Here is a 112644-nt window from a genome sequence, read left to right as displayed (position 1 = left end):
CCACCCAGCAGTCCAGCTGCCGCTCGAGCTCCGTGAGGATCGCCGCCAGGCCGTCGGGACGCAGCGCCGCCCGCGCGACCCGCCGCTGCGCCTCCAGCGACCACTCCAGCCGCTCGCGCTGCTCCCGCGAGATGACGTCCGCGACGAAGCGGATGATCCCCATGAACGGCGTCGTGGCGGCGACCTCGAGCAGCGGCAGTCCCTGCCCGGCGCAGGCCGCGACGAGCGGCCCCGGCACCTCGTCGTGCACGATGCCGATCGCGAAGCCGAGCGCCCGGATGCCGCGCCCGCGCAGGCGCGCGACGTACGCCTCCGAGAAGTCGGCGCCCTGCGCGCCGGGGCTCTGCTCGAAGTGCACGCCGTCGGTGAGCAGCAGCTGCCCCGACTCGAGCCACGGCGTCGGATCGACGAGGTCGGAGGAGTGCGCCCAGACCAGCGGGGCGTCGAGGGCGGCCTCGTCGTGCACCCCGGCGAGGACGCGGAGGCGGAAGGCCGGCTCGGCGAGCAGATCGCGGACGGTCGCGGGCACGGGCGGCTCCACTCGGGTCGGTTCGACGTTCCGTCCATCGTAGGGCGCGGTCTTCGACGAAATGCGGAGCCCGCGCATCGGCGTCGAGCGGCACGATGGAAGCATGACGCTCTCGGACACGACTCCCTCTGTCAGCACCAACGCCTCCGTCACCGCCGCGGACCGCTCGCGCGTGTTCCACTCCTGGTCCGCGCAGGGGGCGCTGAACCCGCTGCCCCTCGCGGGCGGCCTCGGCGCCGAGGTCTGGGACGTCGACGGCACCCGCTACCTCGACTTCTCCAGCCAGCTCGTGAACGTCAACATCGGCTACCAGCACCCGAAGGTCGTCGCCGCGATCCAGGCGCAGGCCGCGGTGCTCACCACGGTCGGCCCGGCCTTCGCGAACGAGACCCGCGCCGAGGCGGCGCGCCTGATCACCGAGCGCGCTCCCGAGGGCTTCGAGAAGGTCTTCTTCACCAACGGTGGCGCCGACGCGAACGAGAACGCGATCCGGATGGCCCGTCTGTACACGGGGCGCGACAAGATCGTCTCCTTCTACCGCTCGTACCACGGCAACACCGGCGCGGCGATCGTCTCGACCGGCGACTGGCGCCGCATCCCCAACGAGTACGCCCGCGGGCACGTGCACGCGTTCGGGCCCTACCTCTACCGCAGCGAGTTCTGGGCCGAGACGCCCGAGCAGGAGTGCGAGCGCGCGCTGCACCACCTCGAGCGCGTCGTGCAGGCCGAGGGTCCGGAGTCGATCGCCGCGCTGCTGCTGGAGACGATCCCCGGCACCGCGGGGATCCTGACCCCGCCGCCCGGCTACCTCGCCGGCGTGCGGGCCCTCGCCGACCGGTACGGCATCCTGCTGATCCTCGACGAGGTGATGGCCGGTTTCGGCCGCACCGGCGAGTGGTTCGCGTTCAACGCCTTCGACGTCCGGCCGGACCTCATCACCTTCGCGAAGGGCGTCAACTCGGGCTACGTCCCGATCGGCGGCGTCATCATCGACGACCCGATCGCGCACCACTTCGACGAGCGCGTCTTCCCCGGCGGGCTCACCTACTCCGGCCACCCGCTCGCCGCGGCGAGCGTCGTCGCGACCCTCGAGGCGATGGCGGAGGAGGGGATCGTCGACAACGCGAAGTCGATCGGCTCCGAGCACCTCGCCCCCGGCCTGGCCGCCCTCGAGGCGAAGCACGACCTGATCGGCGAGGTCCGCGGCTCCGGAGTGTTCTGGGCGCTCGAGCTCGTCACCGACCGGGCCACCCGCGAGCCGCTGCCCGCCGCGGCCGTCGGCCGGCTGAAGGCCGACCTGCTCTCCCGCGGCCTCGTGCCCTTCACCGCCGACAACCGCATCCACGTCGTCCCGCCCGCCGTCGTCACCCCCGCCGAGGTCGCCCGCGGCCTCGCGCTCCTCGACGACGCCCTGACGGCCTTCAGCGGCTGACGCGGGGTCTCGATACGCCGCTGCGCGGCTACTCGACCAGCATGGGTGGGCCGCGTCCCGAGCGGGCGCCCCTTCATGCTGATCGAGTAGCCCGCGCAGCGGGCGTATCGAGATCCACCGTCGTGCACACGCCGGGTCTCGCTACGTTGCTCCGCGTCTACTCGACCAGCATGGTCGGCCCCCGCCGACGATCGACGGGGACCTCTCCGAACCACCCGGCCACCCGCACGCCGTATCCGGGGATCCGCGTCCCAGCGGATCCCCGTCGGCGACCGCACCACGCTCTGCGAAACGCACCACCCACTCCGCCGACCGCGAGACGCCGCCCCGCGGCGTCCTAAGAAACGGAGTGCAGCGCGAACGCCGTCACGAACCCGAGCACCGCGTACAGCCCCGTGAGCACGTCGTCGCGGTCGAAGGCCTCGGGGATCATCGTGTTGGAGATCATCGCGAGGATCGCGCCGGCCGCGACCGTGGTCACGAACGCGACGACCGCTCCGGGTGCGCTCGCGAAGACGAGGAAGCCGACGAGCGCGGCGATCGCGGAGAGCGCGGCGATGCCTCCCCAGACGGTGAACACGTAGCGCGCCGAGCGGCCGTCGGCCTTCATGCCGACCGTGGAGGAGAGCCCCTCCGGCAGGTTCGAGATCGCGACGGCAGCCACGATCGGCACGCTGATCGCCGCTCCCGCCCCGCCCTGCGCGACCGAGAGCCCGAGCACGATCGACTCGGGGATGCCGTCGATCAGCGCGCCCGCGGCGATCGCGGTGCCGCCGCCGGAGGAGCCGGAGCCCTTCGCGCTCTTGCGGTTCCCGGCCCCGGCGCGAGTCAGCAGCGCGTCGGCCCCGACGAAGACCACGGCGCCGACCAGCGTGCCGAGCACTGTCGGCAGGAGCCCGCCGTCGTCGGCCGCCTCCTGCACCAGCTCGTAGGCGAGGGCGGAGATCAGCACGCCGGCGCCGAACGCCGAGATGGCGGCGGTCAGCTTGGGCGGGACGCGGACGAACCAGGCGAGCGCCGCTCCGATGAGGAGGGTCGCTCCGCCGAGGACGCCGCTGAGCAGGGCGAGGGACCAGGAAGGCACGGCGCCCAGCCTGGCAGGCGGCGGCACCCGCCGACCCGGGGTTGACGGCGGTAGTCGATCGGCAGGGGACTCGTCAGCACCCGCTCCTCAGCACCGCTCCGAGACGTAGCCCTCGTCCGCCGGCGTCAGCAGGTCGCGGTCGCGCAGCAGCACGCCGATGCCGTCGCCGCGCGCGCACGCCCGGGCGAACACCGCGTCCGCGTCCTCGACGTCCGTGTACTCCACCTCGTACACCCGCTCGCCGTACACGTCCGTGTACGCGTCGCACTCCGTGAACACCTCGCACTCCTCGGTGATCGCGAAGTCGAAGCCGAGCCCGCGCATCTCCTCGGCCCGCTCCGCCGCGTTCTTCTGGCCGATCGCCAGGCCCACCCGGTGCGCCTCGGTGACGAGCTCCCGCGCGAAGGCAGCGGTGTCGGAGTCGGTCAGCAGGCCGTCGGAGCGGGTCGCGGAGTCGAGGTTGTCGGCCTCGACGGCGTCGAAGCCGCTCTCGGCGCAGCCCGCCAGCCACGGTCCCACCACGTCGAGCAGCGCCGCCCGCTTCGCCTCCGTCGACACGTCGAGCAGCGTCTCGTCCGGCCAGTCGGGATCGGTGACGGGCTCGCCGTCCGCGTCCCGCAGCAGCAGCTCGGGATGCGCCGCCCACTCCGCCTCCGCGCCGGGCTGGGTCTGGAACGCGTTGACGTAGCAGACCGAGTACACCCCCGGCTCGGGCTCCGCGGTCCGGTCGCGCACGACGAGGTCCGTCCCCTCCGCCGGCGGGTAGGCGCCGCCGAGCTGGTAGTCGAAGCTCGCGCCCGCCGGAGGGAGGGCCGGTTGCCCGACGGTTGCTGCGCATCCGGCGAGGAGAAGGGCGGTCGCGGCGAGGCAGCACAATAAACTGGCCGAATGGCGGAGTTCAGCGCGAGTGTCTTTCAGAACGAGTTCCTCTCGGACGGCGCGACGGATGTGCACGCGATCGTGACGGTGACCGCCTCGGGCACCGGCGCGGCCGGCAGCGACGGAGCGGCCGCCGAGCTCATCATCGTCGACTGCTCGGGGTCGATGACCGGCGAGAACATGACCGCGGCCAAGCGCGCCGCCGCCGTGGCCGTCGACCAGATCCTCGACGGCACCTTCTTCGCCGTCATCGCCGGGTCCGAGCGCGCCGACCGCGCCTTCCCGTACCCCAACGCCTCCGTGTCGATGGTGCGGATGGAGCCCGGCGCCCGCGCCGCGGCGAAGGAGGCCATCGGCTACCTCCAGGCCGACGGCGGCACCGCGATGGGCACCTGGCTGACCCTCGCGCGCCAGCTCTTCTCCAGCGTCCCCGAGGCGAAGCAGCGGCACGCGATCCTGCTCACCGACGGCAAGAACGAGCACGAGTCGCGGATGCAGCTCGACGCCGCGATCCGCGCGGCCGGCGGCGTCTTCCAGTGCGACGTGCGCGGCGTCGGCTCCCGCTGGGTCGTCGAGGAGGCGCGCACCATCGCGAGCGCGCTGCTGGGCACCGTGGGGCTCATCGCGAACCCGGCCGACATGGCCGCCGACTTCGAGCAGCTGATCCAGGCGTCGATGGGCCGCGGCGTCGCCGACGGCGAGCTGCGCGTCTGGACGCCGCAGGGCTCCCAGCTGCTCTTCGTCCGCCAGGTCGCGCCGAACCTCGAGGACCTCAGCTCCCGCCGCACCTCGGTGAACCCGCTGACCGGCAGCTACCCGACCGGCGCCTGGGGCGACGAGTCGCGGGAGTACCACGTCGCCGTCCGCGTCGCCTCGAAGCCGGTCGGCGCCGAGCAGCTGGCCGCCCGCGTGCAGCTCAGCGTGCGCGACGAGGTGGTCGCCTCCGCCCTGGTGAAGGCCCGCTGGACCGACGACTCGGCGCTCACCGCGCGCATCGACCCGGCCGTCGCGCACTACACCGGCCAGACGGAGCTCGCCTCGGCGATCCAGGACGGCCTCGCCGCGAAGGCCGTCGGCGACGACGCCACCGCGACCGTCAAGCTCGGCCGCGCCGTGCAGCTGGCCGCGGCCACCGGCAACGACGAGGCGACCGCGAAGCTGCGCAAGGTGGTGGAGATCGACGATCCGAACGAGGGCACGGTCCGGCTGAAGCGCGGCGTCGCCCGCCTCGACGAGATGGCGCTCGACACCGCCTCGACGAAGACCACGCGGGTGCGCAAGTGAGCTACCGCTGCCCGGAGGGGCACGCCTCCGCGTCCGGCGACTACTGCGACGTCTGTGGCGCCCCGATCGCGCCGGCCGCGCCGTCCGCGCCCGGGCCGAGCGCCGCCGCCCCCACGGAGGCGATCCCGACCGGTCCCGCCGTCTGCCCGAACTGCTCCTACCCGAACGAGGCCGGAGCGCTGTTCTGCGAGAACTGCGGCTACGACTTCACCACCGGCTCGCTGCCCGAGGCCGACTCGTTCACCGAGCCGGGCGCCGTCCGCGCACCCGGCGAGGTCGGCGGCTCCGCGACGGCGGCCGGCGACCCGGCCGCGCACGTCGGCGAGGCGCCCGCGCCGGGTGCTCCCGGCGCCCCGGGTGCTCCCGCCCGGCTCGTCCCGGAGGAGGAGGCGGGGTTCGACGTGCCCGTCGCCACGGCGCCGCCCGCCGAGAGCGCAGCTCCCGCGACCGAGGTCCTCGCCGAGGTCACCGGCAGCACGCCGACCGCCGCGCCGGTCGCGACGCCCGCGCCCGAGGAGGAGGACGACCCCTGGATCGCCGAGATCTGGGTCGACCCCGACTGGTACGCCGAGCAGCGCGCCGAGGACCCGATGCCCTCCGCCGGACCGCCCACGATCGTCGTGCTGCGCGAGCGCTCGCTGCTCGTCGGGCGCCCCTCCGTCTCGCGCGGCATCTCCCCGCAGATCGACTGCGGCACCGACTCCGGCGTCTCCCGCCGCCACTGCCAGCTCAACACCGACGGCTACCGCTGGTGGGTCGAGGACCTGCAGTCCGCGAACGGCACCTACCTCGCCGCCGCCGGCGCCCCGCTCCCGCAGACCCCGATCCCCACCGGCCAGCGCCGCGAGATCGAGGAGGGCGACCGCGTCTACGTCGGCGCCTGGACCCGAATCGTCCTCCGCAAGGCCCTCCCGGGCGAGGCCTGACCGGGCGCCCCCTACAGATCGAGTAGCCCGCGAAGCGGGCGCCCCCTGCTGATCGAGTAGCCCGCGCAGCGGGCGTATCGAGATCCACCGTCACCGACAGCTGAGTCGTCTGGCCGGCGTCTGACGTCGGCGGGTCTCGATACGCCGCTGCGCGGCTACTCGACCGGCACGGATCACCGGGCGCGCAGCGCGAGCGCCGGGTCCTGCCGGCTCGCCGTCCAGGCGGGGATCGTCGAGGCGGCGAGCCCCGTCAGGAGTCCGACGCCGAGCCCCGCCGCCGGCAGCCAGGACTCGAGGACCGGGGTCCAGCCCTGCAGCACGGCGATGACGAGCGTCGCGGCACTCCCGACGGCCACGCCTACCGCTCCGCCGAGGAGGCCGATGAGGAGGCCCTCGGCGAGGAAGAGGCGTCCGACCGCGGTCCTGCCGGCGCCGACGGCCCGGCGCAGTGCGATCTCATGCGCCCGGGCCTGCACGGAGAGGTGCAGGGTCGTGGCGGCGCTGATGGTGGCGAGGACGAGAAGGATGAGGGAGATGAGCGCGATCAGGGCGCCGAGGTCGCTGCCGATACCCGTCCGGAGATCGCGGAGGTCGGCGACGGTCTCGACGCCGAACCGTCCGGGGTTCGCGGGATCGAGCCGAAGGGGGACCGCCTCCGCGACGGCGGCGGGGTACCCGGGCTCGGTGCGGATCAGGAGCGCCGTCGTGACGTCGGACGAGCCCTGCAGGACATCGGAGGAGACGATCACCGAGTCGGTGAGGTCGGCCTGCCGAGGCCCGGCGTCGAGCACGCCGACGACGTCGACCGTTCGGCCGTTCACCCAGAGCCGGCAGCCGGGGCCCGGGGGTGGGAGCTCGAGTGCCACCGCCGCGTCGCGACCGACGATCGCGATCCCGCGCACCGATCGGTCGTCGAGGAGTCCGAAGGTGTCCGGGCCCACGGGCGATGCGCCCGTGAGCCGCAGGTAGCCCGAGGACGCGGACATCAGTCTCAGCGGCGATCCCCTCTCCGGCTCGGAGGGCGAGAGGCGCTGGATCGAGGCGGAGCCTCCCGACGCCACGGACGCGGAGCCGACTCCGGCGACCCTCGGCAGAGACGACGCCGAAGCGATCCATCCGGAGAGGCGACGGTCGTCGTCGCGCAGGAGACCCGTGCCGCCGGGGACCGAGACGCGCACGTCGTCGAGGGCGGCCGCGTTCAGTCTGTCCGCGACGCTGCTGGAGGCGCTCTCGCTGACCCCGATCGACGCGACCAGACCGCCGATCCCCAGCGCGAAGGCGAGCAGCAGGAACAGGGTGCGCGCCAGCCGGGTGGTGACGACGTCGAGGGCGTCGCCGAGGTCGTCGGCGAGCGCCGTGACCCGGCGGAGAGGACTCCGGCGCGACGGTTCCGCCTCCTCGACACCCGCCCCCTCGGCGGCCCTCTGTGCACCGGCCGGCGGTGAGGTGGCCGTCGACGGGTCGACAGTGCCGTCGACGATGCGGATCGTGCGGTCCGCGGCCGCCGCGATCGACTCGTCGTGGGTGATCAGGACGACGGTGACTCCGCCGGCATGGAGATCGCGAAGGCAGTCGAGCACCGCCGCCCCGTTGGCCCGGTCCAGATTGCCGGTCGGCTCGTCGGCGAGGACGATCTGCGGCCGGGTGGCGATGGCGCGAGCGAGGGCGAGACGCTGCTGCTCACCGCCGGAGAGGACCCGCCCGGCGGCGTGCGCCCTGGATTCCACGCCGAGCCGGGCGAGGGCGTCCAGCGCCCGCTCGCCGCGCTCCGCGAGCGGGACGCGCTGCGTGCGGAGTCCGAGGGCCGCGTTGTGCAGGGCGGAGACGTCGCCGAGGACGAACGACTGCTGGAAGACGAATCCGAAGACCCGGGACCGGAGGCGGTCGCGCTCGCGCTCGCGCAGGGAGGCGACCTCCGTCCCGTAGACGCGGTAGCTGCCCGCCGTAGGAGTGTCGAGCAGGCCGAGGACGTTCAGCAGCGTGCTCTTGCCCGAGCCGGACGGACCGACGATCGCGACGAACTCCCCCTGCCGCACGGTGATGCCGATGTCCCGGATGCCGGTCGCGGGGTCGGCGCCGAAGATCCGGGTGATCCCGGTCAGCTCGAGGGCGGCCGGCGGACCCGCCGTCTCGTCCGAGGACGGGGTGACGGTCACTGCAGGATCACCTCGCTGCCGGGCGCGAGGACGTCGCCGGCGATCGCGGTCCAGCCGTTCCCCGAGTAGTCGACGGTGACAGGCACTCGCCGGGGTGCCGGCTGCTCCGCTCCTGCCTCGGCATCGTCCGGCACGAGGACGAAGGTCCCCTCGGCGTCCTGCCGGAGGGCGACCGTCGGCACCGCGAGGGACTCCTCGTGCGGAGCCTGCGGCAGCACGGTGACGCTCAGGCCGGGCGAGAGTCCCGCGAAGGCGGGATCGGCCGAGGCGACCGTGACGTCCCGTCCCGGCGCCTTGCCGTCCGAGGCCTCGACGAACTCCCCGATCGTCGTGATCGTGCCCGCGAGCTGCCGGGTGTCGGCCTGAACGCCCACCTCCTGTCCGACGGTCAGCGTCGCAGCGCTCACCGCGTCGGCCCGGAACGAGACGGTGTTCGGAGAGGTGCGGACCGTGACCAGCGGAGCCTCGCTCGTGACGGTCGCGCCGAGCGGTAGGGCGCCTGTGACGGTCGCCTCGGCCTCCGCCAGCGCGACGAAGCTCGCGAAGGGGATGAGCGGACCCGGGGGACGGACGACGAGGGGCTGCTGCCCCTCGGGCGTCGGGGAGGACGTGGGCTCCGACGGATCAGGATCGGCAGGCGACGACTCCACCGCGTCGGGGGCGGCGGTCGGCGCGGGGAAGCCGTTGTCGACGAAGAGCTCCGTCACGGCGGCGGTGGTCCGCCAGTCCACCCAGCCGGTCACCTCGACGTCCGCTCCGATCGCGCGGAGCGCGCGCTGGAGGGATGAGACGTCGTCGCCCTCGTCGCCGGTGCGCAGATCGCGGTAGAGCGCCAGCGGCGCGGGCAGGACGAAGACGGGTCGGCCGGAGACGGCACCGACGAGACTTCCCGGTCCGATCGCCTCGCCGACGTCGACGGTCCGCCTCGTGACCACGGCCGGGACCCCCGCGGGGATCGTGCTGAGCGTCTGCTCGCTCCCTGCGACGACGATCCCGGCGAACGCCGTGCGGGAGTCGACGACTCGCCTCTCCACCGGCACGGTGACCCGGATCGTCTGCCGCGCCTGCTCTCCGGGTCCGCGGTCCGGAGCCTGCACCAGGAGCCCCGTCAGGAAGGAGGCCGCGATCGACCCGATCAGGACACCGGCCGCGACGACCGCTCGGAGGGGGTGCTCGATGCGCCGGAGGCGTCCGCGGCTCTCGACCGCACCCTCTCCGTCGGTGACGTCGCCGTCAACCATGCGCGGCGATGTACGCGCGCGCGGCGTCGAGGAGTTCCTGCTTGCGCTCCTTCTCCTCGTTCAACGCCGCTTGGTTCGCGTCGATCAAGGGCTGCTGGTAGGCCGCTTCGAGGTCCGCGAGCGTCTGCGTCAGGCGGGTGTCGGTGTTGCAGCGGGCCTCGATCGAGGCGAGCCGGATCCCCTCCTCGCTGCTGCCCGCTCCTTCCTCCTCCAGCAGGTCGTACGACTGCTGAGACAGGTAGCTCTCACCGGTCTGAGGAGTGAGTCCGGCCTCCTGCAGGCACTGCTCCCAGGGCTCGCGAGCCCGCTGCCAGCGCTCGTCCTTCCGCGCCTTCGTCCGCGCCTCGCTCTCCAAGCGGGAGACGAGACTGTTCAGGTACTCGTCCTGCGGGGGAGTGACGGTGTCCATCGCCGCCGTCACCGATTCGTCGTCCTGAGCGCAGCCGTCGTACGCCGCCGACCACTGCAGCCCTCCGGCCGTTCGAGCGTTCTTCATCGCGATGTCCAGCGGCGATGGTGCGAAATCGAAGCCGTAGCGGGCCGCGCGCGGCTCGTCCCAGATCCCGAAGGTCCGATCATCGAGGTCGGTCGACGGGTCGGCCGGTGCTCGAGCGACTGAATACGTGAATCCCTTCGATCTCATGCACTCCGCGAGCACCGCCTCCGCAGCAGCCTCGAAGACCTGCTGGTCTGAGTGACGCCCGTAGAACGCGTACTCGTCCAGCGGCATGACGATCTCCCCGCTGGCCGAGTCCAGGTTCGCGCGAGCGGATTCGTCAGGTCCGGCCGAGCTGATCGCGCAGGCGCTCAGCAATGCAACAGAGGCCACTGCGCCGAGGGCGCCCCGAAGGTGACGTCCCCCGGGGCGCCGTCGTCGATGGCTCACTAGCGGTAGCTCTCGATCCGGTCGTTCCAGTTCAACGGCCACGACAGTCCGGTCGTGACATGCGTCAGAGCCGATACGTCTCCACTCAGACGGACCGAACCACCGGTGTACCCACGGTCCTCGTAGAAGGTCTTGCCACCCGGAGGAGCCTTGAGCGACGACGCCTCCCTGTTCATCGTGCCGAGGCCGTCCTTCTCCGCCCACGCTGCGCCGTAGACGTATCCGCCGTAGTCCGCATTCTCATAGATCGGAAATGCCGACGCGGTCGTCGCGCCTCCGAACGCGAGCGCTGCGGCGGCCAGGAAAGACGCGACATGTGCCCCATATCTTCTCTTCATGCTCCCTCTCCATTGATCGGATCATCACCGTGTGGTGGCCGAGCCGTTGCGGCCGACGAGAAGAGACGGTAAGTGAGACTTCGTCGACTCACAAGAGGGTGTCGTTCGCTGCTCGTTCATTGGCGCTCGATTCGCCTTCACCCGCTGGTCGTCGGGTGTCGGGTGAGGGCCGCCGGCGCGCGGGCCGGAATGGGTCAGTCTCGATACGCCGCTGCGCGGCTACTCGACCAGCTGCGGGTGCCGCTGCGTGGCTGGTCGACCAGCGGATGAGATCCGCCGTCGACGAGGCGAGGCCGCCGGGCGTCAGCGGCCGGCGAGGAGTCCGAGCATCCAGGAGAGGGCGGCGACGGCGCCGACGCCGACGACGCTCGAGCCGATGATGACGGCGCGGCGCAGGCGCGCGCGGCGGCCGTCGGGAGCGGTGGCCTCGGCGGGCGCCGCGACGGACGACGCGGTCATGCCCGCGCGCAGCCGGTGCGCGACCTCGTCGGCGGTCGGCCGCTTCGCCGGGTCGCGGTCGGTCATCGAGGTCAGCAGCGCACGCCAGGGCGCGGGCAGCGTCGCCGGGACGACGGGTGAGCGGTTGAGCCGCGCGATGGCCGCCTCGAGGACGGTGCCCGAGTACTCGCGGTGCCCGGTGATCGCCTCCAGCAGGACGAGGCCGAGGGAGAAGACGTCGCTCGCACCGCTGATGGGCTCGCCGGCGACCTGCTCGGGGCTGACGAAGCTCGCGGTGCCGATGACGATGCCGTCGCTGGTGAGGCGGGAGCCGTCCATGAAGTGGGCGACGCCGAAGTCGGTGAGCTTGGCGGTGCGGGCGTAGCCGCTGGAGGCGACCTCGCTGACCAGGATGTTCGCCGGCTTCACGTCGCGGTGCACGACGCCCCGCTCGTGCAGGTACGCGAGCGCCTCGGCCAGCTGCGTGCCGATCGCGGCGACCTCGTCCGGCGCCATCGGGCCCGGCTCCAGCCGCGCCTCGAGGGTCGGGTCGGCGACGAGCTCCATCACGACGTAGCGGCGCACCTCGCCGCCGAAGTTGTGCAGGCCGGCGTCGAAGAGGTTGACGATCCCCGGGTGCGCGAACGAGCTGAGCATCCGCACCTCGCGCTCCTGGCGGGCGACGTCCTCGGGGTTCGAGGCCTCCGCGCGGAAGACCTTCACGGCCACCTCGCGCTGCACGGTCTCGTCGCGCGCGCGGTAGACCGACCCCATCCCGCCCGAGCCGATGCGCTCGATCAGGTAGTAGCGACCGGCGACCCGCTGCTGCGCGGCGTTGGCGGCGATGGTGCTCACGACGACCCGCCTTCTGCTCGAGCGAACCGCTCCACGGCGCTCAGGGCGAGCTCCTGGGTAGACGGTACCGCGGCGCCGCCGCGCAAGGGGCCGGACTGTCCGGGATTGACAGACCGACGTGATAGAAGCAGTCGATCCGCCGCCCCGGACGGCATCGTCAGCGCAGTCCGCTGCGGGAGAAGCCCTGCACGAAGTAGCGCTGGAAGATCAGGAACAGCACGACCATCGGCACCACGTTGACCAGCGCGAAGGCCATCGTCCCGCCGTAGTCGCTGCCGAACTGGCCCTGCAGGTAGAGCAGCCCCATCGGCAGGGTGAAGAGCGCGTTCTCCTTGAGCGCGATCAGCGGCCAGGCGAAGTCGTTCCACGAGCCGAGCAGGGTCATGAAGAAGAGGACGGCGATCAGCGGCTTCGAGAGCGGGAGCACGATCCGGGTGAACACGCGGAAGTGGCCGGCCCCGTCGATCCGGGCCGCCTCGATCAGATCGCGCGGGATCGCGAGGATGAACTGCCGCGCGAGGAAGAGCCCGAACGCCGACGCCGCCGTGGGCAGGATGACCGCCCAGTAGCTGCCGTAGAGGCCGAGATCGGTGACCAGCCGGAACAGCGACACCATGATCACCTGCACGGGCAGGGTCAGCGTGGACAGCGCCAGCAGGAAGAGCACGCCCGAGCCGCGGAAGCGCAGCTGCGCGAAGGCGTAGCCGCCGAGCAGGTTGATCGCCACGGTGATCAGCGCCGTGACGAGGCTGATCGCGAGCGAGTTGCCGAACCAGGTCGCGACCGGGAACGAGTCGAAGACCCGCTCGAAGTTGACGAGGGTGAACTCGCGCGGCCAGAGCCGCAGCGTGCCGCCGAGCAGCTCGGCCCGCGAGGAGAACGCCACGACGAGCATCCAGTAGAGCGGGAAGAGGATGACCAGGGAGACGAGGATCGCGAGGACCAGCCGCAGGGCGGTCGTGGAGCGGGAGACGCGGTTCATTCGACGAGGTCCCTCGAGCGGTTCGTCCGCCACTGCACGGCGGTGAAGATCATCGTCAGGATCAGCAGGACGATGCCGATCGCCGCCGCGTAGCCCTGGTCGCGGGTGACGAAGCCGGTGTCGTAGGCGTAGGTCACCAGCACCGAGGTCGAGTTCTGCGGCCCGCCGCCGGTCAGGACGAAGACGATGTCGAAGACCTGGAAGGAGTAGATGACGTTGAGGATGAGCAGGAAGAACGTCGACGGCCCGACCAGCGGCACCGTCACGTGCCGGAACTGCTGCCAGCCGTTCGCGCCGTCCAGCCGCGCCGCCTCGTAGAGCGCGGGGTTCACGCCCTGCAGCCCGGCCAGGTAGATCAGCATGTTGAAGCCGGTGCGCCACCACAGCGTCACGAGCACGACCGAGGCGAAGGCCGCGGCGCCGCCCGACTGCCAGGCGATGCGCGGCAGGCCGATCGTCTGCAGCAGCCCGTCGAGCACGCCGCTGTTCTCGTCGAAGATCAGCACGCCCATCAGCGCCGTCGCGACGCCGGACACCGCCATCGGCAGGATCAGGATCGAGCGGAAGACGGCCCGCGCCGGCAGCACGGAGTTCAGCAGCACGGCCGCGCCGAGCCCGAGCGCCATCGAGAGCGGCGTGACGATCAGCGTGAAGAGCGCGGTGTTCAGCGTCGAGCGCCAGAACAGCGGGTCGGACAGCAGCCGGGCGTAGTTGTCCAGGCCGATGAAGACGCCGTCGCCGAACCCGTTGGTGCGCTGGAAGCTGATCAGGAACGCGCCGACCAGCGGCACGAACACGAACAGCCCGAGCATCAGCAGGTTCGGTGCGAGGAACCCGTAGGCGGCGACGGTCTCGCGCGCGGCGGGGGCCCGGGAGGGGCGGCGCGGCCGCGCCGTCACCTCCTCGGGCGCGGGGAGGGTGCGGGTCACGGGGTCGCGCCGCTCACTGCACGGCGGTGGCGATGCCGGAGGTGAGGTTAGCGATCGTGTCCTCGGTGCTCTGGCCGCCGACGAACGCCTGCTCGAGCTGGTCCTTCAGCACCGCGATGATCGCCGCCATGTCCGGCGAGGCGACCTGCGCCGCGTCCTCGGCCTGCACGGTCCCCGCCTGGCCGAGGAACACCTCGGCGAGCTCGGGGCGCACCTCGAACTCGATGCCGGACTCGGTCAGGTCGCGGCGCGTGGGCAGGAGCGAGGCTCCGGCGCAGAAGTCGCGCATCGACTCCTCCTCGGTGACGAAGGCGAGGAACGCCGCGGCGAGCTCCGGGTTCGCGGTGGCCTTGGTCGCGACCAGGGCGTTGCCGCCGAAGTCGCCGCCGCCGCGCACGTTCCGCGGTGAGTAGGTCGCGCCCCACTCGAAGTCGAGCGTCGACTCCGCGTCCGGGATCAGGAAGGCGCCGCCGAAGGTCATCGCCGTCGTCTGCGAGTACCAGAGGTCGCTCGCGTAGGTCGTCGCCTGGATCGAGCTGCTCGGCGGCACGAGGCCGTCGGTGAAGAAGCTGCGGCTGAAGTCGATCGCCGCACGGCCGGCGTCCGAGTCGATGGCCGGAGCGGAGAGGTCCTCGGTGAGGAAGCGGCCGTCGGCCTGGAAGAGCAGGCTGAGCCAGCGGGTCACGCCGTTGCCCTGCCAGTTGTAGGCGAAGGGGTAGCGCTCGGCGGGCAGCGAGGCGCGCAGCTTCCGGCCGACCTCGGTGAACTCCTCCCAGGTCCACGCCTCCTCCGGGGAGGACGGGAACTCGGTCACGCCGGCGGCGGCGAGCGCCTCGGTGTTGTAGAGGATGAGCGAGGTGTCGGTGTGGTGCGGCACGCCGAACGGGCTGCCGCCGCTCTGCACCGCGGCCCAGGCCGGGTCGGTGAAGCGCTCGGCGACATCGGCCTCGAGGTGCGGCGTGAGGTCGAGCAGCTGGTCGCGACCCGCGTAGCTGCCGAAGGTGTAATAGGGCACGCGGAAGACGTCCGGCGGGTTGCCCGCCTGCAGCTGCGCGTCGATGTTGGTGAACATCTGCTCGTACGGCACCGAGTTCAGCGCCACGGTCGAGCCGGGGTTCGCCTCCTGGAACCGGTCGATCGCGCGCTGGAAGCCGGCGAGCTCGGCGTCCGTGCCCCAGGTGGTGAAGGTGAGCGTGCCGCTGTCGGCGCTCGCCGCGGGGCGGGCCGGGGCGAAGCCGCAGCCCGCGAGCACGGGGACCGAGGCGGCGACGCCCAGGGCGCTGAGGAAGCGGCGCCGATCCAGCGTCACCCGATCGAAGGCGCTCCTGCCGAGCGAGATCCTGTCCAGAGCCATCACGGCCTCCCCTACGGGGGCCACCGACGGGCCCTCCGAGGGGAGGCTAGCCGCGGGCTCCTGCGGGCGCCGCTACTGGACGGATCCGCGTTCCTGTGAGAGGGCGATGCTCACGGCCGGCGGCCGAGCATCCCCTCGAACGAGCCGTCCAGCGCCCACGGGTCCGCGGGTGCGCGGGAGGTGCGCGCCGCCTCGGTCGCGAGCTCGCGGCCCGCGCGCTCGATCCGGGAGGGCAGCGCCCGCCCGTCCTCGGTCGCTCCGCCCCAGTCCTCCGTCGCGGCGAACACCGTCGTCGAGAGCGGAGCCGCGTGCAGGTAGGTGAAGAGCGGGCGCATCGCGTAGTCGACCGCGAGGGAGTGGCGGGGCGAGCCGCCGGTCGCCGCGAGCAGCACGGGCAGCCCGCGCAGCGCCTCCGTGTCGAGCACGTCGACGAACGACTTGAAGAGGCCGCTGTAGCTGGTGGTGAAGATCGGCGTGACGGCGATCAGGCCGTCGGCACCGGCCACCGCGTCGAGCGCGGTCTGAAGCGCGGGGCTCGCGAAGGCGGTGAGGAGGTCGTTCGTCACGTCGTGCGCGAGGTCGCGCAGCTCGACGACGCTGCGCTCGACGGCGAAGCCCTGCTCGGCGAGCGAGGCCTCCGCGGCGTCGGCCAGGCGGTCGGCGAGCAGGCGGGTGGAGGACGGCGTGCTGAGGCCGGCCGAGAGGACGGTGATCCTGCGGGTGTCCATGGGTGTCGCCTCCTAGGCGCTGACGGGGACGGGCTGCTCGGCGCGGGCGGCGACGAGCGAGGAGTGGGTGGGGGCGTCCGGCACGTGCGCCGGGCGGCCCTCGGCGAAGCCGGCGCGCAGGGTGGGGAGGATCTCGCCGAGCATGTCCATCTGCTCGAGGACGGTCTTCAGCGGCAGGCCCGCGTGGTCCATCAGGAACAGCTGGCGCTGGTAGTCGCCGACGTACTCGCGGAAGCCCAGGGTGCGGTCGATGATCTCCTGCGGCGAGCCGACGGTGAGCGGGGTCTGCTCGCTGAAGTCCTCGAGCGAGGGGCCGTGGCCGTACACCGGGGCGTTGTCGAAGTAGGGGCGGAACTGCGAGACCGCGTCCTGCGAGTTCTTCGCGAGGAAGATCTGGCCGCCGAGTCCGACGATCGCCTGGTCGGCGCTGCCGTGGCCGTAGTGCTCGAAGCGCTGGCGGTAGAGCTGCACCATCTTCGCGGTGTGCGAGGCGGGCCAGAAGATGTGGTTGGCGAAGAAGCCGTCGCCGTAGTACGCGGCCTGCTCGGCGATCTGCGGGGAGCGGATCGAGCCGTGCCAGACGAACGGCGCGACGCCGTCGAGCGGGCGCGGGGTCGACTGGAAGCCCTGGAGGGGCGTGCGGAACTGGCCCTCCCAGTCCACGAAGTCCTCGGTCCAGAGGCGGTGCAGCAGGTCGTAGTTCTCGATCGTCAGCTCGATGCCGCGACGGATGTCCTTGCCGAACCAGGGGTAGACCGGGCCGGTGTTGCCGCGCCCGAGCATCAGGTCGACGCGGCCGCCGGCGAGGTGCTGGAGCATCGCGTAGTCCTCGGCGAGCTTCACCGGGTCGTTCGTGGTGATCAGGGCCATCGCGGTGCTGAGCTGGAGGCGCTCGGTCTTCGCGGCGATGTAGGCGAGGGTCGTCGTGGGCGAGGACGACCAGAAGGGCGGGTTGTGGTGCTCGCCCAGCGCGAAGACGTCGAGGCCGATCTCCTCCGCCTTCTCGGCGATCGCGACGGTGGCCGCGATCTTCTCGGACTCGGTCGGCGTGCGGCCGGTCGTGGGGTCTGTGGTGATGTCGCTGACCGTGAAGATGCCGAACTGCATCAGGCGCTCCTTCTCTCCGTGGCCCCGTCCTGGCGAGACCTAATCCATGCATTTGCATGTACATCCTCATTCAACCACGTGGAGCCGACGTTATTCCCGCGCCTGCTCGACCGCTCAGGAGCGCGTCAGGGAAGGGATGCGGGCGACCCCGTCCACGACCTCCCGGGCGAAGCCGGTCGTGTCGTCATCGAGAGCCACCAGGGAGTCTCGGGCGTTCTCGAAGGCTCCCACCAGGTCGCGGCGGAGCCGGCGGATCTCGTCGACGGCTCGACCGCCGTCGACCCCGAGCTTCTTCGCTTCCTTCGCGAAGCCTGCTTCGGACATCGCGTCGAAGCGGTATTCGCCGTCGATCGACATCGCTGCCAGTGGCGCTTCACCCCGGGCGCCGAATCGCGACTGATCGTCGAGGTAGGGGGCGATGGTGTTCAGGTCGTAGAGGGGCGCGAGCCGGGAGTCGGCGCCGTCGAGCATCATCGAGTAGTTCTTGATGTGCGCGTCGGTGCAGTACGCGACGCTGTTGAAGGCGACTCCGCGGAAGAACTCCCATCCGATCCGCACTCTCTGGCTCTCGCTGAGTGCAAGAGCGCGGATGAGGGTGGCGACGGCGCCGATCCCCGGTCCTCCGTCCCGTCGCTGGTACTTCTTGGCCGGATCAGTCGACAGCGCCTGACCCAGGTCTTCCTGATGCAGCCGCCGGATGATTCCGTCTGATCCCGGTTCTCGGTCGTAGCGTTTCGAGACGAAGACCCGGTGCGACCCGATCTGCTGAATCCAGAACTCGGCGGTCGCGAGACCGAGCGTGTTCGCCGCGGTCAGTGTCACGTATTCGACGACATCGACGCGCCTGAACCCGTCCGGCGCGACGGGCTTGAGGATGTGGGTCGTCGGCGTCGCACCCAGGGCACGTGCCCATCCGCCTCGATCGTGGACGAGCGCGATCTTGGGTTGCGCTCCGGGAAGCGAGAAGCGCTGATCGAGGCGCGCGTCCGCAGTCCCGTCGCGGTACTCGTCGATGACGAGGCGGAGCTGCTCGGCGACGTCCTCGTCCGCCAGTGCCTCGACCGCGGTCCGGTCGCCGTCCGCGTCAGTGGACTCTGCGCCAGGAGGAAGGAGCTGAACGGCCCCAGGGGTGTCCGCCCCCGTGTGCTCGAGGATGGCGAAGGGATTCCTGGGATTGACGTCGAAGCGCTGAGCCACGGCGCTTCGCGCTGCGTCGTTGTCGGGGAGGAGCCCGTTGAGCCAGGGCAGGACCTTCCGCTTGCTGTGGCGCTCCACCGCTGTGCTCATCGACAACGAGAGGGGCGTGCTCAGCGGGTCTCGCCTGTACTCGTCGTCATAGACGAAGACGGTGTCGCCCGTGTTCTCCTGAAGGAACCTTCCGGCTCTTCTGCCGTCGAGGTACGCGACGAGCTCACGTGCGGCGGGCATCGAGCGCCCTTTCCTCGAGCCCGTAGCCGAGCGCTCGGAGCACGTCGAGCACCGCTCCGATACGAGCATTGGGGTTGCCGCGCTCGAATTCGTTCACCCATTTCCTGGAGAGTCCCGCGCGCTGGGCGAGCTCGGCCTGACTGAGGCCCGCGCTCTCGCGCATCGAGACCACCAGCTGCCTCAGATCGTTCACTCCACTGAACATCGTTCGCCCCCTCCGCGGTGTAACCGTACGGCTACACATCGAATTGTAACCCTTCAGGTACTACTCGTGGTGTAACCGCTCGTGCCCGGGCGGTGACGACCCCAGAGGTCAGAGGGCTTCCTAGGCACGGTCGGCGGGACACCGGGTGGAAGCTATACATGCCACAGAGCGCTAAACTGGATGTTCCAAAGGTCAGGAGGATTCGCGTGGTCGCGCGACGCTCTCCCCGCCGCTCCCTCCAGCTCGCCGAGATCGGCGCCAACATCCGGCGCTGGCGGGCGGTCAACGGGATGACGGCGTCCTCGCTGGCCGACAGGGCCGGTGTCACCCGGGAGACGCTCCGCCGACTCGAGGCGGGTGACGGCTCCGCTCGCCTGGACAGCGTCGTCGCCGTCCTCGGCGCGCTGGGCATCGCCGACTCGCTCGTGCAGGCCATTGACCCCTACCGCAGCGAGACGGCACGGGCGCGCATCGACGCGATCCTCGGAGCGGGCGGATCGGTCTGACGATCGAGCCGGCGGGCCCTCGTCATCGAGTGACGGGGGGCATCCTCACCCTCCGGCCGGACGAAACATCCCCGCAATCTGCCCCGCACTAGAGTCGTGCCATGGGTGACCTCTTCGACGGATACGGGTCCCAGAAGGTCGAGCGGCCCCGCACGGGCGCCTCACCCTGGGACGAGATGTTCGCCGATGTCGCGGCGACGAGCGGCCCCGCCGGCGTCCGCGACTCCTACCGCGACATCTACTCCTCGCTCGCGCGGATGACGCAGGAGGAGCTGCGCGGTCGCACCGATGCGCTCGCCTCCTCCTACCTCGCGCAGGGCGTGACCTTCGACTTCGCAGGCGAGGAGCGGCCCTTCCCGCTCGACGCCGTCCCGCGCGTGATCGAGAGCGCCGAGTGGAACCAGGTGCAGAGCGGCGTCAAGCAGCGCGTCCGTGCGCTCGAGGCCTTCCTCGCCGACGTCTACGGTCCGCAGAACGCGGTGAAGGACGGCGTCATCCCCGCCGCCCTGCTCTCCAGCTCCAGCCACTTCCACCGCCAGGCGGCCGGGATCGAGCCGGCCAACGGCGTGCGGATCCAGGTGTCCGGCATCGACCTCATCCGCGACGAGGTCGGCGACTGGCGGGTCCTCGAGGACAACGTCCGCGTGCCCTCCGGCGTCTCCTACGTCATCTCCAACCGTCGGGTGATGGCGCAGACGCTGCCCGAGCTGTTCGTCTCGATGCGGGTGCGGCCGGTCGGCGACTACCCGAACCGCCTGCTCCAGGCCCTGCGCGCCTCCGCCCCCGAGGGCGTCGACGACCCCACCGTCGTCGTGCTCACCCCCGGCGTCTACAACTCGGCCTACTTCGAGCACACGCTGCTCGCCCGCCTGATGGGCGTCGAGCTCGTCGAGGGCCGCGACCTCTTCTGCACCGGCGGCAAGGTCTTCATGCGCACCACCTCCGGGCCCACCCGCGTCGACGTGATCTACCGCCGCGTCGACGACGAGTTCCTCGACCCGCTGCAGTTCCGCGCCGACTCGATGCTCGGCTCGCCCGGACTGATGCTCGCCGCTCGCCTCGGCAACGTCACCATCGCGAACGCGGTCGGCAACGGCGTCGCCGACGACAAGCTCGTCTACACCTACCTCCCGGACCTGATCCGCTACTACCTCTCGGAGGACCCGGTGATCAAGAACGTCGACACCTGGCGCCTCGAGGACCCGGGCGCGCTCGAGGAGGTGCTCGACCGCCTCGACGAGCTCGTCGTGAAGCCGGTCGACGGCTCCGGCGGCAAGGGGCTAGTGGTCGGTCCCGCCGCGTCGGCGAAGGAGCTGGCCGAGCTGCGCTCGCGGCTCCAGGCCGATCCGCGCGGCTGGATCGCGCAGCCGGTGGTGCAGCTCTCGACCATCCCCACGCTCGTCGACGACGGGATGCGGCCCCGCCACGCGGACCTCCGCCCCTTCGCGGTGAACGACGGCAAGGACGTCTGGGTCCTGCCCGGCGGACTCACCCGGGTCGCGCTGCCCGAGGGCCAGCTCGTCGTGAACTCGTCGCAGGGCGGTGGATCGAAGGACACCTGGGTGGTCGGCCTCGAGGGCCAGACCGCCACGGAGTCCGACGCCCACGACATCTCGGGCCTCGTCGAGGACCAGGCCGCGGTGACCAGCTCGATCCCGATCGTCTACCCGCTCAACCACACGCCCGACCAGTCGCCGCAGGACGCCGCGAACCACGACCAGGACCAGCAGCAGCAGCAGCAGACGCTCGCGGCGGGGGAGGACGACTGATGCTCTCCCGGATCGCCGAGTCGCTGTTCTGGATCGGCCGCTACATCGAGCGGTCCGACGGCACCGCCCGCATCCTCGACGTCCACCTCCAGCTCCTGCTCGAGGACCCGTGGATCGACGAGGACACGGCCTGCCGCTCCCTGCTGTCGGTGATGGGATCGACCGCCCCCGACGACATGGCCGAGGTCACCCGCGCCGACGTGCTGACGATCCTCGCGATCGACCGCACCAACCCCGCGTCCATCGCCTACTCGCTCGGCGCCGCCCGCGAGAACGCGCGGCGGGCCCGCGAGATCGTCTCCACCGAGCTGTGGGAGTGCCTCAACACCACCCGCACGCGCATGCCGCGCCGGGTCACGGGGGAGCGGGTGTCGGAGTTCTTCGGCTGGGTGCGCGAGCGCTCGGCGCTCGCCGTCGGCATCATCGAGTCGGCCACCTCGCGCGACGAGGCGTGGCAGTTCTTCACGCTCGGCCGCTCGATCGAGCGGGCGGACATGACGGCGCGGCTCCTGGCGACGCGGTCGCTGACCGAGGCGAGCGGCCCCTCCTGGACCACGATCCTGCGCTCCTGCGGCGCGTACGAGGCGTACCTGCGCACGTACCGCGGCGTGCCGAGCGCGCGGAACGCGGCGGAGTTCCTCCTCCTCGACCGCCTCTTCCCGCGCTCGATCCTCTTCTCCGTCTCGCGCGCCGAGATGTGCATGCGCGACATCGAGCCGCGCACCGGCCGCGTCGGGCACACCGGCGACGCCCAGCGGGTGCTCGGCCAGATCCGCAGCGAGCTCGAGTACCGGCCCATCGCCGAGATCCTCGAGGACCTCCCGCGGCACATGGACAGCGTGCAGGAGGCGACCTCGTCGGCCTCCGAGGCGATCCGCCAGCGCTACTTCCCCACGAACGTCATGCCGAGCTGGATCGGGGAGGCGCTGTGAGCAGGCTGCGCATCACGCACACGACAGGATTCACCTACCGGGGCGACGTCGTCGCCTCCTACAACGAGGCGCGGATGCTGCCGGCGTCCTCGGACGGGCAGCTCGTGCTCTCGTCGAACCTCGTCATCCGCCCGGTCACCTCCGCGCACACCTACACCGACTACTGGGGCACCCGGGTGTCCTCGTTCGACGTGCTCGACCCGCACCAGGAGCTCTCGCTCACCGCGACCTCGCTCGTCGAGATCCGGCCCAAGGCGCACCCCGATCACCCGGTCGGCTGGGAGCAGCTCGACGACCAGGTGCAGACGCTCACGGAGTACGTGGAGCAGCTGAAGCAGACCCACCGCACCGCCCCGCCCGAGGACCTCGTCGAGCTGGCCCGCGGGCTCGCCGACGCCGCGGAGGGCCCGTGCGACGCGGCCCTGTCGATCGCCGAGACCATCGGCCGCGAGATGACCTACCGCCAGGGCGTCACCGGCGTGCACTCGACGGCGACCGAGTCGTGGACCGCCCGCGAGGGCGTCTGCCAGGACATCACCCACATCGTCCTCGGTGCGCTGCGCTCGACGGGGATCCCCGCGCGCTACGTGTCCGGCTACCTGCACCCCAAGCCGAGCGCCGTCATCGGCGAGACCGTCGTCGGCGAGTCGCATGCCTGGGTCGAGTGGTTCTGCGGCGGCGCCTGGCGCGGCTACGACCCGACCAACCTGATCGACATCGGCGACCGGCACGTCATCGTCGGCCGCGGCCGCGACTACAACGACATCGCTCCGCTGCGCGGCGTCTACGCCGGCCCGCACTCCTCGAAGCTCTTCGTCCGGGTGGAGATCACGCGCGAGGCCTAAGTGCGGGGCGTTCGCAGGCGGTGTTCCGCGCCAGTTCGGATCGGCCGCGAGGACAGTGACGGGGCCCGGTGGCGAGGCCCGAACCGCGAGTGCTAGCGTGATCACCGGTAGCGGGGGATGGAAGAGTTCCTCAGAGCGCCGATCCGAGAAACCCACGCCTCGCGCGTGGGTTTCTGCGTTGGCGGATACTCGTCGGATGCTTCTGGCCTACATCGACGAGATCGGCGAGACCGGTGCGTTCGTCTCGAAGACGGACCCGCGGTTCAGGACCAGTCCCGCCTTCGGCTACGCCGGCTTCGTCGTGCCGGACGGCGCGGCTCGGCGCTTCGGGCAGCTCTTCGATCGGGAGAAGCGCACCGTCTTCGCACCGGAGCTGGCGCGCGCGGCGCATCCCGGTCGGTGGGAGAAGAAGGGATCCGAGCTCTTCCACTCGTTCACCGCGCAGCACCATCCGGAGCAGCTCCGCGTCTTCAACGGCCTGGTCAGGCTCCTCTGCGAGAGGTTCGGCGGTGCTCTCTTCTACTACGCCGAGGAGAAGCCGGTCGGAACGCCGAAGCAGACGCGGCTCGACAAGGACGATCGCGAGACCAGGGCGATGCGAGAAGCCCTGAACCGGCTGTGCACGCACGCCGATCGCGAGGACCAGCATCTCCTCGTCATGATCGACCAGATCAACGAGAAGGATCGAGCGAAGCGGCTGCCGCTCATGTACGAGCACATCCTCGGGCGAGCCGACGGCCATGCCGAGATGAGGCGGATCGTGGAGCCTCCCATGCATGTCGACAGCGCGCTGAGTGCGAACATCCAGTTCGCCGACTGGATCGCCGCAGCAGTGTCTCGCGCAGTCGAGCGCCAGCTGCTGGTGAGCGAAGTGGAGCGGAACGCGTGGATCCCGCCGACCCTGTCCCCGGCTCTCCGGCGCGTCTTCACGCGGGAGTCCAAGCTGCATGTCCACAGCGGAGCCCACGACGACCTGCACGGTGCGGCGGTCTTCTCCGCCGTCCGTCCACTCGCGGGAAGGGACGGAGTGCGGAGGATCGTCGACGCGGTCGGCCCGCAGCAGTACCGGCTGATGAGGGAGGCTGCGGAGCGCGCGGCCGAGCGGGGGAGGCCCTAGCCTCGGGCCGGCCCGCACTCCTCGAAGCTCTTCGTCCGGGTGGAGATCACGCGCGAGGCCTGAGCCCGGGGGCGCAGAGCTCGGCCGGTCGCAGAGCGCCATCGCCGGACGAGCGGCTCCGGCCGTCTCGATAATGAGGGCATGTCACTTCTCTCATCGACGGCGGGTCGGCTCTTCGCGGCGATCGTGCTTCCTCGCGCGCGGCGGGGCCGGCCCGGGTCCGCCCGGTCGCGCCTCGCGATCACGGCTGCCGTCGTGATCGGCGCCCTCCTCGCAGCCACCGGCGCGTCGGCCATGCCGGGCGGAGGTGCAGCCGGCCCCGGCGCTCCCGAGGCCGAGGGACCGTCGGCCTCGTCGACGAGGTTCCTGCGGGATCCCACGACGAACATCGTCTACCGGACGTGGGAGGTGGCGCCCGGGATCGCGGTGTCGAGCCGGCGCGCGGGCGTCGAGGAGGACGTCATCACCCCGGAGGCACTCCGTACCTGGGGGGTCGTGAAGTCGCTCATCGGAGAGCTCCTGGCGCACGAGCCGTCGAGGACCCTCGTCGAGACCGTCCCGGACCTCCTCCCGGGCGGGCTGCACTGGTACAACAGATTCCTCTCCTTGGACGGCAGGACCTCGCCGATCCGGATCGTCATCGCTCCTGCCGGCGACTGGGGGGCTCACGCGGTGAGCCCTCCCAACGCCCGGCAGGGGCTGGGCTCCGACGCGTGGGTCTTCGCGAGCTCGGATCGTGTCAACTCGTATTTCGGCGCCGGGGCCGGCGACATCCGCGCCTTCCCCCCGGTGGGGAGTCTCGCCCACGAGCTCTACCACGCGGTTCAGGACCTGGCCGGCGCAGCGGTCCCTCCTCAGTACTGGCTGAGCGTCCCCACTCCGGTGTTCACGGGAGAGCTGGGCTCACCAGGGGTCCGCGCGAACGACCTGGGTGTCGAGGTCAAGGTGGCGGAGCTGCTGACGAACGGCGGACCCCGCGGGCTCGAGGCGGTGAAGGAGTGGTTCCTCCCCTCGCCTGCGGATGACGCCGATGGGGACAGCGATATGGACAGCGTCAGCGTGCCGGGCAGCGACAGCGACAGCGACGGCGACGGCTTCTCGGGCGGCGAGGCCGGCGGAGGCGGCGACGCAGGCTCGGGCAGTGGCGACGACTCGGGCAGCGACTCGGGCAGCGACAGCGCCCCTGCCGGGGAGAGGCCCCCGGGGACGGACCACTTCGACGAGTCCTTCTTCGAGCGGGGCGGCAACCCGTTCCTCGTCGACGCCCTCCGACGGGCGGAGGCCGACATCGTGATCACGGCACGGGAGCCCGAACCCTGGCGGAGCATGTTCGCCGCTCGAGCGCGGGCCCTGGAGCGGTTGGTGGCGCAGCAGCCGACGGAGGTCAGGATCGTGGCGGCGCTGGGCCTCCCGGCGCGCGAGGAGTACATCTCGGCCGTCCGGCGGATCACCACCCGCGCACTGATCGGCTCCGTCGGACCGTTCGCGCGGCTCGGTCCGGTGGGTGCGGGGGATCTCCTGCGTCCCCTCGAATCGGCCGGCCTGCGCTTCGACGGCTCTCTCGAGGAGATCCTGGCCGGGAGGCAGGATCCCACCCGCAGGCCCCTCGTCCCGATGCACACCGGTGTCGCGCCGTCCGCCGAGATCTGCGCCGGCTGCCGGGAGAGGCCGCTCGGGGCGGCGGGGTCCGTTCCGAGCGGCCCGGCCGAGGGGAACGGCCCGGGCTCGCAGAACGTCGCCGGCGGGGAGCCGATGTCCGCGAAGAGCCCGAGGCCGGTGGATCCGGCCCTGACCCTGGATGAGATCTCGAGGGTCGCCTCCCAGGCGACCGGCGACGCTCTCTCGGGCCCGGTCTTCGACGACGTCGCAGGCGTGAAGGCGAGGTCGGTGTCGGCGGGGGACCTGAACTTCATCGGCCCCGAGAGTGCGCGTGCGTCTGTGCCGACGCTGGTGGAGGACCTGCGGGGGAACGCGGCGACCTACCTCTTCACCCTGCTCCACTGGTTCGTGCAGGCCTCGACGGAGTCGGACGGCGCTCTGCGGGGACTGATGAACGTGCCGCTGCTGGGGTCGTCGCTGGGGGTGGCGAACGCCGCGCAGTCCGGGAACGACCTCGCCCTCGCGGCGGCGGTGATGAATCTGCTGTCGGACTCCTTCGGGCTGGCGTCGCTGGCCGTACCGCAGCTGGCGCCTGCGGCAATGGTGTTCGGCACGGTGGCTCCGGTGGTTCAGGCGTTCAAGGAGGCCTTCCCGGATCCGGCGAATCCGAAGAACTGGTCCCAGGAGGAGCAGATCCGGTACGTCTCGCAGCAGTGGGCGCCGCAGGCACTGAAGAATGCGGAGGCATCGGTGCCGAGGGTGTTCTCCGCCCTGCAGGACCGGTTCGAGTCGGCGCAGAAGCAGATCGTGTGGAACGCGGTCGTGGCGCAGTCGCTCGTGAGCGAGCACGCCGCACGCACTGGAGAGGACCCGGCGGTCACGGCGGACGCGAAGCAGAGGATCCGGGACGCCGCGGCGCTGAATCTGGTGTCGCTGTCGAAGGGCTTCCAGGACGGAGCGCGCGCCGCGGTCGAGAAGCTGCTGGAGCCGTTGAACGGCGGAGACACCTACCAGGCGTTCGTGCGGGACGGGCTGATCACCCTGGTCGGGAACTACTACACCGTCGGCGGACACAGCCGGAGCGACGACGACCAGACGCGGAGGATGGACGCGATGCTGGCGGCGAATCAGACGCCGATCACGATGGACAGCCCCACTGTCGCGGCCCTCGTCGAGGCGGGGGCGGCGGCGTCGTTCCGGCCGGCCGCGATCCCGGAGGACACGCCGGTGACGGACCGGGTGCTGCCGTGGGCGCTCGCGCTCGCGGAGGATCCGGTGACCCGCACGATCGAGAGGACGGGTGTCCTGACGGGGACGGGCGCAGCCGGGCAGTCGATCACGGTGGTGCGGCGCAGCGATTCCGCTGTGCTCTGCTCGGCGATCGTGAACGAGCGCGGGTACTGGCGGTGCACTCCGGATGCTCACGCAATCCCGGGCGGGCAGACCGACGTCCTCGAACTCCGGCCGGCCGCCGCGGGCGGGACGCCGCTGCTGGCCTCGAAGCCGTACTCGTCGGCCCCTGTCGACACTCAGGCGACGCTGGACGCGGTCGATCCGGTGCCGTCCGGGTCGACGAGCGTCGTGCTGAAGGGCCGGCTGACGCGCCTCCCGAAGGACGGAGCGGTGACGCCGGAACCGGGCGAGGGCACGGCGTTCGGCTCCGCGACGCTGCCGTCCGCCGGTGTGGCCGTGGCTCCGGACGGCACCTTCACCGCGACGCTCCCGCTGAACCCCGCTCGACAGGGGGTGCAGCAGACGGGTGTCCGCGTGCGCGGCTGGAACGCGTACGGCGACTGGACCGAGTTCACGGTCACGACCCCGGTGACGGTGCTGCCGGCCACGGGAGCGGAGGTCGCGACGACGACCCAGGGGGCTGTCGCGATCGACCTGCCCACCCGCAGCGTCGCCGTCCCGGACGCCTCGACGCAGACGGTGCTCGTCTCGGGGCGGGTCGTCGACTCGCAGTTCACGCGCGGCGAGATCACCGTGCGATACGAAGGCACGAAGTACACCCGCGACAACCCGTGGATCACCCTGCCGCGGCACGTCCGGCTGAACAGCGACGGCACCTTCTCGTTCGACCTGATCCTCGCGAACACGCTCATCGGAGAGGACGTCCCCTTCAGCGTCCACTACGAGAACGGCGTCACGAGGCACTTCCACACCGCCTACTCCACCGCTCACGTCCATCCCGCGGGGGGAGGGTAGCCCGCCGGGTCAGTGCAGCGTGGCCGCGCTCGTCGGGTGCGATCGCGCCGGGGCGACCTCCTCCTGGGCCGCGGGCTCGCCGGCGCGGGCGCGGCGGCGGGTGCGCAGGTACCAGCCGAGGCCGACGCCGGCGGCGACCGCGCCGGAGGCGGCGCCGACCAGCATCGCCGGGCGGGGGCCGAAGGTGTTCGCCACCCAGCCGATCAGGGGAGCGCCGATCGGGGTGCCGCCCATGAAGATGGCCATGTAGAGCGCCATCACGCGGCCGCGCATCTCCGGAGCGGTGGACAGCTGCACGTAGCCGTTGGCCGAGGTCATCAGCGTCTGCGCGGCGATCCCGACGAAGGGGAGCAGGATCGCGAACGCCCACACGGTCGGCATCAGGCCGGCGAGGGCGAGCGCGACGCCGAAGGCGGCCGCGGCGCCGACGATCAGGCGCAGGCGCGGGCGGTCGCGGCGCGCGGAGAGCAGGGCGCCGACCACCGAGCCGACCGCGATCGCCGAGGAGAGCAGGCCGAACTCGCTCGCGCCCATGTCGAACTCGACCGTCGCCATCGTCGAGGCGAAGATCGGGAAGTTGAGGCCGAAGGTGCCGATCAGGAACACGATCGAGAGCACGACGAGGATGTCCGGCCGGCGGGAGACGTAGCGGAACCCCTCGAGCAGCGCCCCGGGTCCGCGGGTCGCGCGCGGGGCGGAGCGCAGCTGGTCGCGGTGCAGGAAGCGCAGCGAGACCAGCACGGCGACGAAGCTGGCCGCGTTGAGGAGGAAGACCCAGCCCGAGCCGACGGCCGCGATCAGCACGCCCGCGAGCGCCGGGCCGATCATCCGTGCGGAGTTGAACGAGGCGGAGTTCAGCGAGACCGCGTTGGAGAGGTCGCGCTCCTCGACGAGGGCGGAGACGAACGTCTGGCGCACCGGAGCGTCGATCGCCGCCGCGAAGCCGAGGAGCAGGGCGAAGACGTAGACCATCCAGAGCTGGACGATCCCGGTCACCACGATCAGGCCGAGCCCGAGGCCGAGCACGGCCATCGCGGCCTGCGTCGCCATCAGGAGCTTCCGGCGGTCGAAGCGGTCGGCGATGAAGCCGGAGAAGGGGACCATCAGCAGCTGCGGCCCGAACTGCAGCGCCATCGTCACGCCGAGCGCGGTCGCGTCGTGGTCGGTCAGATCGTTGATGACGATCCAGTCCTGGGCCGTGCGCTGCATCCAGGTGCCGATGTTGGAGACCATCGCGCCGGCGAACCAGATCCGGTAGTTCGGGACGGCGAGCGAGCGGAACATCGCGCTCATCGGTCCGCCACCTCGCGGAGGAGGGCGGCCGCGTCCTGCAACAGCCGGCGCTGGGCGGGGTCGAGCTCGCGGAGTCGGGCGACCAGCCAGGCGTCGCGGCTGCGGCGGACGTCGAGCACGAGCTCGGAGCCGAGTGCCGTCGCGCGGATGCGGGTGACCCGGCCGTCGCTCGGGTCGGGGAGGCGCTCGACGAGTCCGTCGTCGACGAGGCAGCCGACGGTGCGGGTCATCGACGGCGGCCGCACCCGCTCCGCCTCGGCGAGCTCGCCGAGCGTGCGCGGGCCCTCGCGGTGCAGCAGGGCGAGGACGCCGAACTGCGCGTCGCTCAGCTCGTGCTCCGCCTTCTCCTGGCGCAGTCGCCGGCCGAGCCGGCCCACCGCGATGCGGGTGGCGCCGGCGAGGGCGGGGAGATCGGCGTCGGGGGAGGTCACATAGTTAGCCTAACAAAAGAACTGGCCCGCATGGATCTCGATACGCCCTCTTCGAGGGCTACTCGATCAGCATGGAGGGCGCGCCGCGCCGTGAGGGCCGCTGCACGGGCGGCGTAGGCGGCGCGCGCTCATGCTGGTCGAGTAGCCGCGCAGCGGCGTATCGAGACCCCCCATCGCCCACCGCTGGCCCCCGTTGTGGCCGCGCCGTTCCCGACACCTAGGCGGGGGAGTCGGCGCTCAGTACCGTCGGAATCGGACCGGGCCGGGGACACCATCGCGTACGGTGACCTGGTCCGACCAGCCGCCCGACCCGAAAGGGCGGCTCCCGCGCCCCGGCCCGGTCCGCACCGCCCGACGATCCGCGACAGCTGCGGATCCGGAACGGGCCAGCGGCTCAGGCGCGCCGGGCCGTCCGCACCGCGCCGACGCTCGCCGCGACCACGAGGGCGATGCCGATCGCCTCCACCACGGTCAGCCGCTGGCCGAGCACGAGGAAGCCCGAGAGCGCCGCGGCGCCCGGCGCCAGCGCCATCAGGATCGAGAAGGTCGACGAGCGCATCCGCCGCAGGGCGAGCAGCTCCAGCGCGTAGGGGAGCGCCGAGGACAGCACGGCGACCGCGAGGCCCAGCAGCAGCACGGGCGGCAGCACCAGCGCGGGCCCGGCCGTCGCGATGCCGAAGGGCAGCGACACGATCGCGCCCGCGGTCAGCGCGAGCGCGAGACCGTCGAGTCGCGGGAAGCGCCCGCCGGTGCGGCCGGCGAAGACGATGTAGGTGGCCCACAGCGCGGCGGCGCCGAGCGCGAAGGCGACGCCGACGGGGTCGAGCGACGAGAAGCCGCCCTGCGAGAGCGTGACGACGCCGGCGAGCGCGAGGGCCGCCCAGAGCAGGCTGACGAGACTGCGCCCCGCGATCACCGACAGCACGAGCGGCCCGAGCACCTCGAGCGTCACCGCCGCACCCTGGGGGATGCGGGCGATCGCCTCGTAGTAGCAGGCGTTCATCCCGCCGAGTGCGAGGCCGTACGCGCCGACGGTCGCCCAGTCCGAGCGCGAGTAGCCGCGGATCCGCGGGCGGCAGACCACGAGGAGCACCAGCGCCGAGAAGACCAGGCGCAGCGTGACCGTCCCGATCGGCCCGGCGGCGGGGAAGAGCAGCACGGCGAAGGACGCCCCGAGCTGCACGCTCGCGATCGAGCCGAGCACGAGTCCGATCGACCCCGCGCTCGCCCGGGCGGGCGGGACGGCGTTCAGCTCGAGCGCCGCTGCTTCTGCACGGGCGGGACGTTGTAGCCGAGCAGGCCGACACCGGTCTCGTCCCAGAGCAGCGTCGTCAGGGAGACGTTGTCGACCGACGGGAAGGTGTGCCGGTAGGTCTCGGGGTTGATGCCGAGGTAGGCGCAGAGCAGCAGCCGGATCAGGGTGCCGTGCGCGACGACGAGCACGCGCCCCTCCGGGTGCTCGTGGTGGATGCGGGCGAGCGACGCGTTCGCGCGCGCGACGGCGTCGAGGCCGGACTCACCGCCGGGCATAGGCTGGATGGCGGGAGCGGCGACCCAGGCGCGGTACGCGTCCGGGAACCGCTTCTCCATCTCGGCGTTCGTCAGTCCCTCGCCCTGGCCGAAGTCGACCTCGACGAGAGCGGGATCGAGCTGCACCTCGAGGTGGGCGGCGCGGGCGGCGGGCACCGCGGTGCGCACCGCGCGGACGAGGGTGGAGGAGTACACCGCGTCGAGCTCGGCGTCGACGGCCCAGGAGGCGAGCGTCGCCGCCTGGTCCTGGCCGAGCGGGGTCAGCGCGATGTCGGAGGAGCCCGCGTAGCGGTTCTCGGCGTGCCAGACGGTCTCTCCGTGCCGGGCGAGGATCAGGGTCGTCACTCGACGAGCCTACCGAGGAGGCCCCTGGGAGACCGACCGCTCATGCGGCGCGGACGTCGTAGTGCGCGTCGACCAGGACGGGCAGGTGGTCGGACACGCCCTGCGGCAGGGTCGAGACCCGCTCGATCCGGACGGAGTCGCTGATCGCGAAGTCGAAGTGGCCGCTGAAGTAGCGGTAGCGCGCATAGGTCGGCGAATCACTCCGCGACACCAGGTAGCCGTTCCGCGTCATCTTCCGATCGAGTCCGCGGAAGAACCAGGGGTAGTTGTAGTCGCCCACCATCAGCGATGGGGTGTCCGGCGCGTAGTCGCGCAGGCGGTCGAGCGCCTCGCCGATCTGCTTCCGGCGGAGGGCGTTGCCGGCCGAGAGCGGGGCCGCGTGGAAGGACGAGACGGCGATCGATCCGCCCTCGCGGTCCTCGAGCCGGACGGCGAGCAGGCGCTCGTGAGCGGGGGACATCACGCGGTCGTGCATCGACTTGCTGAGCTCGAACGCGGCGCTGCCGACGAGGTCGAAGCGGGCGTGCGAGTAGTAGACGGCGAGCCCGAGGCGGTTGCGCGCGGTCACCGAGGCGAGCCGCAGATCGCCGAGCTCCTGGGGGAGCTTCGTGGTGTCGCACTCCTGGAGGCAGAGGACGTCGACGTCGTGCCGGGCGGCGAGCGGAGCGATCTCGCCGTGCGCCCTGTGCTCCCGGAGGTTGTAGGAGATCACCCGGAGGGCGCGTTCGTTCGGCTGCATTGCGCCAGTGTAGGGCCGCAGGCGGAGGCTCCCGGCGACGTTCCGGCGAACACGGAGGGACGACGGAGGGCCCCCGCGCTTCCCGGCCGACGGGGGGTCGGCGAGGACGTGCGGGGGCCCCGGGAGGGTGACGTCAGTGCCCTGCGGCGCCCGATGCGTCGGTGTCGTCCTCGGTCTCCGCGTCGGTGCCGTGGACGCCGTCGGTGGGTCCCCAGTCGGGCAGGGGCGGGTTGGGCGCCTCGCCCGACGCATCGACGCCGTCGGTCCCGTCGGGGGACGCGCCGGCGACCTGGTCGAGGCCCGCGGTGGTCCCGGTGTCGGAGGATCCGGCCGTGCCGGAGGTCTTCTCGTACTCGACCCGGGTCGTCTCGTTCTCGTTCTCGGAGCTGCTCATGGAGCCACGGTAGGCCGCCTCCGATCCCTCCGGGAACCCCTTGCATTCGGCCCCACTCCCTCTGACGGGGGACAGGCTCTCCGCGGTGGCGGCCCGCGTCGCGTCTCGCGACGATCGAGCCGGCCCCACCCGCCACTGTCGCCGGCGTGGTGCCGCACCTGCACTCCTCGACCGGAAGGCCACACCGTGACCCACGACTCCTCGCCCCGCTCCGACTCCGACCGCCTCGACTCCGACCGCCTCGTCAGCCGCCGCTCCGTCGCGGCCGCCGCCGCGTGGACCGTGCCGGTCGTCGCCGTCGCCGTCGCCACCCCGTCCGCCGCGGCCTCCATCGTCGACATCGGCGCCTACGCGCTCCGCGGCAGCTGCGGCACCCTCGGCCTGCTCGGCCCCGGCTTCACCCTTCAGGCCGGCCCGACGGCGCCGCTGCCGATCGGCACGACCGTCACCATCACCGGCTCCGGCATCGCCAACATCGGCGTCTTCTCGGTGTCGGGAGGGACGGCGACCGTCAACGTCCTCAGCGGCACCTCTCGCCAGATCGTCCTGACGTCCGAGGTCCCGGCCGGGGCGACCATCGCCATCCGCACGACGCTCTCGATCACCGTGGCCTTCCAGCTCAACGCCGTCGCGACGCTCCCCACCGGCTACGTCGGCACCGGCGCGAAGACCGCGGCGAACGTGTCGAGCACGCTCATCCTCTGCTCCGCGAACTGACGCGTGGACGACGAAGGCCCTCCTCCTCCTTCTCGGAGGGGAGGGCCTTCGTCGTGCAGCGGTGCGGAGCGGCGGCTCAGCGCCCGTAGGCGGTGGCGGCGGGGCAGTCGAACGGGTCGCCGCCGGCCGAGAGTCCCACGCGGTTCAGGTAGCGGACGACGATGCCGTACGACTCGAGCAGCGAGGTCTCGGTGTAGGGGATCTGGTGCGTCGCGCAGTACTCCTTGGCGATGACCTGGGCCTCGCGGAGCGCGGGGCGGGGCATGTTCGGGAAGAGGTGGTGCTCGACCTGGTAGTTCAGGCCGCCCATGAAGTAGTCGTTGAACCAGTTGCCGCGGATGCTGCGCGAGGTGAGGACCTGACGGCGCAGGAAGTCGACGCGGGCCTCCTTCGGCAGGATCGGCATGCCCTTGTGGTTCGGCGCGAACGAGGCGCCCATGTAGAGGCCGAAGACGCCCATCTGCACGCCGACGAAGGCGAACGCCATGCCGAGCGGCAGCGCCCAGAAGACGACGGCGAGGTAGAGGCCGACACGGGCGACGAGCATCGTGATCTCGACCCAGCGCTTGTCGACCTTGCCCTTGCCGAAGACGGTGCGGAAGCCGTGCAGGTGCAGGTTGACGCCCTCGAGCAGCAGCAGCGGGAAGAAGGCGTAGCCCTGGCGGCGGGTGAGCCAGGCGTAGGCGCCGCGCGAGCGGGCCGCGTCCTCCGGCGTGAACGACACGACGTCGCGGACGATGTCCGGGTCCTTGCCGAGCACGTTCGGGTTGGCGTGGTGGCGGCTGTGCTTGTGCATCCACCACGAGTAGCTGATGCCGACGACGAGATTCGCGAGAGTGCGGCCGGCGATGTCGTTCGCCTTGCCGGACTCGAAGACCTGGCGGTGCGAGGCCTCGTGCGCCAGGAAGGCGAACTGGGTGAGGACGATGCCGAGCGCCGCGGCGAGCAGCAGCTGGAACCACGAGTCGCCCAGCAGCACGAAGCCGGTGACGATCCCGCCGAGGGCCAGCGTCAGCACGGAGAAGAGGGTGTAGTAGTAGCCGCGGCGGCGGCGCAGGAGGCCGGCGTCGCGGACGGTGCTCAGGAGGCCCGAGTACTCGGTCGTGGGGTTCGATCCGCCTTCACCGCGGGGGCGGGTGCGGATCACGCGGGGGGAGGCCTGGACCCGGGGGGAGGCCTCGACGCGGGGGGCGGTGGGGGTGTTTCCGTCGGACAGTGCGGTGGGGGTGCTCATCGGCGCCTCGCTCGTTCGGGGTGGCCGTCAGCATCGACGGCCGCTCGGTGAGCGATCCCCGGGAGGTCCGGGTCCGCTCATGGTTCACCGCGTCGGTAGGGGCCGGACGAGGCATCAGTCAACCGGGTTCCGGGGCGACCGAGACCAACACTAGGGGGTGCTGTTCGACCCCGCACCAGGAGGATTGCCAGTCTTCGAGAGGCATGCCGGAGGGGGCATGCGATGAGGAGAACTCCGGGCCGACCGGCCGTTCGTCGGTCCGGAGCCCTCCTCGCGGTCAGGAGCCGATCGAGTCCTGCGGGCGGCCCGACTTGAGGGCGGCGAGCCGCGCCTCGACCTCGGTCATCTCGCCGAGGTCCTCGAGCGACTCGAACTGCGCGTCGAGGCTGGAGGAGGCGAGCTCCTCGGCGCCGCGGACGCGGGCCTCCTCGCGGCGGATCTTCTGCTCGAAGCGGCTGACCTCGCTGGTCGGGTCCATGATGTCGATGCTCTTGATCGCGTCCTGCACCTGCGACTGCGCCTCGACGGTCTTCGCGCGGGCGATCAGCTCGTCGCGCTTGGACGAGAGCTGGTTCAGCTTCTCGCGCATCTGGTTGAGGCCCGACTTGAGCTTGTCGACGACCTCGGTCTGCGAGGCGATGGTCGGCTCGGCGTCCTTCGCCTCCTTCTCGGACTGGATCTGGCGGGTGAGCGCCACCTTCGCCAGCGCGTCGAACTTGTCCGCGTCGCCGGTGGAGCCGGAGGAGCGCAGCTCGTCGGCCTTGCGGCTGGCGGCGAGCGCCTTGCCGCCCCACTCGTCCGCGTTCCGCACGTCCTCGCGGTAGTCGTCCTCGAGCAGGCGCAGGTTGCCGATGGTCTGCGCGATGGCGGCCTCGGCGTCGCGGATGCTGTCGGTGTAGTCGCGCACCATCTGATCGAGCATCTTCTGCGGGTCCTCGGCCTGGTCGAGGAGGGCGTTGATGTTGGCCTTCGCGAGCTGCGCGATGCGGCCGAAGATCGACTGTTTCTGAGCCATGCTGTCTCTCCTTGCGTGAGGTGGTTGCGGGAAGGGGCCGAGCGGATGCGGGCCCGGGAGTGGGAGGGGCGGGTCAGAACCGGCCGCCGCCGCCGCGACGACCGCCGCCGCCGCCGAAGCCGCCGCCGCTGGAGCGCCGCGAGGAGCCGCCGCCGCCGAAGCCGCCGCTGCGTCCGCCGCCACCGAATCCGCCGCCGAAGCCGCCGCCGCCGAAGCCGCCCGAGCGGTAGCCCGAGCGCCGGCCGCCGCCGAGCAGCGACTCGACGAGGATGCCGCCGAGGAAGGCGCCGGTCGTGTTGCCGCCGTAGCCGCTCCCACCGCCGATCCCGGGAGCGGAGTAAGCGCTCGCGTCCGAGCGGGCGGCGCTCAGCGCCTGCTGCGCGAGGGCGGAGGCGCGCTGGGCCGAGGCGAGGGCCTCCGCCGGGTCGGTCGCGGCGAGCTGCGCGGCGTACTCGGCCGAGCGCGCCGCCTCGGCGACGCGGGTGCGCGCCTCGGAGCCGACGGCGCCGCGCCGGGCCGCGATGAAGTCCTCCGCGGCGGCGACGCGGCTGCGGGCGGTGGTGATCTCGGTGGCCAAGGCGGCCCGCTGCCGCTCGGCCTGCGCCTGGGCGTCGCGATAGCCGCCGACGGCCGCGTCGATGGTGGCGTCGGCCGCGGTCAGGCGCTCCAGCAGCGCGAGGGGGTCGCGCGGGCTCGCGGCGGCGTCGCGCTCGACGGCGTCCAGGGCCTCCTCCGTCGTGGCCACCGCGCTCCGCACGTTCGCGACGAGCGGAGCGCTCGTGGGGTCGCCCGCGTCGCCGGCGGCGACGATCGCGCGGCCCTGGGCGACGTCGGCGCGGATCTCGGCGACGCGGCCGGCGAGGGTGCGCTCCGCCTCCTGCAGGTCGGCGGAGCGGGTGGCGACGGCGTCGAGGAGGCCCGACGCCTGCTCGGCCGCCTGCTGGCCCGCGCGCAGCAGCACGGCCGCGCGGCCCGAGTCGCCGCCGGTGATCGCCGTCCGCGCCTCGGTCACCTGGTCGCCGGCGAAGCGGAGGCGGTCCTCGGCCTGGTCGGCGTCGTCATCCACGTCGTCGACCGCGGTCGGGGCGTAGCGGCTCGCGAGGTCGGCCAGGAGGGCGCGGGTGGCGGAGAGGCGCCCGCTCACCTCGGCGGTGCGCGCGGTCAGGGTCGCGGCCACCTCGGGCGCGTTCTTCTCGAGGGCGCGGAGCTCCTCGAACGCCGCCGCCTTCTCGTCGAGCACCTGCTCGGCGTCGGCGCAGAGCTGGAGGATCCGCCCGTAGCCGTCGCGGCGCTCCTGGTCGGTCTCCGGCTGGGCGTCGTCGAGGCGCTGCTGCAGGGCGAAGGCCTCGCCGAGAAGTCGCTTCGCGGTGACTAGCGCCTCGCGGAAGGGGCCGGTCGCGTCGGAGCCGAACTGCGCCTCCGCGAAGCCGACCTCCTGCTCGCTGGTGCGCACGGCGTCGTCGGCGTGCACGAGGGCGGAGCCGGCGCGGGTGGCGAGCTCGTCGATGGACGCCTCCTCGGCGGCGGCGGCCCTGCGGCGGCGGGCGCGGCGGACGAGGAGCCAGACGATGACGCCGACGACGACCAGGCCGGCCAGCAGGGCGAGGGTGATCAGGAGGCCGGAGCCGAGCGTCTCGCCCGCGCTCGGCGCGTCCAGGCGGGCGCCGATGCCCTGGGCGGCCGCGACCGCGGCACCCGCCCAGTCGCCGTCGACGAGCTGCGGCTCGATGTCGTCGGTCTCCAGGGCCGAGACCTGGCCGGCGTCGAGGGCGAAGTCGTCGGCGACCGAGACCTGGTACTGCCGAGCCTCGACCGCGACGGCCAGCAGGACGTCGTCCGTGCCGAGGCCGTTGAGGTCGGCGGTCGCGTCCGACCAGCGGGCGTCGCCGCTCGTGCCGGTGAAGGTGTCGACGTAGGCGACGAAGAGCTGGACGCCGTGCTCCTGGTAGAGCTGCGCGGACGCGGCCTCGATGTCGGCGATCTCCGCGGAGTCGAGGACCCCGGCCGAGTCGAGGACGACGGAGGATCCGAGCGTCGCCGGCGGCTCGGCCGCGGCGCCGGCGGCCGGGACGACCACGAGCGCGACGGCGGCGAGCAGGGCCAGCAGCGCTGCGACGGGCGATCGGCGGGCGCCACGGCCGGCCGCGGCCCTCGTCGGGGATGATTCGTTCGGCATCGCGCACTCCCTCGTCGTTCGCCTCTTGAGTGTAGACAGCCGGGGTGTCCCCCGAGGGAGGGCTGTCCGTGCCGGTCGAGGAGCGATGCGATGCGGGAGTGGGAGTCGAGGTCAGGAGTCGCGTCTGCACCGTGCGGATCGCAGACGCGTGATCGAAGGGGCGGACGCGGATCCGTCAGAAGCGACCCCCGCCTCCGCGGCGGCCCGTCTCGGGGGGTCCGCAGTGCCGCTTGTAGTGTCCCTCGGGTACGCGGCTGTCCACGTCCTTGAGAGCGCTCGCTCTCGCGGACTCCTCGGTGTTCCCCTCGCCGTAGCCCTCGATGTAGCCGATCGTCTCGTTCGGCCTGATGCGCACGAGCTGGCACTTCACATTCGCCGTGTGGATGCGGGCGTCGACGGATGTCTCGACCTCCCAGCGCTGGAGGGATCTCATCACGGTGGGAACGGCTGCTGCACCCGCGACGACCAGGGCCGCGGTGAGACAGAGGACGGTCGATCGTTTCATTGCGTGACTCCTCGTCGATCCGGGCGGAGCACGGCGCAACCGTGAGCCGGTCGACTCGTGGCAGTCCGGGTTGGCGCGAAGTGCTGTCGCGTCGCGAACCGTCCCTCCGCGGTGTCGACGGCGCGGGTCTCGATACGCCGCTGCGCGGCTACTCGACCAGCATGATTCGCGTGCGGTGACGCGGGCCTGGTGCGGACGACGCTCCTCTCGACCTGTAGCCGCCCGGCGCATCGCGGGTGGGAGAACGCCGGGAATCGGAATGCGCGGGGAGCGGGCGCCGTTGCCTCCGGAGGCGTGTCCCGGGAACGGTGACGCGCCTTCCCCCGAACTCCGATCGAAAGGCGATCCGTGGATCCCTTCTCCCCCCTCTCCGCCGGCGACCTCGAGCTGCCGAACCGCCTCGTGATGGCCCCGATGACGCGTCTGCGCGCCGACGAGAACGGCGTCCCCGGCGCCCTCATCGCCGAGCACTACGCCCAGCGCGCCTCCCTCGGCCTGATCATCAGCGAGGGCGTCTTCCCGAGCGCCGAGTCGAAGGCGTACCCGGGCCAGCCCGGCATCGTCACCGCCGAGCAGGCCGAGGGCTGGAAGGGCGTCGCCGACGCCGTGCACGCCGCGGGCGGCCGCATCGTCATGCAGGTCATGAACGGCGGGCGCGTCACGCACACCGACGTCACCGGCACCGACCGCATCGTCGCGCCGAGCGCGGTCGCCATCGACGGCGAGGTCCGCGTCCCGAGCGGCGAGAAGAAGCCGTTCCCGGTCCCGCACGCGCTGACCACCGAGGAGCTCGCCACCGTCCGCGACGAGTTCGTCGCTGGTGCGCGCCGCGCGGTCGACGCCGGCTTCGACGGCGTCGAGGTGCACGGGGCCAACGGCTACCTGCTGCACGAGTTCCTCTCGCCGGTGTCGAACGTCCGCACCGACGCCTATGGCGGAAGCCCCGCCGCCCGCGCCGCGTTCGTGATCGAGGTCACCCGCGCGGTCGCCGAGGAGATCGGCGCCGGCCGCGTCGGCATCCGCCTCTCGCCCGCGCACAACATCCAGGACGTCGTCGAGACCGACGAGGCCGACGTGCGCGCCACCTACGAGGCGGTCGTCGACGGCCTCGCTCCGCTGGGCCTGGCCTACCTGAGCGTCCTGCACGCCGAGCCCGCGGGCGAGCTGGTCCAGGACCTGCGCACCCGCTTCGGCGGCGTCTTCGTCGCGAACAGCGGCTTCGGCAGCCCGACCTCGCGCGAGGAGGCGACCTCGCTGATCGCCGACGGCCACGCGGACGCCGTCGCCGTCGGCCGGCCCGTCATGGCCAACCCCGACCTCGTCGAGCGCTGGCAGGGCGGCCACCCCGAGAACGAGCTCGTCCAGGAGACCGTCTACGGCGGCGGCGCCGAGGGCTACACCGACTACGAGCGTCTCTCGGCGTAGTCGCCTCCCGGCACGGCACGAAGGCCCGCTCCCTCACGGGGGAGCGGGCCTTCGTGCGCTCCCGTTCTCGCCTCTGGCGCGAGTCGCTCCCAGCGCGGGGTTCTCCCGAACCTCGTTTCACGCCAGAACTCTCGGGGACCATACCGAGATGGTATTCCTTCTTGAACGGGAGCTTCTCCCGTGGCGGGAGAGGACTCGACCCCGCCGGCTGCTGACCAGGATCGGGTAGAGATGTCATTTCGTTCACCGCTCAAGAAGGCCATTCTCGCCGCGATCATCGCCGTGGCAGTCCCCGTCGCTGCAGGCACACCTGCGGAAGCAGCGCCATCGGTCTGCAACCGTCAACTTCCGAGGACGTCGACGGAATCTGACGGCGTCCCCGGAACGAACTTCTGGAAGCTCCTTCAGTGCTACGCCGCCGATGGCGGGTACAGCGGCCCCATCGATGGAGATCTCGGGCGCAACAGCTGGGTCGGCGTGGAGAGGCACCTCAAAGGCCAGCTCTTCTACTTCGCCGGTTCCTTCCCTGGCGCGCTGGATCAGGAGACGACCCGCGGTCTTGAGCGTTTCGGCGGTCATTACGGCAGCGGCCGAGCGACGGTGAATGGCTCGCTCGGCCCTGAGGACTACCGCGATATCGCCCAGGCGCTGAACAACAAGTACGGAGCATGAGGTGGACACTCCCCGCCGACCGGACCGTCGTGGGTGACCCCGATTGGGAGGCAGGTGTCCTCGACGGGCGGTCGTTCGGGTTCGAGGCGAAGCGTCGAAGCAGCCGTCTGTGAGGCCCCCGACTGCCGTGCCGATCCGGCACGGGCGTCTGCGGCGGAGGTCCGCGGCGCGGGATGTGGCGAGGGCCGTGGTGTCCGTCGTCGGCGTGCTCGTCGTGAGCTGCGCCTCGGTGGGAGTGATCGCGGCGGCGAGCATCGGGCGGACCGTGGCGGAGAACGCCGTCGACCTCGACGTGGGGATCGGCCCGGCGGAATCAGCGGGACCGCCGCCCCCGGCGGAGGTGGCGGGCGGCTTCGACCTGCTGGTGGTCGGGGCGGACAACGACGCCGCGCAGGGGGAGCGGTACGGCGGCCGGGACGCGACGCTGAACGACGTGAACATCCTCCTGCACGTCGCGCGTGATCACCGGAGCGCGACGGTGGTCTCCTTCCCGCGGGACCTCATCGTCGACCGGCCCGACTGCGTCGATCCGGAGACGGGGATCGTCACGGCGGGCGAGGAGGACGTGCCGCTGAACTCCACCTTCTCGGCCGGCGGGCTCGCCTGCGTCAACCGGTCGGTCGAGCAGCTGACGGGCCTGGACATCCCCTACGCCGGCTGGATCTCGTTCGAGGGCGTCATCGAGATGAGCACGGCGGTCGGCGGGGTGGAGATCTGCGTGTCCGGCCCGGTGCGGGACACGGACTCGGGCCTGGATCTCCCCGCCGGGACGAGCACGGTCTCCGGCGCGACGGCGCTGGCCTTCCTGCGGACGCGGCACGGAGTGGGGGACGGGAGCGACCTGGCGCGGATCTCGTCGCAGCAGCAGTTCCTGTCCTCGCTGATGCGGAAGGTGAAGTCCTCCGGCACGCTCTCGGACGTCGGCGCCCTGTACTCGCTGGCGCACGCGGCGTCGCGGGCGATGCACCTGTCGACGTCGATGACCGAGCCGCGGACGATGATCGCCCTCGCGCTCGCCCTGAAGGACGTGGAGCTCGACCGGATGGTCTTCGTGCAGTACCCGGGCAGCACCGGCGATCCGGACTTCCCGGGGAAGGTCGTTCCGGACGCGTCGCTCGGCCCCGAGCTGATGGCGAAGGTGCGGGGGGACGTGCCGTTCGCCGCTCCGACGCCTGCGGGGGCGGAGGGCCAGGACGGCGCAGTCGCGCAGGCGCCGACCGCTCCTCAGAGCGGCGACGAGGCGGCACCGGAGTCCGCCGCTCCCGCCGCGGCATCGCCCGACCCGCTCGCCGGCATCACCGGGCAGACCGCGGCGGACCGGACGTGCGCGCGACCGGCGGAGTGAGCGCGTCGAGCGGCGGCCCGGGACGCCGGAGAACGCGGAAGGCCCGCTCCACGGTGGGGGAGCGGGCCTTCCGCATCTCGAAGCGTCAGTCGAGGTCGAGGCCGCCCTTGAGCTCCTGCTCGACCTGCTCGACGGTCTGCGGGTCGCCGTGCTCGACGTCCTCAGGGCCGGCCGCGTCGCCGCGGCGGCCCTCGCCGACCGCGCGGATCGAGGCGAGCTCGTCCGCGAGGGCCGGGTCGTCGCCGGTGCGGTCGGTGCTCACGAGTCGATCTCCCCCGCCGAGACGGCCTCGGCGTACTTGCGGAGGTCCGGGCCGGGCTCGAAGTCGATGAAGCGGTCCTTGAGGCGGGCGTTCAGCTCGGCGAACACGTCCTCCCAGGGCTCGCCCTTCTTGGTCTTCGCGAGGTCGAGCACCGCCTCGCGGAGGACCCTGTCGGAGTCCTCGAGGATCTTGTCGCGGGCTTCGTCGTTCCAGCGGATGTCCTGTGCGTCCATGCCTCGACCGTAGGTGCGCGACCGGGCCTCACGCAGGGACTTGCGAACCGCGCGGGCGAGGCGTAGGCGCTCCGTCGGGTGCCCGCGTCGATCCGTCACGGACGGTCGTGCTGCTCGGTGGGCGACAGCCGTTCGTGACGGATCGACGGCGTGGTCAGGACAGGTGCGGCACGACGTCGCGCTCGAAGAGCTCGATGCCGGAGCGGTCGTACGCGGCGTCCGGGAAGTACGTGATCGCGTAGTCCATGCCGCGCTCGCGCATGTCGCCGAGGCGGTCGACGATCTGCGCGGGGGTGCCCACCGCGAGGGCGTCGGGGCCGCGGTACTCGGCGACGAAGGCGGCCGCCGCCTCCGCACCGAGAGCGGGAGTGACCCGCTCCTCCAGGCGCTGCAGGCCCTTCTCGACCTCCGCCTCCGTCTCGGCGATCATCACGTTGTAGTTGGAGCTGCGGGTGATGGCGGCGTAGTCGGTGCCGAGGCGGTCGCAGTGCCCGCGGAGGACGGCGCTCTTGTGGTCGAACGCCTCGGGAGCGCCCGCGAAGTTCGTGTACTGGGCGTACTGCGCGGCGATGCGGAGCGTCACCTTCTCACCGCCGCCGGCGACCCACAGCGGGATGCCGCCCTGCTGCAGGGGCAGCGGGCGGTTCACCGCACCGTCCACCTGGTACCAGCGGCCGTCGAGCGTCGCGACGCCCTCGGTCCAGGCCTGCCGCATGATCTGCAGGCCCTCGTCGAGGCGGCCGAGGCGCTCGGCGATCGGCGGGAAGCCGTAGCCGTAGGCGCGCCACTCGTGCTCGTACCAGCCGCCGCCGATGCCCATCTCGACCCGGCCGCCCGAGACGATGTCGACGGTGGTGGCGATCTTGGCGAGGTGGGCGGGGTTGCGGTAGCTCATGCAGGTGCACATCTGGCCGAGCCGCACCCGGGAGGTGGCGGCGGCGAACGCGGCCATCAGCGTCCAGGCCTCGTGCGTCGCCTCCTCCGTCACCACCGGGACGGTGTGGAAGTGGTCGTAGACCCACACCGACTCCCAGGGGCCGTCGTCGGCGTGCTGGGCGAGGTCGCGCACGGTGCGCCACTGGTCGGCGGGATCGATGCCGACGAGGTCGTGGCGCCAGCCCTGGGGGATGAAGAGTCCGAATCGCATGCCGCCGACCCTAGGGTGGCGCGCCTCGGCGGTCGAGGGGGTGGCGGTGGCCGCGTACGCTTCCGACCGATGCTGACGTTCACCGAGGACCTCGCCCTCCCCGTCATCCTGCTGATGATCCTGGCCGCGTTCGCCGCCGGCTGGATCGACGCGGTGGTGGGCGGCGGCGGCCTGCTCCAACTCCCCGCCCTGCTGCTCGTGCCGGGCATCTCGCCCGTGCAGGCGCTCGCGACCAACAAGCTCGCCTCGATCTTCGGCACGACGACGAGCGCCGTCACCTACTATCGGCGCGCGAAGCCGGATCTGCGGACGGCGCTGCCGATGGCGGCGGTCGCCCTCGCCGGCAGCTACGGGGGCGCGAACCTCGCGGGGCTGCTGCCGGCGTCGGTGTTCAAGCCGATCATCGTGGTGGCGCTGATCGTGGTGGCCGTGGTGACGATCGCGCGGCCGGCGATGGGCAGCGTCACCGCGCTCAAGCACGCCGGGCGGCGGCACCTGGTGACCGCGGGGGTGCTCGGGCTCGTGATCGGGTTCTACGACGGCCTGATCGGGCCGGGCACCGGGACGTTCCTGATCATCGCGCTGATCACGGCGCTCGGCTACGACTTCCTGCTCGCGAGCGCGAAGGCGAAGATCGTCAACGTCGCGACGAACCTCGGCGCCCTGCTCTACTTCGTGCCGGGCGGGCACGTGATCTGGGTGCTCGGGCTCTTCATGGGGCTGGCGAACGTGGCGGGCGCGTACCTCGGCTCGCGGATGGCGGTCGCGAAGGGCAGCCGCTTCATCCGGATCGCGTTCCTGGTGGTCGTCGGGGCGCTGATCGTGAAGCTGGGATTCGACGTCTGGACGGAGAACCTGGCACCGCTGCTGGGCTGACGGCGGGCCGGTTCCGACAGAGCATCAGCCGGGAGGGGTCGCCATCCCCGATGGGCGATGAGGACCTGTCCCGGCTGATGCTCTGCGCTCGGTGGGCGTCGGATCAGCCGAAGGGGATCGCCCCGACCAGCACGCCGACCGCCAGCATCACCAGCGAGACGACCACCGCGCGCCAGAGCACCTTGCGGTGGTGGTCGCCCAGGTTGACCGCGGCGAGCGAGACCAGCAGCAGGATCGCCGGCACCAGCGGGCTCTGCAGGTGGACGGGCTGACCGGTGATCGACGCGCGGGCCATCTCGACCGGGTCGATGCCGTACTGCGCGGCGCTCTCGGAGAGCACCGGGAGGATGCCGTAGTAGAAGGCGTCGTTCGACATGAAGAAGGTCATCGGGATGCTCAGCACGCCGGTGATCACGGCGAGGAACGGGCCGAGCGCGGGCGGGATGACGTCGACGACCCACTCGGCCATCGCGTCGACCATGCCGGTGCCGTTGAGGACGCCGATCAGCACGCCGGCCGCGAGGACCATCGAGACGACGCCGACGATGCTCGGAGCGTGCTTGACGATCTCGGCCGCCTGGTCCTTCATCTTCGGGAAGTTGATCAGCAGCGCGACCGCGGAGCCGACCATGAAGACGTAGGGGAGGGGGAGGACGTCGGCGACCAGCAGGGTCATCACGGCGAGGGTCAGCACGAGGTTGACCCAGATCAGCTTCGGGCGCAGCGTCTCGCGCTCCGGGTCGAGCATGGTGTCGGCCATCGCGGTGTCGGCGTCGTCGGCCTGGACGCGGGCGGCGACGGCGACCTGGGCGCCGCGCAGCGACTCCGGGCCGCGGAGGAAGGAGAAGCGCTCGCGGGCGACGGTGCGGATGCCGCCGGTGAGGGCGGCGAGGCCGCCGGTGCGGGCTCCGGAGCGGGCCGAGCCGCCGCGGGATCCGGCGCCGACGAGCTCCTGCTCGAGCATCGGCTCCGCGAGGGCGAGCGAGCCGAGGCGGCGGCGCTCGCCGAGTCCGAGGAACCAGGCGAAGACCAGCGTGACGGCGAGGCCGACGGCGAGCGAGGGGAGCATCGGCACGAAGATCTCGCTCGGAGAGACCTGCAGGGCGGCGGCGGCGCGCACCGTCGGGCCGCCCCAGGGGACGATGTTGAGCGTGCCGTTGGCGAGGCCGGCGACGCAGGTGAGGACGACCGGGTTCATCCCGAGGCGGAGGTAGATCGGCAGCATCGCGGCCGTGGTCACGATGAACGTGGTCGATCCGTCGCCGTCGAGCGAGACCGCACCGGCGAGCAGGGCGGTGCCGAGGACGACCTTGGCCGGGTCGTCGCCGAGCGCGCGGACGATGAAGCGGATCAGCGGGTCGAACAGGCCGACGTCGATCATGATGCCGAAGTACATGATCGCGAACATCAGCAGCGCGGCCGTGGGGGCGAGGCTGCCGATCGCCTCCAGCACCATGTCGCCGATGCCGAGGCCGGCGCCCGCGAAGAGCCCGAAGATCGTCGGGACGACGATCAGGGCGACCATCGGCGTCAGCCGCTTGGTCATGATCAGGGCCATGAAGGCCAGGATCATCGTGAATCCGAGTACTACCAACACTGCTGACTCCTTCGTCGTCGTGCGTCCGGGATCCCGCGGCGGGCTCTCCAGGTCGTGGACACACTAGGCAGGGCGGGCGGTGCGGCCCGGGTATCGCTCATAAGCGCGGGATCTGCGCATAGTGTGGGTTCTGCGCATTCTGCGCATCCCGACCCGGATCATCCCGACCCGGCACGGCCCGGCCCGTCCCGATCCGGCCCGTCCGGTCCGCTCGACGGCGAGGAGGCCCCATGCGCTTCGCGACCCACGTGCTCGTGCTGCAGCTCGCGACCGTCGCCGCCGCCGTCCTGGTCTGCGCCGGACTGGTGACCGCGCTGAGCGTGCAGCAGCTGCAGGGCGAGGCGGAGGAGACGGCGCTCGCGATCGCCCGGACCGTCGCCGAGGACGCCGACGTGCGCGAGGCCGTGACCGCCTCCTCGCTCGATCCGGCCGTCCCCTCGCGCGCGGAGCTGGAGGGCGGGACGCTCGAGACCGCCGCCGAGGCCGTGGAGGAGCGCACCGGCGCCCTCTTCGTCGTGATCACGGACGACCGCGGCATCCGGCTCGCGCACCCCGACCCCGAGCGGCTCGGCGAGGTGGTCTCGACGAGTCCGGAGGAGGCGCTGGCCGGGCGAGAGTCGGTCTCCTGGGGCACCGGCACGCTCGGCGAGTCCGCCCGCGCGAAGGTGCCGGTGTACGCGCCGGACGACGCGACGCGCGTGGTGGGCGAGGTGAGCATCGGCTTCGCCCGCTCGAGCGTCTTCACGGATCTGCCGACCGCGCTGCTCGGCGTGCTCGCGGCGGCGCTCGCCGGACTCGTGCTCGCGGTCATCGCCTCCGTCTTCATCCGCCGTCGGCTGCTGCGCCTCACCCTCGGGCTCGCCCCGGAGGAGCTCACCGCGCTGGTGCAGGATCAGGCCGCCGTCCTCGACGGGGTCGACGAGGGGGTGCTCGCGCTCGACCGCGACGGACGGGTCGGCGTCTGCAACGCCCGGGCCGCCGCGATCCTCGGCTCGGAGGACCCGACCGGACGGGCGCTGCACGGGCGGGCCCTCGCCGATCTCGCGCTCCCGCAGCCGCTCGCCGACGCGATCTCGACGGCCCTCGCCGGCGAGCTCCCGCCCGGCGCCGGCGAGGAGGGCTTCGTCGTCCGCTCGCGCATCGTCTACGTCGACATCCGGCGGGTGACGCGGGGCGACCGCGATCTCGGCGTCGTGGTCGTCCTGCGCGACCGCACGGCGCTCGCGGCCCTCAGCCGCCGCCTCGACGCGGTCGGCGCGATGACCAACGCCCTGCGGGTGCAGCGGCACGAGTTCGCCAACCGGCTGCACGTGGTGGCCGGGCTGCTGGACGCCGGGCGCACCGGCTCCGCCCGCGAGTACCTCGACGAGGTGCTGACCCGCGGGCCGCTGAAGTACCCGGTCCAGCACGCCGACCGGCTGCAGGAGCCCTACCTCCAGGCGCTCGTCGGCGCGAAGGGGATCGAGGCGGCCGAGCGCGGCGTCCTGCTGACCCTGGGCGAGGAGACGCTGGTGCGCGGGACGGTGATCGAGCCGGAGGACGTCGCCACCGTCGTCGGCAACCTGGTCGACAACGCGGTGCGCGCCGCCGTCGAGGGGCGGCGCGACGTGCGCTTCGTCGAGGTCGAGCTGCTCGACGACGGCGGCACGCTCTTCGTGACCGTGGCCGACTCGGGGGACGGCGTCGCCGATCCGGACTCGCTCTTCGCGCGCGGACCGGGCGCGGTGGCGGAGGACGACGACCGCGTGCACGGCCGCGGCTTCGGGCTGCCGCTCTGCCGCGAGGTCGCGGCGCGGCGCGGTGGCGAGGTCTGGCTGGCGGACGCCGGCGGTGCCGCGACGGGCGCGGTGCTCTGCGCGCGGCTGCCGGGTGCGGTGCGGCCGCCCGACGAGGCGGCGCTCGAGGACGAGCCGGCCGACGACGAACCGCTCGATGACGAACTGCCCGGCGAGGAGCCGCACGGCGAGGAGGACCGATGACCCCGGACCAGCAGGAGCGGACCGTGCTCGTGGTCGACGACGACTTCCGGGTGGCGCAGCTGCACGCCGACCTGGTGGACACCCGCCAGGGGCTGCGGGCGCTGCCGCCGGTGCACACCGCCCGGGCCGCGCGGGCCGCGGTGCTCGAGCAGGCGCCCGACCTGCTCCTGCTCGACGTGCACCTGCCCGACCAGAGCGGCATCTCGCTGCTGCGCGAGCTCGAGACCGACGCCTTCGTGGTGAGCGCCGCCTCCGACGGCGCGACCGTCCGGCGGGCCCTGCACGCGGGGGCGCTCGGCTATCTGATCAAGCCGTTCGACGCCCGGCTGCTCGGCGAGCGCCTCGACGCCTACGTGCGCTTCCGCAACGTGCTGCGCGAGGACCGGGTCGCCGACCAGGAGGCGGTGGAGCGGGCGCTGCGCATCCTGCACTCGGGCGACGCCGCGGCGACGCAGCCGTCGCGCTCGGCGACGGAGCAGCTCGTGCTCGCCCGGCTGGCCGAGTCCGGCGCGGAGCTGTCGGCCCTCGAGGTCGCGGAGCGGGCCGGCATCTCGCGCGCGACCGCCCAGCGCTACCTCTCGGGCCTCGCCGGCCGCGGCCTCGTCGAGATGACCCTCAGCTACGGGACGACGGGCCGGCCGGAGCACAGGTACCGAGCGAGGTAGGCGCAAGGGAGAAGGCCCCCGGATCACCTCCAGGGGCCTTCAGAATCGGCGATCTCCACGAGGCGAACGTGCGATTCGCGTGCCAGCGAATCGTGCTGGCCGATGGTTCGCCGCTCTGCGGGACGCGACCGCTTGCGCGAGCCGACTGCGGTGCGCCGCCACGCGGCGCACCCGGGAACTCAGTGCCCCGCGTCGGTGTCCGCGCCGGCCGCGGCGGCGACGCGCTTGCGCTCGGCGGCCTCGGCGGCCATGCGGCGGCCTTTGGGGCTGACCAGCGACGCGATGACCGTGACGGCCAGCACTCCGATGATGACGGTGAGCGAGAGGCCGGTGCCGATCTCGAAGACCTCGACGTGCTCGCCGCCGTTGATGAACGGCAGGTTGTTCTCGTGCAGCGCGTGCAGGATCAGCTTCACGCCGATGAAGGCGAGGATCGCGGCCAGGCCGTAGCTGAGGTAGACGAGGCGGTCGAGCAGGCCGTCGATCAGGAAGTAGAGCTGGCGGAGTCCGAGCAGCGAGAACGCCGTCGCGGTGAAGACCAGGAAGACGTCGCTGGTGAGGCCGAAGATCGCGGGGACGCTGTCGAGGGCGAACAGGATGTCCGTTCCGCCGATCGCCGCCATCACGAGGATCATCGGCGTGAGGACCTTCTTGCCGTCGATGTGCGTGTAGAACCTGTCGCCGTCGTACTGGTCGCTCGTCTTGAAGACGCGCTTGGCGAGGCGGACCATCACGTTGTCGCCGGCGTGCTCGTCGCCGGGCTTCACCAGGTTGAACGCGGTCAGCAGCAGGATCAGGCCGAAGAGGTAGAAGATCCAGGCGAAGGAGTTGATCAGCGCGGCGCCGAGGAAGATGAAGCCGGTGCGGGCGATCAGCGCGAAGACGATGCCGAAGAGGAGCACCTTCTGCTGGTCGGCGCGCGGCACCTTGAAGCTCGCCATGATGATGAGGAAGACGAAGAGGTTGTCGACCGACAGCGCCTTCTCGGTGATGTAGCCGGCGAAGTACTCCGAGCCGGGCGTCGGTCCGCCGAAGACGAGGACGCCGACGCCGAAGAGCACGGCGATGCCGACGTAGAGGGCCGACCAGATCGCCGACTCCTTGAGCGTCGGCTCGTGCGCCTTGCGCACGTGGAAGAAGAAGTCGAAGAGCAGGAGCAGGACGATGAAGACGATCGTCAGGGTCCAGATCAGGGGCGACACGGTCATGGGGGGCTGGCCTCGCTCGAGAAGGGGGTGGGGACGGTCGTGGGGACTCCGCACGGCGGTTGAACGCTAGCGATCCCGCGGGCGGGCGGGACCCCTGTCCGACGGATCGTGAGTATCTTCTCAGTTCTCGCGCGCTTCTTCGCGCTCCGCGGCTGGAGGGCCACACTGGTCCCATGCCCGGCACCGCGGTCGACAGGACCTTCCAGGACGCCTACGGCGTGACGATCCACTGGCGCTGGTGGGCGCACCCGAGCCCGAGGGCGATCGTGCAGATCGCGCACGGGGTGGGCGAGCACTCCGGCCGCTACGTCGAGCTCGCCGAGGCGCTCGTCGCGGCGGGCTACGCCGTCGCGGCCGACGACCACCGGGGGCACGGTCAGACCGGGCTCGAGCAGCACGGCGGCGACACCGCCGAGCTCGGGCGCCTCGGGCCGGGCGGCCTGCGCGCGGCGGAGGAGGCGGTCAACCGGCTCACCCGCGAGCTCGCCGGCGAGAACTGCAGCGTCCCGATCGTCCTGCTCGGCCACTCCTGGGGGTCGCTGATGGCGCAGCGCATCGTCGACCACCGCTCCGCCGACTACGCGGCGCTCGTGCTCAGCGGCACGGCCTACCGGCTCCCCGGCTACATGAACGCCGGCGATCTGACCCGGCGGCACCGGGTGCCCGGGGGCCTCGGGCTCGAGTGGCTCTCGCGCGACCCGGAGGTCTGGCAGCTCTTCCACGACGATCCGCTGACCTTCACGACTCCGCTGGCGAAGCGGATCGGGCTCCGCGAGACGCTCCGCCTCGTCGGCCGGCCCGCCCGGCACCCCGAGCACCCGCTCCCGCTGCTGCTCGTGGTCGGCGCCGACGACACGCTCGGCGGCGAGCGCTCGGTGCGCGCGCTCGCGCAGGCCTACCGCCGTCGCGCCGGCTACACGGACGTCAGCGTCCGGGTGTACCCGGAGGCGCGGCACGAGCTGTTCCAGGAGCTGAACCGTGTCGAGGTCACCGCCGACCTGGTCGACTGGCTCGACGAGAGGTTCCCCGCTCCGACGGGTGAGGACGCCCCTCCCGCCTAGGCTGACGTCATGCATGGCGAGTACAAGGTCCCCGGTGGAAAGCTCGTGGTCGTCGACCTCGACGTGGTCGACGGGAGGTTCGCGGGCTTCCGGCTGGCGGGCGACTTCTTCCTCGAGCCCGACACGGCGCTCGACGACATCGACCGCGCGGTGGTCGGGCTGCCGGCCGAGAGCGACGCGAAGACGATCGCCGCGGCGATCCGCCAGGCGCTGCCGGCCGACGCCGTCCTGCTCGGCTTCACCCCCGAGGCCGTCGCCGTCGCGATCCGGCGCTCGCTGCAGAAGGCGACCAGCTGGCGCGACTACGACTGGCGGATCGTGCACGCGAAGGCGGTCTCCCCGTCGATGCACCTCGCGCTCGACGAGGTGCTGACGGCCGCCGTCGGCGAGGGGCGCCGCGAGCCGACCCTGCGGATCTGGGAGTGGGACCAGCCCGCCGTCGTCATCGGCAGCTTCCAGTCGCTGCGCAACGAGGTCGACCTCGAGAACGCGGAGAGGTTCGGCGTCGAGGTCGTCCGCCGGATCTCCGGCGGCGGCGCGATGTTCATGGAGGCGGGCAGCGTCGTCACCTACTCGCTCTACGTGCCGGGCGACCTGGTGCAGGGCCTCACCTTCGCCGACTCCTACGCCTTCCTCGACGAGTGGGCCGTCAGCGCGCTGCAGTCGCTCGGCATCGACGCGGTCTACCAGCCGCTCAACGACATCACCTCGCCCTCGGGCAAGATCGGCGGGGCCGCGCAGAAGCGCCTCGGCTCCGGCGCCGTCCTGCACCACGTGACGATGAGCTACGACATCGACGCCGAGAAGATGGTCCAGGTGCTGCGGATCGGGCGCGAGAAGCTCTCCGACAAGGGCATCGCCTCCGCGGTCAAGCGCGTCGATCCGCTGCGCAGCCAGACCGGGCTCAGCCGCGCCGAGATCATCGAGCGGATGAAGGCGACGTTCGTCCAGCTGCACGGCGGCACCGCGGGCGATCTGACGGCCCAGGAGTACGCGGAGGCCGAGGAGCTCGTGGCGTCGAAGTACTCGACGCCGGAGTGGCTGCGCCGCGTCCCCTGACGGGCGTCGGCGGCTGCGCTTGCGGAGTCCTCGGGCCGCGGCTCAGCTCGCGAGGAGCTCCTGGTAGTCCGGGTGCTCGGCGATGAAGTCGGCGACGAACGGGCAGAGCGGGATCACGTGCGCACCGCGCTCGTGCGCGTCGTCCAGGGCCGCCTCGACCAGGCGGTCGCCCAGGCCCTCGTGCCGGTGCTCGGGGGCGATCTCGGTGTGCAGGAAGACCACGTCGGCCCCGCGGACCGCGTAGTCGGCCAGGCCCACGTTCTCGCCGTCGACCCACAGCGTGTACTGGGACCGGTCCTCGTCGTGGCGCACCTCGGAGATCATCGCGTCACTCTACGCCGGGGCCCGAGGCGGTCCGGGCACGCGCTCGCCGGGGCGTGTCGGAGGGGCCGCCGACCCCGTGGCACCATTGCGGAGTGCCCAGGACGATCCAGATCGCGGACGGCGTCCCGGAGACCCGGAGCGCGGTGATCCACGCCGAGAACCTCGAGGTCCTGCCGCTGCTCGCGGACGGGGCGTTCACGGTCGTGTACCTCGATCCGCCGTTCAACACCGGCCGCGCGCAGGTGCGGACGTCGACCACCTCCGTCCGCTCGGCGACCGGGACCATCTCGGGCTTCAAGGGGCGCAGCTACGAGCGGATCCGCGGCGACCTGCTCCGCTACGACGACCGCTTCGACGACTACTGGTCGTTCCTCGAGCCGCGGCTGGCCGAGGCCTGGCGCCTGCTCGCCGACGACGGCACGCTCTACCTGCACCTCGACTACCGCGAGGCGCACTACGCGAAGGTGCTGCTGGACGCCCTGTTCGGGCGCGAGTGCTTCCTCAACGAGATCATCTGGGCCTACGACTACGGCGCGAAGGCGACCAAGCGCTGGCCGACCAAGCACGACACGATCCTCGTCTACGTGAAGGACCCGCGCGGCTACCACTTCGACTCCGCCGCCGTCGACCGCGAGCCGTACATGGCGCCCGGGCTCGTCACCCCCGAGAAGGCCGAGCGCGGCAAGCGGCCCACCGACGTCTGGTGGCACACCATCGTCTCGCCCACCGGCCGCGAGAAGACCGGCTACCCCACCCAGAAGCCCGAGGGTGTCCTCCGCCGGATCGTCCAGGCCTCCAGCCGCGAGGGCGACGCCGTCCTCGACTTCTTCGCCGGCTCCGGCACCACCGGCGCCGTCGCCCACGCCCTCGGCCGCCGCTTCGTCCTCGTCGACGAGCACGCCGACGCCATCGCCGTCATGCGCCGCCGCTTCGCCGCCCACGACCCGGAGCCCCTCTTCCTCTGAGCGCCCGTCCGCCCCGCCCCGCCACTCTCCAGAAGTTGTCGTACTCGGGCGTCGACTACGACAACTTCTGCGGACTCGAGGGGGCGAGGGTCCTCCACAGGGGGGAGTGGCGGGAGTTGTCCGCGGGTGAGGGGGAGGGGCGCCCCGCGGTCCGGTCGGGTGCTGCACCATCGGCGCATGACAGACATGGATCTCGGAGAGTTCACCCGGCGCTCAGCCCTCCGCGGAGGAGCGACGGACGGCGAGCTGCGCTCGCCGCGGCTGGCCAGTCCGTTCCACGGAGTGAGGACGCGGGTCGTGCCGGTCACGCACCTCGAGCGGGCGACGGCGTACCGGCCGCGGCTTCGGCCCGGTCAGTTCTTCTCGCACCTCACCGCGGCCGAGGCCTGGACGGTTCCGCTCCCGTTCAGGAGGCTCGAGGACGACCAGATCCACGTCGCCGCCTTCTCGCCGCGTCGCCCGCCCCGCACCCGAGGAGTCGTCGGGCACGTCCTCCTGCCGCAGCACGTCGACGTGGTGCGCCGCTTCGGCCTGCCGGTCGCCGACGCGGCGTCGACGTGGGTCTCCCTCGCGATGCTCCTTCCGGATCGCGACCTCCTCGCGGCGGCCGATCACCTCCTCCTCGTCCCCCGCTACCCGGACCGCTCCGACCCGCGGCCGTACACGGAACTCTCCGAACTGCAGGATCGAGTGGACGGGTACCACGGGAGGGGACGCCGGCGGCTCGACGCGCTGCTGCGTCTCGTCTCGACCGCTGCGGCCTCGCGCAAGGAGACGGAGCTGCGGTCGCTGGCCCACGAGGCGGGACTTCCGGTTCCGGAGGTCAATGCCGAGATCAGGGTCGGCGGCCACCTCATCGCGATCGGCGACCTCGTCTTCCGGCAGTGGAAGGTGCTCGCGGAGTACGACGGCCGCCAGCACCAGACGAGCGATGCGCAGTACGCGCGCGATCGCGAGCGCTCCCTGGCGCTCCAGCTGGCGGGCTGGATCCAGGTGGTGGTCAGAGCCGACGGGCTCGGCCGGGACAGCGCCCGGACAGTCGCCGAGATCCGCGCCGCCCTCATGGCTCACGGCTGGCGCCCGTGAGCGCGCCGCTGTCGCTCAGCGCGTGTCCTGGCCGTCCACTCCTCAGAAGTTGTCGTACTCGATCGTCGAGTACGACAACTTTCGAGGGGTGGGAGGGGTGGGAGGGGCGGGAGGGGTGGGAAGGGTGGGAGCGGCCGTCAGGAGCTCGCGCGGACGACCAGCTCGGTGGGCATCAGGGTGCGGTGGTCGACGTCGACGCCCTCGATGCGGGCGGTCAGCAGCTCGGCCATGCGGGCGCCGAGGTCGACCGGGACCTGGCGGACGGTGCTCAGAGCGGGGACGGCGGAGCGGGCGAAGATGTCGTCGTCGAAGCCGACCACGGCGACGTCCTCGGGGACGCGGCGGCCCGCCTCCCGCAGCGCCGCGTACGCGCCGACGGCCATCTGGTCGTTCGCCGCGAAGAGGCCGTCGATCGACGGGTCGCGCTCGAGGAGGCGGCGCATCGCGTCGGTGCCGCTCTCGGGCGAGAAGTCGCCCCACTCGACGAGGGAGTCGTCCAGGCCGGCGTCGGTCAGGGCGCTGCGCCAGCCGATCAGGCGGTCGACCCCCGGCGGCATGTCGGCCGGGCCGGCGATCGTCGCGATGCGGCGGCGGCCGCCCGCGATCAGGTGCGCGGTCGCGACGGCCGCTCCGTCGGCGTTGTCGACGTCGACGTAGTAGGAGTCGCGCTCGTCCGGCGAGAGCGGCCGCCCGCCGAAGACGATCGGCAGCGAGTTCGAGAGCGCCGCGTAGGAGTGGTCGCCCGAGTGGTGCGAGACCACCAGAGCCCCGTCCACGTTGCCGCCGAGAAGGTAGCGGCGTGTCTTCTCGCCGCTCGTCTCCGACGCGATCAGCATCGAGAGCGTGTAGTCGGTGTCGGCCAGGCGCATCGCGGCGCCCTGCACGATCGCCGCGAAGAACGGGTCGGCGAAGACGCGCGCGGTCGACTCCGGCACGATCAGCGCGATGGACTGCGTGCGGCGGGAGGCGAGCATCCGCGCCGCCCGGTTGGGCACGTAGTCGAGCTCCGCGATCGCCTTCTGCACCGCGGTGACGATCTCGGCGGCGACCTGCGGCGCGTTGTTGACGACCCGCGAGACGGTGGCGCGCGAGACTCCGGCCCGCGCGGCCACCGCCTCGAGCGTCGGCGAGCGCCCGCCTCCCCTGATGCCCTCGGACACGGTCTAGTCCAGCGCCTCGGCCGCGGTGCCGCCGATCAGGCGGGAGTAGACGAGCCCGGAGTCCTTGATCAGGCGCTCCTGGCTGGAGTAGTCGACGCGGACGATGCCGAAGCGCTTCTCGTAGCCCCAGGCCCACTCGTAGTTGTCGAGCAGCGACCAGACGAAGTAGCCGCGGACGTCGGCGCCCTGGTCGATCGCGTCGGCGACCTTCTCGACGTGGTCGAGCACGTACTGGGTGCGGTCGGCGTCGTGCACGCGGCCGTCCTCGACGACGTCGTTGTAGGCGGCGCCGTTCTCGGTGACGTAGAGCGGCGGGAGGTTCTCGTACTCCAGGCCGAGCCGGGTGAGCAGGTAGCGCAGCCCGTCGGGGTGCACCTCCCAGTCCATCGCGGTCCGGGGGAGGCCGCGGGAGGGGAAGGTGATCGACTCGGAGCCGACCCACGGCGAGCCGACCTCGCGCTCGGTGGCCTGGGCGAAGTCCTCGGCGCCGGCCGGCAGCGGGTGACCCGAGACGTTGTCGTCGTGGTAGTGGTTCACGCCGAGGAAGTCGAGCGGCTGCGCGATCGTCGCGAGGTCGCCGTCGAGGATCAGCTCGTCGAGGCCGAGGCCCGCGACGTCCTCGAGGAGGTCCTCGGGGTACTCGCCGAGCAGCAGCGGGTCGAGGAAGATGCGGTTCTGCAGCGCGTCGAAGCGGCGCGCGGCGTCGAGGTCGACCTCGTCCTCGGGGTCGTCGGGGACGGCGTTGGAGAGGTTCAGCGTGATGCCGAGGTTCTGCGCGCCGAGCTCGCGCAGGGCCGAGACCGCGAGGCCGTGCGCGAGGTGGGTGTGGTGCACCGCCGCGAGCGCGGCCTGCTGCGAGATCACGCCGGGCGCGTGGATCCCGGCGCCGTAGGACAGCAGGGTCGAGCAGAACGGCTCGTTGAAGGTGGTCCAGTGCTCGACCCGGTCGCCCAGGCGGGCGTGGACGGCCTCGGCGTAGTCCCGGAACCGCTCGGCGGTGTCGCGGTTCGTCCAGCCGCCCTGCTCCTCGAGCGCCTGCGGGAGGTCCCAGTGGTAGAGCGTCAGCCAGGGCAGCACGCCCGCGTCGAGCAGCTCGTCGACGAGGCGGGAGTAGAAGTCGAGTCCCTCGGCGTTGACCGAGCGGTCGCCGGGCTTCACCCGCGACCAGCTGACCGAGAAGCGGTAGGAGTCGAGCCCCAGGCGCTTCATCAGCTTCACGTCGGCGGGCATGCGGTGGTAGTGGTCGACGGCGACCTCGGGAGTGTCGCCGTTCGCGACGGCACCGGGGACGCGGGAGAAGGCGTCCCAGATGCTGTCCTCCTTGCCGCCCTCGTGACCGGCGCCCTCGATCTGGGCGGCGGCGGTGGCGGAGCCCCAGAGGAATCCGGCGGGCCAGTCGCGCGCGGCGAGGCGGTCGGCCCGGGCGATCTGCTCGGAGAGGGCGGGCGTGGCGGGGGAGGGGGGAACGGTCACTGCGGACTCCTTCGGCGGCTGTCCCGTCATCCTATGACCTCCGTGGAGCGCTCTCTCGCCGCCGTGGCGCACCGCGCCGGAGAACGCCGACGGCCTGGCACGCCGAGGCGTCCGGGCCGTCGAGGGTCGGCGGGAGCGGACGGCGAGGGGTCAGCCCCGCCGGCCGCCGTCCTCCGTGCGCCGGGGCGCGGTGGCGACGGAGTCGGTCCGCACGTCGGGCTCGATGCTCCCGGCGGCGAGGTCCGCGCCGGCTCGAGCGGCCAGCTGCGGATCGGTCCGGCGCAGCTCGGCCGCGGCGTCCTCGTTCGCGAGGTCGTGCGCCTCCTGCATCGCCGACTTCGCCCGCAGCGGCGGGGTCTTGAGGAACCAGGACAGGACGAAGGCGAGCAGCACCACGCCGAGCGCCACCTGGAAGACGGTGACCGTCGCGTCGTTGAAGCCGGTGAGGAACGGTGCCGAGAGCGCGTCGTTCGCGGTGTTCAGGAACGAGGTGTCGCCGTCGAGCGCCGAGCCGATCGCGGAGGTGTCCTGCGACTGCAGCAGCTTCAGGATGCCCGCGTTGGCCGGGTCGCCCGTGACGGCCGGATCCGCGGTGGCGGCCTGCAGGTCCGCGGCGATGGCCGGGTTCTTGAAGGCCGCGGCGATGGTGTCGGGGATGCGGCTGAAGAGCACCGAGAAGATGACCGCCGTGCCCAGGGTGCCGCCGATCTGGCGGAAGAAGGTCGAGGCGCTGGTCGCGACGCCCATGTCGGCGGTGCCGACGGAGTTCTGCGAGGCGAGGGTGAGCGTCTGCATCATCTGGCCGAGTCCGAGGCCGAGCAGCAGCATCCCGCCCATCACGAAGATCACCGGCTTGTCGATCGAGACGAAGGACAGGGAGAAGAACGCGGCCGACATCAGGAAGGTGCCGAGGATGGGGAAGGCGCGGTAGCGGCCGGTGCGCGAGATGATCTGGCCCGAGACGATCGAGGCGATCATCAGGCCGAGGATCATCGGCAGCATCAGGAATCCGGACTCGGTCGGCGTCGCGCCGTTGACGAGCTGCAGGTACAGCGGGAGCGCCATCATGCCGCCGAACATGCCGAAGCCGACGAGCACGCCCAGCACGGTCGCCATCGAGAACGTCGGCGAGCGGAAGAGCTTCAGCGGGATCAGCGCGTCGTCGCCCATCATCCGCTCGGCCGCGATGAAGCCGACGATGCCGAGCGCGCCGACGATGTAGCAGACCCAGGCGATCGAGGAGCCCCAGCCCCACTCGCGCCCCTGCTCGGCGACCAGCAGCAGCGGCACGGCGGCGATGACGACGAGCGCCGCGCCCCACCAGTCGATCCGCACCGAGCGGCGGGCGGCGGGCTTGGGCAGGTGCAGGAACCGGACGACGATGAACAGCGCCACCGCGCCGATCGGCAGGTTGATCAGGAAGACCCAGCGCCAACCGGTGATGAAGAGGATCTCGGGGGTGCCGGCGAGGAGGCCGCCGATCAGCGGGCCGACGACGCTGGAGACGCCGAAGACGGCGAGGAAGTAGCCCTGGTACTTGGCGCGCTCGCGCGGCGGCAGGATGTCGCCCATCACGGTGAGCGCGAGGGACATCAGTCCGCCGGCGCCGAGGCCCTGCACCGCGCGGAAGCCGGCGAGGCCGAGCATCGACGTGGCGAAGCCGGCCAGGAGCGAGCCGATCAGGAAGAGCACGATCGCGATCAGGTAGAGCGGGCGGCGGCCGAAGATGTCGGAGAGCTTGCCGTAGATCGGCGTCGCGATCGTCGAGACGATCAGGTACGCGGTGGTGACCCAGGCCTGCTGGGAGAGGCCGTCGAGGTCGTCGGCGATCGTGCGCATCGAGGTGCCGACGATCGTCTGGTCGAGCGAGGAGAGGAACATCCCCGCCATCAGGCCGAAGATCACGAAGAGGATCTGGCGGTGGGACATGATCGCGCCCGACGGGGTGGCGGCGGGAGCGGGCGGGCGGGCGGAATCGGTCACGGGGGTCCCCTTGTCTGGCGGACGCCGCCAGGGCACGGCGGACCGCCGCAAACGTTGCGTGCTGCGCAAAGTTACACCGCGTGCGGAGTCCGCTCCACCGCTTCCGGCGAGCCTGTGGAGGATCTCAGAGGGGCCCACCCGATCCGGGGTCCGGCGCCGCCTGCGAGGGGGTCGACGCCGCCGTGGCTCAGCTGTGCGCGGGGACGGCCGCCTCGGTCCAGCCCGCCTCGCGGAGCGCCGCCCGCGCCTCGGCACGCGCCGAGTACGGCGTCCGCACGCCCTGGATGTCGCGGTAGTTCTGGTGGCCCGGTCCGGCCCAGAGGATCGAGTCGCCCTCCTGCGCCAGCGACACGGCGACGCGGATCGCGCGCTTGGGGTCGTCGACCTCGTGGATCTCGCCGTCCGGCCGCGCCGCGCGGGCCGCCGCCATCAGGGTGCTGCGGATCGACGCCGGGTCCTCGAAGCGCGGGTGGTGGTCGGTGATCACCAGCACGTCGCTGCCCGAGACCGCGGCCTCGGCCATCGCGGGCCGCTTGAGCGCGTCGCGGTCGCCGTCCGCGCCGAAGACCATGATCACGCGGCCCGGGGTGACCTCGCGCACCGCCTCGAGCGTGCGGGCGAACGCGTCGGCGCTGTGGCCGAAGTCGACGTAGACGGTGGGGCCGTGCTCGCCGGAGACGCGCTCGGTGCGGCCGGGGAGGGAGACGTCGAGTCCGCCGTCGCGGTGCAGGGCGGCGCGGATCTCGCCGATCGGCCGGCCCGCCTCGATCAGCATGACGATCGCCAGCGCGGCGTTGGCCGCCATGTGCGCGCCGATGATCGGGACGGACGTCGTGATCGCCCGCTTCTCCCGGTTCTCGACGCGGAAGTGCGTGCGGCCGAACTCCTGCTCGAGGATGCTCACGCGCCAGTCGGCGTCGACGTCCGGCAGCGAGGTGATCGTGGTGACGGGCACGCCCGCGGTGCCCACGATCCGGTGCCCGGCGGGGGAGTCGAGTGATACGACCGCGCGGCGCGAGCGGTCCGGCTGGAACAGCTGCGCCTTCTGGGCGAAGTAGGTGTCCATGTCGCCGTAGTCGTCGAGGTGGTCGTGGCTGAGGTTGGTGAAGGCGGCGACGTCGAACACCACGCCGTCGACCCGGTGCCGGGTGAGGGCCTGCGCGCTGACCTCGATCGCGGCGGCGCCCACGCCCTCCTCCGCCATGCGCGCGACGAGGGCGTGCAGCTCGGTGGCCTCGGGAGTGGTCAGCCCGCTGGTGACGGAGGTGTCGCCGATGTGGCGCTCGGCCGTGGAGCTCAGGCCCGGCTTCACGCCGAGCTGGCGCAGCAGGCCCTCGAGCATGTGCACCGTGGAGGTCTTGCCGTTCGTCCCGGTGACGCCGAGCAGCAGGGGCGCGCGCTCCGTGGTCGCGTAGACGACCGCCGCCGCGGCGCCGAGGCGGGACCGCGGGTCGTCGACGACCAGCACGGGCAGGCCGGTGGCGCGGGAGGCGGACTCGCCGGCCGCGTCGGTGAGGACGGCGGCGGCGCCGCGCTCGGCGGCCTCGGTGACGAAGTCGGAGCCGTGGCGGTTCACGCCGGCGAGCGCGACGAAGAGGTCGCCGGGCTCGACGTCCGACGCGGTGAGCGTGATCCCCGAGACCTCGACGGGCGGGACGTCGCCGTCGGGCAGCTCGAGCGCGCGGGCGAGGGCGGGGAGGGGGACTGCTCGGACGTGCAGGGGGCGCAGCATGGGGTCCTCTCGTCTTCGGGACCGGGGGCGGCGCTTCCGAGGGGGCGGAGGCGCGCGGTCACCGAGGCTGTCACTCAAGCTAGGGGGTTCGCTTATGTGAATCCTTTGAGGATATTCGACACCCGCGTGGAGGAGCAGTGGTGGACAGATCCCTCGACCGATGCTTCCGCACTCCGGGGCCGGTCTACGGGCAGGCCCGCCCGTAGGCTCGGAGCATGACGTCGGACGAGAACCGGACTCCGGAGGGGCGCCCCCTGCGCCGCCGAGCACTGGTGATCGGGGGAGTGGCGGTGGCCGCCGGAGTCGCCGCTGTCGGCGTGAACGCGGCGCTCGGAGCCGGTCGCCCGACCGCTCCGACGGCGACCGGGACCCCCTCGCCGAGTGCGACGCCGAGCGCCTCCGCGACCGCGAGCGCCGCACCGGTCGAGACGCCGGTCGAGACGCCGACCCCGACGCCGACTCCCACCCCCGGGATCGACCTCGCCGCCCACTCCGTGGACGATCCGGCCAGCATCTGGGTGGTGGTCAACAAGCTCCGGACCCTGAATCCGGTCGACTACGTCCCGGCGGACCTCGTCTACCCGGCCGTCCCCTACGTGAACCGCCAGCCCATGCGCCAGGCGACGGCGGACGCGCTGGTGCCGATGTTCGCCGCGGCGTCGAGCGAGGCCGGGCTGACCCTGGCGGTGCAGAGCGCGTACCGCTCCTACGACACCCAGGTGAGCGTCTACGCCGGCTGGGTCTCCTCGCGCGGGCAGGCCGGAGCGGACGCGACGAGCGCCCGCCCGGGTCACAGCGAGCACCAGACCGGCTGGGCGGTCGACGTCGTCGGCTCCTCGGGCACCTGCGCGCTCGAGATCTGCTGGGGCGACACCCCGGAGGGCCGGTGGGTCGGCGAGAACGCGCACCGCTTCGGCTTCCTCGTCCGCTACAAGCCCGACACCACTCCGATCACCGGCTACGAGTCGGAGCCGTACCACCTGCGCTACATCGGAGTGGAGCTCGCCCAGCACCTGCGGGACGCAGGCATCCCCACCCTCGAGCGCCTCTTCGGCCTCCCCGACGCCCCCGACTACGCGGCGGGCACGACCTCCTAGCAGCGGCCTCCTGCCGGCGGTCTTCGACCGGCCCTCTTGCGACACGCGGCAGGCTGCTGCGCGTCTGCTGACGCTCCGCGGGGCCGCCCGTGACGCTCCGCGGGGCTACCCCTGGCGCCCTGCGGACGGGGATCCGTCGCGCGCCGAACGGGACGTCCGGCGTCAGGCCTTCCTTCGGCGGGGGCACTTTCCTAACCTCTCCTGCAACACGAGTTTCTCTCGCGTGCGATCGAAGGAGATCCCATGACGTCCCCGCTGCTCGCCTCCCGGAGGCACGCGTCCGCTTCGACTCTGACGGCCCTGCTGGTCGTCTCCGCTCTGACCGCCCCAGCGGCCGCGGCCGCGGAGGACGCCGGTCCGCCGGCGCTCGCCGCCGGGGCGGTCGCCGACGCTCTCGCGAACGTCGAGAGGATCGATCCGACTCTCGTGCACGACGCAGACGCCGGAGGATCCGGGCTCGGTTCCCCGGGGTCCGGCTCGGTGATCGTCCCGTCCGACCCCGCCCTCGGAGTGCGGATCAGCGACGGTGATCGGACCGTCAGCGTCGACCTGCCCGATGCGGCGAGCGCGGCTCCGGCCGTCACTCTCGCGGACGGCGGAGTCGTGTACCCCGCGCCTCACAGCGCGACCACCGTCCTGGTCGGCGATCGCGGTGTGCAGATGCTGACGACGATCGCGGATGCTCAGGCCCCCACCGACTACTCCTACGACGTGACCCTCGCCGAGGGACAGCGGCTCGAGCTGCTCGGAGACGGGACGGCGGTCGTCGACGCGGACGGCGGCATCGCGATGGTCGTCGGTGCGGCGTGGGCGATCGACGCGGACGGGGATCGGATGCCGACGCAGTACTCGGTGTCCGGCTCGACGCTCACTCAGACGGTCGACCACACAGCACCTGGAGTCGCCTACCCGGTGGTCGCCGACCCGGCGTGGCTGGCGCCCCTGGTGCTCAAGTGCCTCGTCGGACTCGGGCTCAACGGGGCGCAGATCGGCCTCGCCGCGACATCCGGTCTACCGGGTTCGATCGGTGCGGCTCTGGCGAAGTCGATCGCCGCGTGTCTCACCGGAAAGTGAGGACGTGATGTTCCGCCGCTGTTCGCGCGAGAGGCTTCAGCGGGACCTCGACGCGGCCGAGGCCGCCATCGCAGCGCACGTGCTCTCCTCGGAGCGGACGAAGCGCATCGAGGCGATCATCGAGCAGGGCGAGGGAGACAAGGACCTGATCAGCGCGAGACTCGCGGGGGAGGGGTTGCCTGAGCTGCACAGGATCGGGCTCTTCTACGTGCGGAGCTGGCCGAGTTGGTGGTGGCTGCACAATCGGCGGCGTGCCGCCCTGCGCAGGATCGAGCGGCACAGGGGGTGAACCCGCTTCGTCATCCGGGCCTGTGTGGTGCGCAGGATCGAGCGGTTGCGGGACGGACGCGATGTCCGGTCGGACATCCGGATCCGTCCGAAAGTCGGGCCGCAAGGGGTTGCGGAGGGCGCTGCGATCAGAATCGGATGTGACAGACGGGCGTTGTTACCGTACCGTTACTCGGAGTGCTTTCGGAGGCAGCCCCTAGGGCTCTCCGACTCCCGCGTGGTGACATGGCCGCTTCCCCCCGATGATCCGCACGCCCCCGCCCCCGTGCGCACCGACCCGTGAGTTCCCCTGTGCCCCACAGTTCCACCCGTTCCACCCTGCCCGCCGCAGCCGAGGTCGCCCCCGCCGACGCTGAGCTCGCGCCCCCGCTGACCCGCCGTGAGGCGCGCGAGCGCGAGGGCCGCGTCCGCGCGACCCCGCCCGCCGCGACTCCGGCCGCCGCTGCCGAGCCGGCTGCCCGGCCCGCCGCCGCCCTCGCTCCCGCGGCGCTCGCCCCGGCCGCCGAGGGCATCCGCCCCTCCGCCCCCGCCCCGCTGCACCCCGCCGGCGGCGACGCCTTCCCGTCCCGCCGCGACCGCAGGGCCGCCGAGGGGCACCGCCCGCGCACCGAGCCCGCCCGCCGCGGCTCCTCCTTCTTCCGTCCCTCCCGCCGGCACCTCGTGCTGGCGATGTCGGGCGGCCTCGTCGTCGTGGCCGTCGCCACCGGCGCGAGCCTCACCGTCGGCGCCACCGCGGACGCCGAGTCGGCCGCCGCATCCGCCGCCGCCCCGACCGCGACCGCCGCCCCCGTCACGGTCCTGCCCGCCACCACCGTCGACGCCCGCGTCGTGCTCAGCAGCGTCTCGACCACCTCCGGCACCGTCGCCGGCGGCACGAGCGTCACGATCGCCGGCTCGAACCTCGACTCCGTCGCGACGGTCCGCTTCGGCGACGCCGAGGGCAGCGTCACGGTCGACAACCCCGACCAGATCACCGTCACCGCGCCGCCCTCGAACGGCGAGGCCGAGGGCGTCGTCCCCGTCGCCTTCTTCGACGCCGGGGGAGCCCCGATCACCTTCGACGCGGTCACCGACTCCGTCGCCGCCGCCACTGTCGACGGCACGCCCGCCGAGACGGTGCAGCCCACCGTCGACACCACGGCCCCGGCCGAGGAGCCTCTCACTGCGACCACGGACGCCGCCGCTCCCGTCGCCGGCGCCACCGCGACTCCGACCGCCGAGTCCACTCCCGCTGAGACCGCTCCTGCTGAAACCGCTCCCGCCCAGACCGCCGCGGAGGCGTCGCCCGCCGAGCTCGTCGCCCCCACCGCGACCGCGACGCCGAGCCCGGCCGCCACCGGCGTGCTCGCCACCACCAAGGTCGTCGCCTCCGCGATCACCTTCGCCTACACGCCCGACCCGGCGATCGAGGCCGCGAAGGCCGCCGCGGCGCTCGAGGCCAGCCGCCTCGCCTCGCAGCTCGACTACCTGCAGACCTACTGGTCCGACTACAACTCCGCCCAGTACGGCGTCATCGGCGGCAACGACTGCGTCAACTTCACCTCGCAGTCGCTGATCGCCCGCGGCTGGGAGATGGACGGCGAGTGGAGCTACTCGCGCACCGGCGGCTACAGCTCGGCCTGGGCCTCGTCCACCGCCTTCAACTCCTACCTGGCCGCGCACCCGGAGCGGGCGACGCCGCTCACGAACGCGCAGCGCTCGCAGGTGAAGCCCGGCGACGTCGTGCAGTTCGACTGGGACGGCTCGGGCGACTGGGATCACACCGGCGTCGTCACGAGCGTGAAGGGCGACGTCGTCCTCTACTCCTCGCACACCGCGGACAACCTCGACCAGAGCATCGACTCGGCCTCCGCCGGTCGCATCATGTTCTGGAGCATCTGAGTCCTGGAGCATCTGAGCACTCGCCGGCAGCCCGCTCGAACGGCGCACCGGGAGAGCCTGGGACACCCCGGCGCGTGACACCGCCGCAGACACCGAAGAGGCCGCCGTCGCATCAGCGACAGGCGGCCTCTTCGTGGTGCGGGATCGGCGTCAGTTCTTGAAGACGTCCTTGACGTCCTCGCCGACCTTCTTGGTGTGGGCCTTGGTCTGGTCGGCCTGGCCCTCGGCCTCGAGCTTCTCGTTGTCGGTCAGCTTGCCGGCCGCTTCCTTGGCCTTGCCGAGCAGGTTCTCGGCAGCGTTGCGGATCTTGTCGTCAGCACCCATGAGGGGCTCCTTCCGTTCGATTCATGTCGTCCCCCGGCGACGTCCGCCGGAGGAAGGTGGTGGGCGAGCGCGAGCGCTCGCGGGTCAGGCGACCCGGTCCTCCTTGGAGAACCCGGCCCGGGCACTCGAGGCCACCTCGAGCACGACGGGCAGTCGCGCCCCGAGCAGGCGGTCGAGGGCGAGGACCTCCTGGTGCACCGCGTCCACGACCGTGCGGGGCGAGACCCCGCCGCGGGGCAGGACCCGGACCTTGAGGGCCGTCGACGAGCCGTGCCGGTAGGCCGAGACCGTGACGTCCAGCAGATCGGTGCGGCCTGCCAGGGCGTTCTCGAGGACGTCCTCGGCGAAGCCGGTGGCGATCTCGATCTCACCGGCGACCCCGCTCGACGAGCCCGAGTCCCGGAGGACGGTGCTCGTGCGGCCCCGGCCGTGGGCGGAGATCAGCACGATCGCGAGGACGATGCCCAGCAGGCAGATCCCGACGATCGCGTAGAGCGGCCACAGCACGGCGGCGTCGCTCCAGGCGGTGCCGTCCTCCGGCGAGATGCGGGAGACCAGCGCCGCGCCCCGGCCGTCCGCGACATCGGCGACGGCGTCGCGGACCGGCTGAGAGACGGCGATCAGGACCAGGCCGGCGGTGACGGCGGCGAGGACGAGGCCGACCAGGAAGAGGATCAGGCGGTTCACGAACCGGTTGCTCGTGGTCATCAGATCCTCCCGGACTCGGAGATGCGGACGGTGGCGCGCGGGGCGGGCGTCGCCTGGATGCGGCTCAGCTCGTCGTCGACGGCGGACTGCACGGCGTCGCGGTCGACGCTGATCCCCGAGGAGGGGGTCACCTCGATCACGGCGGTGCGGCGGCCGATCGACGCGCGGGTGTCCTCGCGGCGGGAGTGGGCGGCCGTGCGGGCCGACCGGGCGAGCGAGGACGCGATCACGCCGTCGTCGAGGACCACGGCGAGCCGGTCGTCCGCGACGGTGTGGCGGGCGCGGGCGCCCGGAGCGAGGGCGAGCACCAGCAGGATCAGCGCGAGCACCGCGGTGCCGACGGCGATCCCGATGATCGCGCCCGAGGTGAGACCGGTCACTCCGACGATCGCTCCGAGGAGCGCCGACGGGGCGAGCAGGAGCGGGGCCGCACCGAGGATCGCGAGCACCGCCTCCGTCCCGACGTACGCGGCGATCAGGGCGATCACCACGAGCACGACGATCTGGGCGACGGAGCGCGAGCTGTGCGTCTCGCGCCGCAGGTAGCGGCGGTAGCGCGCGTCGGGGGCGGCGTCGCGCTGCGGGGCTGCGGGGCTCATGCGACCCTCCTCGGGGTTCGGCTGGGGGTGCGGGTGCCGGTGACCCGGAGGTCGACTCGGCTGACCGTGCGGCCGGTGAGCGCCCCCATGCGGGAGGCGATGGCCGCGCGATCGCGGTGGAGGCGGTCGAGCAGGCTGCCCTCGGCCGCGCCGGAGCCCGAGGGCTCGGCCGCCACGGGAGCGCTGACGGCGAGCGCGAGCCCGCCGCTGTCGTCCGACAGCCGGACGCGGATCGCGGAGACCTCGACGCCCAGCTCCTCGTGGACGATCGCGACCGCCATCCGCTCGAGGGAGCGGACGGAGATCGTGACGGTCCCCGGCTCCGTCGACGCGGTGCGGTCGGCGGGACGCTGGTCGAGTGCGGTCACGGCGACTCCTAGCGGGAGGTGGTGCGGCCGCGGAACACGTCCACGAGGCTGCGCACGTCGAGCGAGCCGTCCAGCATCCGCGCGATCAGGTCGCCGAGCGCCATGAACACGGCGGTGAGGACGAAGCCCCAGAAGCCGAAGAGCAGGGCGGCGAAGGCGAGGATCGCGCCGACGGCGAGGCCGAGCGTGGTGCTGCGGCCGGCCGGGGCGGGAGCGGGGGTGCGGGGGTCGCTCATCGGACGCGGCTCTCGGTCTCGGTGTCGCCCTTGTCCTCGCCGGGGATGTGCACGTCGACGATGGCGACGTTGATCTCGGCGACGGACATGCCGACGAGCTCGGTGATGGCCTCGGAGACGGCGGCGCGGACCTGGTCGGCGACGGACTGCATCGGCACCGGGTACTCGACGACGAGGGTCACGTCGGCGGCGACCTGGTGCTCGCCGACCTCGACGCTGACGCCCTGGGCGTGGTCGTTGCCGCCGACGGCCTGTCGGATCGCGCCGAAGGCACGGGCGGCGTTGTTGCCGAGGGCGAAGACGCCGGGCACCTGGCGCGCGGCGATGCCGGCCACCTTGGCGACGACGGCGTCGTCGATGACGGTGCGGCCCTGGGCGGTGCCCGAGACGGCGCTGTTGCCCAGGCTCGTGACGGTGTCCACCGGCTTCTTGTCCACGCGGGGGGTGGTGGGGGCAGTGGGGGTGGCGGGGGTGCGCGTGCTGTCGCTCATGGTGACTCCTGTGCGTGTCGTCGGCCGCTGGTCGAGCGCGGCCGGGGTCGGGGAGTCCGGCGGATTTCCCGTCGGGCTGTGCTTTCATGAGTGAGACGGAGCCCGACGGGGGTTCGTCACGGTGGGATCCGGAGTTTTTCCTGGGAGTCACCTGATGGTCGATCCGGCGCGTGCCGGTGAGCGCTGGAGGAGCGTCATGCCCGGTCTGGAGACGGCGAGCGATGCGCTCCTCGCCGAGCGCTCCGCCGAGGGCGACGTCCGGGCGTTCGAGGTGCTGGTCAAGCGCCACCAGTCGATCCTCCGGGCCTACGCCTGGCGGCTGACCGGCTCGCAGGCCGATGCGTCCGACGCGGTGCAGAACGCGCTGATCACGGTCTGGGCCCAGCTCCCGCAGCTGAAGGAGCCCGCGAGCGTGCGGAGCTGGATGATGCGGATCGTGAGCCGATCCAGCGTCGATCTGCTGCGCCAGCGCCGGCCCGTCGACGACGTCGACGCCGTCGAGCACCCGCCCGCGCGCGAGCCGGGCCCCTTCGAGTCGGCCGAGCAGAGCGACGCGATGCGCGCCCTCGCGGCGGCCCTGGCCGAGCTGCCCGAGACCCAGCGGCAGTGCTGGCTGCTCCGCGAGGTCGGCGGCGAGTCGTATGGTGAGATCGCCGAGCACCTCGGCATCACCGCCACCGCCGTCCGCGGCAAGCTCGCCCGGGCTCGGGAGTCGCTGGTCGTGGCGATGGAGGACTGGCGATGAGGGCCTGGGATGAAGGAGTCGGCGCGATGAAGGAGTCGGCGCGATGACCCCGGACGAGACGCCCGACCGCTCGGGCCCCGGCGAGGACGCCGTGCTGCCCCTGAGTGTTCCGCTGGTCTCCGGCGCGGAGGACGGCGCCGGCCTCGAGCCCGACATCCTCGACGGCGACGGCACCGACGGCGACGGCCCCGACGGCGACGGCATCGGCATCGACGAGCTCGGCGACTACCTCGACCGCGGCCGCCTGCCCTACGACCCCGCCATCGAGGAGTCGCCGGAGCATCGGCGCACCCTCCGCGCCCTCGAGCGGGTCCGCGCGCTCTCCGGCGCGCTGATCGACGACGACGCCGCGCACCTGCCGGCGCCCACCGAGAACTGGTTCGGCTCGATCCTCACCCAGGTGCGGCGCGAGGCCCGGGCCGGCCGCGACATCCCGCTGGCGAGCACCGACCCCGACGTCGCGCTGACCATCACCGAGGGCGCCGTCCGCGGCATCGTCCGCGAGGCCGGCGACAGCGTGTCCGGGGTCCTCGTCGGCCGGTGCCGACTGCAGGGCGACATCGCCGATCCCGGTGCCGAGGTCGCGGTCGAGGTGACGATCTCGGTGTTCTGGGGCGTCCCGATCGCCGACGCGGCCCAGCAGGTGCGCGAGCGGATCCACTCCCGCCTGCTCACCCAGACCGAGCTGCGCGTCTCCACCATCGACGTGCGCGTCGAGGACGTCTACGTCCCGGGCGGGGAGGAGTCGTGAGCGGGTCCGAGCAGCTGCCCGACGCACCGGTCGTCCTGGTCCCCGCGGTCGCTCCGGGCGGGTCCGCGCCGAGTGCGGCGGCCGTCCTGACCGCCGAGATCCGCGCGCTCCCCGGAGTCGCGATGGTCGTCCCCGCGCGCGCCCAGGTGCGCGACGTGCTCGCGCACGCCGCCGGCGCGCTGACCCCCTCCTCCGTCGATCCCGTCGAGGGGCCGCTCGGCGCGGTGTCCGGCGGCACGCTCGCCGAGCCGGTGCTCGTCCGGGTCCTCGGCGAGGAGGTGTCGGTGTCCGCGGAGGTCTGCGTCGCCGCCGAGTCCTCGGCGCCCGACGTCGCCCGCGCGGTCGGCTCCGCGGTGCGCGAGTGGTGCCGGCGCGAGCACCCCGCCCGCCGGGCGCGCGTCGCGATCCGGATCGCCTCCGTCGACTGAGCCCGCCGGGCAGGGCTGAGCCGGGTCGGCTGAGCTGAGCGGGGTCGGGCGCCCCGACGACGCCCGCCCCGTCGCCCGCTAGGCGCCGTGCTCGGCGAGGAACGCCTCGGTCTCGGCCGCCGTCGGCGTGGAGACCGCCGCGCCGGCCCGGGTGACCGAGATCGCCGCGGCCGCCGTCGCCCAGCGCACGAGCTCGACCAGCGCCGCGGGGTCGTCGAGGCGGTTCCCGCCGCTCGCGAGCCGGGCCGCGAACACGCCGCAGAAGGTGTCGCCCGCGCCGGTCGTGTCGACGACGGCGACGCGGAACGCCGGGGCGCGCACCGGCTCGCGGTCGCGGACGGCGACGACGACGCCGTCGGAGCCGAGGGTGACCAGCACCAGCGGGACCAGGGCGGTCAGGGCGACGGCGAGCGCCGTGTCGTCCTCCGCCGTGATGCCGCGCTCGGCGCCGAGCTCGCGCGCCTCGTGCTCGTTGACGATCAGCACATCGAGCTCGGCGAGCAGCTCCTCGGGCAGCGGGCCGATGGGCGCCGCGTTCAGGATCGTGGTGGTCCCCGCCGCCCGGCCGGCGCGCGCCGCGGCCAGCACGGTCGGGACGGGGATCTCGAGCTGGAGCAGGAGCGCCGTGGCGCCGGCGATCAGCTCCGACTCCTCCGCGGTCAGGTCGGTGAAGGCGGCGTTCGCGCCGGAGTCGACGACGATCGCGTTCTCGCCCGCGTCGTCGACGGTGATCTGCGCGGTGCCGGTGCGCTCCTCGCCGCGGCGCGCGTGCAGCTCGAGCGGCTCCTGCGCCAGCAGTCCCGCCAGCTCGTCGCCGGTGGCGTCGCGGCCCAGGCTCGTGACGAAGACGCTCCCCGCGACCGTGCGGGCGGCGGCGACCGCCTGGTTCAGCCCCTTGCCGCCGGGGAAGGTGCTGTGATCGAGGGCGAGGACCGTCTCGCCGGGTGCGGGGATCCGGGCGACCCGGTGGACGTGATCGAGGTTGGCGCTTCCGAGGACGACGAGGCTCATGCTCCGACGGTAGGGCACGCGCAAGGGGCTGCTCGCATCCTCCGGCCGCACCTACGGTGGAGGTATGGAAACTCGAATCTTCGGACGCACCGGTGCGCCCGTCTCCGTCGTCGGCCTCGGAACCTGGCAGCTCGGTGCCGACTGGGGGGACGTCGCCGAGAGCGACGCCCTCGCCATCCTCGACGCCGCCGCGGAGTCGGGCGTCACCCTCTTCGACACGGCCGACGTCTACGGCGACGGCCGCAGCGAGCGGACGATCGGCGCCTGGCGCGCCGCCCACCCCGACGCGCAGGTCTTCGTCGCGACGAAGATGGGCCGTCGCGTCGAGCAGATCCCCGCGAACTACGTGCTCGACAACTTCCGCGCCTGGACCGACCGCTCGCGCTCGAACCTCGGCGTCGACACCCTCGATCTCGTCCAGCTGCACTGCCCGCCCACCGCCGTCTACTCCGACGACGCCGTCTTCGACGCGCTCGACACTCTGGTCGACGAGGGCGCGATTGCGCACTACGGCGTCTCGGTCGAGCGCACGGAGGAGGCGCTCACCGCGATCGCGCGGCCGAACGTCGCGAGCGTGCAGATCATCCTGAACGCGTTCCGCCTGAAGCCGCTCGACGCGGTCCTGCCCGCGGCGCGCGAGGCGGGCGTCGGGATCCTCGCGCGGGTGCCCCTCGCGAGCGGCCTGCTCAGCGGCCGCTACACGACCGAGACGACCTTCGCTCCCGACGACCACCGGAACTACAACCGCGACGGCTCCGCCTTCGACGTCGGCGAGACCTTCTCGGGCGTCGACTTCGCGACCGGCGTCGAGGCCGCGCAGGAGTTCTCGCGCCTCGCCGCGGACCACGGCCTGGCTCCCGCCGCGGCCGCGCTGGCCTGGATCATCCAGCAGGACGGCGTCACCGCCGTCATCCCCGGCGCCCGCTCCGTCGAGCAGGCTCGGGCGAACGCCACTGCCGCCGACGCCGCCCCCCTCGGCCCGGCCTTCATGGAGGCCGTCAACGCCCTCTACGACACCCACTTCCGCCCCACGGTCCACCCCCGCTGGTAGCCCCCGCGCCCACATGCTGATCGAGTAGCCCGCGCAGCGGGCGTATCGAGATCCCCGTCGCCCGCCGCCGCTGACTCGCCCGAGAAGGCTCGTTCCCCACCCCGGGAACGAGCCTTCTCGGGCATCTCAGTGCTGCAGGGCGGCGCGCACCTGGCGGACGACGGCGCCGAGGTCGCGGAGGTCGTCGCCCGTGAGCTCGATCACGGTCCAGCCGGCCGCGCGCAGGCGGCGGGCGCGGGCGACGTCCTTCCGCCATCGGCCGGGCTCGGAGCGGTGGTGGTCGCCGTGGTACTCGATGATCAGGCGCGCCCACGCGACGCAGAGATCGACTCGGCCGAGGAAGGCGCCGGCCTCGTCGCGGATCTCGATGTTCGCCTCGATGCCGGTGACGCCCTCGAGCACCAGCGCCACCCGCACCAGCGACTCCGGTCGGGACTCCGCGCGCCCGTCGAGCAGAGCGAGGGCGCGCCGCAGCCGCGTGAGCCCGCGCCGACCCGGATAGCGGCCGACAGCCGCCGCCAGCGTCGCCTCCGTCGCCAGCCCGCGGTGGAGCAGGTCGTCGCCGACCGCGACGAGGTCGGGGAGCTCGAGCACGGCGCCGAGGTCGCACCAGGTGCGGGCCGGCGTGGTGAGCGCGCCCCGGCGCCCGGTCACGAGGTCGGCCGTCCGGTCGAGGGTGAGACTGCGCCCGGCGAGTCCGTTCGCGTGGGGAGCGCGCGCCGGCGCGACCACGGCGACGTCCAGAAGGCCGCGCAGCTCCCACCGCTGGTCGAGCGGAGCGCCCCACAGCAGCGCCGCGGTCGGCCCGCAGACGAAGACGTGGTCGCCGAGCCGGTGCAGCACCGCGGCGCAGCGGTCCGCCAGCGTGAGCACGGGCGCGGTGGACCTGACCCCGTACGCCGGCGTCGCGAACTCCGCGGACCGCATCCGTGCCCGCGACAGCCCCGCGGCGCGTCCCTCCGCCACGCTGAGAACGCCCTCCGGCCGGTCACCCGTCACCGCGCCATGCTCGCGCCTGCGGCCCATCAGCGCCCGAAGTTGTCCACAGGCAACGCTGAGATGCCCGAGAAGGCTCGTTCCCGGGGTGGGGAACGAGCCTTCTCGGGCGACTCAACGGCCGCGGGGCGCGGGCGGCGTGCGGGCTAGGAGCCCAGGGCGGCGTCGACGATGGTGCGGGCCTCGGCCTGCACCTCGTGCAGGTGGTCGAGGCCGCGGAAGGACTCGGCGTAGATCTTGTAGACGTCCTCGGTGCCCGAGGGGCGCGCGGCGAACCAGGCGTTCTCGGTGACGACCTTGACGCCGCCGACGGCCGCGTCGTTGCCGGGGGCCTTGGAGAGCTTGGCGACGATCTCCTCGCCGGCCAGCGTGGTCGCGGTGATCGCGTCGCCGTCGAGCTTGCCGAGCGCCGCCTTCTGCGCCTTCGTCGCGACCGCGTCCACGCGCTCGTAGACCGGGTCGCCGAAGCGCTCGGTCAGCTCGCGGTAGAGCACCGACGGGCTCTTGCCGGTGACGGCGACGATCTCCGAGGCGAGCAGCGCCAGCAGGATGCCGTCCTTGTCGGTCGTCCAGACGGTGCCGTCGAAGCGGAGGAACGACGCGCCCGCCGACTCCTCGCCGCCGAAGCCGACGGAGCCGTCGACGAGCCCCGGGACGAACCACTTGAAGCCCACCGGCACCTCCCAGAGGCGGCGGCCGAGCGACTCGGCGACCCGGTCGATGATCGAGGAGGAGACCAGCGTCTTGCCGATCGCCGCGTCCTCGCGCCAGCCGGAGCGGTGGCGGTAGAGGTAGTCGATCGCGACCGCGAGGTAGTGGTTGGGGTTCATCAGGCCGCCGTCGGGCGTGACGATGCCGTGGCGGTCGGCGTCCGCGTCGTTGCCGGTGAGGATGTCGTAGTCGCCGGCGCGGGCGACGACCGAGGCCATCGCGCTGGGCGAGGACGGGTCCATCCGGATCTTCTCGTCCCAGTCGAGGGTCATGAAGCCCCAGGCCGGGTCGACCTCGCCGTTGACGACCGTGAGGTCGAGCTGGTGCATCTCGGCGATCAGCTGCCAGTAGTGCACCGAGGCGCCACCCAGCGGGTCGGCCCCGATCCGCACGCCGGCCTTGCGGATCGCGTCGAGGTCGATGATGTTCGCGAGGTCCGCGACGTAGCGGGTGCGGTAGTCGTAGGTCTCGACGGCGCTCGGCTCGGCCGACTTCACGTCGCGGTTGCCGTCGGCGATCAGCTCGTTCGCGCGGTTGGCGATCCAGGAGGTGGCGTCGGAGTCGGCGGGTCCGCCGTGCGGCGGGTTGTACTTGAAGCCGCCGTCGCGGGGCGGGTTGTGCGAGGGGGTGACCACGATGCCGTCGGCCCGGTCGGTGTGCGACGGGTCGTTGTTGTAGCGGAGGATCGCGTGGCTGAGCGCCGGCGTCGGCACGAAGTCGTCGAACTCGTCGACGAGCACGCGCACCTCGTTGGCCACCAGCACCTCGAGCGCGGTCGTCAGCGCCGGGCGGGAGAGGCCGTGGGTGTCGGCGCCGATGAAGAGCGGGCCCGTGACGCCCTGCTCCGTCCGGTACTCGACGATCGCCTGCGTCACCGCCGCGATGTGGTCCTCGTTGAAGGCGGTGTCGAACGACGAGCCGCGATGCCCGGACGTCCCGAAGACCACCTTCTGCAAGGGGTCGGACACGTCCGGCTTCTTCTCGTAGTACGCCCTCACGAGGGCCTCGACGTCGATGAGATCGGAGGCCTCTGCCGGCTTCCCTGCGCGATCGGTCATGGGGTCCATAGTGGCAGTCGCGCCGGGGCCGCGGAACCGGCTGGACAGGCGCTGGCTAGGCTGTCCGCCATGCCCGACCGCGCCTTCGACGGTGTCCCCGACACCGCCTCCTCCCCCCGCACCTACAGCTATCTCGGGCCCTCCGGCACGTTCACCGAGGCGGCGCTCGCGCAGGTGCCCGAGGCGCGCGGGCACGTCTGGCGCAGCGTGGGCAACGTCGGCGAGGCGCTGGACGACCTCGTCTCGGGGCGCAGCGACGGCGCGGTGATCGCGATCGAGAACTCGGTCGAGGGCGGAGTGACGGCCGCGCAGGACGCGCTGGCGCGGATCCCGGGCGTGCGGATCGTCGGCGAGTACCTGGTGCCGGTGTCGTTCATCCTGGTCGGCCGCCCGGGCAGGCGGCTCGAGGACGTGCGGATCGTCGCCGCCCACCCGGTCGCCTACGGGCAGTGCCGCGGATGGCTCGACCGCTCGATCCCGAGCCACGAGCACCTCCCCGCGTCGAGCAACGTGCAGGCCACGATCGATCTGCTGGCCGGCTCGCCCGCGCAGGCCGCCATCGCGCCGCCCGGCATCGTCGCCCACCACGACGTCGAGGTGCTCGCGGAGCGGATCGGCGACAACCCGAACGCCGTCACCCGCTTCGTGCACGTGTCGCGCTCGCGGGTGCTGCCGGAGCCGACGGGCGCCGACAAGACGAGCCTCATCGTCGAGCTGCCGTCCGACGCCCCCGGCGCGCTGCTCGACATGCTCGAGCAGTTCGCGACCCGCGGAGTGAACCTGAGCATGATCCAGTCGCGGCCGATCGGCGACGCCCTCGGCCGGTACCGCTTCGTCATCGACCTCGACGGGCACGTGCACGACGAGCGGGTCGCGGACGCCCTGCTGGGGCTTCGCCGCTTCAGCCCGGGAGTGATCTTCCTGGGCTCGTATCCGCGGGCGGATCGCCGTCCGGTCTCGTACGTGCGACGCTACGACGACGAGGTGTTCATCGAGGCCCGCGACTGGCTGCGCGGGATCCTCGGCAGCGAACCGGAGGTCGACGATGACTGAACGAGGCGGAGCCGGGCGCGAGCGCGTCGATCCGCGGTACGACCCCGCGTTCCAGCGGGGCTTCGCCGGGGGAGTGGAGCGCGTGCGCGGCGACGAGCGCGCCTACGCCCGGCCGGGCTCGGCGCCCGAGGGGATCGCCCGGAGGCGCCCGCCGGCCCTCGCCGACATCGCGACCACGGCCGACAGCCGCCGCTCGCGCCGGGCGGCCGAGGCCGTCGCCCCCGCCTCCGCGCCGGTGCGCCTGCCCTCGGACGCCGATGCGGCGCCCGCCCGGGACGAGCTCGCGGACCCTTCGTCGGAGGACGCGCCCGCCCGTCGCGCCGAGGCCGCCGCGGAGCCCTCGGCGCCGCTCCTGCGGAACCCGTGGCTGCTCGCCCTGCTGCTCGCGGGACTCGCCGGCAGCGTGCTCGGCGTCGTGCTGCTCTACAGCGGCTACTCCTCGCCGCCCGCGTCGTACTACGGCGACACCGACACCCCGTCGCCGGAGTGGATCCAGCGGCAGATCACCTACTACGCCTCGATCCCGCTGCTGGGCAGCCTGCCGTTCGCGCTGCTCCTCGCGATGGGCGTCGCGGCCCTGCGCTGGCGCGGCCGCCCCGCGGCGCCGTCGCCCGCCCTCGAGGTCACCGCCGACTGACGTCACCCCCTCCCCCCGCCATGCTGGTCGAGTAGCCCCGCAGGGGCGTATCGAGACCCACGTCGCCGACACGTCCGTCGTCGGTGGATCTCGATACGCCCGCTGTGCGGGCTACTCGATCAGCATGGAGTGCCACCGCCCGGTCGCCAGAGGGATGCGCCCGCGAGCATGCTGGTCGAGTAGCCCCGCAGGGGCGTATCGAGACCCACCATCGCAGACACGACCGTCGATGAATCTCGATACGTCCGCTGGGCGGCTACTCGATCAGCAGGCGATGAGCTACACCCCCGACGCGCCGAACAGCAGGCCGAGCAGGTACGTCACCAGCGCCGCTCCGTAGCCGATGCCCAGCTGGCGGAGCGCCCGCGCGAGGGGCGGCGCCCCCGAGAGCAGCCCGACGATCGCGCCGGTCGCGAGCAGGGCCAGCCCGACCAGGACCGACGCGAGCACCACCGCGGCCAGCCCGGACATCCCGAGCAGGTAGGGCAGCACCGGGATGATCGCGCCCGAGGCGAAGAAGCAGAAGCTCGACAGCGCCGCGCCCATGCCGGTGCCGATCGACTCGTGCTCGTCGACCGACGGGTCGGCCTTCGGACCGCCGAGCGTGATCGGCGAGGTCGGCACCGCTCCTCCGCGCAGTCCCGCGAAGACCCGGGCCGCCCGCGCGTCGGCGTCCTGCTGCGAGAGCCCGCGGGCGCGGTAGACGAGCGAGAGCTCATTGGCGTCCACGTCGAGGTCCGGGACCACGTGGTTGGTGTCGAGGTCGGGGGAGGAGGCGGAGAGCAGCTCCCGCTGCGAGCGCACCGAGACGAACTCGCCGGCTCCCATCGAGAGGGCGCCCGCGAGCAGTCCGGCGATGCCGGTGAAGAGGACGACTCCGGTGCCGACGCCGCTCGCGCCGACGCCGAGGACGAGGGCGAGGTTCGACACCAGGCCGTCGTTGGCGCCGAACACCGCGGCGCGGAAGGTGCCCGAGAGGCGGTTGCGACCGCGCTCGGCGAGACCGCGGACGACCTCGCCGTGGATCCGCTCGTCGGCGGCCATCGCCTCCGTCGCGTCGTCGTCGTCCGCGTAGGGCGAGCGGGCCTCGGCGCGCTGGATCAGGGCGAGGACGAAGACGGAGCCGAACTGCCGCGTGAGGAAGCCGAGCAGGCGCGTGCGGAGGTCCGGCCGGGGCTGCGGGTCGGCGGCCGGGCCCAGCAGCTCGCGCCAGTGCTCCTCGTGCCGGCCCTCGGCGGCGGCGAGGGCGAGCAGGATCTCGCGCTCCTCACCGGAGCGGCGCTGCGCGAGGTCCCGGTAGCTCGCCGCCTCGGCCAGCTCGTCGGCGAGGTAGCGCCGCCAGCGGCGGATCTGCACGGGAGTGGGCGAGGAAGGGGTGTCGCGGGCGAGGGTCGCCATGGCATCTCCTGGTTCCGGCAGCCCGGCCGACCCGCGCGAGAGGACCGGCCAGGACGCGTGTCGACTGGCCGAAGGTCTCGTTCGCCCGGTTCCGCGAGGATCCGGGTGGCGCGCCGGGTCCGGGACGTTCCGGGCCAGCATGTCGACGCGCCTCGTCGCCCGCTCGGCGGGCGGTGGGAACTACTCCCCTTCGCAGGGACCACCGTAGCCGACCGGGCCGCGCCGCGCCCCTCCGATCGCGCCGCGACGCACGGCGCTAGCGTGGGAGGCCGGCGGAGCGCCCCGGCCCGCCCCCGCGCCGCCCCCGGCGCCCCTCGACGTGGAGGCCCGCCCATGACCGCCGACAGCGCACCGACCCGCCGCCTCATCGGCGAGCTCGAGGAGCGCGCCCGCGAGGCGCTGCCCTGGTTCGTCGCCGACTACTACGGCGCCGTCGCGGGCGGCCGGACCGAGCGTGACGCCGACCTCGCTGCCTGGGACGCGATCCGCTTCCGACCCGCGGCCCTGCGCGGCGAGCTCGACGGCGACACCACGACCAGCGTCCTCGGCACGCGCATCAGCGGCCCGGTGATGATCGCGCCGATGGCGCAGCAGAACGCCGCGGATCCGCGGGGCGAGATCGCGATGGCGGAGGCGGCGGCGCGCGCCGGCACCCTCCTCGGAGTCTCGACCAACACGGCGCTGCCGTTCGAGCGCATCGCGGCCGCGGGTGCGCCGTGGTGGTTCCAGGTCTACCTGCTCGCGGATCGCGACGTGACGCACTCCCTCGTCGAGCGGGCGGCGGAGTACGGCGCCCGCGCGCTGATGCTCACGGTCGAGATGCCGGTGCTGCGCGGCGACCGGCCCGGCATCGAGCCGCTCGGCTGGCCGGAGATCCCCGGGAAGACGCGGCTGGGCAACCTCACCGAGCAGGAGCGCGCGCTCGTGCTCGGGCGACCCGTGCCGAACCCGGGACTCGACGACATCGGCCGCCTGCGCTCGGTGAGCGGGCTGCCGGTCCTGGTGAAGGGCGTGCTGCGCGGCGAGGACGCGCGCCGCGCGGTCGACGCGGGCGCCTCCGGAGTGGTCGTCTCGACCCACGGCGGACGGCGGATGGACGGCTCGATCACCGCGGTCGGCGCGCTCGCCGAGGTGGTCGAGGCGGTCGGCGGCGACGCCGAGGTCTACATCGACAGCGGGGTCCGCACCGGCCGGCACGTGCTCGCGGCCCTCGCGCTGGGGGCCCGCGCGGTGTTCGTCGGGCGTCCGCTGATGTGGGCGCTCGCCGTGGGCGGGACCGACGAGGTCGCCGGGCTGCTCGCGCTGATCGACGCCGAGTTCCGGGTGATGCTGCGGCAGTCCGGCGCCGCGTCGATCCGCGACCTCGACGGGCTCGTCGCCCGGGTCTGAGGCAGCGGCGGTCCGGCGGTCGGGCGGTCGGGCGGTCAGGCGGTCGGGCGGTCAGGCCGCGACGATGCCGCGGGCCCGGCGGCGCTGCTGGCGCTCGTGCTCGGCGTCGAGCAGCGCGCGGGTGCGCTCGGTGGCCAGCAGCGCGACGAGCGTCTCGGTCTCCTCCTCGATCCGCTCGCCCAGGTCGACGGGGTCGGTGCGCAGGAGCCGCTTCGCGGCGGCGGTCATCAGCGGCGGCCGTGCGGCGAGCACCCGGACCCGCTCCTGCACCCGGCCGGCGAGCTCCGCGCGCGGGACGACCTCGGTGACGAGCTGCCACTCCAGCGCCTCCGCGGCGCGCACCGGGCGCCCGGACAGCACGAAGTCGAGCGCGCGCCGGCGGCCGATGGTGCGGGGGAGCGTGGCCGTGACGCCGCAGTCCGGGACGAGCCCCACGTCGCCGTACGCGCTGACGAAGGTGGCGGCGGGCGTCGCGACGACGATGTCGGCGGCGAGGGCGAAGGCGATCCCGGCGCCCGCGGTGACGCCGTCGATCGCGCAGACGACGACGGCGCTGCTCTCGCCGAGGAGGCGGAAGGCCTCGCCCGCGGTCGTCGCCAGTTCGCGGAGGTAGTCGCCCGGGCTCGCGGCGCCCAGGATCGCCGAGACGTCGCCGCCGGTGCAGAAGGCGCGACCGGAGGACTCGACGACGAGGACGGAGCAGCCCGGGTCGGCGTTCAGCGCGACCAGGGCGCGCACGAGCTGCCGCGCCGTGTCGAGGTCGAGCGCGTTGAGCGCGTCGGGCCGGTCGAGCACCAGGCGGGCGACGGGTCCGGTGCGCTCGACGCGCACGGTCGGGGGCTGGGGAGTCATGGCGGGGCCTCTCGGGGTGAGGTCGGGGAGCGGCGCCCTCGCGCCCGGGGAGCGGAGGGGTCGGCGCCTGCCGTCGGGTCAGGTGGCGCATGAAGACGTTCGCAGCCCTGCGCCCACCGGATCGCCCCGCCCGGCCGATCCTCAGGCGCGCCTCCCGGCCCGGCCGATCCTCAGGCGCGCCTCCCGGCCCGTCTACACTGCTGGGGTGATTGATCCCGTACTTCTCCGCGAGAACCCGGACGTCCTCAAGCGCTCGCAGCAGGCGCGCGGCGACTCCGTCGAGCTCGTCGACGAGGCCCTCGAGGCCGACCGCGTCCGCCGGTCCGCGATCACCGAGGCCGAGCGCCTCCGCGCCGAGCAGAACGCCTTCGGCAAGACCGTCGCGAAGGCGCCGAAGGACGAGAAGGCGGCCCTGGTCGCCGAGGCCCAGCGCCTCGCCGCCGCCGCCAAGCAGGCGCAGCAGGAGGCCGCGGAGGCCGACGAGCGCTTCGGCGCTCTGGTGAAGCGGCTGGCCAACCCGATCATCGATGGCGTCCCGGCCGGCGGCGAGGACAAGTTCGAGCTGGTGCGCACCGTCGGCGAGCGCCCCGTCTTCGGCTTCGCGCCCCGCGACCACCTCGAGATCGGCGAGCTGCTCGACGGCATCGACATGCAGCGCGGCGCGAAGGTCAGCGGCGCGCGCTTCTACTTCCTCAAGGGCCTCGTCGCCCGCCTCGAGATCGCCCTGATGAACCTCGGCCTGGAGCGCGCCCTCGAGGCCGGCTTCACCCCGCTGATCACGCCGACGCTCGTGCGCCCCGAGATCATGGACGGCACCGGCTTCCTCGGCGAGCACGACGACGAGGTGTACCGCCTCCGCGACGACGACCTCTACCTCACCGGCACCAGCGAGGTGGCGCTCGCCGGCTACCACGCCGATGAGATCCTCGACCTCGCGGGCGGGCCCAAGCGCTACGCCGGCTGGAGCACCTGCTACCGCCGCGAGGCCGGCTCGGGCGGGCGCGACACCCGCGGCATCATCCGCGTGCACCAGTTCAACAAGCTCGAGATGTTCGTCTACACGCTGCCCGAGGACGCGGAGGCGGAGCACGCGCGCCTGCTCGCCCACCAGGAGGGCGTGCTGCAGAGCCTCGGCCTGCACTACCGCGTGATCGACGTCGCCGCGGGAGACCTCGGCCAGAGCGCCGCCCGCAAGTTCGACGTCGAGGCCTGGGTGCCCACCCAGGACGCGTACCGCGAGCTCACCTCGACCTCGAACTGCACCACCTTCCAGGCCCGCCGCCTCGACACCCGCTACCGCACCGAGTCCGGGAAGACGGCGCCCGTCGCCACCCTGAACGGCACGCTCGCGACCACCCGCTGGATCGTCGCGCTGCTCGAGACCCACCAGCAGGCCGACGGCTCGGTGCTCGTCCCCGAGGCGCTGCGCCCGCACCTGGGCGGCCTCGAGGTCCTCGAGCCGGTCCGCACCGCATGAGCGCGGAGCGCCCCGCCGGCCGCCGCCTCGTCGCGCTCGACATCGACGGCACCGTCATGCACGAGGACGGCACCATCACCGACGCCGTGATCGAGGCCATCGGCCGCGTCGTCGCGCAGGGCGACGAGGTCATGCTCGCCACCGGCCGCTCGCCGTCGACGACGCTGCCGGTCATCGCGCGCCTGGGCATCGCCCCGGAGTTCGTCGTCTGCTGCAACGGCGCCGTCACCCTCCGCCGTGACCCCGAGGCCGAGGGCGGCTACCGCCCCGACGTCGTCGAGACCTTCGACCCGACGGACGTCCTCGAGACGATCCGCCGGCACCTGCCGGACGCGCACTACGCGATCGAGGACGCCGAGGGCGCCTTCTCCTACACCGAGGCGTTCCCGGGCGGCGCGGTGATGGGCGCCGAGACCCTGCGCGTCCCGTTCGAGGAGCTGCTCGGCACGCAGTCCACCCGCGTCGTCGTCATCTCGCCCGAGACCGGCATCGAGGAGTTCACCGAGCTCGTCGAGCGGATGGGCCTGCACCAGGTCAGCTACGCGATCGGCTGGACCGCCTGGCTCGACATCGCCCCGCACGGCGTCAACAAGTCGACGGCCCTGGAGCTCGTCCGCAACCGCCTCGGCATCGAGCGGAGCGACGTGGTCGCGCTCGGCGACGGCCGCAACGACATCGAGATGCTCACCTGGGCCGCCGAGCACGGCGCGGGCCTCGCGATGGGCCAGGCGCCCGCCGAGGTGCTCGCGGTCGCCTCCGAGATCCTCCCCGGCGTGCACGAGGACGGCGTCGCCGTCGCGCTCTCCGCGCTGCGCTGACGTCGCGCGGCGGTCGCCGGCCCGACGCCACGCCGCCCGCCACTGCGCGACCGTCGGTTACCATCGACTGTCTCTCCCCGCGGGGAGCGGCAGGGAGGGCTGTCCGAGCGGCCGATGGAGCCAGTCTTGAAAACTGGTGGGCAGAGATGTCTCTAGGGTTCGAATCCCTAGCCCTCCGCCACCGCGATCGAGCGTCGACGCCGTCCCCTCCGGCGACGAGGACGAGAACGAGATCCTCCCGTCATGCCGGCCGAGCAGCCCGCAGGGACGCGCATGCTGGTCGAGTCACCCGGAGGGGTGCGCAGGCGGGCTGAGCCGCCCACAGGGACGCGCATGCTGGTCGAGTAGCCCCGCAGGGGCGTATCGAGACCCACCGTCATCAGCAGGGTGGGTCGGCACAGTCGTCCTTCTGCTGCGGGTGAATCCCCCTGCGCCCCCCTGCGCGGGCTGCTCGATCAGCACGGAGGGCCTGCTGCGTGTCCCTGGCGCGCAGCGACCTCGCCGTCGGGCCCGGACGCTAAAGTGACGTTCTGTCGATATTCGAGACAGGCCGTCTGCGCCGAGACGCACCTCTGATCCGCGGGTCGCCCTCTCTCGATCGAGAAGGAGCCGTCATGAGCGACGAGAACGTGCCGGGACCTCGCACTGAGCGCCTGCGACCGGGGGTGTACGCGACACGGGACGGCAGCGGCGTCACCGTGATGGCGTGGCCGCGAGCACTGGCGCTCGGCGACGGCGCGGCGGTCGATGCGCGACTCCGGCAGCTCGTCGAGGGCGGGCCGGGCGGTGTCGACGATCCCGTGACTGCCCGACTGCGCGAGGACGGCTGGCTCGTCCAGGAGTTCGAGGACGACGACGGTTCCGGCTTCGCCGTCCGTCCGCTGCGGGCCGCGGTCGAGCCCGCTGCTGCATCGTCCGCCGACCTCGACCTCTCGCGGTTCGCCGTGATCCGCCGCGACGGCGCCGACCTGCTCGTCGAGTCCCCGCTGGCCAGCGCCGAGATCGTGCTGCACCGGCGGTCGCTGCTCGCCGACGCGCTCTCGGGCACCGGCGGTCTCGCAGCCGCCCTGCGCCGCGAGCTGCGTCGGCACGGGTTCCTCGCGCTGCCGGGCGGCCCGGAGGACACCGAGTTCCGCTACCGGCAGTGGGCACCGCACGAGCTGCTCTTCCACGACCGCAGCCGGCAGGGCCACCGCGGCCCGGCCGACGACTTCGGCGGCACCTGGTGGGGCGGGACGGCGGGCTTCGCCCCGGAGCGCGCCGCCCCGGTCTCGTTCGGCGGCCGCCGCGTCGCCCTCCCCCCGGTCGATCTCGCCGCCCTGCGCGCGAGCGACCCGCCCTACGCCGAGGTCGTCGAGTGCCGGGCGTCCCTCCGCGAGCACGACGACGCCGCGCCGATCGACGTCGCCGAGCTCGGCGAGCTCCTGTACCGGACGGCCCGGGTCCGCGGGGTGCGCGTCGACCACGGGACGGAGGTGGTCAACTCGCCGCGTCCGTCCGGCGGCTCGCTCGCGGAGCTCGAGCTGTACCTGGCCGTCTCGCGCTGCGCCGGGCTCGAGCCGGCCTTCTACCACTACGACGCGCACCGCCACGAGCTGGAGGAGGTGTGCGGCATCGGCGCTCCCGCCGTGCGCCGGATGGTCCAGGTCGCGAGCGGGGTCGCGGCGACGGGGGTCGCTCCGCAGGTGCTGATCGTCGTCTCCGCGCGTGTCGGCCGCGTGATGGGGAAGTACCAGAAGATGGGGTTCGAGCTCGTGCTGAAGGACACCGGGGTCCTCTACCAGGCCCTCGCCGGGGCGTGCAGCGCGATGGGGCTGGCGGGCTGCCCGCTCGGCACCGACGACCCCGTCGCCTTCGCCGAGGCGACCGGTCGCGACCCGCTCCTCGAGTGCAGCGTGGGCCAGTTCATCGTCGGGTCGAGTCCGCGACCGGTGGCGGCGGTGACACGATGACGCTCACCGTGGACACCAGCGCCTGCGTGATCGACCACGAGGGCCGGACGTACGGCATCACCGCCGTCGGCGACATCGAGCTCACCGGCGAGGTCGCGGGCTGGATCCGCGTGATCGCTGCCTGGGTCCTCGCGGGGGACGACGTCGAGGAGCGGGCGCGCTCACTCGATCCCGCCCGGGCCGACCAGGTCCGGCGCGTGCGGAGCGCGATGCTGCGTCTCGGCCTCCTGCGCGAGGTTCCCGTCGCCGGTCGCGTCCGCCTCCTCGGCGAGACGGAGCTCCTGCAGCGCGCGATGGCGCGGAGCGGCACCGCACTCCCCGAGTCCTGGCTCGCCGTCGGTCCGGTCGAGGGGCGGTGGCTGATCGACGAGGTCCGCGAGCACCCGGAGCGGACGTACGGGGCGGTGCTGCTTCGCGAGGGTGCTGCGCTCGTCGTCGGCCCGGCGATCGGGGCCGAGCTGCTCCCGGTGCTGGTGGCCGTGGCGGAGCGCGGGGTCGCGGCGGGCAGGCCCGAGGAGGACGTGCTCCGGCTCGCCGTCGCCCAGCTGGTCCGTCGGGCCGCGTCCGGTCGCACGGATCCGTGGCGGGCGAGGACGGTGACGGCGGACGGGACCGCGCTCACCCGGATCAGCCCGCACCCGTGGCAGGCCGGGCAGCCGGAGGCGACCGGTCCGTTCGAGGAGCGCGCGATGACGATCGTCGATCCCGACTTCGGGGTCGTCCGGCTGATCGAGGAGGCGGACCTGCCGCAGGTGCCGCGTCACCACTCCCGAGCCCTCGTCTCCTGCGACGCGGTCGTCGACCGGCGCGACGTCGAGGTCGTCGGCGAGGGCGCGGACTTCGCCGAGGCACGGGCGGACACCGTGCGCCGGGCGCTCGCGGTCCGCGCGGAGTCGGTCCTCGATCCGCGCCGGGTGCTCGACGCCGCAGGACGCGCCGTCGCCGCGCCGACCGCGACGCCCGAGCAGCTGCGCGCGGCGGTCCGCGACATCGTCGCCGCGCCCGCGGAGCACACCGTGCCGGGCCGTCGGCTGGCCGACAGCGCGACCGTCCGGGTCCCGGTCTCCCTCGCCCTCCGCTGCTCGGACGCCGAGCCGGCGACCGGCGGCCTCGGGGTCGCCGCCGCGGAGGAGGAGGCGCTGAGGCTCGCCCTCGACGCAGCTCCCGCCTCCGATCCGCGAGCCGTTGTGGTCGACCTCGACCACGACCCCGTCGTCGCGCGACTCGGGCTCGTCGTCCGGAAGGTGGTGATCCTGCCGTGAGCACCAGCGCGGTCGACACGGCGGGCGCCCCTGAGGACGGATTGCTCCAGCGCACGCTGGCGGGCATCGGTGCGGCGAGCGGTGTCGCCGTCCGGGCGTCCGACACCTGGCGGATCCCGAGTCGTCCCGCGGCGGACGTCCCGTGGCTGCCCGTGCACGTCGAGGTGAACCGCATCGTGATCGGGCCCCTCGTCCGCCCCGGGATCCCGGGCTGTCCGCGCTGCCTGGCGCTCCGGCGGGAACGGCTGGGCGGCGCGGAGCCGTGGCGGCTGCGGCTGCGGGCGGAGTACGCGGAGCAGCTCGAGTGCCGGCGCCCCGAGGCGCTCGACGAGCTGGCGGCCGAGGTCGCGGCGGTCGCGCTCGAGCGCCTCCTGGCCCGGGAGCGCGAGGCTGCGGGCGCTCAGCGCCGGGTCGCGGTGGTCCGCCTCGACGCCCTGGAGGTGGAGAGCCGCGCCTTCCTCCCGGAGCCCCTCTGCGAGCTCTGCGGGGACCTCCCGGAGGACACCGCCGCGGCCGCTCAGCACGTCCTCGCGCCGCAGCCGAAGTCGGCTCCGTTCGGCGCACGGATCCGCGACGTCGTCCGCGAGGCCGACGCCCTCCGCTCCCTCTACATCGATCCGTTCTGCGGCACGATCGCCGCCACGCGCCGCGGGGACGAGGGCGGGCTGATCATGGCGGCCGCGCCGATGCCGATGCGCGTGGACGGTCTGGTCGAGCCCGGCTACGGGCGCGGCCGCGACTACCGGTCCGCCGAGGTCACCGCGGTGCTGGAGGCGCTCGAGCGCTACGGGGGAGTCGCCCCGGGCGGGCGCCGGTCGACCGTGCGCGGACGCCTCCGGGAGCTCGCGGCCGAGGCCGTGCATCCCGACGTCTTCGGCCGGCATCCGGACGAGTCCTACGACGATCCGGCCTTCCGCTACCGGCGGTTCGACGAGGACGTCCCGATCCAGTGGGTCTGGGCGCACTCCTTCGCCGAGGGCCGCGCGCGCCTGGTCCCCGAGGCCCTCGCCTACTACTTCTCGCAGCGACTGCGCGGGGACGACCCGGTCTCGTACTACGAGGTCTCGAACGGCTGCGCGCTCGGCTCCTCCTGGGAGGAGGCCGCCCTGCACGGCCTGCTGGAGACGGTCGAGCGCGACGCGTTCCTCTGCACCTGGTACACCCGTACCACGCCCGCCGCCATCGACCTGACCAGCTGCCGCGACCCGCTCGTCGCGGCGCAGGCGGCGGCGATCAGCGCGGCCACCGGCTACGACGTCGCCGCCTTCGATGTCACGACGGACTGGGGCATCCCGGCGGTGTGGCTGCTGGCGACGCGACAGGGTGACTCCGGACCGGCCGCGCTCTGCACCGCCGGGGCGGGCCTGGACCCCGAGCGCGCTCTGCTCGGCGCGTTGAGCGAGCTCGGCCCGATCCTGGCGGACCTCCTCCGGCGCTACCCGGGCGAGGAGGCGCACGCCGCGGCGATGGTGCGCGACCCCTCCGCCGTGCGGACGATGCTCGACCACTCGGCCCTGGACGCGCATCCGGACGCCCGCCACCGCCTCGACTTCCTGCGCGGCGGTCCGACGATCCGCGCCGACGACATCGGCGGAGCGGACCGCGTGCGCCCGGACGCCGCCGACCTGGCGGTCGACCTCCGCGCCGCGGTCGAGCGGATCGGCGAGGTCCTCGTCGTCGACCAGACCACGCCGGAGCACCGCGTGGGGGGATTCGCCTGCGTGAAGGTGCTCGTGCCGGGCGCCGTGCCGATGACGTTCGGCCACCGCAACCGCCGGATCGACGGGCTTCCCCGGCTCCTCGAGCTGCCACGGCGCCTCGGCCGGCTCGACCGCGACCTGCTCCCGGCCGAGCTGAACCCCGACCCGCACCCGTTCCCGTGATGTCCGCATCAGGGAGCGGACCCGCGCGGAGCGACCCGGGTCTCCGCCGGGGCTCGGAGGTCGCCCGTCCGCATCGCCCCGAGCACGCCGACCCGCAGCGACGAGAGCGCATCCTCGACGCGATGCGCGATCTCGTCCTCCGCTGGGGATACCGCAAGGTCTGCATGCAGGACGTGGCCGACGCGGCGCACGTCGGCAAGGGCACGCTCTACCTGCACTGGAGCAGCAAGGACGAGCTCCTCGACGCGGTCCTCCTCCGCGAGGCGGGCCGGATCGACGCCGAGCTCGGGGCGGCCCTCCTGCGCCGGCCGGAGCTGGTCGCCTTCGGCCTCACGGCGGCGATGCTCTTCCACGGGACCATGGCGGTGCCGCTGCTCTGCGCCTACAACCGCGGAGACGGCGCGGTGCTCGGCACGCGCGGCGCCCGGCCGGGGACGCCCGACCGGCTCGGGCTCTCGCTCGTCTCCCGGCTCTCCGATCCGGGCTACCTCGCAGCGCTCAGCCGGCACCACCTCGTGCTCGGCGACGCGCGCTCGGAGTCCGGTCGGCTGGCGATCGGGGCGGTCATCGGCGGCTTCGTGCTCCAGCCGGAGGGCGCCGGCGACGCGGACCGGGACGGCGACTGCGCCCGGCTGCTCGGCACGGTCCTGCAGCGGTCCTTCGGGCAGCCCGCCCACGATCGGCACGCCGAGCACGCGGCGGCGGTCGCCGAGACGGTCTCCCCGGAGGGCCGCTGGACCACTCCTCCGCCGGCGTCGCCGCGGACGGCAGAAGGCTCCCGTCCTGCGTGAAGCGGGACGGGAGCCCGGTGCGGCACGCGGAGGGACGCGTGCTCGCGAGCCGCGTCGAGGGGGTGAGCGGCGTGCACTCGGCGGTCAGGCGGCAGGGCCGCCGCAGCAGATGTAGCAGACGCAGTTGGAGTCGGCGAGCTCCTTCATGCCGTGACCGGCGGTGAGCGACTCGACGACCCCGCCCTGGTCCGCCACCTCGAACACGGTCATCGGCAGGTCGCGGACGTCCGTCAGGTGCTTCTCATTCATGGTCTCTTCTCCTTCGCTCGGTGCGCGTCGCGCCCGGGTCGATCCCCGAGGCGTCTCCTCGACTCTGCGCCGGTCGCCGTCGGGCCCGCCTCTCGGTTGAACGGGTGACCGGGATCCGCGCTCGGTCACCCGTCCGCGTGGAGGTCGTGGTGGCGCTGCCATCCGCCAGATGGCGGGCGGATGTGCGTCGGCGACCGGATGACTCCGGGGCCGCGCGTCGGCAGAGTGACGGGTGGCGCCGAGCCCCTCCCCGGGGAGTCGCCCCATCCGCACTTCCTGTCGAAGGAGACACGATGCACGTCCACGGACCCACCACCCGACTGCGCCGCACGGCCGTCGCACTGGCCGCTGCCGCGGTCGTGCTGCTCCCGTTGAGCGGCTGCCAGAGCGCATCGACGACGCCGGCCGGAGAGCGCCCCGCCGAGTGCGACGGCGTCGACCTGACCCGCGTCGGCTACTCGCCCTACTCCAACACCGGCGGGTACTTCCCGCTGGTCGAGAAGGGGCTGGAGGGCGTCCTGTCCGACTGCGGCATCGACGTCGTCACCTCCGATCCCGACGGCGAGTCCGGCGAGCAGGTGTCCGGAATCGAGAACCTCGTCGCGGCCGGTGCGAAGGCCGTGATCGTGTGCCCGACGGACCCGAAGGCGATCTCGCCGGTCGCGCGCCGCCTGACCGGGCAGGACGTCCTCGTGGTCGGGCTGGCGACCGACATCCCCGAGGCCGACGTCGTCTTCAACCTCGACGACCGCGCCTTCGGCGAGCTCGAGGGCGAGAGCGCCGGCGGCTGGCTGGCGGCGAACCGCGTGGACGAGGTGCCCACCGTCGCGATCCTGCACCAGGACTCCGGCGGTGAGCCGCTGATCGCCCGGCACGAGGGCGTCATCGCCGGGATCGACGCCGTGCTCGGTGAGGGGAAGTGGACCCTCGTCAGCGAGGTCGAGGCGTACCAGGAGGACACCGGCAACGCGCAGACCTCGACCGTTCTGCAGGCGCACCCCGATCTCGACCTCATCGTCGGTCTGAACGACTCCAGCGCGCTCGGCGCGATCTCCGCGGTCAAGGCCTCCGGACGCACCCCCGGCGAGGACGTCGGGATCGTCACCGGCGGCGAGGACGCGCGCATCCTGCAGGGTGTCCTCTCCGGCGACGTCGTCTCCACGGTGGGCCTCTTCCCGCTCCAGCAGGGAGAGATCATCGCGCGCGCGGTCCTCGAGCTCGCCTCGGGCGGAGAGGTCGAGCGCGAGCAGATCGTGCCCGTCGAGCTGGTCACGGCGGAGAACGCCCAGGGGATCCTGGACTCCCTCGGATGACGGCACCGCTCGAGCCCGCCGCCGTCCTCACCGTCCGCGGAGTGAGCAAGGCCTTCGGCGGGGTGGCCGCCCTCACCGGCGTCGACCTGTCGGTCCACGCGGGACGGATCCTCGGCCTGGCCGGCGCCAACGGGGCCGGCAAGTCGACCCTGATCAACATCCTCACCGGCCAGCTCCCGCCCGACACCGGCGAGCTGCGGGTGAGCGGCGAGCCGGTCTCGTTCTCGAGCCCGCGCGAGGCGCAGCGCCACGGGATCGGCGTCGTGCGCCAGGAGCTCGACCTCGTGCCCGATCTCACGATCGCCGAGAACCTCTTCCTGGGTGACGAGCGCCCGTTCCAGCGGGCCCTGCAGCTCGACCGCCGGCAGATGCGGGAGGCCGCCCGCGCGCTGCTGCGCCGGATGGGGCTGGAGAACGACGTCGACGAGCTGGTGCGCGACGTGTCGATCGGCGACCGCCAGCTGGTCGCGGCGGCCCGTGCGCTGCGCAGCGCCGGGTCCGTGCTGCTGCTGGACGAGCCGACCTCCTCGCTGACGCCGTTCGAGGAGGCGCGCCTCTTCCGCGTCATGCGCTCGCTCAGCGACGAGGGCGTCGGGGTGGTCTTCATCTCGCACCGGCTCGACGAGGTCGTGCAGCTGTGCGACAGCATCGTCGTGCTGCGGGACGGCCGGGTCGCCGGCGAGTTCGCGGCCACGGTGGACGTGCTGCCGCAGGTCGTCGACGCCATGGTGCCGGGTTCCGCGGCCGTCGTCCGGGGCGACCGGGCCCCGTCGCTCGGCGAGCCTGCGTTCGTCGGCGGAGCGATGGTGATCAAGGGCCGCCCGCCCGTCGACCTCGCGATCCGGCGAGGCGAGGTGCTCGGCGTCTTCGGCCTCGTCGGCGCGGGGAAGTCCTCGATCGGCCGCTCGATCGCCGGCCTCGAGACCCTGCAGTCCGGCTCGATGCAGCTCGCCGGCCGGCCCTACAGCCCGCGCTCCGCGGCCGCCGGCTTCGCCCGGGGCGTCGCATACCTCTCCGAGGACCGCCGCACCGAGGGGATCCTGCCACACCTCAGCGTGCGGCAGAACATGATCGTCCGGGCCCCGCGGGACGTCGCTCGCGGGGGCGTCTTCGACCGGCGCGCGGTGACCGCGCTGATCCGCGAGATGACGTCCCGCCTGCGGATCAAGGCCGCGAGCGACGCCCTCGACATCCGCTCGCTCTCGGGGGGCAACCAGCAGAAGGTGCTCGTCGGGCGCCTGCTCGCAGAGGACCTGTCCCTGCTCGTCCTCGACGAGCCCACCCACGGCATCGACGTCCGAGCCAAGGCCGACCTGATCGACACGGTCTGGGATCTCACCGGCAAGGGCGTCGCCGTCCTGCTGATCAGCTCGGAGATCGCCGAGCTGCGCGCCGCCTGCGACCGGATCATCGTCGTCCGCAACGGCGCCGTCGTCCGGGAGCTCCCGGCCACCACCGCCACCGAAGGAGAACTGATGTCCGCAGCGACCGGAGGCGTCTCATGACCCGCCTCGACACTCCCGATGCCGAGCTCGCCCGCGCTCCGCGCCGCGGCATCGATCAGGAGCGCCTCGCCACGATCGTCCTCCCCGTGGCGCTGGCCGTGATGATCGTCGTCTTCGCCGTCAGCTCGTCGACGTTCTTCACCGTCGACAACCTGTTCGTCGTGCTCCGGCAGTCGGCGGTGCTCGGCGTCGCGGCGATCGGAGCGACGATCATCCTGATCGCCGGCCGGCTCGACATCAGCCAGGGCGCGCTGATCGCGGCGTCCGGGATCACCTGCGTATCGCTGCTTCAGGTCGGGCTGCCGCCGCTCGTCGCCGTCCTCGGCGCGATCGCGCTCGGGGCCCTGCTCGGGCTCGTCAACGGCGTGCTGACCGAGACCCTCCGGATCCCCGGCTTCATCTCCACGCTCGCGGTGGCGCTGGTCGTCCGCGGTGCCGCACAGGTCTGGACCAGCGGGCAGTCGATCGCGGCCCCGGTCGTCGAGGGCTTCGATCTCCTGCTCTGGGTCGGCACCGGGTCGATCGGTCCGCTCCCGGTCGCGGTGGTGCTGGTGACCGTGCTCTACGTCGTCGCGTGGTTCGTGATGCGCACGACGACCTGGGGGCTGCGCTCGTACGCCATCGGCTCCTCCGGCCGGGCCTCGAGAGTGGCAGGGCTCCGGGTGAACGTGCACGCGATGCAGGTCTTCGTGGTCGCCGGGGCGCTCTCGGCGGTGGCGGGCGTGCTGCTCGCGGGGCGGCTCGGCTCCGGCTCCGCGAACAACGGGCAGGGCGCCGAGTTCGACATCTTCGCCGCGGTCGTCCTCGGCGGGACCTCGCTCTTCGGCGGCCGCGGCAGCATTCCGCGCACCGCGCTCGGCATCGTCTTCCTCTCGACGCTGAGCAACGGCCTCGTGATCCTGAATGTATCGTCCTACTGGCAGGGCATCGCGACGGGGACCGTGCTGGTGCTCGCCCTGGCGATCGACCGGTTGCGAGCACGCGATGACGAGTGAGGCTGTGACCTGTGGAGGGACTTCTCCGGCGGTTGTCCGAGGGCGGCGAGTGCGGGCGGGACGCGCTGCGCGTCGTCAGCTTCTTCGACAAGCTCCAGCAGTTCCGGGCCGGGATCGACGAGCTGGTGCGGTCGACGGCGATGCTGATCGGGACCGAGGCGGGCTTCGCCGGTCCGGGCGGCGGCTGCGGCTTCGACAGCCTCGGTCGCGCGCGGCCGCAGGAGCCGCCGGCCGGGGCGATCAGCACCGGGATCGGCGGCGGCACCGCGGGCGCCGGCCTGGTCTGGGTGGTGCCCGCGAGCAGCGACGCGGACATGGCGCAGCTGATCCTCGAGCGCATGTCGCTGACCGCGGCCACGATCCTCATCCGGCAGGCCGACGCGGCCCGGCTGGGCGACGGCGAGCCGCTTCGGATGCTGATAGAGGCGCTGCCCTCGATCACCGAGCACCGGGAGGAGGCGCTGCGGCGGCTGGGCTTCCGGCCGGACTGGCGCCTCCGCGTCGTCCTCGCCCGGGGCTCGGGCGGACCTCTCTCGGACCCGCGCACCTGGCGGGAGTGGTGCGGGCCGGAGCACCGCTGCACCGCTCCGGTGCGCTTCGGGACGGTGCACGCGGTGCTGGTGCACGGCTCCGGGACCCTGCCCGGAGCGCTCCCCGAGGGCGCCGAGATCGTCGCCGTCGGAGCGAGCGCCTCGGCGCTGTCGCCGCGGGACTCCTACCTCTCCGCGCTGCGGACGCTGCGGTTGTGCTCGCCGACGCTCGGGCCGCGCGCGCTCGCGCACGAGGCGCTCGGCTCCCTCCGCTGCCTCGCCCGGGTCTCCCCGGCGGAGGCCGCCGGCTCGGAGCTCGTGCAGCGGATGCAGCTCCTGGTGCGCACGCCCGTCGGCCTGGGCGAGATCCTCGCCCTGGACGCGTACTGCCGCCACGCGAACGTCCGCGCGGCGGCGGCGGAGCTCCTGCTGCACCACAGCTCCCTGGGGCACCGGCTGAAGAACGTGGGAACGAAGCTGGGGATCGATGTGTTCGTGGCCGCGCAGCGCAACGACGTGTGGCTCGCGCTGCAGCTGCTGCGGATCGCCGAGGCGGAGCCGGACGAAGCGTGAGGCCCCTCGGCACGGCCGGGGGTGGCCGCCGTGGACGCTGAGCTCGCCGCCGCCACCGAGCTGATGGTGCGGCCGGACCTGAACGACGTCGAGGGCACACGGCTGCTGATGGGCTCGTCGACGATGCAGCCGTCCTCCGCCGAGGTGGAGTTCGGCGGGTCGGTCGCGATCGAGGCGCGCTCGGTGCGCCTCGACGGTCACGACATCGCGCTGCGGCTCTATCGGCCGTCGGCGTCGGTCGGGTCCGCCCTGATCTTCCTGCACGGCGGTGCGTTCGTCGCGGGGGACCTCCTCTCCGAGAACGCCCGCTGCCTGCGCTACGCCGGCGACGCGGGCTGCCTCGTCGTCTCCGTCGACTACCGCCTCGCTCCCGAGCACGCCTACCCGCAGGGCCTGCAGGACTGCCGGGCGGTGCTGCGGTGGATCATCGAGCGGGCGGCCGAGCTCGGGATCGACCCCGCGCGGATCGCCGTCGCCGGAGTCAGTGCCGGCGGCGCGCTGGCGGCGGGGGTGAGCATGCTCGCGCTCGACGAGGGCGAGCGGGTGCCACGCGCGCAGCTGCTGCTGTTCCCCGTGCTCGACGACCGCCTCACGACGACGTCGATGCGGGAGTTCGACGACACGCCGGTCTGGGACAACCGCAACGCCGAGGTGATGTGGCGGCTCTACCTCGGCGGGAGGGAGGCCGACGCGTACGCGGCACCGGCGCGCCGCGAGTCGCTGGCCGGGCTGCCGGAGACGTACCTCCTCGTCGCGCAGCTCGACCCGCTGCGCGACGAGGCGCTCCACTTCGGCGCACGGCTCCTCGAGCAGGGGGTGCCCGTCGATCTGCGACTCTGGGCGGGGACGTACCACGTGTTCGATCAGCTCGTGCCCGACGCCGCGGTCTCGCGCGCCAGTCTCGAGGACCAGGTGCGGTTCCTCCGGCGGACCCTGCGCCCCTGAGGTGTGCGGCCCTCAGGGGGCGTCGGCTGCGGACCGCGCCGCGCGCGCCGACCGCTCCGCGAGCCGCGCGAACGCCTCCCGCAGCTCGCGGGGTTCGACGCCACTGATCGGCGCGTCGAAGCGGGCGATGGACGCGGCGAGGCCGAGCCAGGACCAGGAGCCGACGCGGATGCGGCAGCGGCCGTCCGGCTCGACCGTCAGCGTGCCGTCGCCGAGGTAGGGCGCGAGCTGCGCGGCGTCGGCGTCGATCGACGCCGAGCCCCAGCAGGGCCAGGTGTCCGTGCCGGTCGAGCCCTTGAAGCGGGCGGAGAGGAACGCCGCGGGGTCGCCGCCGGGCACGGTCCGCGGGCGGAAGGCGGCGCCGGTGTGGCTGCGGGGCCGGATCCGGTCGACGCGGTAGGTGCGCCAGTCCGAGCGGTCGGGGGTCCAGCCGATCAGATACCAGCGGCCGCCGGCGAGGACGAGGTGGTGCGGCTCGGTCGATCGGACCGCGGGCGGGGCGGACGCTCCTCCGGGGGTGTCGGACGCTCCTGCCGGGGAGTCGGCCGCTCCCATGGGGGAGTCGTAGTCGAACCGCAGGGTCAGCGACGCGCGGATCGCGTCGCCGATCCGCAGCAGCACGCCGGAGTCGGCGCGGGACCCGCCGGAGCCGGGGGAGCCCGCCGTCGATCCGGCGCTCGCGGCGAGCCCGTCGATCCGGTGCGCCAGGCGGCTCGGCAGCAGCCGTCCGATGGTCCGCAGTGCCCGCTCGGCCGCGTCGTCGAGGTCGGTGCCAAGAGCGCCGGCGGTCCGCAGCGCCAGCGCGATCACGACCGCCTGCTCGTCGTCGAACAGCAGCGGCGGCAGCTCGGTGCCGGCGGCCAGGCGGTAGCCGCCGTCCGGACCCCGCGTGGTCTCGATCACGTAGTCGAGCTCGCGCAGCCGCTCGACGTCGCGCCGGACCGTCCGCTCGCTCACCTCCAGCCGCGTCGCCAGCACCGGCGCCGACCAGTCGCGGCGCGACTGCAGCAGCGACAGCAGGGCGAGCAGCCGCTTCGAGGTGGAGGGGGAGGAGGACGTCGGCACGGGTTCGATGATCGCGCACGATGCGGACGATCCCTGACCGGTACGGGCGGGACCGTGGTGTCCGCCCCGGAAGAACCGGGAGAACCGCGGCCCACCCGCCGCACGTCGAAGGAGCACACCGTGTCCGCAGCAGTCGTCCCCCACCTCACCTTCACCGGCCGGGCCCGCGCCGCCCTCGAGTACTACGCCACCGCCTTCGGGGGGCAGGCGATCATCCGCAGCTACGGTGATTTCGGGATGCCGGCCGGTCTGCCCGACGCCGAGCGCGTCGTCCACGGGCAGGTCGTCAGCCCGAGCGGAGTCAGCGTGATGGCGTACGACGTGCCCTCGAGCGACGCCGATCTGCAGGCCGGTTCCACGCGCCGCGAGAACGGCACGACGATCACCGACCGTCCCTTCTTCCTCGCGCTGCAGGCCACGACGCTCGAGGAGGCGACCACGCACTGGGCGGCGCTCGTCGACGGATCGAGCGTCCTCGAGCCGCTCGCGGCGTCCGACTGGTCGCCCGGCTTCGGGATGCTCACCGACCGCTTCGGCGTCGTCTGGGCGATCAGCGTCGTCGCGCAGGAGGGCTGAGCGGGGCCCGGCGGCCGCCCCGAGCGGCCGCTCCGGGTCTCCTCCACGGATTCCTCGCGACGGGTGGCTTTCCGGAGCGGTCTGGGTACTATGTCCCGACGCGGTCGGAGCGACCTCCTCCGCGCCCGCGGGCAGCGCACGCCGCCCCACTCAGCTCCACCACCCCCAGCATCGAGACGAACGGGAGACGGATGCGCACGACGCGCCCTTCGACGGACCACTCCGCCGCGGACGAGTCGGCGCGCACGCCGCGACCCCACGTCCGGCACGGGCGGCAGAAGCGGCACAGCCTGCCGCGCACCCTCGTCAAGGCCGCCGCGACCGTCTCGGGAGTCGGCGTCGTCGCCTCGATCTCCATCGTCGCCATCGCCGCCACCCTGCTCGTGCAGTCGGCTCAGCCGTCGGTCAGTCTGCACCCGGTCGCGGCCGGCTCGGGGGTCGCGGCGGGCTCGGTCCCCGAGATCGGCGCCCTCGAGGGCGGCTTCAACGTCCTCGTCGTGGGCAGCGACTCGCGCCAGGGTCAGGGCGACGCCTACGGCGACCCCGACGAGGAGACCAGCGTCCTCAACGACGTCAACATGCTGATGCACGTCTCGGCCGACCACAGCAACGCGACCGTCGTCAGCTTCCCGCGCGACATGTACGTCGACATCCCGTCCTGCGTGAACGCTGCGACCGGAGAGACGATCCCCGCCCGGTACGACACCAAGATCAACGAGGCGATGGGCAAGGACGTCAGCCTCGGCTGCGTCGCCGGCGTCGCGGAGGAGCTGCTCGGGGTCCGAGTCGACTACGGCGCGGTCGTGCAGTTCAACGGCGTCATCGAGATGTCGAACGCCATCGGCGGAGTCGACGTCTGCGTCGCCACCGAGATCGCCGACCCCTACACCAACACCTATCTCGAGCCCGGCGTGCACTCGCTGGAGGGCATGGCCGCCCTGCAGTTCCTGCGCAGCCGCCACGGCATCGGCGACGGCAGCGACCTGACCCGGATCAGCAACCAGCAGGTCTTCCTCTCCTCACTGGTGCGCCAGGTGAAGAGCGCCGACACGCTGCTGAACCCCGTCGCGCTCTACGGCCTGGCGAAGGCGGCCCTGGGCAACATGACGCTCTCCGACGAGCTGAACAACGTGAACACCCTCGTGCAGATGGGCCTCGCGCTGAAGGACGTCGACATCGCGAACGTGGTGTTCGCGCAGTACCCGACGGGCGCGGCCTCCGGCGGGGTCGTCCCCGACCGCGCGGCCGGCGACGTGCTCGCCAGCGCCCTGCAGACCGACCAGCCGATCGCCCTCACCGGCGGCACCGGCGCCGGCGCGACGACCACCGGCGAGACCGAGGCGCCCCCGGCGACCGAGGCGCCCGCTGCCGGGCCCGCCACGACCGATCCTGTCGCGACCGCGGAGGCGACGCCCGGCGCCACCGCGGCTCCCGGCACTCCCGCGGCGGGCGGACCCGTCGAGCTGCCGGAGTCGATCACCGGCCAGCCCGCCGACCAGCAGACCTGCTCCGTCGGGTTCTTCGGCTGACGCCGGGGCGGAACCGATGAGCGCACCCGTCGCCTCGCGCAGGACAGCAGCCCGTCACGGCCGGCTGCGCCCCCGCAGCGGGCTGCGCTTCGCCGGTCGGATCCTCGCGGCCTGCGTCGGCGTCGGCGTGCTCAGCACGATCTCGATCGTGGCGATCGCCCTCTCGATGATCGCCGGCAGCGCGCGGCCCTCCGTCGACCTCGGCATCGGCTCGACCGACTCCGCCGTGCCCGAGATCGGGGCGATCGAGGGTGGGGTCAACATCCTCCTCGCTGGCAGCGACAGCGCCGAGGGCTCCGCGGAGGGCGCCTACGGCGACCGCACCGAGAACCTCAACGACGTCACGATGCTGATGCACATCTCGGAGGACCACTCGACGGTCGAGGTCGTCAGCTTCCCCCGCGACATGTACGTGCCGATCCCGTCCTGCACCGACCCGGCGACGGGCACCGTGTCCGATCCGCTGCGCTCCGCGAAGATCAACACCTCGCTGAGCTACGGCGGACTCGCCTGCACCGTGCAGACCGTGGAGCAGCTCACCGGCCTCGACATCCCGTACGCCGCGCTGATCCAGTTCGACGGCGTGATCGAGATGTCGAACGCGGTGGGCGGAGTGGACGTCTGCGTCGCCACCCCGATCGAGGACGAGTACACGGGACTCACCCTCGACGCCGGCACGCACACGCTCGTCGGCGCGGAGGCGCTCGCCTTCCTGCGCACCCGCCACGGCGTGGGCGACGGCAGTGACCTGACCCGCATCTCGAGCCAGCAGGTCTACCTCTCGTCGCTGGTGCGGAAGGTCAAGAGCGCGTCCACGCTCTCGAACCCCGTCGCCCTCTACGGCCTCGGCAAGGCTGCCGTCTCGAACATGCAGCTCTCCACCTCGCTCGAGAACGTGAACACCCTGGTGTCGATCGGCCTCGCGGTGAAGGACGTCGACCTCGCCAGCGTCGTCTTCGTCCAGTACCCGACCTTCATCGACGGCGACGGCGTCTACCCCAGCGAGGAGGCGGCGGCGACGCTGAACGCGGCGCTCCTGGCCGACCAGCCGATCGCGCTCACCGGCACCACGGGCGGCGGCTCGGAGTCGGTCGACGGCTCGACGCCGGCCGCGACCGATCCGGCGGCGACCGCGGATCCCGCCGAGACCGCCGACCCCGCCGCGACGGCGGATCCGACCCCGGCTCCGGAGGGCACCGCCGTCGCGCTCCCGAGCGACGTCTCGGGCCAGACCGCCGACCAGCAGACCTGCACCGTCGGCCGCACCCTCGACGAGCAGTAGCGCCGCCGCGCCGGGTGTCACGCCCGGCTCCCGCGTGCGGTTATGATGGTCGTCGTGCGTTCGCCCGGCGGGCGCTCAGGAGACGTCGCATAGTCCGGTCGAGTGCACCACCCTGCTAAGGTGGAGAACCCTTTATTGGGTTCCGTGGGTTCAAATCCCACCGTCTCCGCACTCCTCGAAGGCCCTGGTTCTCACGGGCCTGCGCCACGTTGCCGGTCCTACCGATCTTCTCGATCGGACCGTCGTCCGACGGCGCCGTCTGCGCCGCACCGGGTGCGCTGTGTCGTCTTCGGCTACCATCGCCCTACGCCGTGACTGCGCCGTTGCTTGCAGGTTCGAGTGAGAGCTCGACACGGCGTCTTCTTGTCCGGCCGAGCGTTGCCTCATCGTCCGGGAATCCTCACGATCCCGTAGCCGTCCACGCAGCCGGCCGGCGACCGTCGGAACGAGGGCTCGAGGATGTCGACGAAACGGCGATCGGACCTCGCCTCCGCTCGGAACACCGCTCCCGCGACCAGATCGGCGAGCTGAGTCCCAGGACTCTGATGGGACGCCGCGATGAAGAGCCCCTCGATGAGATTTTGGCGGGAGGGCTCCCGACGGTCGTCGTCCAGCAGGGCCTGGTGGAAGTCCTTGAGGCGGTCGTCCTGGTCGTTGTTGCGGTTGTCGCAGACGATCATCCCGTTGACTCGCTGTCCCCGGCTCCGTTCGAGGTCCCTCAGGAAGTCCTGGAAGCACTCACTCAGGGTCCTGAAGGCGTCGTGGTAGAGATCGTCGGAGGTGGAGGCGCCCCCGGAGCCGTACGCCGCGACAGTGTCGACGATCGCCGCGATGAGCTGCACGGACGTGTGCGCGACGATCGCGCCCAGAAGCTCTTCGCGCAGCGCGTTCCGCTCGGCACCGGTCAGCTGCGTGAGCGAGGTGCGCTTCGAGCCGGCTCGCGACGGTGCGAAGTACCGCCACTTGATCTCTCCGGAGACGCCGAACGTCGACTTCGATCGTTCGAGGTCCGAGCGGATCGATGCCCAGACGTCCTCAGGGATGATGATCCCGCCGAGGACGAACACCGGATCCTCTACAGCTCGTGAGGGTGAGGGTGGCGTTCCGCTCTCGTCGACGAACATGATGTGCACGGTGCCCCCTCGATCGGGCCCGACGATAGCCTCGCTCCTCCTCGTCGCGCCCGATGGCGGTCGACGTCGGGTGTCTGCTGCCGGATTCGAACGCAGGATCCCCTCCGTCTCCGGTGCGTGCCGTCACGTCCGCACGGCCGGTCGGCGACCGGCTAGCCTGGCGGGATGTCCAGTGCGATCCTCGAGGCCCTGTCCGCAGCTCCCGCCCGGCGGGACGTCGCGTCGATCCGCGGGGCCCTCGCCGAGGTCTCCATCGGCGACACGGTGCGCGTGCTCGTCCGCTCGGCCCGCTACGGCCTGTACGGGATCGAGGGCGTCGTCCGGCAGGCGGTCGGTGGCGAGCTCGTCGTCGCCGACGTCTTCCTGAACACGGGGACCGAGATCCAGAGCATCGCGCTCGCCCCCGAGCCCGAGCCGGGCGCCGACGGGGACCGCTCCGTCGAGGGCCTCTCGCACGGGGATCCGGTGCGGGTGACCTTCTCCACGCCGACGATCGGCTCCTTCACGGTGACCGGGCCGCTCACCGCCGGCGGCCGCGACCCGTATCTGCTCGTCGGCAGCTGGATCGTCGCCGAGGACGCGAACGCTGCGCGCCACGTCGACCGGATCGAGCGCCTCAGCGACGTCGCACTGCACGTCAAGCACGTCCCCGGGCACCGCTCGGCAGCCGTCGAGGAGTAGCCGCCCGCTCGGCGCTCCCGCGGCGTCAGGTCTGGCAGCGCGGGCACCAGTAGGTGACGCGCAGCTGCAGCTCGTCGTCCCCGAGCTCGCCGCGGCGGATCGCCGTCCCGCAGCGGCGGCACGGCTTGCGGTCGCGGCCGTACACCCAGAGCTGCTGGCCGGGCCGGAGATTGCCGGTCGTCGTGCGCTCGATCCGCTCGCGGTTCACGGTGATCAGCTTCTTGGCGAGGGCGATCGTCCTCGGGAGATCGCCGCTCTCGCCGACCGGGCGGGTGGGCAGCACGCCGCGGAGGAAGCAGAGCTCGGCCCGGTAGACGTTGCCGAGCCCGGCCATGATCCGCTGATCCAGGAGCGCCAGGCCGATGGGCCGCTCGGGGTCGGCGCTCAGCCGGCGCAGCGCCTCGTCGGCGTCCCAGTCCGCGCCGAGCAGATCGGGGCCGAGGTAGCCGACGACGTCCTCCTCCGCGATGCGCGGCACGATCTCGAGCAGCCCGAGCTCGAAGCCGACGGCCTGCCACTCCGCCGTCTCGAGGACGATGCGGGCCTGGAACGCGGGCCGGTGCCACTTGGGTCGGTCGCCGGTCAGCGAGTAGAGGTGCCAGCTGCCCTCCATCTTGAGGTGCGAGTGGATCACGGCGTCGCCGATCCGCATCAGCAGGTGCTTGCCGCGCGGGACGACGGAGTCGATGGTCTCGCCGGTGAGGTCGACCGTCGCGAACTTCGGCACGCGGACGTCGCAGCGGGTCAGCACCTGGCCGTCGAGGGCGTCGGCGAGGTTGTGGGCGGAGCGGTAGACGGTGTCACCCTCGGGCACGGGCGCCCCTCTCGTGGCGGCCGGCGCTCACGCGCGCAGCCTCAGGCCGCGCGGGTTCGCGACGAACCCGGCGGCGGTCAGGGCGTCACCGAGGGGCGTGCCCAGGGCGAAGACGCCGTCGATCTTCTCGACAGTGAGCTTCTCCACTCCGCGGGAGCGGACCAGCTGCGCGAGCGCTCCGGCCGCATCCGCGAGGACGGTCTCGTCGGTGCTGAAGGTGAGGGCGGTCTTGCCGCCGCGCTCGAGGTAGACCGCCAGCTCGCCGTCGACGACGGCGACCAGGGCGCCCGCCTTGCGGCCGGGACGGTGGCCCTCGCCCTGCGGCCACGGCAGCGCCGCTCCGAAGGGGTTCGCCGGGTCGGTCGCCGCGAGCGCGTGGACGGGCCGGGCGCGCTGCTGGGCCTCGTCCTGCGGGGCGAAGGTGCGGAGGCGGTCGACGCTGCCCGCGGTGCCGAACTGCGCGGCGCCGAGCTTCTCGATGAAGTAGCCGCGGCGGGCGCGGCCCTGCTGCTCGAAGCCGCTGAGCACCTTGTAGGCGAGCGCGAAGCCGCCGAGCACGCCCTCCGCCTGCACGGAGCCGCGGGTGACGATGCCGTAGCGCTCGAGCAGCGTCTCGCCGAGGGCGTGCCCGCGGATCGTCGGGTCCGACTCGGCCAGCGGCACGATCGACCAGCGCCCGCCCGCCGTCGGCGGTCCGACGCGGGTGGCCATCGTGGGCCGGGCGGTCATCCGGCCGCGCGGTGCCCGCGCGCGTGCGGGAGCGCGCGGCTGCCGGTGCGCGCCGCCGGTGGAGCCGACGAGGGTGCGCAGCGGCGCCAGGGTGTCGTTCGTCAGCAGGCCGGCCCAGACCAGCTCCCACAGCGCCTCGACGAGCGTCTTGTCGTCGGTGGAGCCGACCGCGTCGGAGAGCTGGCGGAAGAAGTAGCCGCCGCCCGAGCCGAGCACGCCGACGATCTCCTGCTGCAGCTCGCCGAGCGGAACCGCCTCGGGCGCCGGGACGGGCAGCGTGAGGCCGGCGGTGTCGGCGAGGTGCAGGCTGACCCAGCCGTCGTTGCCGGGCAGCGTGCCCGCACCGGCCCAGAGCACCTCGCCGGTCGCGGTCAGCTCGTCGAGCATGGCGGGCGAGTAGTCGCGCACCCGGGCGGGCAGGATGAGCGACTCCCAGGCCGAGGCGGGGATGGGCGCCCCGGCGAGCTGGTCGATCACGGAGGCGACGCCGTCGATGCCGCGCAGGGAGCCGCCGAGGTGCTGCCAGGCGGGGAGGAAGCGGCCGTAGGCGGCGGCGTCGACCGGCTCGACCTCCTTGCGGAGCGCGGCGAGCGAGCGGCTGCGCAGGCGGCGCAGCACCTCGGTGTCGCACCACTCCGAGCCGGTGCCGTTCGGGCGGAACTCGCCCTCGGAGACGCGCCGCTCGCCGGAGAGCCGGCGGAGGGTGTCGTTGACGACCGCCACACCGAGGCCGAGCCGCGCGGCGACGGCGACCGCCGTGAACGGGCCGTGGGTGCGCGCGTAGCGCGCGACCAGGTCGCCGAGCGGGTCGCGCACGGGGTCGATGAAGGCGACGGGGACGCCGATCGGCAGCGGCACGCCGAGGGCGTCGCGCAGGCGCGAGGCGTCCTCCATCGCGGCGTAGCGCTGCTCCCCGCCGAGGCCGACGGGCAGGACGCGCTTGACCCGGACCAGCTCGGCGACGACCGCCTCGAGCGTGTCCCGCGCGATCGGCTCGGCCTTCGCGACGTCGGCCGAGGCGATCGCCTCGTCGACGAGCCGCTCGCCCAGCTCGTCGAGGGTGAGCGGGCCGAGCAGGCGGAGCAGGTCGGCCGCGCCCTCGAGACCGCGCAGTCGCCGCTCCGGCTCGACCCGCTGCAGCTCGCGCTCGATCTGGGCGAGCACGAGCGGGTCGAGCAGCTCGCGCAGCTCGGCGCGCCCCAGCAGCTCGCCGAGGAGCGTCGCGTCGACCGAGAGCGCGGCGGCGCGGCGCTCGGCGAGCGGGCTGTCGCCCTCGTACATGAACGCGGCCACGTAGCCGAAGAGCATCGAGCGGGCGAACGGGCTCGCCGTGGGCGTCTCGACCTCGAGGATCTGCAGCTCGCGGCCCTCGAGCCGCGCGGCCAGGCGCAGCAGCGCGGGCAGGTCGTAGACGTCCTGGAGGCACTCGCGCACGGTCTCGAGGATGATCGGGAACGTCGGGTAGGTGCGGGCGACGTCGAGCAGCTGGGCGGCGCGCTGGCGCTGCTGCCAGAGCGGGGAGCGCTTGCCGGGGTTGTAGCGGGGGAGCAGGAGCGCCCGCGCCGCGCACTCGCGGAACCGGGCGGCGAAGAGGGCCGAGCCGCCCACCTCGCTGGTCACCAGCTGCTCGAGCTCCTCGCGCTCGAAGAGGAAGAGCTCGGCGCCGGGCGGCTCCGACTCGGTGTCGGGGATCCGCACGACGATGCCGTCGTCGCCGGCCATCGCCGCTCCGTCGACCCCGTGCCGCTCGCGGACGCGCGCGCCGATGGCGAGGGCCCAGGGCGAGTGCACCTGCATCCCGTAGGGGGAGTGCAGCACCAGCCGCCAGTCGCCCAGCTCGTCGCGGAAGCGCTCGAGCACGAGCGTGCGGTCGTCCGGGATGCGGCCGGTGGCCAGCCGCTGCTCGTCGAGGAAGGAGAGCAGGTTGTTCGTCGCGTACTCGTCCAGCCCCGCGGCGGTGCAGCGCTCGCGCGCGGTCTCGACGACGGCGCCGCCGATCTCGCGGGTGAAGGCGCCGATCGCCTCGCCGAGCTCGGCCGGGCGGCCCTGCGAGTCGCCCTTCCAGAACGGCAGCCGGCCCGGCTCGCCGAAGGCGGGCGTCACGATCACGCGGTCGTAGGTGATCTCCTGGATCCGCCAGCTGGTGGCGCCGAGCGCGAAGACGTCGCCGACGCGCGACTCGTACACCATCTCCTCGTCCAGCTCGCCGACCCGGTTGCCGGTGGAGCCGGGCTCGCCGACCATGAAGACGCCGAAGAGCCCGCGGTCCGGGATCGTCCCGCCGCTGGTCACCGCGAGACGCTGCGCTCCCGGGCGGCCGGTCAGTGTGTTCTCGTCCCGGTCCCAGACCAGGCGGGGCCGCAGCTCCGCGAACTGGTCGGAGGGGTAGCGCCCCGAGAGCAGGTCGAGCGTCGCCTCGTAGGCGGAGCGCGGGAGCGCGACGAAGGGAGCGCTGCGCCGGACGGTGTCGAACCACTCGTCCACGTCGAGCGACTCGAGCGCCGTGGCGGCGACGGTCTGCTGCGCGAGGATGTCGAGCGGGTTGGCGGGCACGGTGATCGCCTCGATCAGACCGGAGCGCATCCGCTCCGTCGTGACGGCGGAGTGCAGGAGGTCGGCGCGGTGCTTGGGGTAGAACGAGCCGCGCGACACCTCGCCCACCTGGTGGCCGGCACGGCCGACGCGCTGGAGCGCGCTCGCGACCGAGGGGGGCGTCTCGACCTGCACGACGAGGTCGACCGCGCCCATGTCGATGCCGAGCTCGAGGCTCGAGGTCGCGACGACGCAGCGCAGGCGACCCGACTTGAGGTCGTCCTCGATGATCGCGCGCTGCTCCTTGCTGACCGAGCCGTGGTGCGCGCGCGCGAGCAGCGGCTCGTCCTCCGGGGCGGCCTGACCGGTGCCGCTGGTCGCTCCGGCGGCGCCCATGTTCGCCGCGGGGGTCCGCCGGGCGGAGGCGCCGACCGCCCCCTCGAGCAGCGCGCCGACCGCGACCGGCTCGCCGGCCTCGCGGGCGCGCTCGGACTCGGCCTCGCGCCGCTCCGCGTAGATCTCGTTGAGTCGCGCGGTCAGCCGCTCGGCGAGGCGCCGCGAGTTCGCGAAGACGATCGAGGAGGTGTGCGCGAGCACCCGGTCGACGATCGACTCCTCCACGTGCGGCCAGATCGAGCCGCTCTGCGGGCCGGTGGCGCCCATCGTCGAGCCGTCCTGCGAGGCCGTGGAGCCGAGCTCGGACATGTCCTCGACGGGGACGACGACGCTGAGGTCCCACTGCTTCTCGGAGACGGGGGCGACGATCGTGACGGGGGAGCGGCCGGCCAGGAACCGCGCGACCTCCTCGCGCGGCCGCACCGTCGCCGACAGGCCGATGCGCTGCACCGGCTTCGGCAGCAGCGCGTCGAGCCGCTCGAGCGACACCGCGAGGTGGGCCCCGCGCTTGGTGGAGGCGACGGCGTGCACCTCGTCGACGATGACCGTCTCGACGCCGCGCAGCGACTCGCGCGCGGCGGAGGTGAGCATCAGGTAGAGCGACTCGGGGGTGGTGATCAGGATGTCCGGCGGCGTCTTCTGCAGCACCCGCCGCTCGGCCGCGGGGGTGTCGCCCGAGCGCACGCCGACCGTGACCGTCGACGGCGCGCTGCCGACGCCCTCGGCGCTCAGCCGGAGCGCCGTCTGGGTGACGCCGACGAGCGGCGAGCGGAGGTTGCGCTCCACGTCGACGCCGAGCGCCTTGAGCGGCGAGACGTAGAGCACGCGCGTGCGGTGCTGCGGGTCCTCCGGCGGCGGGCCCTGCACGAGCCGGTCGATCGCCCAGAGGAAGGCCGACAGCGTCTTGCCCGAGCCGGTGGGGGCGACGACGAGCGCGTGCGCCCCGCTCGAGATCGCCGACCACGCACCCTCCTGGGCGGCCGTCGGCGCCGGGAAGGCGCCCTCGAACCAGGCCCGCGTGGCGGGGCTGAAGCGATCGAGGACGTTCGGCATGCGTTCATCCTCCCTGCCGCCACCGACATTGCCGTGCCCCGGCTCCGGTGGCGAGCCCTTGACGGCCGGCTCGCGGGCCGCACGGGCCCCCGGCGACGGGTCCGATCAGGCGAAGCCGAGCCGCACGAAGGTCCCGATGTCGGCGAGCTCCGCCTGGCTCACGCCGTGCGCGACGCCCTCGTAGACCCGCGCGTCGAGCGCCGTGTGCGCCGGGAACCACTCCCCGGCGTCGGCGACCAGCTCGGCCGGGATCACGGCGTCGAGCGTCCCGCGCCCCCAGAACACCGGCGGCCGCTCGGCGGCGAGCACCTCGTCGGCGGTGTCGCCCTCCGCGAGCGGCACCACGAAGCCCGAGAGCGCCACTGCGAACGCGAACCGCCCGGGCGCCCGCCGCAGCAGCTGCACGGCCAGCGCCGCGCCCTGCGAGAAGCCGAGCAGCCCCACGGGCCCCGGGTGATTCAGCGCGTCGAGCCAGTCGAGGACCCCCTGCGCCGCCGCCTCGACGGCCGCCGGGTCCACCCGCGGCTGATCCGGGTCCAGCGGCACCCGCAGCGGCCACCACGCGTTCGCGCCGCCGTCCAGGGCGAGCGGGGCGCGGAGCGACGCCAGCACCGGCTCCAGGGGCAGGTAGGCGCCGAGCGAGAACAGGTCGCCCTCGTGCGATCCGTAGCCGTGCAGGAGCACCAGCAGGGGGCGTCCGACCCGGTCCTTCGCGGAGGAGGACCACAGCACCGCGTTCGCGTCGATTCCCATCCGACCATCATCGCCGAGCCCGCCGCATGCGAGCCGACACCGGACGGACATGAACGTCGGGTAAGAATGGCCCTATGAGCGTGCGTACCCCTGATCCCAATTCCGGGTGGCTGTCCGACGATGAACTCGCCGAGATCCGCCGTCGGCTCCCGCTGCTGTACGTCGAGGCGGTGCCCGTCCGCGTCGACGGTCTCGGCCAGGTGACCGAGGTCGGGGTGCTGCTTCGGGCGACCGCCTCGGGTCAGATCACTCGCACGATCGTCTCCGGCCGCGTCATGTACGGCGAGACCCTCCGCGACGCGCTCTTCCGCCACCTCGAGAAGGACCTCGGTCCGATGGCGTTCCCGCTGCTGCCGGCCAGCCCGCTGCCGTTCCACGTCGCCGAGTACTTCCCCATGCCCGGGATGGGCCCCTTCACGGACGAGCGGCAGCACGCCGTCTCGCTCGCCTACGTCGTCCCCGTCACCGGCACCTGCGACCCCCGCCAGGACGCTCTCGAGCTCACCTGGATGACGCCGGACGAGGCCTGCTCCGACGCCGTCTCCGCCGAGATGGAGGGCGGGCGCGGCGCCCTGCTGCGCGCTGCACTCGCTTCGGTGGGGAAGCTCCGGTAGGGCGCGCAGCGTTCCGTTTGCGCGCCGCGAGGCGGCGCGCCGCGGTCGGCCTCGTGACGTGGCCGGGTTCCGCAGAGCGTCCTGCGTTCGCCTCACGGAATTCGCTGGCACGCGAATTCCGCCTGCGGCTCGAAGCGCGCCCTTGCGCCGAGACTCGAGGCGCGAGAGAGCTTCGCGCAGGAGCGCTCGGAGTCGGCGACGGTTCTCGGGTCCGAGTGGCATTCGTCCTGGGCGGGGTGCGCTCTCGTGCGGGCACGCCCATGGGAGGCGAGCTGCGCACCTGCCGCGCGCGGCGACAGAGGCGGAAGACCATGTCACGCCGTCTCGCAGGCGACTGGCGAATACGCGCCGCGTTCGAGTGAGGGGGCGAGCCCGCGGGAGGATCGTGGGATGGCGCGCTCTGAACTGTCACTGCCCGACGACTACGCCAGCACGCTCGAGGGGCTGAAGAAGCAGGTTCATGAGACGCGACTGCGAGCGCAGCGGGTCGTCAACACTCAGCTCGTCGAGCTGTACTGGCACATCGGACAGACCATTCTGCGCCAGCAGGAGACCCAGCAGTGGGGGAGCGGGGTCGTCGAGCGTCTCGCGAACGACCTGCGAGCGGAGTTCCCGGCGATGAAGGGCTTCTCTCGTCGCAACCTGCTCTACATGCGCGCATTCGCCGCCAGCTGGCCTGAGCCGGGAATCGTGCAACAGGCTGTTGCACGACTGCCCTGGGGCCATGTCACCGTGCTCCTCGACCGGCTCGACGAACGAGATGCACGCGACTGGTACGCCGCGACGGCGGTGGAGCGGGCCTGGTCACGGAACATGCTGGCCAACCAGATCATGAACCGCACCCGCGATCGGATCGGCGCGGCACCGACGAACTTCGCGGACCGACTCACGCTGTCCGACTCGGACCTCGCGCGGGAGCTCGCGAAGGATCCCTACGTGTTCGACTTCCTCGACCTCTCCCAGGACGCCGCAGAGCGAGACCTCGAGCAGGCCCTCACGGATCGCATCGTCGACACCCTCCGCGAGCTCGGCGCCGGCTTCGCATTCGTCGGCCGCCAGGTGCATTTCGACGTCGACGGTGACGACTTCTACCTCGACTTGCTGTTCTTCCACGTCGACCAGCTCCGGTACGTGGTCATCGAGCTCAAGACCGGCAGATTCCAGCCCGAGTACGCGGGCAAGCTCGGCTTCTACATCGCCCTCGTCGACGACCGACTCAGACGACCGGTGCACGCTCCGACGGTGGGGATCCTGATATGCGGCAGCCGCAACGAGCACACCGTCCGATACTCGCTGGGACGCGCCGATTCTCCGATCGCTGTGTCGACCTACTCGTACGACGCTCTGCCGGCCGAGGAACGAGCCGTCCTCCCCGACGCCGAGCGACTCGCTGAAGCTCTCGACTGGGAACGAGAAGCTGCCGGCTGACGACAGCCGGAGCAGCGTCTGTCGTCGTTCCCGTTCCGCCGCCGGGCGAGGCGCGTCCACGCGAGACACGACGAAGGCCGGGAGCCCGACCCGCGACGCTGTCGCGGGAGGGTTCCCGGCCTTCCTCATGTGATCTCGTGCAGTAGTCGACGGAGGCGCACGTCGTCAGACGCTGCGCCCCCGGACCAGCCGCCCCTCACGAGGCGGAGCGGCGATTCGCGTGCGAAGCGAATCGCCGTAGCCGTTCGCGACCCGCTCTGCAGAACGCGACCGTCTACTCAGCCGACCGCGGCGCGCCGCCCCGCGGCGCGCAATCGAACTCAGCCCTGCGCGCGACGCGACGGACGGCGCTCGCCGGCCGGCGCGGAGGAGCTGCTGCTGGAGCCCGATCCGGTGCTGTAGAACGAGCGCGAGCCGCCCGAGGTGGTCGCTGCGGCGGCGGAGCGGCCGCGGCCACCTCGCTGTCCGCCGCGGGCCGCGCCGTCGGTCGAGCCGCCACCACGACGGGGACGGTCCGAGCCGGAGCCGGCGGTCGCCGAGCGCTCACCGCGGCCACCGCGGGGAGCGGCGTCGTCGGAGCGCGCAGCGCGCTTGCGCTGGGCGTTGGCGCCCTGCGAGCGGCCGCCCTGCGACTGCCCGCGGACGGGCTCGACGACGGCGGTCGGCGTCACGTAGGGCGCGACGTCGCCGACGAGCTTCGACACGGCGGCCGAGTCGGCGGACACGAGCTGCGGGGTGACCTGGATGGCGGCCTTGCGCAGCAGGGTCTTCACGTCGCCGCGCTGGCTGGGCAGGACGACGGTGACGACGTCTCCCTCGGAGCCGGCGCGGGCGGTGCGGCCGGAGCGGTGCAGGTACGCCTTGTGCTCCATCGGCGGGTCGACGTGGATGACCAGCTCGACGTCGTCGACGTGCACGCCGCGGGCCGCGACGTCCGTGGCGACGAGCACCTTGACGGTGCCGGCGCCGAACGCGGCGAGGTTGCGGTCGCGGGCCACCTGCGAGAGGTTGCCGTGCAGGTCGACGGCGGGGATGCCCTGGCCGGTGAGCTGCTTGGCGAGCTTCTTCGCGTGGTGCTTGGTGCGCATGAAGAGGATGCGGCGGCCGGTGCCGGACGCGAGGGTCTTCACGAGGGCGTTCTTGGCGTCGAGGCCGTCGACCTCGAAGACGTGGTGGGTCATCAGCGCGACGGGCGAGTTCGCCTCGTCGACCGAGTGCAGGACCTCGTTCTGCAGGTACTTCTTGACCAGCTTGTCCACGCCGTTGTCGAGCGTGGCCGAGAACAGCAGGCGCTGCCCGCCGCGGGGGGTCTTGTCGAGGATGCGCGTGACGACGGGCAGGAAGCCCAGGTCGGCCATGTGGTCGGCCTCGTCGAGCACGGTGATCTCGACGGCGTCGAGGTTGACGAAGCCCTGCTTCATCAGGTCCTCGAGACGGCCGGGGCAGGCCACGACGATGTCGACGCCCTGCTTGAGCGCGGCGACCTGGCGCTGCTGCGAGACGCCGCCGAAGATCGTGGTGGTGACGATGCCGTAGGCGTCGGCGAGGGGCTGCATCGCCGCGGTGATCTGCGTCGCGAGCTCGCGGGTCGGCGCGAGGATCAGGCCGAGCGGGCGGCCGGGGCGGCGGCGTCCGCCGGAGAGGGCGCCGCCGAGGCGGGCGACCATCGGGATGGCGAAGGCGAGGGTCTTGCCCGAGCCGGTCTTGCCGCGGCCGAGCACGTCGCGGCCGTTCAGGGTGTCGGGGAGCGTGTCCACCTGGATCGGGAACGGCTCGGTGATGCCGTTCGCGGTCAGCGCGGTGACGAGGGGGGCGGGGACGCCGAGGGCGGCGAAGGAGGAGGTGGTCGACATGGATGGTGCCTTTCGGGGCATCATGCCGATCTGACAGCGCAGGCCGGTGGGCGGGCGCGGGTGATCGGCTGTTCGGGCGAAGGTGACGGTGGTCACATCCGTTCGCCGTACGAAGGGGTGCGCGCGGCCGGGGGCCTCATGCACGTGCGCCAGATGGTCGGGATCCGGGGACCCTCAACGGAAAATGGGCGTTCTACGACGCGGGGGAGCGCAGTCGTCGCGCTCGCACCCTCCCACCCTAGTGGGTGGCGATCCATCCCCGCATGGCGGACTGCACCCGCGATCCGTCCAGGTCGGCCAGCTTGACGCCCACGAACTCGCGCGCCCAGTCCGAGGTCTGCACGCGGAACGCGGGCTCCGGGTCGCGCAGGGTCTGCAGGATCACGGCGGCGACGTCGGCCGGCTCCTGGGCGTGCGTGGAGGAGAAGGCGGACGCGGTGCGGTCGAGGTACGCGCCCAGCGCGCCGGCGTAGGGGCCCGCCTCGGCCATCATCGCGGAGGAGTCGATGCCGACGTTCTCGACGAAGCTGCTGCGCACGGCGCCGGGCTCGATCAGCGAGACGTGCACGCCGACGGCGGAGGCCACCGGGGCGAGCGCCTCGAAGAAGCCCTCGATCGCGAACTTCGCGGCGCAGTAGTCCTCGTTGAACGGCTGGCCGATCGCGCCGCCCACGCTCGAGACGGTGACGATGCGCCCGCGGGAGGAGCGCAGCAGCGGCAGCGCGGCCCGGGTGACGGCGACCGTGCCGAAGAAGTTGACCTCCATGACGCGGCGCAGCGCGTCCGGGTCCTCGAGCTCGGTGATGCCGATGTGGCCCGCGCCGGCGTTGTTCACCAGCACGTCCAGGCCGCCGTGCACCGTCTGGATCCGCTCGATGCACGCGGCGACGGCGTCGGCGTCGGTGATGTCGAGCTGCTGCACGTCGAGCTCGACCCCGGCGCCGCCGATCGCCTCGCGCAGCCCGTCGGCGTGCTCGACGTCGCGGACCGTCGCGACCACCTGCCAGCCCGCGCGCGCCGCCTCGATCGCGGTCGCGCGGCCGATGCCGGTCGAGGTGCCGGTGACGAGGAGGACGGATCGGGGCATGCTGGTTCCTGCTTTCCGGCGCACGGGCGCGCCGCTCGGAGGCTATCGGCGGAGCCTCCGAGCCCGGTCAGGATCCGCGGGCACATGCTGGTCGAGCAGCCGCACAGCGGCGTATGAGACCCGCCCGACCCATGCTGGTCGAGCAGCCGCGGAGCGGCGTATCGAGACCCGCCCTGCCGGACGCGGGGATCTCGATACGCCCTCTGCGAGGGCTACTCGATCAGCATGCTGCGAGACCGGCCCGCGTCAGCCCTTGTAGCGCTCGCCCACCGGCACCTCGACCGCGAGCGTGTTCCCCGGCTGCGCGAGCGGGCAGGCCCACGCCGGGTCGTACGCGCAGGACGGGTTGTAGGCGAAGTTGAAGTCGAGCACGAGCGTCGACGGCGTCGCTCCGGTGCCGAGGTCCGCGCCCTTCACGGTGTCGAGCAGGTAGCGACCGCCGCCGTAGGTGCCGCCGGGGGTGCCGGCGAGCGCGTCCTTGACGGGGACGAAGAGCCCGCCGCCGTACGAGGCGAGCCGCCAGACGTCGAGCGTCCCCGCGTCGGGCACCGCGACCGTGCCGACGAGCTCGAACGGCACGGTGCCGTCGGTACCCGTCTCCACGTCCATCCGCTGCGCCTCCTCGGCCGGCGCGACCTCGAGCTCGAAGCGCCAGGCCGCGTCGTACGGCGCGATCGGCAGCGAGCGGAAGTGCGCGCGGTCGGCGGGCAGCAGGGGAGTGGCGGGGTGGCGGTCGAACAGGGCGTTGCGCGCCCGGATCCACGAGGCGTGCGCGGCCAGCAGGTCCACGTTCGAGAGACGGCGGACCTCGGCGTACATCGCCTGGGTGTGCCGGCGCCAGTCGGCGACCTCGATGGCGGAGGCGAGCCGGCGCCGCGGCGAGACGGCGTCCTCGTCCTCGGTCCCGTCGTCCTCGCCGGAGGGCCAGCGGAAGCGCAGCAGGTCCGCGCGGGAGAGCTCGACGGCCTCCTCGGCCGATCCGTCGGGGCTCACGGCGCGTCCTCCCCGCGGGGGCGGGTATCGGCGCCGATGTCGTGGCGCCAGGTGGGCGCGAGGGCGCGGATGCGGATCCCGCGCCACTGCCAGAACGCCCACATCGACGGCCAGAGCGCGGGCGAGGCGAGCCCGGCGCTGAACTCCAGCCGGTCGCGGAAGAGCGTGCGCCCGTCCGGCAGCGGAGCCACGGCCATCCGGTGGTCCCACGCCGTGATCAGCCGCAGGGCCCCGGAGAGCGGAGCGCCGCTGTCGCGCAGGATGCGCGCGTCGGGCATCGACGGCACGCGGCGGTAGGA

At 72.9% G+C, this 112644-nt stretch carries 104 protein-coding genes and 2 tRNA genes (2 of these 106 cut by a window edge); 50 read left to right on the top strand and 56 right to left on the bottom strand.

Going from position 1 to position 112644, the window contains the following annotated elements; all coding sequences use genetic code 11:
- A protein-coding gene (locus HQQ82_RS07110) for a PucR family transcriptional regulator (RefSeq protein ID WP_173232259.1) crosses the window boundary here: on the bottom strand, positions 1-529 show its start. 983 nt of this gene lie to the left of the window's left edge; 529 of the gene's 1512 nt are visible here — the first part of the coding sequence; the start codon lies at positions 527-529; its stop codon lies beyond the left edge, outside the window.
- Positions 530-632: 103 nt separating this feature from the next.
- Between HQQ82_RS07110 and HQQ82_RS07105 the strand changes: the two genes are divergently transcribed.
- Positions 633-1961, top strand: a complete 1329-nt coding sequence (locus tag HQQ82_RS07105; RefSeq protein WP_173232258.1) for an aspartate aminotransferase family protein — start codon at positions 633-635, stop codon at positions 1959-1961.
- Between the two features lie 337 nt (positions 1962-2298).
- On the opposite strand, the gene HQQ82_RS07100 is transcribed toward HQQ82_RS07105, so the two are convergent.
- Positions 2299-3045 (bottom strand): ZIP family zinc transporter, encoded by a 747-nt coding sequence (locus tag HQQ82_RS07100; protein ID WP_173232257.1) that lies wholly within the window; start codon positions 3043-3045, stop codon positions 2299-2301.
- An 87-nt stretch (positions 3046-3132) separates the two neighbouring features.
- The gene (locus HQQ82_RS07095; protein ID WP_173232256.1) at positions 3133-3921 is read right to left on the bottom strand and encodes an endo alpha-1,4 polygalactosaminidase; all 789 of its coding nucleotides are present in this window, start codon (positions 3919-3921) and stop codon (positions 3133-3135) included.
- A gap of 12 nt (positions 3922-3933) precedes the next feature.
- On the opposite strand from HQQ82_RS07095, the gene HQQ82_RS07090 reads away from it, so the two are divergent.
- Positions 3934-5208: a VWA domain-containing protein gene (locus HQQ82_RS07090; protein WP_173232255.1), complete on the top strand. Its 1275-nt coding sequence runs from the start codon at positions 3934-3936 to the stop codon at positions 5206-5208.
- Entirely contained in the window at positions 5205-6134 is a 930-nt protein-coding gene (locus HQQ82_RS20540; RefSeq protein WP_173232254.1) for an FHA domain-containing protein, read from the top strand. The genes HQQ82_RS07090 and HQQ82_RS20540 overlap by 4 nt, the downstream gene beginning before the upstream one ends.
- Before the next feature lie 173 nt (positions 6135-6307).
- Here HQQ82_RS20540 and HQQ82_RS19860 read toward each other — a convergent pair whose 3' ends face one another.
- The 12 genes from HQQ82_RS19860 to HQQ82_RS07025 form a co-directional block, all read right to left on the bottom strand.
- A complete protein-coding gene (locus HQQ82_RS19860; RefSeq protein WP_173232253.1) occupies positions 6308-8290 on the bottom strand; it encodes a cytochrome P450 in 1983 nt (660 codons plus the stop codon).
- Positions 8287-9531 (bottom strand): hypothetical protein, encoded by a 1245-nt coding sequence (locus tag HQQ82_RS07075; RefSeq protein ID WP_173232252.1) that lies wholly within the window; start codon positions 9529-9531, stop codon positions 8287-8289. The genes HQQ82_RS19860 and HQQ82_RS07075 overlap by 4 nt, the downstream gene beginning before the upstream one ends.
- A complete protein-coding gene (locus HQQ82_RS07070; protein ID WP_173232251.1) occupies positions 9524-10360 on the bottom strand; it encodes a hypothetical protein in 837 nt (278 codons plus the stop codon). The genes HQQ82_RS07075 and HQQ82_RS07070 overlap by 8 nt, the downstream gene beginning before the upstream one ends.
- 56 nt (positions 10361-10416) lie before the next feature.
- Positions 10417-10755 carry a hypothetical protein gene (locus HQQ82_RS07065; protein WP_173232250.1) on the bottom strand — a complete coding sequence of 113 codons (339 nt, stop codon included), beginning with the start codon at positions 10753-10755 and terminating at the stop codon, positions 10417-10419.
- A gap of 303 nt (positions 10756-11058) precedes the next feature.
- Positions 11059-12048, bottom strand: coding sequence for a serine/threonine-protein kinase (locus HQQ82_RS07060; protein WP_173232249.1), 990 nt, complete (start codon positions 12046-12048; stop codon positions 11059-11061).
- Positions 12049-12205: 157 nt separating this feature from the next.
- Positions 12206-13030: a carbohydrate ABC transporter permease gene (locus HQQ82_RS07055; RefSeq protein ID WP_173232248.1), complete on the bottom strand. Its 825-nt coding sequence runs from the start codon at positions 13028-13030 to the stop codon at positions 12206-12208.
- Positions 13027-13959: a carbohydrate ABC transporter permease gene (locus HQQ82_RS07050; protein ID WP_367947844.1), complete on the bottom strand. Its 933-nt coding sequence runs from the start codon at positions 13957-13959 to the stop codon at positions 13027-13029. Before HQQ82_RS07050 ends, HQQ82_RS07055 begins: the two co-directional genes overlap by 4 nt.
- Before the next feature lie 13 nt (positions 13960-13972).
- Positions 13973-15313: a sugar ABC transporter substrate-binding protein gene (locus HQQ82_RS07045; RefSeq protein WP_173232247.1), complete on the bottom strand. Its 1341-nt coding sequence runs from the start codon at positions 15311-15313 to the stop codon at positions 13973-13975.
- 110 nt (positions 15314-15423) lie between these two features.
- A complete protein-coding gene (locus tag HQQ82_RS07040; protein ID WP_173232246.1) occupies positions 15424-16041 on the bottom strand; it encodes an FMN reductase in 618 nt (205 codons plus the stop codon).
- A gap of 12 nt (positions 16042-16053) precedes the next feature.
- On the bottom strand, positions 16054-17148 hold the full coding sequence (locus HQQ82_RS07035) for an LLM class flavin-dependent oxidoreductase (protein ID WP_173232245.1): 1095 nt from the start codon (positions 17146-17148) through the stop codon (positions 16054-16056).
- Positions 17149-17262: 114 nt separating this feature from the next.
- The gene (locus HQQ82_RS07030; protein WP_173232244.1) at positions 17263-18576 is read right to left on the bottom strand and encodes a HipA domain-containing protein; all 1314 of its coding nucleotides are present in this window, start codon (positions 18574-18576) and stop codon (positions 17263-17265) included.
- Complete coding sequence (locus tag HQQ82_RS07025; RefSeq protein ID WP_254071177.1) at positions 18560-18739, bottom strand: helix-turn-helix domain-containing protein; 180 nt, start codon at positions 18737-18739, stop codon at positions 18560-18562. The genes HQQ82_RS07030 and HQQ82_RS07025 overlap by 17 nt, the downstream gene beginning before the upstream one ends.
- Before the next feature lie 248 nt (positions 18740-18987).
- Here HQQ82_RS07025 and HQQ82_RS20290 point away from each other — a divergent pair, with 248 nt between their 5' ends.
- The 6 genes from HQQ82_RS20290 to HQQ82_RS06995 all read left to right on the top strand — a co-directional run bounded on the left by HQQ82_RS20290 (position 18988) and on the right by HQQ82_RS06995 (position 27757).
- Positions 18988-19287, top strand: coding sequence for a helix-turn-helix domain-containing protein (locus tag HQQ82_RS20290; RefSeq protein ID WP_367947843.1), 300 nt, complete (start codon positions 18988-18990; stop codon positions 19285-19287).
- A gap of 101 nt (positions 19288-19388) precedes the next feature.
- Positions 19389-21056, top strand: coding sequence for a circularly permuted type 2 ATP-grasp protein (locus HQQ82_RS07015; protein ID WP_173232241.1), 1668 nt, complete (start codon positions 19389-19391; stop codon positions 21054-21056).
- Complete coding sequence (locus HQQ82_RS07010) at positions 21056-21988, top strand: alpha-E domain-containing protein (protein ID WP_173232240.1); 933 nt, start codon at positions 21056-21058, stop codon at positions 21986-21988. Before HQQ82_RS07015 ends, HQQ82_RS07010 begins: the two co-directional genes overlap by 1 nt.
- Positions 21985-22833, top strand: a complete 849-nt coding sequence (locus HQQ82_RS07005; protein WP_173232239.1) for a transglutaminase family protein — start codon at positions 21985-21987, stop codon at positions 22831-22833. The genes HQQ82_RS07010 and HQQ82_RS07005 overlap by 4 nt, the downstream gene beginning before the upstream one ends.
- A 97-nt stretch (positions 22834-22930) precedes the next feature.
- On the top strand, positions 22931-23950 hold the full coding sequence (locus HQQ82_RS07000; protein WP_216848226.1) for a DUF3800 domain-containing protein: 1020 nt from the start codon (positions 22931-22933) through the stop codon (positions 23948-23950).
- 141 nt (positions 23951-24091) lie between these two features.
- On the top strand, positions 24092-27757 hold the full coding sequence (locus HQQ82_RS06995) for a hypothetical protein (RefSeq protein ID WP_173232238.1): 3666 nt from the start codon (positions 24092-24094) through the stop codon (positions 27755-27757).
- A 9-nt stretch (positions 27758-27766) separates the two neighbouring features.
- On the opposite strand, the gene HQQ82_RS06990 is transcribed toward HQQ82_RS06995, so the two are convergent.
- The 6 genes from HQQ82_RS06990 to HQQ82_RS06965 all read right to left on the bottom strand — a co-directional run bounded on the left by HQQ82_RS06990 (position 27767) and on the right by HQQ82_RS06965 (position 32489).
- Complete coding sequence (locus HQQ82_RS06990) at positions 27767-29050, bottom strand: MFS transporter (protein WP_173232237.1); 1284 nt, start codon at positions 29048-29050, stop codon at positions 27767-27769.
- A complete protein-coding gene (locus HQQ82_RS06985) occupies positions 29047-29481 on the bottom strand; it encodes a MarR family transcriptional regulator (protein WP_173232236.1) in 435 nt (144 codons plus the stop codon). Before HQQ82_RS06985 ends, HQQ82_RS06990 begins: the two co-directional genes overlap by 4 nt.
- Positions 29482-29875: 394 nt before the next feature.
- Positions 29876-30685 (bottom strand): DMT family transporter, encoded by an 810-nt coding sequence (locus HQQ82_RS06980; protein ID WP_367947842.1) that lies wholly within the window; start codon positions 30683-30685, stop codon positions 29876-29878.
- A 44-nt stretch (positions 30686-30729) separates the two neighbouring features.
- Positions 30730-31356: a histidine phosphatase family protein gene (locus HQQ82_RS06975; RefSeq protein ID WP_173232235.1), complete on the bottom strand. Its 627-nt coding sequence runs from the start codon at positions 31354-31356 to the stop codon at positions 30730-30732.
- Positions 31357-31396: 40 nt separating this feature from the next.
- Positions 31397-32095, bottom strand: a complete 699-nt coding sequence (locus tag HQQ82_RS06970; RefSeq protein ID WP_173232234.1) for an endonuclease/exonuclease/phosphatase family protein — start codon at positions 32093-32095, stop codon at positions 31397-31399.
- A gap of 133 nt (positions 32096-32228) precedes the next feature.
- On the bottom strand, positions 32229-32489 hold the full coding sequence (locus HQQ82_RS06965; RefSeq protein WP_173232233.1) for a hypothetical protein: 261 nt from the start codon (positions 32487-32489) through the stop codon (positions 32229-32231).
- A 186-nt stretch (positions 32490-32675) separates the two neighbouring features.
- Here HQQ82_RS06965 and HQQ82_RS06960 point away from each other — a divergent pair, with 186 nt between their 5' ends.
- A complete protein-coding gene (locus HQQ82_RS06960) occupies positions 32676-33206 on the top strand; it encodes a hypothetical protein (protein WP_173232232.1) in 531 nt (176 codons plus the stop codon).
- A 76-nt stretch (positions 33207-33282) separates the two neighbouring features.
- Here the strand turns inward: HQQ82_RS06960 and HQQ82_RS06955 are convergent, their stop codons facing one another.
- The 4 genes from HQQ82_RS06955 to HQQ82_RS06940 all read right to left on the bottom strand — a co-directional run bounded on the left by HQQ82_RS06955 (position 33283) and on the right by HQQ82_RS06940 (position 38136).
- Entirely contained in the window at positions 33283-34440 is a 1158-nt protein-coding gene (locus tag HQQ82_RS06955) for an acyl-CoA desaturase (protein WP_173232231.1), read from the bottom strand.
- A 277-nt stretch (positions 34441-34717) separates the two neighbouring features.
- Positions 34718-35455 (bottom strand): PspA/IM30 family protein, encoded by a 738-nt coding sequence (locus tag HQQ82_RS06950; RefSeq protein WP_173232230.1) that lies wholly within the window; start codon positions 35453-35455, stop codon positions 34718-34720.
- 73 nt (positions 35456-35528) lie between these two features.
- Entirely contained in the window at positions 35529-37631 is a 2103-nt protein-coding gene (locus tag HQQ82_RS06945; RefSeq protein WP_173232229.1) for a TPM domain-containing protein, read from the bottom strand.
- A gap of 175 nt (positions 37632-37806) precedes the next feature.
- The gene (locus HQQ82_RS06940) at positions 37807-38136 is read right to left on the bottom strand and encodes a hypothetical protein (protein WP_173232228.1); all 330 of its coding nucleotides are present in this window, start codon (positions 38134-38136) and stop codon (positions 37807-37809) included.
- A gap of 348 nt (positions 38137-38484) precedes the next feature.
- Between HQQ82_RS06940 and HQQ82_RS06935 the strand changes: the two genes are divergently transcribed.
- The 3 genes from HQQ82_RS06935 (at position 38485) to HQQ82_RS06925 (ending at position 41578) form a co-directional block, all read left to right on the top strand.
- The gene (locus tag HQQ82_RS06935) at positions 38485-39561 is read left to right on the top strand and encodes an alkene reductase (protein ID WP_173232227.1); all 1077 of its coding nucleotides are present in this window, start codon (positions 38485-38487) and stop codon (positions 39559-39561) included.
- Positions 39562-39792: 231 nt separating this feature from the next.
- Positions 39793-40233, top strand: coding sequence for a hypothetical protein (locus HQQ82_RS06930; protein WP_173232226.1), 441 nt, complete (start codon positions 39793-39795; stop codon positions 40231-40233).
- A gap of 187 nt (positions 40234-40420) precedes the next feature.
- Positions 40421-41578 (top strand): LCP family protein, encoded by a 1158-nt coding sequence (locus tag HQQ82_RS06925; RefSeq protein ID WP_173232225.1) that lies wholly within the window; start codon positions 40421-40423, stop codon positions 41576-41578.
- An 85-nt stretch (positions 41579-41663) separates the two neighbouring features.
- On the opposite strand, the gene HQQ82_RS06920 is transcribed toward HQQ82_RS06925, so the two are convergent.
- The 3 genes from HQQ82_RS06920 to HQQ82_RS06910 form a co-directional block, all read right to left on the bottom strand.
- Positions 41664-41840, bottom strand: a complete 177-nt coding sequence (locus HQQ82_RS06920; RefSeq protein WP_173232224.1) for a hypothetical protein — start codon at positions 41838-41840, stop codon at positions 41664-41666.
- On the bottom strand, positions 41837-42073 hold the full coding sequence (locus HQQ82_RS06915) for a hypothetical protein (RefSeq protein WP_127885860.1): 237 nt from the start codon (positions 42071-42073) through the stop codon (positions 41837-41839). Before HQQ82_RS06915 ends, HQQ82_RS06920 begins: the two co-directional genes overlap by 4 nt.
- A gap of 154 nt (positions 42074-42227) precedes the next feature.
- On the bottom strand, positions 42228-43220 hold the full coding sequence (locus HQQ82_RS06910; RefSeq protein WP_173232223.1) for an LLM class F420-dependent oxidoreductase: 993 nt from the start codon (positions 43218-43220) through the stop codon (positions 42228-42230).
- A 69-nt stretch (positions 43221-43289) separates the two neighbouring features.
- On the opposite strand from HQQ82_RS06910, the gene HQQ82_RS06905 reads away from it, so the two are divergent.
- Positions 43290-44096: a TSUP family transporter gene (locus HQQ82_RS06905; RefSeq protein ID WP_173232222.1), complete on the top strand. Its 807-nt coding sequence runs from the start codon at positions 43290-43292 to the stop codon at positions 44094-44096.
- A 103-nt stretch (positions 44097-44199) separates the two neighbouring features.
- Here the strand turns inward: HQQ82_RS06905 and HQQ82_RS06900 are convergent, their stop codons facing one another.
- Positions 44200-45669, bottom strand: coding sequence for a CitMHS family transporter (locus HQQ82_RS06900; protein WP_173232375.1), 1470 nt, complete (start codon positions 45667-45669; stop codon positions 44200-44202).
- Positions 45670-45923: 254 nt separating this feature from the next.
- Between HQQ82_RS06900 and HQQ82_RS06895 the strand changes: the two genes are divergently transcribed.
- Both HQQ82_RS06895 and HQQ82_RS06890 read left to right on the top strand, forming a co-directional pair.
- The gene (locus tag HQQ82_RS06895) at positions 45924-47672 is read left to right on the top strand and encodes an ATP-binding protein (RefSeq protein WP_173232221.1); all 1749 of its coding nucleotides are present in this window, start codon (positions 45924-45926) and stop codon (positions 47670-47672) included.
- The gene (locus HQQ82_RS06890; protein ID WP_173232220.1) at positions 47669-48337 is read left to right on the top strand and encodes a response regulator; all 669 of its coding nucleotides are present in this window, start codon (positions 47669-47671) and stop codon (positions 48335-48337) included. The genes HQQ82_RS06895 and HQQ82_RS06890 overlap by 4 nt, the downstream gene beginning before the upstream one ends.
- A 179-nt stretch (positions 48338-48516) precedes the next feature.
- Here HQQ82_RS06890 and HQQ82_RS06885 read toward each other — a convergent pair whose 3' ends face one another.
- A complete protein-coding gene (locus HQQ82_RS06885; RefSeq protein WP_173232219.1) occupies positions 48517-49545 on the bottom strand; it encodes a TerC family protein in 1029 nt (342 codons plus the stop codon).
- 173 nt (positions 49546-49718) lie between these two features.
- On the opposite strand from HQQ82_RS06885, the gene HQQ82_RS06880 reads away from it, so the two are divergent.
- The gene (locus HQQ82_RS06880; protein WP_173232218.1) at positions 49719-50606 is read left to right on the top strand and encodes an alpha/beta fold hydrolase; all 888 of its coding nucleotides are present in this window, start codon (positions 49719-49721) and stop codon (positions 50604-50606) included.
- 9 nt (positions 50607-50615) lie between these two features.
- Complete coding sequence (locus tag HQQ82_RS06875) at positions 50616-51665, top strand: biotin/lipoate A/B protein ligase family protein (RefSeq protein ID WP_173232217.1); 1050 nt, start codon at positions 50616-50618, stop codon at positions 51663-51665.
- 42 nt (positions 51666-51707) lie between these two features.
- Here HQQ82_RS06875 and HQQ82_RS06870 read toward each other — a convergent pair whose 3' ends face one another.
- The gene (locus HQQ82_RS06870; RefSeq protein ID WP_173232216.1) at positions 51708-51989 is read right to left on the bottom strand and encodes a GNAT family N-acetyltransferase; all 282 of its coding nucleotides are present in this window, start codon (positions 51987-51989) and stop codon (positions 51708-51710) included.
- Between the two features lie 92 nt (positions 51990-52081).
- Between HQQ82_RS06870 and HQQ82_RS06865 the strand changes: the two genes are divergently transcribed.
- Together HQQ82_RS06865 and HQQ82_RS06860 are read left to right on the top strand one after the other, a co-directional pair.
- Positions 52082-52954 (top strand): site-specific DNA-methyltransferase, encoded by an 873-nt coding sequence (locus HQQ82_RS06865; protein ID WP_367947841.1) that lies wholly within the window; start codon positions 52082-52084, stop codon positions 52952-52954.
- Between the two features lie 177 nt (positions 52955-53131).
- Positions 53132-54040: a hypothetical protein gene (locus HQQ82_RS06860; protein ID WP_173232215.1), complete on the top strand. Its 909-nt coding sequence runs from the start codon at positions 53132-53134 to the stop codon at positions 54038-54040.
- Between the two features lie 137 nt (positions 54041-54177).
- Here the strand turns inward: HQQ82_RS06860 and HQQ82_RS06855 are convergent, their stop codons facing one another.
- The 4 genes from HQQ82_RS06855 to HQQ82_RS06840 form a co-directional block, all read right to left on the bottom strand.
- Positions 54178-55200 carry a LacI family DNA-binding transcriptional regulator gene (locus HQQ82_RS06855; protein ID WP_173232214.1) on the bottom strand — a complete coding sequence of 341 codons (1023 nt, stop codon included), beginning with the start codon at positions 55198-55200 and terminating at the stop codon, positions 54178-54180.
- 3 nt (positions 55201-55203) lie between these two features.
- Positions 55204-56628 carry a GH1 family beta-glucosidase gene (locus HQQ82_RS06850; protein WP_367947859.1) on the bottom strand — a complete coding sequence of 475 codons (1425 nt, stop codon included), beginning with the start codon at positions 56626-56628 and terminating at the stop codon, positions 55204-55206.
- Between the two features lie 195 nt (positions 56629-56823).
- Positions 56824-58602, bottom strand: coding sequence for an MDR family MFS transporter (locus tag HQQ82_RS06845; protein WP_173232373.1), 1779 nt, complete (start codon positions 58600-58602; stop codon positions 56824-56826).
- Positions 58603-58843: 241 nt separating this feature from the next.
- Positions 58844-60388 carry a Mur ligase family protein gene (locus HQQ82_RS06840; RefSeq protein ID WP_173232212.1) on the bottom strand — a complete coding sequence of 515 codons (1545 nt, stop codon included), beginning with the start codon at positions 60386-60388 and terminating at the stop codon, positions 58844-58846.
- A 215-nt stretch (positions 60389-60603) separates the two neighbouring features.
- Between HQQ82_RS06840 and HQQ82_RS06835 the strand changes: the two genes are divergently transcribed.
- The 4 genes from HQQ82_RS06835 to HQQ82_RS06820 all read left to right on the top strand — a co-directional run bounded on the left by HQQ82_RS06835 (position 60604) and on the right by HQQ82_RS06820 (position 64728).
- Positions 60604-61485: a M15 family metallopeptidase gene (locus HQQ82_RS06835; RefSeq protein WP_173232211.1), complete on the top strand. Its 882-nt coding sequence runs from the start codon at positions 60604-60606 to the stop codon at positions 61483-61485.
- Positions 61486-61728: 243 nt separating this feature from the next.
- Positions 61729-62559: a hypothetical protein gene (locus tag HQQ82_RS06830; protein ID WP_173232210.1), complete on the top strand. Its 831-nt coding sequence runs from the start codon at positions 61729-61731 to the stop codon at positions 62557-62559.
- Positions 62560-62566: 7 nt separating this feature from the next.
- Positions 62567-62848: a hypothetical protein gene (locus HQQ82_RS06825; protein ID WP_173232372.1), complete on the top strand. Its 282-nt coding sequence runs from the start codon at positions 62567-62569 to the stop codon at positions 62846-62848.
- Positions 62849-63138: 290 nt separating this feature from the next.
- On the top strand, positions 63139-64728 hold the full coding sequence (locus tag HQQ82_RS06820; RefSeq protein WP_173232209.1) for an amidase domain-containing protein: 1590 nt from the start codon (positions 63139-63141) through the stop codon (positions 64726-64728).
- Between the two features lie 150 nt (positions 64729-64878).
- Here the strand turns inward: HQQ82_RS06820 and HQQ82_RS06815 are convergent, their stop codons facing one another.
- The 6 genes from HQQ82_RS06815 to HQQ82_RS06790 form a co-directional block, all read right to left on the bottom strand.
- Positions 64879-65052 (bottom strand): CsbD family protein, encoded by a 174-nt coding sequence (locus HQQ82_RS06815; RefSeq protein ID WP_123444986.1) that lies wholly within the window; start codon positions 65050-65052, stop codon positions 64879-64881.
- An 84-nt stretch (positions 65053-65136) separates the two neighbouring features.
- Entirely contained in the window at positions 65137-65760 is a 624-nt protein-coding gene (locus tag HQQ82_RS06810; protein ID WP_173232208.1) for a hypothetical protein, read from the bottom strand.
- Entirely contained in the window at positions 65760-66359 is a 600-nt protein-coding gene (locus tag HQQ82_RS06805; RefSeq protein WP_173232207.1) for a DUF6286 domain-containing protein, read from the bottom strand. Before HQQ82_RS06805 ends, HQQ82_RS06810 begins: the two co-directional genes overlap by 1 nt.
- Positions 66356-66727, bottom strand: a complete 372-nt coding sequence (locus HQQ82_RS06800) for a hypothetical protein (RefSeq protein ID WP_173232206.1) — start codon at positions 66725-66727, stop codon at positions 66356-66358. Before HQQ82_RS06800 ends, HQQ82_RS06805 begins: the two co-directional genes overlap by 4 nt.
- 8 nt (positions 66728-66735) lie before the next feature.
- Positions 66736-66963: a DUF2273 domain-containing protein gene (locus HQQ82_RS06795; RefSeq protein ID WP_173232205.1), complete on the bottom strand. Its 228-nt coding sequence runs from the start codon at positions 66961-66963 to the stop codon at positions 66736-66738.
- Entirely contained in the window at positions 66960-67454 is a 495-nt protein-coding gene (locus HQQ82_RS06790; RefSeq protein WP_173232204.1) for an Asp23/Gls24 family envelope stress response protein, read from the bottom strand. The genes HQQ82_RS06795 and HQQ82_RS06790 overlap by 4 nt, the downstream gene beginning before the upstream one ends.
- A 196-nt stretch (positions 67455-67650) precedes the next feature.
- On the opposite strand from HQQ82_RS06790, the gene HQQ82_RS06785 reads away from it, so the two are divergent.
- The 3 genes from HQQ82_RS06785 to HQQ82_RS06775 are packed head-to-tail and all read left to right on the top strand — an operon-like array spanning position 67651 to position 69378.
- Positions 67651-68199 carry an RNA polymerase sigma factor gene (locus tag HQQ82_RS06785; RefSeq protein WP_173232203.1) on the top strand — a complete coding sequence of 183 codons (549 nt, stop codon included), beginning with the start codon at positions 67651-67653 and terminating at the stop codon, positions 68197-68199.
- Positions 68200-68242: 43 nt separating this feature from the next.
- Positions 68243-68950: an Asp23/Gls24 family envelope stress response protein gene (locus HQQ82_RS06780; RefSeq protein WP_173232202.1), complete on the top strand. Its 708-nt coding sequence runs from the start codon at positions 68243-68245 to the stop codon at positions 68948-68950.
- Positions 68947-69378: a hypothetical protein gene (locus HQQ82_RS06775; RefSeq protein WP_173232201.1), complete on the top strand. Its 432-nt coding sequence runs from the start codon at positions 68947-68949 to the stop codon at positions 69376-69378. The genes HQQ82_RS06780 and HQQ82_RS06775 overlap by 4 nt, the downstream gene beginning before the upstream one ends.
- Positions 69379-69456: 78 nt before the next feature.
- Here the strand turns inward: HQQ82_RS06775 and HQQ82_RS06770 are convergent, their stop codons facing one another.
- Positions 69457-70389 (bottom strand): ribokinase, encoded by a 933-nt coding sequence (locus tag HQQ82_RS06770; RefSeq protein WP_173232200.1) that lies wholly within the window; start codon positions 70387-70389, stop codon positions 69457-69459.
- Positions 70390-70453: 64 nt separating this feature from the next.
- Between HQQ82_RS06770 and HQQ82_RS06765 the strand changes: the two genes are divergently transcribed.
- Positions 70454-71440 carry an aldo/keto reductase gene (locus HQQ82_RS06765; protein ID WP_173232199.1) on the top strand — a complete coding sequence of 329 codons (987 nt, stop codon included), beginning with the start codon at positions 70454-70456 and terminating at the stop codon, positions 71438-71440.
- A 126-nt stretch (positions 71441-71566) separates the two neighbouring features.
- On the opposite strand, the gene HQQ82_RS06760 is transcribed toward HQQ82_RS06765, so the two are convergent.
- Positions 71567-72439 (bottom strand): DUF559 domain-containing protein, encoded by an 873-nt coding sequence (locus tag HQQ82_RS06760; RefSeq protein WP_173232198.1) that lies wholly within the window; start codon positions 72437-72439, stop codon positions 71567-71569.
- A gap of 143 nt (positions 72440-72582) precedes the next feature.
- Complete coding sequence (pgm, locus tag HQQ82_RS06755; protein WP_173232197.1) at positions 72583-74205, bottom strand: phosphoglucomutase (alpha-D-glucose-1,6-bisphosphate-dependent); 1623 nt, start codon at positions 74203-74205, stop codon at positions 72583-72585.
- A 69-nt stretch (positions 74206-74274) separates the two neighbouring features.
- Between pgm and pheA the strand changes: the two genes are divergently transcribed.
- Entirely contained in the window at positions 74275-75258 is a 984-nt protein-coding gene (gene pheA, locus HQQ82_RS06750; protein WP_173232196.1) for a prephenate dehydratase, read from the top strand.
- Complete coding sequence (locus HQQ82_RS06745; RefSeq protein ID WP_173232195.1) at positions 75251-75895, top strand: hypothetical protein; 645 nt, start codon at positions 75251-75253, stop codon at positions 75893-75895. Before pheA ends, HQQ82_RS06745 begins: the two co-directional genes overlap by 8 nt.
- A gap of 279 nt (positions 75896-76174) precedes the next feature.
- On the opposite strand, the gene HQQ82_RS06740 is transcribed toward HQQ82_RS06745, so the two are convergent.
- Complete coding sequence (locus HQQ82_RS06740) at positions 76175-77293, bottom strand: VIT1/CCC1 transporter family protein (RefSeq protein WP_173232194.1); 1119 nt, start codon at positions 77291-77293, stop codon at positions 76175-76177.
- Between the two features lie 333 nt (positions 77294-77626).
- Between HQQ82_RS06740 and HQQ82_RS06735 the strand changes: the two genes are divergently transcribed.
- Entirely contained in the window at positions 77627-78682 is a 1056-nt protein-coding gene (locus HQQ82_RS06735) for an alpha-hydroxy-acid oxidizing protein (protein ID WP_173232193.1), read from the top strand.
- 51 nt (positions 78683-78733) lie between these two features.
- Here HQQ82_RS06735 and HQQ82_RS06730 read toward each other — a convergent pair whose 3' ends face one another.
- Complete coding sequence (locus tag HQQ82_RS06730) at positions 78734-79534, bottom strand: enoyl-CoA hydratase/isomerase family protein (protein WP_173232192.1); 801 nt, start codon at positions 79532-79534, stop codon at positions 78734-78736.
- 205 nt (positions 79535-79739) lie between these two features.
- Between HQQ82_RS06730 and serS the strand changes: the two genes are divergently transcribed.
- The 7 genes from serS to HQQ82_RS19500 all read left to right on the top strand — a co-directional run bounded on the left by serS (position 79740) and on the right by HQQ82_RS19500 (position 87717).
- Positions 79740-81011 (top strand): serine--tRNA ligase, encoded by a 1272-nt coding sequence (serS, locus tag HQQ82_RS06725; RefSeq protein ID WP_173232191.1) that lies wholly within the window; start codon positions 79740-79742, stop codon positions 81009-81011.
- Positions 81008-81829 carry an HAD family hydrolase gene (locus HQQ82_RS06720; protein WP_173232190.1) on the top strand — a complete coding sequence of 274 codons (822 nt, stop codon included), beginning with the start codon at positions 81008-81010 and terminating at the stop codon, positions 81827-81829. The genes serS and HQQ82_RS06720 overlap by 4 nt, the downstream gene beginning before the upstream one ends.
- 93 nt (positions 81830-81922) lie before the next feature.
- Positions 81923-82010 (top strand) — tRNA-Ser (locus HQQ82_RS06715).
- Positions 82011-82443: 433 nt separating this feature from the next.
- The gene (locus tag HQQ82_RS06710) at positions 82444-83781 is read left to right on the top strand and encodes a SagB family peptide dehydrogenase (RefSeq protein ID WP_173232189.1); all 1338 of its coding nucleotides are present in this window, start codon (positions 82444-82446) and stop codon (positions 83779-83781) included.
- On the top strand, positions 83778-85043 hold the full coding sequence (locus HQQ82_RS06705; RefSeq protein ID WP_173232188.1) for a hypothetical protein: 1266 nt from the start codon (positions 83778-83780) through the stop codon (positions 85041-85043). The genes HQQ82_RS06710 and HQQ82_RS06705 overlap by 4 nt, the downstream gene beginning before the upstream one ends.
- Positions 85040-86926 (top strand): TOMM precursor leader peptide-binding protein, encoded by a 1887-nt coding sequence (locus HQQ82_RS06700; RefSeq protein WP_173232187.1) that lies wholly within the window; start codon positions 85040-85042, stop codon positions 86924-86926. The genes HQQ82_RS06705 and HQQ82_RS06700 overlap by 4 nt, the downstream gene beginning before the upstream one ends.
- A gap of 122 nt (positions 86927-87048) precedes the next feature.
- Positions 87049-87717: a TetR/AcrR family transcriptional regulator gene (locus HQQ82_RS19500; protein WP_216848222.1), complete on the top strand. Its 669-nt coding sequence runs from the start codon at positions 87049-87051 to the stop codon at positions 87715-87717.
- A gap of 84 nt (positions 87718-87801) precedes the next feature.
- On the opposite strand, the gene HQQ82_RS06690 is transcribed toward HQQ82_RS19500, so the two are convergent.
- Positions 87802-87966 (bottom strand): thiomuracin/GE37468 family thiazolyl RiPP peptide, encoded by a 165-nt coding sequence (locus tag HQQ82_RS06690; RefSeq protein ID WP_123445007.1) that lies wholly within the window; start codon positions 87964-87966, stop codon positions 87802-87804.
- Positions 87967-88259: 293 nt separating this feature from the next.
- Here HQQ82_RS06690 and HQQ82_RS06685 point away from each other — a divergent pair, with 293 nt between their 5' ends.
- From HQQ82_RS06685 to HQQ82_RS06665, 5 genes are read left to right on the top strand one after another with little or no spacing between them, the layout of a single operon-like run.
- Positions 88260-89279, top strand: a complete 1020-nt coding sequence (locus tag HQQ82_RS06685; RefSeq protein WP_173232186.1) for a sugar ABC transporter substrate-binding protein — start codon at positions 88260-88262, stop codon at positions 89277-89279.
- A complete protein-coding gene (locus tag HQQ82_RS06680; RefSeq protein WP_173232185.1) occupies positions 89276-90784 on the top strand; it encodes a sugar ABC transporter ATP-binding protein in 1509 nt (502 codons plus the stop codon). Before HQQ82_RS06685 ends, HQQ82_RS06680 begins: the two co-directional genes overlap by 4 nt.
- Complete coding sequence (locus tag HQQ82_RS06675; protein WP_173232184.1) at positions 90781-91779, top strand: ABC transporter permease; 999 nt, start codon at positions 90781-90783, stop codon at positions 91777-91779. The genes HQQ82_RS06680 and HQQ82_RS06675 overlap by 4 nt, the downstream gene beginning before the upstream one ends.
- Positions 91780-91790: 11 nt before the next feature.
- A complete protein-coding gene (locus tag HQQ82_RS20535) occupies positions 91791-92882 on the top strand; it encodes a helix-turn-helix domain-containing protein (protein WP_173232183.1) in 1092 nt (363 codons plus the stop codon).
- 30 nt (positions 92883-92912) lie between these two features.
- A complete protein-coding gene (locus tag HQQ82_RS06665) occupies positions 92913-93827 on the top strand; it encodes an alpha/beta hydrolase (protein WP_173232182.1) in 915 nt (304 codons plus the stop codon).
- Between the two features lie 12 nt (positions 93828-93839).
- On the opposite strand, the gene HQQ82_RS06660 is transcribed toward HQQ82_RS06665, so the two are convergent.
- Entirely contained in the window at positions 93840-94892 is a 1053-nt protein-coding gene (locus tag HQQ82_RS06660) for a WYL domain-containing protein (RefSeq protein ID WP_173232181.1), read from the bottom strand.
- A gap of 120 nt (positions 94893-95012) precedes the next feature.
- On the opposite strand from HQQ82_RS06660, the gene HQQ82_RS06655 reads away from it, so the two are divergent.
- The 4 genes from HQQ82_RS06655 (at position 95013) to HQQ82_RS06640 (ending at position 98448) form a co-directional block, all read left to right on the top strand.
- Positions 95013-95468, top strand: a complete 456-nt coding sequence (locus HQQ82_RS06655) for a VOC family protein (protein ID WP_173232180.1) — start codon at positions 95013-95015, stop codon at positions 95466-95468.
- A 191-nt stretch (positions 95469-95659) separates the two neighbouring features.
- The gene (locus HQQ82_RS06650; protein WP_173232179.1) at positions 95660-96997 is read left to right on the top strand and encodes an LCP family protein; all 1338 of its coding nucleotides are present in this window, start codon (positions 95660-95662) and stop codon (positions 96995-96997) included.
- Between the two features lie 16 nt (positions 96998-97013).
- Positions 97014-98279, top strand: coding sequence for an LCP family protein (locus tag HQQ82_RS06645; RefSeq protein ID WP_173232178.1), 1266 nt, complete (start codon positions 97014-97016; stop codon positions 98277-98279).
- A gap of 78 nt (positions 98280-98357) precedes the next feature.
- A tRNA-Ser gene (locus HQQ82_RS06640) sits at positions 98358-98448 on the top strand.
- A 214-nt stretch (positions 98449-98662) separates the two neighbouring features.
- Here the strand turns inward: HQQ82_RS06640 and HQQ82_RS06635 are convergent.
- On the bottom strand, positions 98663-99403 hold the full coding sequence (locus HQQ82_RS06635) for a DUF3800 domain-containing protein (RefSeq protein WP_254071330.1): 741 nt from the start codon (positions 99401-99403) through the stop codon (positions 98663-98665).
- A 174-nt stretch (positions 99404-99577) separates the two neighbouring features.
- Here HQQ82_RS06635 and HQQ82_RS06630 point away from each other — a divergent pair, with 174 nt between their 5' ends.
- Positions 99578-100093 carry a hypothetical protein gene (locus tag HQQ82_RS06630; RefSeq protein ID WP_173232176.1) on the top strand — a complete coding sequence of 172 codons (516 nt, stop codon included), beginning with the start codon at positions 99578-99580 and terminating at the stop codon, positions 100091-100093.
- Positions 100094-100118: 25 nt separating this feature from the next.
- On the opposite strand, the gene HQQ82_RS06625 is transcribed toward HQQ82_RS06630, so the two are convergent.
- The 3 genes from HQQ82_RS06625 to HQQ82_RS06615 all read right to left on the bottom strand — a co-directional run bounded on the left by HQQ82_RS06625 (position 100119) and on the right by HQQ82_RS06615 (position 106370).
- Positions 100119-100907 (bottom strand): Fpg/Nei family DNA glycosylase, encoded by a 789-nt coding sequence (locus HQQ82_RS06625; RefSeq protein WP_173232175.1) that lies wholly within the window; start codon positions 100905-100907, stop codon positions 100119-100121.
- A gap of 27 nt (positions 100908-100934) precedes the next feature.
- Positions 100935-105617 (bottom strand): ATP-dependent helicase, encoded by a 4683-nt coding sequence (locus HQQ82_RS06620; protein ID WP_173232174.1) that lies wholly within the window; start codon positions 105615-105617, stop codon positions 100935-100937.
- A gap of 105 nt (positions 105618-105722) precedes the next feature.
- On the bottom strand, positions 105723-106370 hold the full coding sequence (locus HQQ82_RS06615) for an alpha/beta hydrolase (RefSeq protein ID WP_173232173.1): 648 nt from the start codon (positions 106368-106370) through the stop codon (positions 105723-105725).
- Positions 106371-106444: 74 nt separating this feature from the next.
- On the opposite strand from HQQ82_RS06615, the gene HQQ82_RS06610 reads away from it, so the two are divergent.
- Both HQQ82_RS06610 and HQQ82_RS06605 read left to right on the top strand, forming a co-directional pair.
- Positions 106445-106984 (top strand): NUDIX hydrolase family protein, encoded by a 540-nt coding sequence (locus tag HQQ82_RS06610; RefSeq protein ID WP_173232172.1) that lies wholly within the window; start codon positions 106445-106447, stop codon positions 106982-106984.
- A 390-nt stretch (positions 106985-107374) separates the two neighbouring features.
- Positions 107375-108412, top strand: a complete 1038-nt coding sequence (locus tag HQQ82_RS06605) for a YhcG family protein (RefSeq protein WP_173232371.1) — start codon at positions 107375-107377, stop codon at positions 108410-108412.
- 320 nt (positions 108413-108732) lie between these two features.
- Here HQQ82_RS06605 and HQQ82_RS06600 read toward each other — a convergent pair whose 3' ends face one another.
- The 4 genes from HQQ82_RS06600 to HQQ82_RS06585 all read right to left on the bottom strand — a co-directional run.
- Positions 108733-110265 carry a DEAD/DEAH box helicase gene (locus tag HQQ82_RS06600; protein WP_173232171.1) on the bottom strand — a complete coding sequence of 511 codons (1533 nt, stop codon included), beginning with the start codon at positions 110263-110265 and terminating at the stop codon, positions 108733-108735.
- A 238-nt stretch (positions 110266-110503) separates the two neighbouring features.
- Positions 110504-111352 (bottom strand): SDR family oxidoreductase, encoded by an 849-nt coding sequence (locus tag HQQ82_RS06595; protein ID WP_173232170.1) that lies wholly within the window; start codon positions 111350-111352, stop codon positions 110504-110506.
- Between the two features lie 246 nt (positions 111353-111598).
- Positions 111599-112171 (bottom strand): DUF1684 domain-containing protein, encoded by a 573-nt coding sequence (locus HQQ82_RS06590; protein ID WP_173232370.1) that lies wholly within the window; start codon positions 112169-112171, stop codon positions 111599-111601.
- Positions 112172-112341: 170 nt separating this feature from the next.
- Positions 112342-112644: the 3' portion of a hypothetical protein gene (locus HQQ82_RS06585; protein ID WP_254071329.1), read on the bottom strand. The gene runs 207 nt beyond the window's last position; the window shows 303 of its 510 coding nt (coding positions 208-510); its start codon lies beyond the right edge, outside the window; its stop codon occupies positions 112342-112344.

The organism is Rathayibacter sp. VKM Ac-2856 (assembly GCF_013205055.1).
Taxonomy (GTDB): Bacteria; Actinomycetota; Actinomycetes; order Actinomycetales; family Microbacteriaceae; genus Rathayibacter.
The sequence above is the reverse complement of the archived record's forward strand: the minus strand, read 5'-3'. Positions and strand labels throughout refer to the sequence as shown.

Coding starts and splice junctions, on each gene's coding strand:
- HQQ82_RS07105 (WP_173232258.1), top strand. CDS start 633: ATGACGCTCTCGGACACGACTCCCTCTGTCAGCACCAACGCCTCCGTC.
- HQQ82_RS07090 (WP_173232255.1), top strand. CDS start 3,934: ATGGCGGAGTTCAGCGCGAGTGTCTTTCAGAACGAGTTCCTCTCGGAC.
- HQQ82_RS07075 (WP_173232252.1), bottom strand. CDS start 9,531: ATGGTTGACGGCGACGTCACCGACGGAGAGGGTGCGGTCGAGAGCCGC.
- HQQ82_RS07065 (WP_173232250.1), bottom strand. CDS start 10,755: ATGAAGAGAAGATATGGGGCACATGTCGCGTCTTTCCTGGCCGCCGCA.
- HQQ82_RS07055 (WP_173232248.1), bottom strand. CDS start 13,030: ATGAACCGCGTCTCCCGCTCCACGACCGCCCTGCGGCTGGTCCTCGCG.
- HQQ82_RS07045 (WP_173232247.1), bottom strand. CDS start 15,313: ATGGCTCTGGACAGGATCTCGCTCGGCAGGAGCGCCTTCGATCGGGTG.
- HQQ82_RS07040 (WP_173232246.1), bottom strand. CDS start 16,041: ATGGACACCCGCAGGATCACCGTCCTCTCGGCCGGCCTCAGCACGCCG.
- HQQ82_RS07035 (WP_173232245.1), bottom strand. CDS start 17,148: ATGCAGTTCGGCATCTTCACGGTCAGCGACATCACCACAGACCCCACG.
- HQQ82_RS07030 (WP_173232244.1), bottom strand. CDS start 18,576: ATGCCCGCCGCACGTGAGCTCGTCGCGTACCTCGACGGCAGAAGAGCC.
- HQQ82_RS07025 (WP_254071177.1), bottom strand. CDS start 18,739: ATGCGCGAGAGCGCGGGCCTCAGTCAGGCCGAGCTCGCCCAGCGCGCG.
- HQQ82_RS07015 (WP_173232241.1), top strand. CDS start 19,389: ATGGGTGACCTCTTCGACGGATACGGGTCCCAGAAGGTCGAGCGGCCC.
- HQQ82_RS07010 (WP_173232240.1), top strand. CDS start 21,056: ATGCTCTCCCGGATCGCCGAGTCGCTGTTCTGGATCGGCCGCTACATC.
- HQQ82_RS06995 (WP_173232238.1), top strand. CDS start 24,092: ATGTCACTTCTCTCATCGACGGCGGGTCGGCTCTTCGCGGCGATCGTG.
- HQQ82_RS06990 (WP_173232237.1), bottom strand. CDS start 29,050: ATGAGCGCGATGTTCCGCTCGCTCGCCGTCCCGAACTACCGGATCTGG.
- HQQ82_RS06970 (WP_173232234.1), bottom strand. CDS start 32,095: ATGCAGCCGAACGAACGCGCCCTCCGGGTGATCTCCTACAACCTCCGG.
- HQQ82_RS06965 (WP_173232233.1), bottom strand. CDS start 32,489: ATGAGCAGCTCCGAGAACGAGAACGAGACGACCCGGGTCGAGTACGAG.
- HQQ82_RS06955 (WP_173232231.1), bottom strand. CDS start 34,440: ATGAGCACCCCCACCGCACTGTCCGACGGAAACACCCCCACCGCCCCC.
- HQQ82_RS06950 (WP_173232230.1), bottom strand. CDS start 35,455: ATGGCTCAGAAACAGTCGATCTTCGGCCGCATCGCGCAGCTCGCGAAG.
- HQQ82_RS06945 (WP_173232229.1), bottom strand. CDS start 37,631: ATGCCGAACGAATCATCCCCGACGAGGGCCGCGGCCGGCCGTGGCGCC.
- HQQ82_RS06940 (WP_173232228.1), bottom strand. CDS start 38,136: ATGAAACGATCGACCGTCCTCTGTCTCACCGCGGCCCTGGTCGTCGCG.
- HQQ82_RS06930 (WP_173232226.1), top strand. CDS start 39,793: ATGTCATTTCGTTCACCGCTCAAGAAGGCCATTCTCGCCGCGATCATC.
- HQQ82_RS06915 (WP_127885860.1), bottom strand. CDS start 42,073: ATGGACGCACAGGACATCCGCTGGAACGACGAAGCCCGCGACAAGATC.
- HQQ82_RS06910 (WP_173232223.1), bottom strand. CDS start 43,220: ATGCGATTCGGACTCTTCATCCCCCAGGGCTGGCGCCACGACCTCGTC.
- HQQ82_RS06905 (WP_173232222.1), top strand. CDS start 43,290: ATGCTGACGTTCACCGAGGACCTCGCCCTCCCCGTCATCCTGCTGATG.
- HQQ82_RS06900 (WP_173232375.1), bottom strand. CDS start 45,669: ATGATCCTGGCCTTCATGGCCCTGATCATGACCAAGCGGCTGACGCCG.
- HQQ82_RS06895 (WP_173232221.1), top strand. CDS start 45,924: ATGCGCTTCGCGACCCACGTGCTCGTGCTGCAGCTCGCGACCGTCGCC.
- HQQ82_RS06890 (WP_173232220.1), top strand. CDS start 47,669: ATGACCCCGGACCAGCAGGAGCGGACCGTGCTCGTGGTCGACGACGAC.
- HQQ82_RS06885 (WP_173232219.1), bottom strand. CDS start 49,545: ATGACCGTGTCGCCCCTGATCTGGACCCTGACGATCGTCTTCATCGTC.
- HQQ82_RS06880 (WP_173232218.1), top strand. CDS start 49,719: ATGCCCGGCACCGCGGTCGACAGGACCTTCCAGGACGCCTACGGCGTG.
- HQQ82_RS06875 (WP_173232217.1), top strand. CDS start 50,616: ATGCATGGCGAGTACAAGGTCCCCGGTGGAAAGCTCGTGGTCGTCGAC.
- HQQ82_RS06870 (WP_173232216.1), bottom strand. CDS start 51,989: ATGATCTCCGAGGTGCGCCACGACGAGGACCGGTCCCAGTACACGCTG.
- HQQ82_RS06860 (WP_173232215.1), top strand. CDS start 53,132: ATGACAGACATGGATCTCGGAGAGTTCACCCGGCGCTCAGCCCTCCGC.
- HQQ82_RS06845 (WP_173232373.1), bottom strand. CDS start 58,602: ATGTCCCACCGCCAGATCCTCTTCGTGATCTTCGGCCTGATGGCGGGG.
- HQQ82_RS06840 (WP_173232212.1), bottom strand. CDS start 60,388: ATGCTGCGCCCCCTGCACGTCCGAGCAGTCCCCCTCCCCGCCCTCGCC.
- HQQ82_RS06835 (WP_173232211.1), top strand. CDS start 60,604: ATGACGTCGGACGAGAACCGGACTCCGGAGGGGCGCCCCCTGCGCCGC.
- HQQ82_RS06830 (WP_173232210.1), top strand. CDS start 61,729: ATGACGTCCCCGCTGCTCGCCTCCCGGAGGCACGCGTCCGCTTCGACT.
- HQQ82_RS06825 (WP_173232372.1), top strand. CDS start 62,567: ATGTTCCGCCGCTGTTCGCGCGAGAGGCTTCAGCGGGACCTCGACGCG.
- HQQ82_RS06815 (WP_123444986.1), bottom strand. CDS start 65,052: ATGGGTGCTGACGACAAGATCCGCAACGCTGCCGAGAACCTGCTCGGC.
- HQQ82_RS06810 (WP_173232208.1), bottom strand. CDS start 65,760: ATGACCACGAGCAACCGGTTCGTGAACCGCCTGATCCTCTTCCTGGTC.
- HQQ82_RS06805 (WP_173232207.1), bottom strand. CDS start 66,359: ATGAGCCCCGCAGCCCCGCAGCGCGACGCCGCCCCCGACGCGCGCTAC.
- HQQ82_RS06795 (WP_173232205.1), bottom strand. CDS start 66,963: ATGAGCGACCCCCGCACCCCCGCTCCCGCCCCGGCCGGCCGCAGCACC.
- HQQ82_RS06790 (WP_173232204.1), bottom strand. CDS start 67,454: ATGAGCGACAGCACGCGCACCCCCGCCACCCCCACTGCCCCCACCACC.
- HQQ82_RS06785 (WP_173232203.1), top strand. CDS start 67,651: ATGCCCGGTCTGGAGACGGCGAGCGATGCGCTCCTCGCCGAGCGCTCC.
- HQQ82_RS06780 (WP_173232202.1), top strand. CDS start 68,243: ATGACCCCGGACGAGACGCCCGACCGCTCGGGCCCCGGCGAGGACGCC.
- HQQ82_RS06770 (WP_173232200.1), bottom strand. CDS start 70,389: ATGAGCCTCGTCGTCCTCGGAAGCGCCAACCTCGATCACGTCCACCGG.
- HQQ82_RS06765 (WP_173232199.1), top strand. CDS start 70,454: ATGGAAACTCGAATCTTCGGACGCACCGGTGCGCCCGTCTCCGTCGTC.
- pgm (WP_173232197.1), bottom strand. CDS start 74,205: ATGACCGATCGCGCAGGGAAGCCGGCAGAGGCCTCCGATCTCATCGAC.
- pheA (WP_173232196.1), top strand. CDS start 74,275: ATGCCCGACCGCGCCTTCGACGGTGTCCCCGACACCGCCTCCTCCCCC.
- HQQ82_RS06745 (WP_173232195.1), top strand. CDS start 75,251: ATGACTGAACGAGGCGGAGCCGGGCGCGAGCGCGTCGATCCGCGGTAC.
- HQQ82_RS06740 (WP_173232194.1), bottom strand. CDS start 77,293: ATGGCGACCCTCGCCCGCGACACCCCTTCCTCGCCCACTCCCGTGCAG.
- HQQ82_RS06735 (WP_173232193.1), top strand. CDS start 77,627: ATGACCGCCGACAGCGCACCGACCCGCCGCCTCATCGGCGAGCTCGAG.
- HQQ82_RS06730 (WP_173232192.1), bottom strand. CDS start 79,534: ATGACTCCCCAGCCCCCGACCGTGCGCGTCGAGCGCACCGGACCCGTC.
- HQQ82_RS06720 (WP_173232190.1), top strand. CDS start 81,008: ATGAGCGCGGAGCGCCCCGCCGGCCGCCGCCTCGTCGCGCTCGACATC.
- HQQ82_RS06710 (WP_173232189.1), top strand. CDS start 82,444: ATGAGCGACGAGAACGTGCCGGGACCTCGCACTGAGCGCCTGCGACCG.
- HQQ82_RS06705 (WP_173232188.1), top strand. CDS start 83,778: ATGACGCTCACCGTGGACACCAGCGCCTGCGTGATCGACCACGAGGGC.
- HQQ82_RS19500 (WP_216848222.1), top strand. CDS start 87,049: ATGCGCGATCTCGTCCTCCGCTGGGGATACCGCAAGGTCTGCATGCAG.
- HQQ82_RS06690 (WP_123445007.1), bottom strand. CDS start 87,966: ATGAATGAGAAGCACCTGACGGACGTCCGCGACCTGCCGATGACCGTG.
- HQQ82_RS06685 (WP_173232186.1), top strand. CDS start 88,260: ATGCACGTCCACGGACCCACCACCCGACTGCGCCGCACGGCCGTCGCA.
- HQQ82_RS06680 (WP_173232185.1), top strand. CDS start 89,276: ATGACGGCACCGCTCGAGCCCGCCGCCGTCCTCACCGTCCGCGGAGTG.
- HQQ82_RS06675 (WP_173232184.1), top strand. CDS start 90,781: ATGACCCGCCTCGACACTCCCGATGCCGAGCTCGCCCGCGCTCCGCGC.
- HQQ82_RS06650 (WP_173232179.1), top strand. CDS start 95,660: ATGCGCACGACGCGCCCTTCGACGGACCACTCCGCCGCGGACGAGTCG.
- HQQ82_RS06645 (WP_173232178.1), top strand. CDS start 97,014: ATGAGCGCACCCGTCGCCTCGCGCAGGACAGCAGCCCGTCACGGCCGG.
- HQQ82_RS06635 (WP_254071330.1), bottom strand. CDS start 99,403: ATGTTCGTCGACGAGAGCGGAACGCCACCCTCACCCTCACGAGCTGTA.
- HQQ82_RS06630 (WP_173232176.1), top strand. CDS start 99,578: ATGTCCAGTGCGATCCTCGAGGCCCTGTCCGCAGCTCCCGCCCGGCGG.
- HQQ82_RS06620 (WP_173232174.1), bottom strand. CDS start 105,617: ATGCCGAACGTCCTCGATCGCTTCAGCCCCGCCACGCGGGCCTGGTTC.
- HQQ82_RS06615 (WP_173232173.1), bottom strand. CDS start 106,370: ATGGGAATCGACGCGAACGCGGTGCTGTGGTCCTCCTCCGCGAAGGAC.
- HQQ82_RS06610 (WP_173232172.1), top strand. CDS start 106,445: ATGAGCGTGCGTACCCCTGATCCCAATTCCGGGTGGCTGTCCGACGAT.
- HQQ82_RS06605 (WP_173232371.1), top strand. CDS start 107,375: ATGGCGCGCTCTGAACTGTCACTGCCCGACGACTACGCCAGCACGCTC.
- HQQ82_RS06600 (WP_173232171.1), bottom strand. CDS start 110,265: ATGTCGACCACCTCCTCCTTCGCCGCCCTCGGCGTCCCCGCCCCCCTC.
- HQQ82_RS06595 (WP_173232170.1), bottom strand. CDS start 111,352: ATGCCCCGATCCGTCCTCCTCGTCACCGGCACCTCGACCGGCATCGGC.
- HQQ82_RS06590 (WP_173232370.1), bottom strand. CDS start 112,171: ATGTACGCCGAGGTCCGCCGTCTCTCGAACGTGGACCTGCTGGCCGCG.